At 39.9% G+C, this 113,865-nt stretch carries 124 protein-coding genes, 7 pseudogenes, 3 riboswitches and 2 other annotated features (1 of these 136 cut by a window edge); of the genes and pseudogenes, 116 read left to right on the forward strand and 15 right to left on the reverse strand.

Annotation, left to right across the window (positions count from 1 at the left end; all coding sequences use genetic code 11):
- Positions 1–486, forward strand: the end of a protein-coding gene (locus M313_RS0109545; RefSeq protein WP_034774669.1) for a class I SAM-dependent methyltransferase. The gene continues 642 nt to the left of window position 1, outside the view; only the last 486 of its 1,128 coding nucleotides appear in the window; its start codon lies beyond the left edge, outside the window; it ends in the stop codon at positions 484–486.
- 39 nt (positions 487–525) lie between these two features.
- Here M313_RS0109545 and M313_RS0109550 read toward each other — a convergent pair whose 3' ends face one another.
- Positions 526–771: a DUF2626 domain-containing protein gene (locus M313_RS0109550; RefSeq protein WP_010194612.1), complete on the reverse strand. Its 246-nt coding sequence runs from the start codon at positions 769–771 to the stop codon at positions 526–528.
- A gap of 339 nt (positions 772–1,110) precedes the next feature.
- Between M313_RS0109550 and mgsR the strand changes: the two genes are divergently transcribed.
- The 6 genes from mgsR to M313_RS0109585 all read left to right on the forward strand — a co-directional run bounded on the left by mgsR (position 1,111) and on the right by M313_RS0109585 (position 5,365).
- The gene (mgsR, locus tag M313_RS0109555) at positions 1,111–1,503 is read left to right on the forward strand and encodes a transcriptional regulator MgsR (RefSeq protein WP_029326423.1); all 393 of its coding nucleotides are present in this window, start codon (positions 1,111–1,113) and stop codon (positions 1,501–1,503) included.
- A 477-nt stretch (positions 1,504–1,980) separates the two neighbouring features.
- Positions 1,981–2,196, forward strand: a complete 216-nt coding sequence (locus tag M313_RS0109565) for a DUF1659 domain-containing protein (RefSeq protein ID WP_010194616.1) — start codon at positions 1,981–1,983, stop codon at positions 2,194–2,196.
- A 38-nt stretch (positions 2,197–2,234) separates the two neighbouring features.
- Entirely contained in the window at positions 2,235–2,450 is a 216-nt protein-coding gene (locus M313_RS0109570; protein ID WP_010194617.1) for a DUF2922 domain-containing protein, read from the forward strand.
- A gap of 259 nt (positions 2,451–2,709) precedes the next feature.
- Positions 2,710–2,874, forward strand: a complete 165-nt coding sequence (locus tag M313_RS25185) for a YvrJ family protein (RefSeq protein ID WP_010194618.1) — start codon at positions 2,710–2,712, stop codon at positions 2,872–2,874.
- Positions 2,875–3,033: 159 nt separating this feature from the next.
- On the forward strand, positions 3,034–4,104 hold the full coding sequence (gene murG, locus M313_RS0109580; protein WP_010194619.1) for an undecaprenyldiphospho-muramoylpentapeptide beta-N-acetylglucosaminyltransferase: 1,071 nt from the start codon (positions 3,034–3,036) through the stop codon (positions 4,102–4,104).
- 211 nt (positions 4,105–4,315) lie between these two features.
- Entirely contained in the window at positions 4,316–5,365 is a 1,050-nt protein-coding gene (locus M313_RS0109585) for a TolB-like translocation protein (protein WP_010194620.1), read from the forward strand.
- Between the two features lie 52 nt (positions 5,366–5,417).
- Here the strand turns inward: M313_RS0109585 and M313_RS26130 are convergent, their stop codons facing one another.
- Positions 5,418–5,570, reverse strand: a complete 153-nt coding sequence (locus tag M313_RS26130) for a hypothetical protein (protein WP_010194621.1) — start codon at positions 5,568–5,570, stop codon at positions 5,418–5,420.
- A 293-nt stretch (positions 5,571–5,863) separates the two neighbouring features.
- Here M313_RS26130 and M313_RS0109595 point away from each other — a divergent pair, with 293 nt between their 5' ends.
- From M313_RS0109595 to M313_RS0109735, 29 genes and pseudogenes are all read left to right on the forward strand, one after another.
- Complete coding sequence (locus tag M313_RS0109595) at positions 5,864–7,132, forward strand: ATP-binding protein (protein ID WP_010194622.1); 1,269 nt, start codon at positions 5,864–5,866, stop codon at positions 7,130–7,132.
- Positions 7,133–7,347: 215 nt separating this feature from the next.
- Positions 7,348–8,640, forward strand: coding sequence for a lysine N(6)-hydroxylase/L-ornithine N(5)-oxygenase family protein (locus tag M313_RS0109600; RefSeq protein ID WP_010194623.1), 1,293 nt, complete (start codon positions 7,348–7,350; stop codon positions 8,638–8,640).
- A 455-nt stretch (positions 8,641–9,095) separates the two neighbouring features.
- Positions 9,096–9,611, forward strand: coding sequence for a type 1 glutamine amidotransferase domain-containing protein (locus M313_RS0109605; RefSeq protein ID WP_010194624.1), 516 nt, complete (start codon positions 9,096–9,098; stop codon positions 9,609–9,611).
- Between the two features lie 158 nt (positions 9,612–9,769).
- Positions 9,770–10,594: a D-aminopeptidase DppA gene (gene dppA / locus M313_RS0109610; protein WP_010194625.1), complete on the forward strand. Its 825-nt coding sequence runs from the start codon at positions 9,770–9,772 to the stop codon at positions 10,592–10,594.
- Positions 10,595–10,651: 57 nt separating this feature from the next.
- Entirely contained in the window at positions 10,652–11,584 is a 933-nt protein-coding gene (locus tag M313_RS0109615) for an ABC transporter permease (RefSeq protein ID WP_010194627.1), read from the forward strand.
- Position 11,585: 1 nt separating this feature from the next.
- Positions 11,586–12,536 (forward strand): ABC transporter permease, encoded by a 951-nt coding sequence (locus tag M313_RS0109620; RefSeq protein ID WP_010194629.1) that lies wholly within the window; start codon positions 11,586–11,588, stop codon positions 12,534–12,536.
- 8 nt (positions 12,537–12,544) lie between these two features.
- Positions 12,545–13,555 carry an ABC transporter ATP-binding protein gene (locus tag M313_RS0109625; RefSeq protein ID WP_010194630.1) on the forward strand — a complete coding sequence of 337 codons (1,011 nt, stop codon included), beginning with the start codon at positions 12,545–12,547 and terminating at the stop codon, positions 13,553–13,555.
- Positions 13,556–13,749: 194 nt separating this feature from the next.
- Positions 13,750–15,381: a peptide ABC transporter substrate-binding protein gene (locus M313_RS0109630; protein ID WP_010194631.1), complete on the forward strand. Its 1,632-nt coding sequence runs from the start codon at positions 13,750–13,752 to the stop codon at positions 15,379–15,381.
- A 136-nt stretch (positions 15,382–15,517) separates the two neighbouring features.
- On the forward strand, positions 15,518–16,438 hold the full coding sequence (locus M313_RS0109635; protein WP_010194632.1) for a S66 peptidase family protein: 921 nt from the start codon (positions 15,518–15,520) through the stop codon (positions 16,436–16,438).
- 20 nt (positions 16,439–16,458) lie between these two features.
- Positions 16,459–17,559: a mandelate racemase/muconate lactonizing enzyme family protein gene (locus tag M313_RS0109640; protein WP_029326424.1), complete on the forward strand. Its 1,101-nt coding sequence runs from the start codon at positions 16,459–16,461 to the stop codon at positions 17,557–17,559.
- On the forward strand, positions 17,552–18,475 hold the full coding sequence (locus M313_RS0109645; protein WP_010194634.1) for a C40 family peptidase: 924 nt from the start codon (positions 17,552–17,554) through the stop codon (positions 18,473–18,475). The genes M313_RS0109640 and M313_RS0109645 overlap by 8 nt, the downstream gene beginning before the upstream one ends.
- Before the next feature lie 2 nt (positions 18,476–18,477).
- Positions 18,478–19,497, forward strand: a complete 1,020-nt coding sequence (locus tag M313_RS0109650) for an ABC transporter ATP-binding protein (protein ID WP_010194635.1) — start codon at positions 18,478–18,480, stop codon at positions 19,495–19,497.
- Positions 19,484–20,311: a serine hydrolase gene (locus M313_RS23225; protein WP_010194637.1), complete on the forward strand. Its 828-nt coding sequence runs from the start codon at positions 19,484–19,486 to the stop codon at positions 20,309–20,311. The genes M313_RS0109650 and M313_RS23225 overlap by 14 nt, the downstream gene beginning before the upstream one ends.
- Before the next feature lie 177 nt (positions 20,312–20,488).
- Positions 20,489–21,559, forward strand: coding sequence for a competence type IV pilus ATPase ComGA (comGA, locus tag M313_RS0109660; protein ID WP_010194640.1), 1,071 nt, complete (start codon positions 20,489–20,491; stop codon positions 21,557–21,559).
- Entirely contained in the window at positions 21,543–22,580 is a 1,038-nt protein-coding gene (comGB, locus tag M313_RS0109665; protein WP_083800905.1) for a competence type IV pilus assembly protein ComGB, read from the forward strand. Before comGA ends, comGB begins: the two co-directional genes overlap by 17 nt.
- Positions 22,581–22,916, forward strand: a complete 336-nt coding sequence (gene comGC, locus M313_RS0109670) for a competence type IV pilus major pilin ComGC (protein ID WP_010194645.1) — start codon at positions 22,581–22,583, stop codon at positions 22,914–22,916. It begins immediately after the preceding gene.
- A complete protein-coding gene (gene comGD / locus M313_RS0109675) occupies positions 22,903–23,361 on the forward strand; it encodes a competence type IV pilus minor pilin ComGD (RefSeq protein WP_010194646.1) in 459 nt (152 codons plus the stop codon). The genes comGC and comGD overlap by 14 nt, the downstream gene beginning before the upstream one ends.
- Positions 23,345–23,680, forward strand: a complete 336-nt coding sequence (locus M313_RS23230; RefSeq protein WP_010194647.1) for a type II secretion system protein — start codon at positions 23,345–23,347, stop codon at positions 23,678–23,680. Before comGD ends, M313_RS23230 begins: the two co-directional genes overlap by 17 nt.
- Positions 23,664–24,110 carry a competence type IV pilus minor pilin ComGF gene (comGF, locus tag M313_RS23235; RefSeq protein ID WP_010194648.1) on the forward strand — a complete coding sequence of 149 codons (447 nt, stop codon included), beginning with the start codon at positions 23,664–23,666 and terminating at the stop codon, positions 24,108–24,110. The genes M313_RS23230 and comGF overlap by 17 nt, the downstream gene beginning before the upstream one ends.
- Positions 24,064–24,492, forward strand: coding sequence for a competence type IV pilus minor pilin ComGG (comGG, locus tag M313_RS23240; RefSeq protein ID WP_010194650.1), 429 nt, complete (start codon positions 24,064–24,066; stop codon positions 24,490–24,492). Before comGF ends, comGG begins: the two co-directional genes overlap by 47 nt.
- A 62-nt stretch (positions 24,493–24,554) precedes the next feature.
- Entirely contained in the window at positions 24,555–24,782 is a 228-nt protein-coding gene (locus M313_RS0109695) for a YuzF family protein (RefSeq protein WP_010194653.1), read from the forward strand.
- 523 nt (positions 24,783–25,305) lie between these two features.
- Positions 25,306–25,821, forward strand: a complete 516-nt coding sequence (locus M313_RS23245) for a shikimate kinase (protein WP_010194657.1) — start codon at positions 25,306–25,308, stop codon at positions 25,819–25,821.
- A 31-nt stretch (positions 25,822–25,852) separates the two neighbouring features.
- The gene (locus tag M313_RS0109705) at positions 25,853–26,041 is read left to right on the forward strand and encodes a YqzE family protein (protein ID WP_010194662.1); all 189 of its coding nucleotides are present in this window, start codon (positions 25,853–25,855) and stop codon (positions 26,039–26,041) included.
- Between the two features lie 345 nt (positions 26,042–26,386).
- Positions 26,387–26,653: a phosphocarrier protein HPr gene (locus M313_RS0109710; protein WP_010194663.1), complete on the forward strand. Its 267-nt coding sequence runs from the start codon at positions 26,387–26,389 to the stop codon at positions 26,651–26,653.
- Positions 26,653–28,371 carry a phosphoenolpyruvate--protein phosphotransferase gene (gene ptsP / locus M313_RS0109715; protein ID WP_010194664.1) on the forward strand — a complete coding sequence of 573 codons (1,719 nt, stop codon included), beginning with the start codon at positions 26,653–26,655 and terminating at the stop codon, positions 28,369–28,371. Before M313_RS0109710 ends, ptsP begins: the two co-directional genes overlap by 1 nt.
- A 228-nt stretch (positions 28,372–28,599) precedes the next feature.
- Positions 28,600–29,830: pseudogene (locus M313_RS25825) on the forward strand (aminopeptidase).
- A 137-nt stretch (positions 29,831–29,967) separates the two neighbouring features.
- On the forward strand, positions 29,968–30,522 hold the full coding sequence (locus M313_RS23255) for a sigma-70 family RNA polymerase sigma factor (protein WP_010194668.1): 555 nt from the start codon (positions 29,968–29,970) through the stop codon (positions 30,520–30,522).
- Entirely contained in the window at positions 30,515–31,279 is a 765-nt protein-coding gene (gene lepB, locus M313_RS24575) for a signal peptidase I (protein WP_010194670.1), read from the forward strand. The genes M313_RS23255 and lepB overlap by 8 nt, the downstream gene beginning before the upstream one ends.
- 30 nt (positions 31,280–31,309) lie before the next feature.
- Positions 31,310–31,753, forward strand: a complete 444-nt coding sequence (locus M313_RS0109735) for a hypothetical protein (protein WP_010194671.1) — start codon at positions 31,310–31,312, stop codon at positions 31,751–31,753.
- A gap of 19 nt (positions 31,754–31,772) precedes the next feature.
- Here the strand turns inward: M313_RS0109735 and M313_RS0109740 are convergent, their stop codons facing one another.
- A complete protein-coding gene (locus M313_RS0109740) occupies positions 31,773–32,957 on the reverse strand; it encodes an oxalate decarboxylase family bicupin (protein ID WP_010194673.1) in 1,185 nt (394 codons plus the stop codon).
- An 86-nt stretch (positions 32,958–33,043) separates the two neighbouring features.
- Here M313_RS0109740 and M313_RS26350 point away from each other — a divergent pair.
- From M313_RS26350 to M313_RS24580, 7 genes and pseudogenes are all read left to right on the forward strand, one after another.
- Positions 33,044–33,487, forward strand: a pseudogene (locus M313_RS26350) (GNAT family N-acetyltransferase); the annotation flags it as partial.
- Between the two features lie 54 nt (positions 33,488–33,541).
- A pseudogene (aac(6'), locus tag M313_RS26355) lies at positions 33,542–33,955 on the forward strand (aminoglycoside 6'-N-acetyltransferase); the annotation flags it as partial.
- Positions 33,956–33,959: 4 nt separating this feature from the next.
- On the forward strand, positions 33,960–34,712 hold the full coding sequence (locus tag M313_RS0109750) for a class I SAM-dependent methyltransferase (RefSeq protein ID WP_010194678.1): 753 nt from the start codon (positions 33,960–33,962) through the stop codon (positions 34,710–34,712).
- A gap of 12 nt (positions 34,713–34,724) precedes the next feature.
- On the forward strand, positions 34,725–35,192 hold the full coding sequence (locus M313_RS23270; RefSeq protein WP_010194680.1) for an NUDIX hydrolase: 468 nt from the start codon (positions 34,725–34,727) through the stop codon (positions 35,190–35,192).
- A gap of 27 nt (positions 35,193–35,219) precedes the next feature.
- Positions 35,220–36,087, forward strand: a pseudogene (locus M313_RS23275) (GyrI-like domain-containing protein).
- A 71-nt stretch (positions 36,088–36,158) separates the two neighbouring features.
- Complete coding sequence (locus M313_RS0109765; protein WP_010194693.1) at positions 36,159–36,404, forward strand: hypothetical protein; 246 nt, start codon at positions 36,159–36,161, stop codon at positions 36,402–36,404.
- Positions 36,405–36,810: 406 nt separating this feature from the next.
- Complete coding sequence (locus tag M313_RS24580; protein ID WP_010194694.1) at positions 36,811–37,113, forward strand: DUF5658 family protein; 303 nt, start codon at positions 36,811–36,813, stop codon at positions 37,111–37,113.
- 23 nt (positions 37,114–37,136) lie between these two features.
- Here the strand turns inward: M313_RS24580 and M313_RS0109775 are convergent, their stop codons facing one another.
- Together M313_RS0109775 and M313_RS0109780 are read right to left on the reverse strand one after the other, a co-directional pair.
- Complete coding sequence (locus M313_RS0109775) at positions 37,137–37,955, reverse strand: YqhG family protein (RefSeq protein ID WP_010194695.1); 819 nt, start codon at positions 37,953–37,955, stop codon at positions 37,137–37,139.
- Positions 37,933–39,630 (reverse strand): DEAD/DEAH box helicase, encoded by a 1,698-nt coding sequence (locus M313_RS0109780; protein ID WP_010194699.1) that lies wholly within the window; start codon positions 39,628–39,630, stop codon positions 37,933–37,935. The genes M313_RS0109775 and M313_RS0109780 overlap by 23 nt, the downstream gene beginning before the upstream one ends.
- A 268-nt stretch (positions 39,631–39,898) precedes the next feature.
- Positions 39,899–39,998, forward strand: a riboswitch (glycine riboswitch).
- A gap of 3 nt (positions 39,999–40,001) precedes the next feature.
- Positions 40,002–40,091: riboswitch (glycine riboswitch) on the forward strand.
- Positions 40,092–40,193: 102 nt separating this feature from the next.
- Here M313_RS0109780 and gcvT point away from each other — a divergent pair.
- From gcvT to M313_RS0109800, 4 genes are all read left to right on the forward strand, one after another.
- The gene (gene gcvT / locus M313_RS0109785; protein ID WP_010194703.1) at positions 40,194–41,297 is read left to right on the forward strand and encodes a glycine cleavage system aminomethyltransferase GcvT; all 1,104 of its coding nucleotides are present in this window, start codon (positions 40,194–40,196) and stop codon (positions 41,295–41,297) included.
- A gap of 18 nt (positions 41,298–41,315) precedes the next feature.
- A complete protein-coding gene (gene gcvPA, locus M313_RS0109790) occupies positions 41,316–42,662 on the forward strand; it encodes an aminomethyl-transferring glycine dehydrogenase subunit GcvPA (RefSeq protein ID WP_010194710.1) in 1,347 nt (448 codons plus the stop codon).
- Complete coding sequence (gcvPB, locus tag M313_RS0109795; protein ID WP_010194712.1) at positions 42,659–44,125, forward strand: aminomethyl-transferring glycine dehydrogenase subunit GcvPB; 1,467 nt, start codon at positions 42,659–42,661, stop codon at positions 44,123–44,125. Before gcvPA ends, gcvPB begins: the two co-directional genes overlap by 4 nt.
- A gap of 108 nt (positions 44,126–44,233) precedes the next feature.
- Positions 44,234–44,728, forward strand: a complete 495-nt coding sequence (locus M313_RS0109800) for a DinB family protein (RefSeq protein ID WP_010194716.1) — start codon at positions 44,234–44,236, stop codon at positions 44,726–44,728.
- A 47-nt stretch (positions 44,729–44,775) separates the two neighbouring features.
- On the opposite strand, the gene M313_RS0109805 is transcribed toward M313_RS0109800, so the two are convergent.
- The gene (locus M313_RS0109805; RefSeq protein ID WP_083800915.1) at positions 44,776–45,099 is read right to left on the reverse strand and encodes a rhodanese-like domain-containing protein; all 324 of its coding nucleotides are present in this window, start codon (positions 45,097–45,099) and stop codon (positions 44,776–44,778) included.
- 229 nt (positions 45,100–45,328) lie between these two features.
- Here M313_RS0109805 and lipM point away from each other — a divergent pair, with 229 nt between their 5' ends.
- The 8 genes and pseudogenes from lipM to M313_RS0109845 all read left to right on the forward strand — a co-directional run bounded on the left by lipM (position 45,329) and on the right by M313_RS0109845 (position 55,271).
- Positions 45,329–46,165, forward strand: a complete 837-nt coding sequence (gene lipM / locus M313_RS0109810; RefSeq protein WP_010194722.1) for an octanoyltransferase LipM — start codon at positions 45,329–45,331, stop codon at positions 46,163–46,165.
- A 434-nt stretch (positions 46,166–46,599) separates the two neighbouring features.
- Positions 46,600–47,397, forward strand: a pseudogene (locus M313_RS23285) (ribonucleotide reductase barrel domain-containing protein); the annotation flags it as partial.
- 322 nt (positions 47,398–47,719) lie between these two features.
- Positions 47,720–49,489 (forward strand): annotated as a pseudogene (locus tag M313_RS23290) (vitamin B12-dependent ribonucleotide reductase); the annotation flags it as partial.
- Between the two features lie 122 nt (positions 49,490–49,611).
- Complete coding sequence (locus M313_RS0109820; RefSeq protein ID WP_010194723.1) at positions 49,612–50,730, forward strand: GerAB/ArcD/ProY family transporter; 1,119 nt, start codon at positions 49,612–49,614, stop codon at positions 50,728–50,730.
- On the forward strand, positions 50,705–52,156 hold the full coding sequence (locus tag M313_RS0109825; RefSeq protein WP_010194727.1) for a spore germination protein: 1,452 nt from the start codon (positions 50,705–50,707) through the stop codon (positions 52,154–52,156). Before M313_RS0109820 ends, M313_RS0109825 begins: the two co-directional genes overlap by 26 nt.
- Entirely contained in the window at positions 52,153–53,298 is a 1,146-nt protein-coding gene (locus tag M313_RS0109830) for a Ger(x)C family spore germination protein (RefSeq protein WP_010194728.1), read from the forward strand. Before M313_RS0109825 ends, M313_RS0109830 begins: the two co-directional genes overlap by 4 nt.
- A gap of 110 nt (positions 53,299–53,408) precedes the next feature.
- Entirely contained in the window at positions 53,409–53,834 is a 426-nt protein-coding gene (gene mntR, locus M313_RS0109835) for a transcriptional regulator MntR (protein WP_010194729.1), read from the forward strand.
- Positions 53,835–54,386: 552 nt separating this feature from the next.
- Positions 54,387–55,271 (forward strand): patatin-like phospholipase family protein, encoded by an 885-nt coding sequence (locus M313_RS0109845; protein WP_010194734.1) that lies wholly within the window; start codon positions 54,387–54,389, stop codon positions 55,269–55,271.
- A 25-nt stretch (positions 55,272–55,296) separates the two neighbouring features.
- On the opposite strand, the gene M313_RS0109850 is transcribed toward M313_RS0109845, so the two are convergent.
- Both M313_RS0109850 and M313_RS0109855 read right to left on the reverse strand, forming a co-directional pair.
- Positions 55,297–55,683 carry an SA1362 family protein gene (locus tag M313_RS0109850; protein ID WP_010194735.1) on the reverse strand — a complete coding sequence of 129 codons (387 nt, stop codon included), beginning with the start codon at positions 55,681–55,683 and terminating at the stop codon, positions 55,297–55,299.
- A 100-nt stretch (positions 55,684–55,783) separates the two neighbouring features.
- Positions 55,784–56,731, reverse strand: coding sequence for a DUF1385 domain-containing protein (locus M313_RS0109855; RefSeq protein ID WP_010194737.1), 948 nt, complete (start codon positions 56,729–56,731; stop codon positions 55,784–55,786).
- Positions 56,732–56,909: 178 nt separating this feature from the next.
- On the opposite strand from M313_RS0109855, the gene M313_RS0109860 reads away from it, so the two are divergent.
- The 4 genes from M313_RS0109860 (at position 56,910) to efp (ending at position 59,823) form a co-directional block, all read left to right on the forward strand.
- Positions 56,910–57,440 carry a YqhR family membrane protein gene (locus M313_RS0109860; RefSeq protein ID WP_029326432.1) on the forward strand — a complete coding sequence of 177 codons (531 nt, stop codon included), beginning with the start codon at positions 56,910–56,912 and terminating at the stop codon, positions 57,438–57,440.
- A gap of 227 nt (positions 57,441–57,667) precedes the next feature.
- A complete protein-coding gene (gene aroQ / locus M313_RS0109865) occupies positions 57,668–58,105 on the forward strand; it encodes a type II 3-dehydroquinate dehydratase (RefSeq protein WP_010194742.1) in 438 nt (145 codons plus the stop codon).
- 4 nt (positions 58,106–58,109) lie between these two features.
- On the forward strand, positions 58,110–59,171 hold the full coding sequence (locus M313_RS0109870; RefSeq protein ID WP_010194743.1) for a M24 family metallopeptidase: 1,062 nt from the start codon (positions 58,110–58,112) through the stop codon (positions 59,169–59,171).
- Between the two features lie 94 nt (positions 59,172–59,265).
- The gene (efp, locus tag M313_RS0109875) at positions 59,266–59,823 is read left to right on the forward strand and encodes an elongation factor P (RefSeq protein WP_010194744.1); all 558 of its coding nucleotides are present in this window, start codon (positions 59,266–59,268) and stop codon (positions 59,821–59,823) included.
- Between the two features lie 412 nt (positions 59,824–60,235).
- Here efp and M313_RS0109885 read toward each other — a convergent pair whose 3' ends face one another.
- Complete coding sequence (locus M313_RS0109885; RefSeq protein WP_010194748.1) at positions 60,236–61,483, reverse strand: hypothetical protein; 1,248 nt, start codon at positions 61,481–61,483, stop codon at positions 60,236–60,238.
- 227 nt (positions 61,484–61,710) lie between these two features.
- Between M313_RS0109885 and M313_RS0109890 the strand changes: the two genes are divergently transcribed.
- From M313_RS0109890 to tyrS, 5 genes are all read left to right on the forward strand, one after another.
- A complete protein-coding gene (locus M313_RS0109890) occupies positions 61,711–63,381 on the forward strand; it encodes a glycoside hydrolase family 13 protein (protein ID WP_010194750.1) in 1,671 nt (556 codons plus the stop codon).
- A gap of 740 nt (positions 63,382–64,121) precedes the next feature.
- A riboswitch (SAM riboswitch) is annotated at positions 64,122–64,227 on the forward strand.
- Between the two features lie 101 nt (positions 64,228–64,328).
- Positions 64,329–65,441, forward strand: coding sequence for a sugar ABC transporter substrate-binding protein (locus tag M313_RS0109895; protein ID WP_010194751.1), 1,113 nt, complete (start codon positions 64,329–64,331; stop codon positions 65,439–65,441).
- A 60-nt stretch (positions 65,442–65,501) separates the two neighbouring features.
- Complete coding sequence (locus tag M313_RS0109900; RefSeq protein WP_010194752.1) at positions 65,502–67,007, forward strand: sugar ABC transporter ATP-binding protein; 1,506 nt, start codon at positions 65,502–65,504, stop codon at positions 67,005–67,007.
- A 1-nt stretch (position 67,008) separates the two neighbouring features.
- Entirely contained in the window at positions 67,009–68,010 is a 1,002-nt protein-coding gene (locus M313_RS0109905) for an ABC transporter permease (protein ID WP_010194754.1), read from the forward strand.
- Between the two features lie 86 nt (positions 68,011–68,096).
- Positions 68,097–68,349: a binding site (T-box leader), on the forward strand.
- Positions 68,350–68,434: 85 nt separating this feature from the next.
- A complete protein-coding gene (tyrS, locus tag M313_RS0109910; protein ID WP_010194757.1) occupies positions 68,435–69,649 on the forward strand; it encodes a tyrosine--tRNA ligase in 1,215 nt (404 codons plus the stop codon).
- A gap of 84 nt (positions 69,650–69,733) precedes the next feature.
- On the opposite strand, the gene M313_RS0109915 is transcribed toward tyrS, so the two are convergent.
- On the reverse strand, positions 69,734–70,276 hold the full coding sequence (locus tag M313_RS0109915; protein ID WP_157182452.1) for a hypothetical protein: 543 nt from the start codon (positions 70,274–70,276) through the stop codon (positions 69,734–69,736).
- Positions 70,277–70,505: 229 nt separating this feature from the next.
- Between M313_RS0109915 and M313_RS0109920 the strand changes: the two genes are divergently transcribed.
- Positions 70,506–71,369 (forward strand): alpha/beta fold hydrolase, encoded by an 864-nt coding sequence (locus M313_RS0109920; RefSeq protein ID WP_010194761.1) that lies wholly within the window; start codon positions 70,506–70,508, stop codon positions 71,367–71,369.
- Positions 71,370–71,802: 433 nt separating this feature from the next.
- Here M313_RS0109920 and M313_RS0109925 read toward each other — a convergent pair whose 3' ends face one another.
- Positions 71,803–72,165, reverse strand: coding sequence for a hypothetical protein (locus M313_RS0109925; RefSeq protein WP_010194763.1), 363 nt, complete (start codon positions 72,163–72,165; stop codon positions 71,803–71,805).
- Between the two features lie 311 nt (positions 72,166–72,476).
- Between M313_RS0109925 and M313_RS0109930 the strand changes: the two genes are divergently transcribed.
- The 8 genes from M313_RS0109930 to M313_RS0109965 all read left to right on the forward strand — a co-directional run bounded on the left by M313_RS0109930 (position 72,477) and on the right by M313_RS0109965 (position 77,665).
- Positions 72,477–72,800, forward strand: a complete 324-nt coding sequence (locus M313_RS0109930; protein WP_010194765.1) for a hypothetical protein — start codon at positions 72,477–72,479, stop codon at positions 72,798–72,800.
- A 395-nt stretch (positions 72,801–73,195) separates the two neighbouring features.
- Complete coding sequence (locus M313_RS0109935; protein ID WP_010194770.1) at positions 73,196–74,131, forward strand: hypothetical protein; 936 nt, start codon at positions 73,196–73,198, stop codon at positions 74,129–74,131.
- Positions 74,132–74,339: 208 nt separating this feature from the next.
- Positions 74,340–74,624 (forward strand): hypothetical protein, encoded by a 285-nt coding sequence (locus M313_RS0109940; RefSeq protein ID WP_010194772.1) that lies wholly within the window; start codon positions 74,340–74,342, stop codon positions 74,622–74,624.
- A 170-nt stretch (positions 74,625–74,794) separates the two neighbouring features.
- The gene (locus M313_RS0109945; RefSeq protein WP_010194774.1) at positions 74,795–75,691 is read left to right on the forward strand and encodes a GNAT family N-acetyltransferase; all 897 of its coding nucleotides are present in this window, start codon (positions 74,795–74,797) and stop codon (positions 75,689–75,691) included.
- Between the two features lie 77 nt (positions 75,692–75,768).
- Positions 75,769–76,230, forward strand: coding sequence for a GNAT family N-acetyltransferase (locus M313_RS23295; protein ID WP_010194775.1), 462 nt, complete (start codon positions 75,769–75,771; stop codon positions 76,228–76,230).
- A 68-nt stretch (positions 76,231–76,298) separates the two neighbouring features.
- Positions 76,299–76,796, forward strand: coding sequence for a DinB family protein (locus tag M313_RS0109955; RefSeq protein ID WP_010194777.1), 498 nt, complete (start codon positions 76,299–76,301; stop codon positions 76,794–76,796).
- 103 nt (positions 76,797–76,899) lie between these two features.
- Entirely contained in the window at positions 76,900–77,322 is a 423-nt protein-coding gene (locus tag M313_RS0109960) for a MarR family winged helix-turn-helix transcriptional regulator (RefSeq protein ID WP_010194778.1), read from the forward strand.
- Positions 77,306–77,665, forward strand: a complete 360-nt coding sequence (locus M313_RS0109965) for a DUF3147 family protein (protein WP_010194779.1) — start codon at positions 77,306–77,308, stop codon at positions 77,663–77,665. Before M313_RS0109960 ends, M313_RS0109965 begins: the two co-directional genes overlap by 17 nt.
- Before the next feature lie 23 nt (positions 77,666–77,688).
- Here M313_RS0109965 and pdxR read toward each other — a convergent pair whose 3' ends face one another.
- Positions 77,689–79,059: a MocR-like pyridoxine biosynthesis transcription factor PdxR gene (gene pdxR, locus M313_RS0109970; protein ID WP_010194780.1), complete on the reverse strand. Its 1,371-nt coding sequence runs from the start codon at positions 79,057–79,059 to the stop codon at positions 77,689–77,691.
- 132 nt (positions 79,060–79,191) lie between these two features.
- On the opposite strand from pdxR, the gene M313_RS23300 reads away from it, so the two are divergent.
- From M313_RS23300 to M313_RS0110125, 26 genes are all read left to right on the forward strand, one after another.
- Complete coding sequence (locus tag M313_RS23300) at positions 79,192–79,782, forward strand: GNAT family N-acetyltransferase (RefSeq protein ID WP_050780674.1); 591 nt, start codon at positions 79,192–79,194, stop codon at positions 79,780–79,782.
- Positions 79,751–80,179 (forward strand): GNAT family N-acetyltransferase, encoded by a 429-nt coding sequence (locus M313_RS0109980; RefSeq protein ID WP_010194782.1) that lies wholly within the window; start codon positions 79,751–79,753, stop codon positions 80,177–80,179. The genes M313_RS23300 and M313_RS0109980 overlap by 32 nt, the downstream gene beginning before the upstream one ends.
- 153 nt (positions 80,180–80,332) lie before the next feature.
- The gene (locus M313_RS0109985) at positions 80,333–80,668 is read left to right on the forward strand and encodes a hypothetical protein (protein ID WP_010194783.1); all 336 of its coding nucleotides are present in this window, start codon (positions 80,333–80,335) and stop codon (positions 80,666–80,668) included.
- A gap of 4 nt (positions 80,669–80,672) precedes the next feature.
- A complete protein-coding gene (locus M313_RS0109990; RefSeq protein WP_010194784.1) occupies positions 80,673–80,891 on the forward strand; it encodes a hypothetical protein in 219 nt (72 codons plus the stop codon).
- A 42-nt stretch (positions 80,892–80,933) separates the two neighbouring features.
- The gene (locus M313_RS0109995) at positions 80,934–81,536 is read left to right on the forward strand and encodes a lysozyme inhibitor LprI family protein (RefSeq protein WP_010194785.1); all 603 of its coding nucleotides are present in this window, start codon (positions 80,934–80,936) and stop codon (positions 81,534–81,536) included.
- Positions 81,537–81,590: 54 nt separating this feature from the next.
- Positions 81,591–82,061, forward strand: a complete 471-nt coding sequence (locus M313_RS0110000; protein WP_010194786.1) for a hypothetical protein — start codon at positions 81,591–81,593, stop codon at positions 82,059–82,061.
- A 32-nt stretch (positions 82,062–82,093) separates the two neighbouring features.
- Complete coding sequence (locus M313_RS25830; protein ID WP_010194787.1) at positions 82,094–82,270, forward strand: hypothetical protein; 177 nt, start codon at positions 82,094–82,096, stop codon at positions 82,268–82,270.
- A 50-nt stretch (positions 82,271–82,320) separates the two neighbouring features.
- Positions 82,321–82,851: a DUF3267 domain-containing protein gene (locus tag M313_RS0110010; RefSeq protein WP_010194788.1), complete on the forward strand. Its 531-nt coding sequence runs from the start codon at positions 82,321–82,323 to the stop codon at positions 82,849–82,851.
- Between the two features lie 70 nt (positions 82,852–82,921).
- A complete protein-coding gene (locus M313_RS0110015) occupies positions 82,922–83,353 on the forward strand; it encodes a hypothetical protein (protein ID WP_010194789.1) in 432 nt (143 codons plus the stop codon).
- Positions 83,354–83,370: 17 nt separating this feature from the next.
- The gene (locus tag M313_RS0110020) at positions 83,371–83,553 is read left to right on the forward strand and encodes a hypothetical protein (RefSeq protein ID WP_010194790.1); all 183 of its coding nucleotides are present in this window, start codon (positions 83,371–83,373) and stop codon (positions 83,551–83,553) included.
- 42 nt (positions 83,554–83,595) lie between these two features.
- Positions 83,596–84,051 (forward strand): SRPBCC family protein, encoded by a 456-nt coding sequence (locus tag M313_RS0110025; protein ID WP_010194791.1) that lies wholly within the window; start codon positions 83,596–83,598, stop codon positions 84,049–84,051.
- 35 nt (positions 84,052–84,086) lie between these two features.
- On the forward strand, positions 84,087–84,302 hold the full coding sequence (locus M313_RS26360; RefSeq protein ID WP_010194794.1) for a hypothetical protein: 216 nt from the start codon (positions 84,087–84,089) through the stop codon (positions 84,300–84,302).
- A 730-nt stretch (positions 84,303–85,032) separates the two neighbouring features.
- The gene (locus M313_RS0110045) at positions 85,033–85,998 is read left to right on the forward strand and encodes a quinone oxidoreductase family protein (protein WP_010194806.1); all 966 of its coding nucleotides are present in this window, start codon (positions 85,033–85,035) and stop codon (positions 85,996–85,998) included.
- A 64-nt stretch (positions 85,999–86,062) separates the two neighbouring features.
- Complete coding sequence (locus M313_RS24585; protein WP_010194807.1) at positions 86,063–86,383, forward strand: hypothetical protein; 321 nt, start codon at positions 86,063–86,065, stop codon at positions 86,381–86,383.
- 16 nt (positions 86,384–86,399) lie between these two features.
- The gene (locus M313_RS0110055; RefSeq protein ID WP_010194808.1) at positions 86,400–86,876 is read left to right on the forward strand and encodes a hypothetical protein; all 477 of its coding nucleotides are present in this window, start codon (positions 86,400–86,402) and stop codon (positions 86,874–86,876) included.
- A 32-nt stretch (positions 86,877–86,908) separates the two neighbouring features.
- Entirely contained in the window at positions 86,909–87,370 is a 462-nt protein-coding gene (locus M313_RS0110060) for a DIP1984 family protein (protein ID WP_010194809.1), read from the forward strand.
- 256 nt (positions 87,371–87,626) lie between these two features.
- Positions 87,627–88,781, forward strand: a complete 1,155-nt coding sequence (locus tag M313_RS0110065; RefSeq protein ID WP_010194819.1) for a PstS family phosphate ABC transporter substrate-binding protein — start codon at positions 87,627–87,629, stop codon at positions 88,779–88,781.
- 55 nt (positions 88,782–88,836) lie between these two features.
- Positions 88,837–89,102: a binding site (T-box leader), on the forward strand.
- Positions 89,103–89,192: 90 nt separating this feature from the next.
- Positions 89,193–90,650: a lysine--tRNA ligase gene (gene lysS / locus M313_RS0110070; RefSeq protein ID WP_010194822.1), complete on the forward strand. Its 1,458-nt coding sequence runs from the start codon at positions 89,193–89,195 to the stop codon at positions 90,648–90,650.
- A 707-nt stretch (positions 90,651–91,357) separates the two neighbouring features.
- Positions 91,358–91,825, forward strand: coding sequence for a zinc metalloprotease (locus tag M313_RS0110085; protein WP_010194829.1), 468 nt, complete (start codon positions 91,358–91,360; stop codon positions 91,823–91,825).
- 42 nt (positions 91,826–91,867) lie between these two features.
- Complete coding sequence (locus M313_RS0110090; RefSeq protein ID WP_010194830.1) at positions 91,868–92,323, forward strand: GNAT family N-acetyltransferase; 456 nt, start codon at positions 91,868–91,870, stop codon at positions 92,321–92,323.
- Positions 92,324–92,368: 45 nt separating this feature from the next.
- Positions 92,369–93,076: a DUF2711 family protein gene (locus tag M313_RS0110095; protein ID WP_010194832.1), complete on the forward strand. Its 708-nt coding sequence runs from the start codon at positions 92,369–92,371 to the stop codon at positions 93,074–93,076.
- A gap of 12 nt (positions 93,077–93,088) precedes the next feature.
- Positions 93,089–93,820 (forward strand): class I SAM-dependent DNA methyltransferase, encoded by a 732-nt coding sequence (locus M313_RS0110100; protein WP_010194833.1) that lies wholly within the window; start codon positions 93,089–93,091, stop codon positions 93,818–93,820.
- Between the two features lie 784 nt (positions 93,821–94,604).
- Positions 94,605–94,832 carry a hypothetical protein gene (locus M313_RS0110105; protein ID WP_010194834.1) on the forward strand — a complete coding sequence of 76 codons (228 nt, stop codon included), beginning with the start codon at positions 94,605–94,607 and terminating at the stop codon, positions 94,830–94,832.
- A gap of 214 nt (positions 94,833–95,046) precedes the next feature.
- The gene (locus tag M313_RS0110115) at positions 95,047–95,574 is read left to right on the forward strand and encodes a GNAT family N-acetyltransferase (protein ID WP_010194836.1); all 528 of its coding nucleotides are present in this window, start codon (positions 95,047–95,049) and stop codon (positions 95,572–95,574) included.
- A gap of 151 nt (positions 95,575–95,725) precedes the next feature.
- Complete coding sequence (locus M313_RS0110120) at positions 95,726–96,139, forward strand: RrF2 family transcriptional regulator (RefSeq protein ID WP_010194837.1); 414 nt, start codon at positions 95,726–95,728, stop codon at positions 96,137–96,139.
- A 110-nt stretch (positions 96,140–96,249) separates the two neighbouring features.
- The gene (locus M313_RS0110125) at positions 96,250–96,957 is read left to right on the forward strand and encodes a nitroreductase family protein (RefSeq protein WP_010194839.1); all 708 of its coding nucleotides are present in this window, start codon (positions 96,250–96,252) and stop codon (positions 96,955–96,957) included.
- Between the two features lie 50 nt (positions 96,958–97,007).
- Here the strand turns inward: M313_RS0110125 and M313_RS26140 are convergent, their stop codons facing one another.
- Positions 97,008–97,181 (reverse strand): hypothetical protein, encoded by a 174-nt coding sequence (locus M313_RS26140; RefSeq protein ID WP_010194840.1) that lies wholly within the window; start codon positions 97,179–97,181, stop codon positions 97,008–97,010.
- Between the two features lie 41 nt (positions 97,182–97,222).
- The gene (locus M313_RS0110135; RefSeq protein ID WP_010194844.1) at positions 97,223–98,728 is read right to left on the reverse strand and encodes a glycine betaine uptake BCCT transporter; all 1,506 of its coding nucleotides are present in this window, start codon (positions 98,726–98,728) and stop codon (positions 97,223–97,225) included.
- A gap of 154 nt (positions 98,729–98,882) precedes the next feature.
- Here M313_RS0110135 and M313_RS0110140 point away from each other — a divergent pair, with 154 nt between their 5' ends.
- From M313_RS0110140 to M313_RS0110180, 9 genes are all read left to right on the forward strand, one after another.
- A complete protein-coding gene (locus M313_RS0110140; RefSeq protein WP_010194845.1) occupies positions 98,883–99,164 on the forward strand; it encodes a YqhV family protein in 282 nt (93 codons plus the stop codon).
- 77 nt (positions 99,165–99,241) lie between these two features.
- Positions 99,242–100,174 (forward strand): stage III sporulation protein AA, encoded by a 933-nt coding sequence (gene spoIIIAA, locus M313_RS0110145; RefSeq protein ID WP_010194846.1) that lies wholly within the window; start codon positions 99,242–99,244, stop codon positions 100,172–100,174.
- Positions 100,171–100,686: a stage III sporulation protein SpoIIIAB gene (gene spoIIIAB, locus M313_RS0110150; RefSeq protein WP_010194847.1), complete on the forward strand. Its 516-nt coding sequence runs from the start codon at positions 100,171–100,173 to the stop codon at positions 100,684–100,686. Before spoIIIAA ends, spoIIIAB begins: the two co-directional genes overlap by 4 nt.
- 216 nt (positions 100,687–100,902) lie before the next feature.
- Complete coding sequence (gene spoIIIAC / locus M313_RS0110155; protein WP_010194848.1) at positions 100,903–101,106, forward strand: stage III sporulation protein AC; 204 nt, start codon at positions 100,903–100,905, stop codon at positions 101,104–101,106.
- A gap of 16 nt (positions 101,107–101,122) precedes the next feature.
- Positions 101,123–101,512 (forward strand): stage III sporulation protein AD, encoded by a 390-nt coding sequence (gene spoIIIAD / locus M313_RS0110160; RefSeq protein WP_083800911.1) that lies wholly within the window; start codon positions 101,123–101,125, stop codon positions 101,510–101,512.
- A gap of 27 nt (positions 101,513–101,539) precedes the next feature.
- Positions 101,540–102,712, forward strand: a complete 1,173-nt coding sequence (gene spoIIIAE / locus M313_RS0110165) for a stage III sporulation protein AE (RefSeq protein WP_010194853.1) — start codon at positions 101,540–101,542, stop codon at positions 102,710–102,712.
- A 12-nt stretch (positions 102,713–102,724) separates the two neighbouring features.
- The gene (gene spoIIIAF / locus M313_RS0110170) at positions 102,725–103,345 is read left to right on the forward strand and encodes a stage III sporulation protein AF (RefSeq protein WP_010194854.1); all 621 of its coding nucleotides are present in this window, start codon (positions 102,725–102,727) and stop codon (positions 103,343–103,345) included.
- Between the two features lie 6 nt (positions 103,346–103,351).
- Positions 103,352–104,020 (forward strand): stage III sporulation protein AG, encoded by a 669-nt coding sequence (spoIIIAG, locus tag M313_RS0110175; protein ID WP_010194856.1) that lies wholly within the window; start codon positions 103,352–103,354, stop codon positions 104,018–104,020.
- Positions 104,021–104,023: 3 nt separating this feature from the next.
- Positions 104,024–104,683, forward strand: a complete 660-nt coding sequence (locus tag M313_RS0110180; RefSeq protein ID WP_010194858.1) for a SpoIIIAH-like family protein — start codon at positions 104,024–104,026, stop codon at positions 104,681–104,683.
- A 57-nt stretch (positions 104,684–104,740) separates the two neighbouring features.
- On the opposite strand, the gene M313_RS0110185 is transcribed toward M313_RS0110180, so the two are convergent.
- Complete coding sequence (locus tag M313_RS0110185) at positions 104,741–105,721, reverse strand: nuclease-related domain-containing protein (protein ID WP_010194859.1); 981 nt, start codon at positions 105,719–105,721, stop codon at positions 104,741–104,743.
- A 1,115-nt stretch (positions 105,722–106,836) separates the two neighbouring features.
- Between M313_RS0110185 and accB the strand changes: the two genes are divergently transcribed.
- The 8 genes and pseudogenes from accB to M313_RS0110230 all read left to right on the forward strand — a co-directional run bounded on the left by accB (position 106,837) and on the right by M313_RS0110230 (position 113,388).
- The gene (gene accB / locus M313_RS0110195) at positions 106,837–107,340 is read left to right on the forward strand and encodes an acetyl-CoA carboxylase biotin carboxyl carrier protein (protein WP_010194866.1); all 504 of its coding nucleotides are present in this window, start codon (positions 106,837–106,839) and stop codon (positions 107,338–107,340) included.
- A gap of 16 nt (positions 107,341–107,356) precedes the next feature.
- On the forward strand, positions 107,357–108,709 hold the full coding sequence (gene accC / locus M313_RS0110200; protein ID WP_010194868.1) for an acetyl-CoA carboxylase biotin carboxylase subunit: 1,353 nt from the start codon (positions 107,357–107,359) through the stop codon (positions 108,707–108,709).
- 21 nt (positions 108,710–108,730) lie between these two features.
- Positions 108,731–109,135: an Asp23/Gls24 family envelope stress response protein gene (locus tag M313_RS0110205; protein ID WP_010194870.1), complete on the forward strand. Its 405-nt coding sequence runs from the start codon at positions 108,731–108,733 to the stop codon at positions 109,133–109,135.
- Between the two features lie 381 nt (positions 109,136–109,516).
- Entirely contained in the window at positions 109,517–109,918 is a 402-nt protein-coding gene (nusB, locus tag M313_RS0110210) for a transcription antitermination factor NusB (protein ID WP_010194872.1), read from the forward strand.
- A gap of 27 nt (positions 109,919–109,945) precedes the next feature.
- Positions 109,946–110,821, forward strand: a complete 876-nt coding sequence (folD, locus tag M313_RS0110215) for a bifunctional methylenetetrahydrofolate dehydrogenase/methenyltetrahydrofolate cyclohydrolase FolD (protein ID WP_010194874.1) — start codon at positions 109,946–109,948, stop codon at positions 110,819–110,821.
- 84 nt (positions 110,822–110,905) lie between these two features.
- A pseudogene (gene xseA / locus M313_RS23315) lies at positions 110,906–112,262 on the forward strand (exodeoxyribonuclease VII large subunit).
- A complete protein-coding gene (locus M313_RS0110225; protein ID WP_010194875.1) occupies positions 112,255–112,491 on the forward strand; it encodes an exodeoxyribonuclease VII small subunit in 237 nt (78 codons plus the stop codon). Before xseA ends, M313_RS0110225 begins: the two are co-directional and overlap by 8 nt.
- Before the next feature lie 12 nt (positions 112,492–112,503).
- A complete protein-coding gene (locus M313_RS0110230) occupies positions 112,504–113,388 on the forward strand; it encodes a polyprenyl synthetase family protein (RefSeq protein WP_034774697.1) in 885 nt (294 codons plus the stop codon).
- The last annotated feature ends 477 nt before the right edge of the window (positions 113,389–113,865 follow it).

The following is a 113,865-nucleotide window of genomic DNA, read 5'->3' on the forward strand; positions in this document are numbered from 1 at the left end:
ATGGAAATCCCTTTAGCAATGATGCATTATGCGAACATCCTTGGAGAATGGCTGCTAGCAGGTACCATTATAACGGTTGATTACGGCTATCGTTTTTCTGAGTTGGCCAGTCAGGACTTATTGGAAGGCAGTCTCCGTGGTTATCACCAGCATCAATTGGTAAAGGATCCCTTAAAATATCCTGCTGAGATGGATTTAACGTCACATATTCATTTGGATGCGTTAGAAGCGAGCTTTGATGATTGGAAGTTTAGCCATGTAGGAACCATGAGGCAGGGGGAATTCCTAGTGGAAGCAGGTATACTGGAATATCTACAAGAAAACCAGGATCCAGACCCTTTTTCTGAAAAAAGCAAACAGAACCGAGCGATCCGCACCCTCATCATGGACAGCAGCTGGAGCCACTCTTTCCAAGTACTCATTCATGAAAAGGGGTCGGATAGTTGGGGCACAATTATTGATTTTAAGAACAATAAAAAGCGATGACATAAAGTCCATCGCTTTTTATTGTTTAGCTACGTATGTTTAATGACCACCAGATCCAGGCACCATCATAAATGTTGTCCAATACGAGAAGGCAACAAAGAAAATTGTTAAATATGCTCCGAAAATATAGATGTACATACGTTCAGATAGCTTAAGATAACTTAATAAAATGAAGAATACCGTTTGTCCGAAGAAAAGTAAAGACGTTTGAGTCATGTGGCCAAGATAAAACATAACCGCGAAAATCCCAGTCCAGAAACCCATTACACGGTACATACGATCCATATGTATCCCCTCCTTACGCACTAATCCTTATGCTTGTCACTTTCCTATTATAATGTACCAATACTTTACTTGTAAATAAGCGTTTGTTTCTAGTTTGTGACGATTACAAGATAAGTACATTTTTCACCAGAACCATAATGATTATGCAACTATTTTTCTATCATACCTATTTCCATTATAGTGCAAAGTTAAACAGAAAGTCTTCTTTTTTGATAAAGAAAAGATGTTGTCGTAATTTGTTCATAAAATAGTTATCTTTTTACTGTACAAAAGTTATACAACTGGTATACAATGAAATTAACATAAAATACTGAAGAAAAAAAGAACGGGGAGGTAAGCATGATGAATGAAATCATTTTTTACAGTTACCCAAGTTGTACGTCATGTAGAAAGACGAAGAAGTGGTTGAATGGTCATAACATTCCATTTCAGGAGAAGCATATTTTTCGGGAAACACCTAACAAAGAAGAGATGATGAAGATCCTTTCGTTAACAACAGAAGGAATTGATGAGATATTAGCAACAAGAAGCCAAACTTTCAAAGACCTCGGGATTGATGTAAACGAATTATCTCTTTCCCAATTGATAGAATTGATTATTGAGGAGCCTAAGCTGCTAAGAAGACCAATTATCACTAGCGGGAAAAAGCTGATTGTTGGGTATAATGAATCTGCGTTGCAAAAGCTTTCCAGACAAAAACCTAAACTAGAACTAAAGCAATCCGTCTCATAAATCCAAAAAAGCCATTCCAACTACCTTTGTAGATGGGATGGTTTTTTTGGTTAAGAAAGCATATAATCTGGTTGATTTCCGTTCCAGGCGCTTCGCTTGCCTGCGGGCGGTCCGGGAGCCTCCTCGGCTGTCTCCCCTGTCCCTTCCTCCCGCGGGCGTCTGCGCGCCTTCCACTCCAATCAACAAGGTGACTTCATTCAACTTAAGGCTAAAAAAGAAATCTGAAAAACAAATAAAATTACTTTTATGTAATTTCCAGCTGTGTATTGGAGCGAAAGGTAGAGACTCCAGCGGGGGGAGTAACGGTAGCTTGATACCCCTGAAGTGTTGCGAGGAGGCTCAAGCACCGTCCCGCGGAAAGCGAAGCCATTTTCGGAAAGGAACAGCGGTGTTAAACCAAAAACTAATATTTTTTTTCATATGTTCACTACTTTTCTCCTTTAACTTTTTATATAGAAGGTGAAAGGGGGTGAGAACATGGCAGATTACGCAGTAGAAAATGTCCAACTTCGTCTAATGTATGAATTAGGAGAAGATGAAAAAGGGAATTTGTTGTTCCGTTCCAAAAACTACAACAACATTAAAGTGGATGCAGAAGCGACGGCGCTATTAGAAGCAGCAGGAGCAATTTCAGGTCTACAGGCAACACCTGTATCAAATGTTAGACGTAGTGAGTTGCACTACCTAGGTTAAGAAGTGTAATCAATTTATGAAAGAAAGGGGGTGGATGTATGTTTACACTAGAATTATTTTTCTTAAATGAAGAGGGTACAAAAGTGAAGGTGTCCGTTGATGATCCTAGATCAGATTTAACACAGGTGGAAATCGAAGAGGCGATGGATACGATTATTGTTGCCAATGTGTTTACATCTAAAGGTGGAAATTTCATTACAAAAGACAGTGCCAGAATTGTGGAACGTAATGTTACAGAATATGAAATAGCTTAAGGTAATTTTGAAGGGTCTACTCTAAATCAGTAGGCCCTTCTTATTTAGAAGTAGTTTTCTTAAACTTTGTTGCTGTTTCGTATACTTAAATCAACCGTCATATCACGAACTGTCGTGCTCTTTTCCCTGTTGTATTAAAAATCCTACTTGCAACTTCTAAAGTATGTAAACAGTAAAAAGTCCAATTGACGACTTTTTACAAGTAAATAGCAGCATTCGGTGAGAAAAGAGCCTATTTGAACAGGAAGGGGGAGAGGTCATGGATCAGTGGTGGACATGGATAAGTGAAGTTGGTTTCCCGATTGTAGTCACGTTTTATTTGTTACACAGAATAGAACAAAAACTAGAACATGTAACAAAAACGTTGCAGCAGCTGCCATATCAATTATCTAGGGAAACACTGCCTTCAAGGAGCATAAAATAAATAGAAAACAGGCTATTGAACGAGCAATATAGTACAATAGCCTGTTTTACGTAGGAAATTATTTATGGTAACGTCATTGGATATATAAAATTTTTGCCTTTATATCTTATTTCGATAATAATAAGAAGAGAGAGAATGACATGAAGGATGTTGATACAAATGACTAATAAGAAAATCGTCTTCACAGGCGGTGGCTCTGCAGGCCACGTCACTCCCAATATTGCAATCATGAATAAACTAAAAGCAGCAGGTTGGGATATTACATATATCGGTTCAAGAAAAGGAATTGAAGAAGATATTATAGGGAAAGAAGATATTCCATTTCATGGTATTTCAAGTGGTAAGCTAAGACGCTATTTTGATTGGAAGAACTTTTCCGATCCGCTCAGAATCATTAAGGGGGCAATGGAAGCTTTAATGATTTTACGAAAAGTAAAGCCTAAAGTCGTATTCTCCAAGGGTGGATTTGTAACAGTTCCTGTAGTGATGGCAGCTAAAATGCTAAAAATACCGGTTATCATTCATGAATCAGACATTACACCGGGGCTCGCCAATAAAATTGCAACGAAATTTGCGACAAGAGTATTTGTTACATTTGACGAGACGTTGAATCACTTTCCATCTGACAAAGTATTATTTACCGGTTCACCGATTAGAGAAGAGTTATTCAAGGGAAAAGCGCAAGAAGGTAGAGCATGGCTTGGATTTCATGAGAAAAAACCAATCCTAACCATAATGGGAGGAAGTCTTGGAGCGAAAAAAATCAACGAAACGTTACGCCAAGTCTTAACTCCATTAACAGAGCAATATCAAATTGTCCACTTATGCGGAAAAGGAAACATGGACCGTTCCCTTGAAGGCGTAAAAGGGTATAAGCAATTTGAATATATTAATCAAGAGTTACCAGATGTTCTTGCAGCGTCTGAGTTTATCATCTCAAGAGCTGGTGCGAATTCTATTTTTGAATTTCTGGCATTGCGTAAACCAATGCTATTAATCCCGCTTTCTAGGAACGCAAGCAGGGGAGACCAAATCTTGAATGCCCAATCATTCGAGAAAAAAGGTTTTGCGAAAGTGTTATTCGAAGAAGATCTCACCACTGAAACTCTGTTAACACAACTAGAGGCACTCAAGAATGATAAGGTCCAACTGCAAAACAACATGTCCGAAGACAGTGCACCAAACACACTGGAAATTATCTTAAAAGAAATCATTAACACAGCAAAATAATACAAAAAGAGCAATCTATTATTAGGTTGCCTTTTTGCTATATAAAGAAAGCATATAATCCAGTTGATTTCCGTTCCAGGCGCTTCGCTTGCCTGCGGGCGGTCCGCTCGGTTTTTCTTTAAAATATTTCAAAGTTTAATAAGTAGGATTTTCCATTTGAGGGTAAACTACGATCATACTGATTCCATCTATAAGAAAGAGGCCGATACCGATGAAAAAACAAACATTAAAACTATTCACCATCTCCCTAATAGGATTTGTCATCATCATATCCGTCCTTTTATATTTCTTCTCAGAACGATTTACCCGCTCGTGGCTTCCTATTGATAATGGATTCGGAGAAACCGTTACCTTGTCTCCTGATGACAAGTCTATTGTTTTCCCATTTTACCAAAGTGGGGATGGAGCGCTCTATAAAGCAAATGTGGATGGCAGCAATGTTAATCAACTAACTTACCCAAGGCAGGAAGAAAGCCATGTGCATCCTCGCTATTCATCCAATGGCGATAAGATCTTGTTTTTATCGCAAGAAAAAGGAGAGAACACATTAACTAGATCACTTTACATAATGAACAGCGATGGAAGTGAACTCACCCGCCTTTCGAAAGAAAATGAACTCATAACGGATGCTATTTTTTCACAGGACGATCAAACCATCTTTTATTTAGCTGCAAAGCATTACCAGGAAGGAAATGAAATGGAGGAAGGGCCAACTAATATTGATTTGTACTCTATTTCTATAACAGGAGACAAAAAGGAAAGGCTGACTCATGATGAAAGTTTAAAAAAGCGTAGCCTCTCACTAACAGAGGACGGGGGGAAACTTGGCTATGTGGAATGGAGCAAAGAGGAAGAAAAAGGTCTTCATTCTTCTTTTATAGTGATGGACACTCAGACTATGGAGAAGGAGTACGTAAACCCTGATTTTAATACAAATATAATTTATAGTGGAAAACTCTCTCCAACTGGTGACCTTATTGCGTTTTCTGCAGCAAGCGAAAATCCTCGTGAAAAATCGCAATTCATCTATGAAATGTACACAATGAGCACGAGTGGGAAGGAAGTACAACCTCTTACAAGCTTTCGTACGTTGATTACAGAACCGGTATTTTTCCGCGACAAGGAGAGAGTGTTATTTATCCAGGATCAGAGTTGGTTGAGAGGGAAACCAAATTATAAATTATGGGCCGTAGATATTAATGGAGAAAAAATCCAATCCATTACTTTACAAATGCCACAGTTTTCTGGAACAATCCTTTAAAGGATATAAAATAAACAGAGCCCGAGTCTATATAGACCCGGGCTCTGTTGCCTTATTGGAACATTGGTAGAAGATAACTGATAATGAACCAAATGATTCCGAAAAAGATAATAAGGTAGGCAGTGTATTTAATAAATGTCGAAGCAACTAGACCACGATCTTCTTTTGTTTCCCTTTTATCCACTCTTACATCTCTATCTTCCATGTTAATTCCTCCCTGTAAAGCTCTGTTTTACCAATATATACCCTGATGGAACCAGGTTAAACCTTTCCTTTTATATGTAAAATAGGAAACTATACTGCGAAAGTAACTAGAAATTACTGGCTAGGAAAGTGTATAATGATTTTCAGGTGTAATTCAAAGAATTTTCACCTGACTTTCCCAAGCGGGACTTTATATCTATATTTACTGTTAAAAGATATAATGAAAGTACTTCACACGTATACATATGAATTTTAATGGAATTCAATTATTTTAAAGGATATAAGAGGTATTTTATGAAGAGGAAATGGCTGAAGTATTTACCTTTAATCTATCTGTTTTTTGGAATCGTATGGATTGGGCTGACAGATTATTGGATATACGTTTTAAAGCAAACTAACAATAACGATATAGCAGAATATATCAACCTGATAAAAGGTTGGCTTTTTATACTGATTACTACGCTATTATTATATTTAATGCTGAAAAAACATGCTGCATTGAAGGAGCTTGAACAAAAGGAACAAGAACTTTCAACTTTAATTAACAACATGCCTGATTTTGTATGCTTTAAAGATGGAAAAGGTAGATGGCTGCAAACTAATGAATATGGGCTGTCTCTTTATGACTTACAAGATGTGGATTATAAAGGGAAGACAGATATAGAATTAGGAGTCTTTTCTCCCCATTTCATGGAGGCTTTTGAATACTGTATGAAAACAGACGAGCAGACTTGGAAGGACGGAAAGATTTCACGGGCTGAGGAGTCATTCTCCCTTGCTGATGGGGAAATGAAGACGTTTGATGTAATTAAGGTTCCTTTGTTCCATGCGGATGGACGAAGAAAAGCACTTGTCACTATAGGCAGGGACATATCTTCTCTGAAAAAAACAGAACAACTGTTGGTTACAAAAGAAAAACTATCGGTAGTGGGCGAACTATCTGCAGGTATTGCCCATGAAATAAAAAACCCGTTAACATCTATTAAAGGATTTATTCAACTAATCCAATTATCAGGAAAAGCAAACAAAAATCATGTGGAAATGGTGCTATCTGAAATTGATAGAATAAATGATATTGTATCGGAGCTGCTTGTCCTATCGAAACCTCAAACAAAGGAACTTACGCTTATTTCGATCCTGGAAGTTCTACAATATGTAATAAAATTAGTGGAAAATGAAGCTGCTATTAATAATATTTCTTTTTCCATTGAAAATATTGGCCCTGATACAATGGTTAGAGGCGATAAGAATAACCTTAAGCAAGTTTTTATCAACCTCATCAAGAACTCCATGGAGGCGATGCCTGACGGAGGAACGGTAATGATCACCGGTTTGCGGGAAACTGATGGTAGAAAGAGTATTCAAGTCAAAGATGACGGGATAGGAATTTCATCCTCTAACATGGATAGTATCGGCAATCCCTTCTTTACATCCAAGGAAAAAGGGATGGGACTTGGTTTGACAATAACCAAAAAAATTATTGAAGAGCATCAAGGGAATATTCGTATTGAAAGCAAGGAAGGAAACGGTACAACTGTCACTATTGATCTTCCAACACAATAAAAAATGTGCGTTTGATAAGAGATAGATGACCAAGCAGTTCATAGATTCATGCATAGAATATATCGTGTGCAGCTTCCTTCTCCTTTCGTACACGGGATTTTTGGACAGAGACTCAGTCTCTGTCCCTTTTTTTATATAACATATTAAATGCAGGGAGAAAATGTGTGGAAACAGGGTATAAATAAGACAGTATAGATAATAGTGGGGGAATGAAAATGTCCGAGAATAGAACCTTTGACCTTATTGGAATAGGAGTAGGGCCATTTAATTTGGGGTTAGCAGCATTAGTGGATAATGTATCAAGTATTTCATCTATCTTTTTCGATAAAGAAGAAGCGTTCAACTGGCATCCAGGCATGCTTATTGAACAATCTGATTTGCAGGTCCCTTTTCTTGCAGATTTGGTTTCATTTGCTGATCCTACAAATAAATACAGCTTTTTAAATTACATACATAAACAGAATCGATTATTTCAATTTTTCTTTTTTCGCCGCTTTGACATTCCTAGGAGAGAATACAATTTATATGCTAAATGGGTATCGGAGAATCTGCAGAACTGTCACTTTCAATCCGAGGTGATTTCAGTAGAATATACAAGCGATGGGTATTGTGTGATGGTAAGGAGGACGGATACAGGAGATGTCTCTACATACCATGCCAAACATGTTGTAGTTGGTACAGGAAGTATCCCATTTATTCCGGATGGCATAGAGAAAAATGAACAGGTTGTGCATACAAGTGAATATCTACATAAAGAAAAAGAAATGAAAGCTTCCGATTCTATAGTGGTTGTTGGATCTGGACAAAGTGCAGCGGAAGTTTTCTATGAACTATTGGAAGAACAAAAGCATAATAAGTATTCGTTAAAGTGGTATACCCGTTCCTCTATATTTTCTCAGCTTGAGAGTGCAAAGCTTGGACAAGAAGTCTTTTCACCTGATTATGTTCAGTACTTTCATGGACTTTCATATGAAAAGAGAAAAGAAGCATTAAATCGGCTGGATACTGCCCGCAATGGGGTAGACAAAGAAACATTGGTGAAAATCTATGACTTGCTTTATAACAGATCTGTCGAAGGGCGAGATGAAAAAATCACCATTCAGCCGTTAACAGAAGTAAAGGAAATAAATGAGAGTAATGGCGTATTAGAAGTGTCATGCAAGCAGTGGGAGAAAGAAGAGGACTTCAAGGTCAAAGCAGATTATGTGGTATTGGCAACAGGGTATAAACCGCATATACCACAATGGATTTGGGATAACAATGAAGAACTGGTATGGGAAAGCGAAAAAGAATTTAAAGTGGATGAAATGTACCGGTTAGTGTGGAAGGAACCCAGAAGTCATCAGATGTATATCTCCACTAACCTTGAACATTCACATGGAACGGCAGCCACCAATTTGAGCCTTGCTGTTATGAGAAACCAGACGATAATCAACGATGTGGCCAAAAGAGAAATCTATCCGATCCAAAAAGATACTATCTTCCAACAATTCATTCCCAATGCGTAAAACCACGTTTAACATGCCTTCTAAGGGGTAGAAGAACATATATAAAAGGGACTTATAGCTGTTGATTGGAGCAATAGGCGAAAACTCCTGAGGGAGATAGCGGTAGCTTGAGATCCGTGAAGCGTTGGAGGTCACTGAAAAACCTAGTAACCAATCTTTTGGATAATTTATAGCTGTTGATTGGAGCAATAGGCGAAGACTCCTACGGGGGAGTAGCGACAATGTTGAGACCCCGCAGGGCGTAGCCCGAGGAGGCTCAAGGTCGCCCCGTGGAAAGCGAAGCCGTTTGCGGAAATTAACAGCGGTGTCTTAAAAAAATCTAACATCAAAGACTTTTTCAGTGGCCAAGGTGCAGCCGAGGAGGCTCTCGTCAGCCCCTAGGAAAGCGAAGCTATTTGCGGAAATCAACAGCGGTATTCAGACAAACCCCTTACTAAAAAAGGAGATGTTGCATGATGAGTAAAAAAATTGCAGTACTACTAACAAATGAATTTGAAGACTCCGAGTACACAGAACCAGCAAAAGCCTTTAAAGAAGCAGGGCATCAATTAACCGTCATCGAAAAATCAAAAGGTGAAACAATAAAAGGGAAAACAGATGGAGTAGAAATTACAACAGATGCCGGAATTGATGATGTAAGTCCAGGAGACTTCGATGCATTATTAATACCTGGAGGATTCTCCCCAGATATCCTAAGAGCAGACGATCGATTTGTTTCATTTACTAAAACGTTCATGGACGACCAAAAACCTGTTTTTGCTATCTGCCATGGACCACAATTACTTATCACAGCAGAAGCACTGAAAGGAAGAGATATTACCGGATTTACTTCCATAAAAGTAGATCTTCAAAATGCAGGTGCTCACTATCACGACAAAGAAGTAGTTGTCTGTCATGACCAATTGGTTTCAAGCCGAACCCCAGATGACATTCCAGCATTTATAAGAGAATCATTAAAGCTTCTAAAATAATAACGCCTAAAATCATGTTGCCCTTTACTTAATGGGCAACATGATTTTTTTGTGTGGAATTTTCTGAATAATTAGACCCATATTCTTCAAGTTCCATTGTAGCGCAAAAATAATACTGTTATAATATTAAGAATATTAAAACAAAAGGAGGGTAATGGGTGAAGTTATATATTTCAGTTGATATGGAGGGGATTAGTGGGCTTGTAGATCATACCCACGTAGACTCCAGGTTGCATAACTATGAGCGTGGTCGAAAGATAATGACACAGGAAGCGAATGCTGTAGTGAAGACGGCTTTTGATAAGGGGTTTGAGGAGGTCGTCATCAATGACAGTCATTCTAAAATGAATAACATATTGATTGAAGAGCTTCATCCCGAAACAAAGCTGATAACAGGTGATGTAAAGCCTTATTCCATGGTGCAAGGATTAGATGATAGCTTTGATGCGGTTGTTTTTGTAGGATACCATGCAAGAGCATCCATGAAGGGTGTCATGACACACTCGATGATTTTTGGAGTCAGAAATATGTACATAAATGATGTTCAAGTGGGAGAGCTAGGGTTCAATGCATATGTAGCAGGATATTATGGCGTACCGGTCATTATGGTAACCGGAGATGATCAAACAGCACTGGAAGCGCAAAGTCTAAATCCTGGCATTCATTGTGCGGTAGTAAAAGAAGCCGCATCCCGTTCTGCCGCAAAATCCCTGACTCCAGTGAAAGCACAGGGACTCATTAAAGAAAGAACATCACAGGCAATTGATGATATACATAGTATTAAACCTTTAATACCGCCTGATCATCCAACACTTCGCATTGAATTTGGGAATTACGGCCAAGCGGAGTGGGCTAGTTTGATGCCAGGAACAGAGTTAGAGCCGGGGACGACCATCGTCAAGTTTCAGGCAAAAGATATTAAGGAAGCCTATCAAGCCATGCTTGTAATGACAGAATTGGCCATGAGAACGACATTTTGTTAATAGGTTTGCTCCGTAAGTACATAAAAACTCAATAGGAAAGAAAGTGTGAGTGGGAGAATGGGAACATTTATAGCAAAACGATTACTAGCAATGCTCATAACTTTATGGGTCATCATCACATTGACCTTCTTCTTGATGCATGCCATACCGGGTTCTCCGCTAAATGAAGAGCGCTCTACAAGCGATGTAGTCCAACGTAACTTGGAAGCACACTATCATTTGGACAAGCCGGTACCGGTTCAGTATGTGATGTATTTAAAAACGTTAGTGACTCTAGATTTCGGTCCATCTATTAAACAACCGTCCCAGACGGTGAATGATATGTTAGGAAGAGGTTTCCCGATTTCGTTCGAGCTTGGGATGATCACCTTAACGATTGCTGTCATTTCAGGGATTTTCCTTGGAGTGATTGCTGCACTTAAACGCAATGGCGTTATTGATTATATGGCAATGACTTTTGCTGTGTTCGGAATTTCCATACCTAACTTTGTCCTTGCAACCGTGTTGATACAGCATGTGGCTGTCAACTGGGGTTGGCTTCCGCCTGCCACTTGGTCAAGTTGGAAGCATATGATCTTGCCGACATTAGCTCTTTCAACAGGTCCGATGGCAATCATTGCGAGATTGACAAGAGCTAGCATGATGGAAGTGTTAACACAAGATTATATTCGGACTGCAAAAGCCAAGGGCCTATCGCCGGTGAAAATAGTATTCAAACATGCGCTTCGTAACGCATTATTACCGGTAGTCACCATCCTGGGTACCCTTGCTGCCGGGATATTGACCGGTACATTTGTTATCGAGAAAATATTTGCTATTCCAGGCATGGGCAAATATTTCGTGGAAAGTATTAATACCCGTGATTATCCAGTCATTATGGGCACAACAGTATTTTATAGTGCTTTCTTAATTTTGATGCTTTTCCTTGTAGATATAGCTTACGGGATATTAGACCCTCGTATTAAGCTTCATAAAAAGGAGGGGAACTAATATGGCGCAGCGTAAACTTCAAGAAAATCATCAAAACACTGTTCCTGATGAATGGTTCAAACCATTAGATAAAAACAAGGGAGAGGCAGAAGCTGTAGTCCGTCCGAGTCTGTCTTATTGGCAGGATGCTTGGCGCCGATTGGTTAAGAATAAACTGGCGATGGCCGGTTTGGTCTTTCTTTTATTCTTGACCATCATGGCCATCTTCGGTCCGATTTTTTCCCCTTATAGTGTCATGCAGACAAATTTACCCAACCAAAATCAGCCCCCGTCTTCCACCCATTTTTTTGGTACAGATGAACTGGGGAGAGATGTTTTCACTCGTACATGGTATGGTGCAAGGATTTCTTTATTTGTCGGATTAATGGCGGCATTGATTGATTTTATCATTGGTGTTATTTACGGCGGAATCGCCGGGTACAAGGGTGGCAGAACCGATAATGCAATGATGCGTGTGGTGGAGGTTTTATACGGCCTTCCGTATCTCTTGGTTGTGATTCTATTAATGGTTGTAATGGGACCGGGATTATTGACCATCATTATCGCACTAACCGTTACAGGATGGGTTGGAATGGCTAGGATTGTCCGGGGACAAGTACTGCAAATAAAAAATTATGAGTTTGTGCTTGCGTCTAAAACTTTTGGAACGAAGACTTCCCGGATCATCAGAAAAAATCTTCTCCCTAATACGATGGGTCCTATCATTGTTCAAATGACATTGACGGTACCTGCTGCAATTTTCGCAGAAGCATTTTTAAGCTTTCTTGGTCTTGGTGTTAGTGCCCCGTATGCGAGTTGGGGTGTGATGGCCAATGATGGCTTATCAACGATTATTTCAGGACATTGGTGGCGCTTGTTCTTCCCGGCATTCTTCATCTCCATGACCATGTTTGCATTTAACGTGTTTGGAGACGGTTTACAAGACGCACTAGATCCAAAGCTGAGGAGGTAAGTGACATCATGGAAAAAGTACTGGAAGTAAAAGACTTACATGTTTCCTTTACAACATACGGAGGCGAAGTGAAAGCAGTCCGGGGAGTCAGTTTTGATTTGCATAAAGGAGAAACCCTCGCAATTGTAGGGGAATCCGGCTGTGGAAAAAGTGTGACATCCCAAAGTATCATGCGATTAATTCCACAACCGCCGGGGAGGATAACGCAAGGCACAGTCCTTTTTAAAGGCAAGGACTTGACCAAAGCGTCTGAACCGGAAATGAGAAAGATTCGAGGCGCAGATATCTCAATGATTTTCCAAGACCCCATGACAGCATTGAATCCAACTCTAACTGTTGGAGATCAGATCATGGAAGGGATCATCCAGCATAAGAAAGTCTCTAAAGCAGAAGCGAGGAAACAGGCGGTGGACATGCTGAATCTTGTCGGGATACCTAGCCCGACTGAACGATTGAAACAATACCCGCACCAGTTCAGTGGAGGCATGAGACAGCGTATTGTTATTGCCATGGCCCTTGTCTGCCAGCCTGAAGTATTGATTGCAGACGAACCGACAACGGCACTAGATGTGACCATCCAAGCCCAGATTTTAAACCTTTTTAAGGATATTCAAAAGAAAACTGGGGTTTCCATCATCATTATCACGCATGACTTAGGAGTAGTAGCGCAAGTGGCAGACCGTGTGGCTGTTATGTATGCAGGTAAGATAGTAGAGTCCGGGAATAGAAGAGAAATCTTCTATAGAGGGGAGCACCCATATACGAAAGGTCTATTAAACTCGGTTCCTCGCCTTGATTTAGAAGATGAAGAACTGGTGCCAATAATAGGCTCTCCACCTGACCTGTTTTCACCACCGACAGGCTGTGCATTTGCAGCAAGATGCGAGTATGCCATGGAAGTATGCGAGCGATTATATCCAATGAAGACATGTCTGTCCGAGGAACACCATGTAGACTGCTGGCTTCAGGACCCAAGAGCTCCGAAGCCCATAAAAACAGTGATTTCAACTATAAGATAAGACTTATAGTGAAATAGAGTTTCATAGCTGTTGATTGGAGCACAGTGCGAAGACTCCAGCGGGGGAATAACGGTAGGTTGAGACCCCTGAAGCGTTGTGAGGAGGCTCAAGCACCGTCCCGCGGAAAGCGAAGCACAGTGCGGAGATCAACAGCGGCGTCTAAAGATTTACAAATGAAAAAGGGGGAGTAACACATGAAAAAGGTATTGTCATTACTAATGACCGCAATGCTAGTATTCATCTTAGCAGCCTGTACAGCAAGCAACAACGCAGGCACCGACACAAACGAAGGCACGAACAACAACGACAGCGCATCAGGAGAAAAGGTACTTCGCCTGAACAACGGATCCGAACCAACATCACTTGATCCGCCTATCGGCTTTGATTCCTATTCCTGGAATGCACTAAACAACTTGATGGAAGGTCTGACTCGTCTAAATGACGAACACCTGCCACAAGAAGCAACAGCGGAAAAATGGGACGTATCCGAAGATGGCAAAACGTACACATTTTATATCCGTGACAATGCAAAATGGTCTAATGGGGATGACCTGACTGCGGGTGATTTTGAATTCGCGTGGAAGCGCCTATTAAACCCTGAAACAGCATCTCCTGCTGCATTCCTTGGTTACTTCATCGAGGGTGGGGAAGCTTACAACAACGGGGAAGGCTCTGTTGATGATGTACAAGTAAAAGCATTGGATGAAAAGACATTGGAAGTGACACTTGTTGCTCCACAAACATATTTCCTAAGTGTCATCACGAATCCAGCCTTCTTCCCAATCAATGAGAAGGTTGCTACAGAAAATCCAGAGTGGTTTGCTGAAGCGGATTCTTTTGTAGGAAACGGTCCATTTAACCTTGCTGAGTGGGAGCATGAAAGCCACTTTGTTATGGCGAAGAATGACCAATATTGGGATGCAGATACGGTTAAATTGGACAAAGTTCACTGGGCGATTGTAAATGATACAAACACAGAGTATCAAATGTACCAAGCGGGTGACCTGGATACGTCAGGAGTGCCTGCTGATGCAAGTGAAGCGTTATTTGCAGAAGGAAAAGTAAATATTGGCGAGCAGGCTGGTACGTATTTCTTCCGATTTGGGGTAGACAAAGAGCCATTCCAAAATGCAAACATCAGAAAGGCATTCGCAATGGCGGTCAATCAGCAGGATATTGTTGATTATGTGACAAAACGAGGAGAAGAAGCGGCAACAGGATTTGTCTCTTCAGGATTCACAGATCCATCCGGCAAAGACTTCCGTGAAACAAATGGAGACCTTGTTACTTTTAACGCGGAAGAAGCAAAAGCATTATTGGAAAAAGGAATGGAAGAAGAAGGGTATGAAACATTACCTGAAGTTACATTAACGTATAACACAAGTGATGAGCACAAACGTATCGCTGAAACGATGCAACAAATGTTCAAGGACAATCTTGGAGTCGATGTGAAGCTTGCCAATATGGAATGGAACGTGTTCCTTGATATGCAAACGGCACTTGAGTTCCAATTTTCACGCAGCTCATTCTTAGCGGACTATGCTGACCCTATCAACTTCCTAGAAAACTTCCAATCTGGACATTCCATGAACCGTACAGGTTGGAGCAACTCAAAATATGATGAGCTAATTCAATCGGCACTTAACGAAACAGATGAAGCAGCTCGCTATGAGCAAATGTACGAAGCGGAGAAAGTATTATTCGAAGACATGCCAATCATACCGTTGTATTTCTACAACCATGTATATCTTCAAAACGAAGCAGTTAAAGGAATTGTTCGTCACCCTGTTGGATATATCGAACTTAAATGGGCGGACAAAGAATAACATACTATAAGTTTTAACAGGAGAAGGGTGTTCGCGGAACACCCTTCTCATTGAAATTATCATACATATTCAATCAAGAAACACCATACATATACATAGTTTAACGGGAATTTTTAAAGGAGAGGAGTGGCGAGACATGAAGCCGATTCGTTTGAAAAAAGGAGATACGGTTGGTGTCATTGCACCTGCAAGTCCACCGAAACAGGAGAAGTTGAAACGGGCACTTCCTTTTTTGGAAGAAGAACTGGGTTTGAAAGTGAAGTTGGGCAAATATGTAGATGCTCCCTACGGCTACCTTGCATCCAAGGACAAAGAAAAACTAGAGGATCTGCACGCTATGTTTCAAGATGATGAAGTAAAGGCGATTTTCTGTGCTTGCGGAGGATTTGGCACGGCAAGGATTGCGTCCAGTATAGATTATGACTTGGTAAAGAATAATCCTAAGATTTTTTGGGGGTATAGCGATATCACATTTTTGCATCAAGCATTCTACCAGCAGGCCGGATTAACTTCCTTCCATGGTCCAATGCTAAGCTCGGATATCGGGCTTGAAAGCATTCACCCTCTATCAAAAGCTTATTTTCAACAGTTATTTGAGCCAACTGAAATAGTATATACTGAAGAACTGTCTACACTTGAAGTGATGAACGAGGGGGTTGCGAATGGAGAACTTGTTGGCGGGAACTTAACTTTGCTTGTAAGTTCACTTGGAACTCCGTTCGAATTGCAGACAAAAGGGAAAATCCTCTTTTTTGAAGATATCGATGAACAGCCATACAAAGTGGACAGAATGCTAAATCAGTTAAATATGGCAGGAAAGTTCGCCGACGCAGAAGGTATTGTTATTGGCGACTTCCATAACTGTGTGCCGGATGAAGGAAAGGCATCTTTGACGCTTGAGGAAGTTATTTCTCAACACGTAAAAGATGCAGGAAAACCGACTATGAGCGGGTTCCAGTTTGGACATTGCTCTCCGAATATTGCCATCCCGCATGGAACAAAAGCGGAATTGAACACATACAACAAGACATTGACCATCCAAGCGGGAGTGGAATGAAAGGAGAGGGAAATATGAATATGAAAATACTACAGGTTGAGACGTTCCGAACCGGAGTACCTCTGTCAAAACCATTTAAGACAGCCTTGCGTACTGTGTATGTAGCGGAGGCTGTGGTAGTGAAGATCACCTGCGATAATGGTCTGGTTGGATGGGGAGAGGCACCGCCTACCCATGTCATCACAGGGGACAGTCTTGATAGTGTAGAATACGCCATTCAGCAAATTTTCAAACCGATTCTTTTAAATAAAAACCTCTTAAACTATGAACCGCTTTTTCAAAGACTACATACATCCCTTATTCGAAATACAAGTGCAAAAGCAGCGGTCGATATGGCCATTTATGATTGCTTGGCTCAACACAGCAGGCTGCCACTGTATCAGTATTTGGGCGGTGCCAAGAGCGAACTTGAAACAGACTTTACCGTCAGCGTCAATTCCCCGAAGGAAATGGGAGAGGACGCCATTGGTTACGTGGAGAGAGGTTTCCGTGTCCTGAAAGTAAAAGTAGGGAAAGACGATATGCTGACGGATATTGCTAGAATAAGAGAAATCAGAACCCGTGTAGGAGATATGGTAGAGATTCGACTTGATGCCAATCAAGGCTGGAACGCTAAAGAAGCCATACGCGGCATTCGCAAAATGGAAGATCTGGGGTTGAATATCGAGCTTGTGGAACAACCTGTCATGGCCCATGATGTGGAGGGGTTGAAACAGGTCACTGATGCAGTGGAAACACCAATCATGGCGGATGAGAGCGTCTTTACTCCCGAACAGGCACTTCAGGTACTTAAAACGCGCAGTGCCGACCTGATCAATATCAAACTGATGAAATCAGGCGGCATTTTCCAGGCAGAAAAGATTAATAGTATCGCAGAGTCATTTGGAGTGGAGTGCATGGTAGGAAGTATGATTGAAACCAGACTTGGTATCACGGCCGCCGCCCATTTTGCCGCAAGTAAGAGCAATATCACACGATTTGATTTTGATGCACCACTTATGCTCACAGAAGACATTGTAACAGGCGGCATCATTTATAACGGCAGATCGATCAGTTTCCCGGATGCACCCGGTTTAGGAATTGGAGATATAAACGTAAAAGGAGGCGTCAGTGTTGAGTAAATATGTCATAAATGTACCGGTAGCCACCATCTGGACCTCTTATGATTCAGCAAGAGAGCTAGACAAGAAAGCCACCTCAAACCCCACAGACATTTCAGGTTGGCTGGATTCGCTGAATTTTGAAACAAGGTTAGAACTTTGTGATGCCAACCTTATCCAATCTCAACTGCTTTACGGACAGGAAGTACTCGTTCTAGAGGAAAAGGAAGATTATTATCATATTATTGCATTGACTCAAGGTTCTTCAAAGGATGAGAGGGGATATCCTGGATGGGTGCCGAAATGTCAGGTCACAGAAGTAATGGATTGGAAGCTTGCAGATGGTCCGGTTGCTGTTGTGACGAGCAACCTTGCTTCTTTATTTTCGACCGAGGAAAAAGAGTTATTGGAGTTGAGCTTTCAAACCATTTTGCCTGTAGTGGAGAATGGGAAAGAAAAGGTGAAAGTCCAACTTCCTGATGGAACTTATGGATTGCTGAAGACAGATGACATTTCGGTATATGATGGTTTTGCTTTCCTTCCAAAAGGATCTGGGAGGGATATTGTCAGGAGCGGCGAGAAATTCCTCGGCCTTCCATATTTATGGGGTGGTATGAGTGGATACGGGATGGATTGCTCTGGTTTCAGCTATACCATGTGCAAAGCCAATGGCTATATCATCCCCCGAGATGCCCACGACCAGGCTAAAGAGGGTGCGGAAGTGCCGTTAAACGCTTTAGAACCCGGGGACTTGTTGTTCTTTGCTTATGAAGAAGGCAAGGGCAAGATTCATCACGTAGGAATTTATTATGGAGAAGATAAACTCCTACACTCACCCAAAACGGGAAGAGATATAGAAATTCTATCAATGGAAAACACCATATATGAAAAAGAACTATGTGCAGCAAGAAGGTACTGGCAAAAGGACGGGGAATAATTATGCAAAAGAAACTACTTCAAGTCAAAAACTTGCAAAAGTATTTTTTTCTAGGCAAAAAACAAACCTTAAAAGCGGTAGACAATGTTTCATTTGATATATACCAAGGGGAAACCTTTGGTCTGGTGGGAGAGTCAGGATGCGGTAAATCCACAACAGGAAGGACCATCATCGGACTTTATGGCAAAACGGCAGGCGAAGTGAACTTTAACGGAAAAGATGTTCATAAACTAACGGAAAAAGAGAAGTTTGCTTTCCACCGCAACATGCAAATGATCTTTCAAGACCCTTATGCATCGCTTAATCCGCGTTCGACTGTAAAAGAAATTATCTCTGAACCAATGGAAGTGCATGGCATCTACAAAAGTAGCAAAGAACGGACAGAGCGTGTCTATCAGCTATTGGAAGATGTGGGATTGAATAGGGAGCATGCGAACCGTTACCCGCATGAATTCAGCGGGGGACAAAGACAGCGAATCGGCATTGCACGGGCCCTGGCATTGGATCCAGATTTTATCATTGCCGATGAACCAATATCCGCTTTGGATGTATCCGTACAAGCGCAAGTTGTGAACTTAATGAAACGGCTTCAAAAAGAAAAAGGGTTAACCTACCTGTTTATCGCCCATGATCTTTCCATGGTCAAACATATCAGTGACCGTATAGGGGTTATGTATCTTGGGAAAATGATGGAACTGACGGAGAGTAAGGCCCTTTATAAAAAGCCGTTGCATCCATACACACAAGCCTTATTATCTGCCATACCGATACCAGATCCAGATATAGAAGACAAACGGGAAAGGCAAATAGTTCAAGGGGAGATCCCAAGTCCGATTTATCCGCCAAGTGGCTGTGTCTTCCGCACCCGTTGTCCGCATGCAATGGAAGCATGCAGCCAATCGATTCCAGAGTGGCAGGAAGTAGAAGAACGTCATTATGTAGCCTGTCATTTATATAATGAAAAAATTGTCGGCCCAGATAAGGTAAGGGAAATGGTGGCAAGTGCGCATGATGGGAATTGAAACTAACCTACAACTATTGAAGGAACGTGTCCAAGCAGTGGTAGATTCGACTGCGGGACACGTTAGTTATGTGATAGAAGACGGCGGTGGCCAGCGTCTGGATAAAGATGCTTATGTTACAAAAAAAGCAGCCAGCCTAATTAAAATCCCAATTATGATGGCGGCTTTTAAACAGGTAGAAGCAGGCATTTTGAGTCTTTCTGATAGATATTCCATTGACACTAGAAATATTGTCAGTGGAGCAGGTGTCATTCAATTTATGGATGGTGACACAAGTTTTACGTTAGGAGAATTGTTGACGTTAATGATTATAGTATCCGATAATACCGCGACCAATAAGGTTATTGACATTATTGGGTGGAATGGTGTAAATGATTTCTGTAGAGAGCAGGGTTTAACGAATACAAAACTTGAGCGAAAAATGATGGATTTTAAAGCCACGGCTGCCGGTATAGAAAACAGGACAAGTGCCCTTGAAATGATAGAGTGTTTAAAGTATTTGCATATAGAAGACGCCGAGAGGGCTGTGTTTTCCGATGAGAGCAGACAAAAAATGCTGCGAATTCTTGGTGGTCAGCAGCTTCTAGATAAGCTTCCGTTTTACATGGACCTAGAATTAGTGGGAATTGCCAATAAGACCGGGGAGCTGCCCGGTGTGGAGCATGATTGCGGGATTGTTACCTATAAGGGCGAGAAACTTTTCGTAGCCGTTCTTATCGACGACTTGGTTGATAACTCCATTGGGAAAAGAGCGATACAGGAGATTGGCAAGGTAGTAGAGGAATATTTAGTGGAGACCGAAGCTTTTTGTTGAAAAGCAGGGGTCTTCATTTTTTTTGAAAAAAATAAAAAAACTTGCAGGAATATGTCAATCCGTGTAGAAATTTATAAAGGCAGACCTGTACCCCATCTTTTTTCTCTCTTTTCCTCAAGGCAAGAAAGCTCACTCACTCCCATCCAACAAACAAATCAACACAAAATGAGGTGACAAATGAATATTGAAAAAAAGTGTGAAGAGATCATTCGCCAAGCTATCCGTTTGCGTGTATCAGATATTCACATCAAACCACATGAAACGTCCGCCAAAGTACTTTTCCGTCTGGACCACTACCTCTACGATCAAGAAGATCTCCCACCAGAAATCTATGAACGGATTTTATCACACCTTAAATTCCAAGCCGAAATGGACATAGGTGAAACAAGAAAGCCCCAAAATGGCGCATTAAACCTTTACATTGACTCCAAACCCATCAATCTACGACTCTCGACCTTGCCCACTGTTAACCAAGAAAGTCTTGTCATCCGAATCCTACCGCATGATGACAGCCAATTCCCTTTAAAACGTTTATCCCTGTTTCCGAACTCCACTAGAAAACTATTTTCCTTAATGAAGCACTCACATGGCCTTATTCTGTTCACTGGCCCGACCGGCTCTGGCAAAACCACCACTCTGTATTCGATTTTGGAAGAGTCAAAAGGGATGCTGCAACGAAATATTATAACGCTTGAGGATCCGGTGGAGCGGAGAAGTAGAAATGTGCTTCAGGTGCAGGTGAATGAAAAGGCAGGGATAACCTATGCAACAGGTTTGAAGGCCATTCTAAGACACGATCCGGATATTATCATGGTCGGGGAAATCAGGGATGAAGAAACAGCGAAGATTGCTATAAGGGCATCGCTGACGGGTCATTTAGTCTTAAGTACCTTGCATACGCGGGATGCAAAAGGGGCGGTACATCGGCTGTTGGAGTTTGGGGTCTCGCAACAAGAGTTGGAACAGACATTAATAGCAATTTCAGCGCAAAGGCTCGTGGAGTTGAAATGTCCTTATTGCCATGGGGAATGTACATCTTTCTGCAGAAAGTACAGGCAACATCGGTTGGTCAGTGTATATGAACTTTTATATGGGCGGGAACTGTCCAAGGTGATGGAAGAGTGTAAAGGGGCAAAGGTGGAATTACACTATCCTACACTGAAGGAAGTAATTAAAAAGGGAATAGCACTGGGCTTTATTCATCAAAGGGAATATGAAAAATGGGTGAACGATGGCAAAGGGCAATAGGGGTTGGCCGCTTAAAGTTCAGGAGGATTTCCTAAAAAGGATGGGAGACCTCTACACTAATGGCTATTCTTTATTAGAAGCATTGGAGTTGATGAGTATTCACTTCGAAGCGGAAAAGAAAAGAAGCTTGCTTGAGGCCATTGAGGAGCTGAAAAAAGGGTACAGTGTACATCAAGTTTTAGAAAGTCTGCATTTTAATCAGGATATATTGTCGTTGCTATTCTTTTCACAAAAGCATGGAAACCTAGGACAGGCATTTCGGTCAGGGGGAGCACTGCTTGAGAGGAAAAGGTTCTATAGAGATAAGATTTTCTCCATTCTCAGGTATCCAATCATGCTTCTCTTCCTTGTAACGATCATGCTTGTTTTTGTTCAATTGGTGTTGTTGCCACAGTTTCATCTTCTCTTTTCCCAAATGAACATTTCTTTAAGTCCAATCATCTCCGTATTTTTCTTTCTCGTTGTTCAAATACCCATTTTACTATTGTGGTGTGTACTCGGGATCTTCGCAGCCTATTTATTTTATAAAATTTATGAAAGAAAATTGAATCCGTCTCAAAAGGTGGATTTGCTGTTGAAAATTCCTCTTGTCAAAACCTTTCTCACCCTTCATTATTCCCATTACTTCACGCAACAATTAAGCAGCTTGCTATTAAGTGGATTAACGATTAATGAAGCCATAGCTGTGTTCGAGCAGCAACGTTATCATTCTTTTTTCCATTCTAAAGCAAAAGAATATCGTAAGTTTTTAGTGGAGGGGGAAAAGCTCGAAACATTGGTGGGAAGGGAGAAAGTGTTTGTAAAGGGGCTTGATGTAGTTATTGTACATGGACAAAAGAACGGGAAATTAGGTCAGGAATTGGAGCAATACAGCAAGTTACTGTTAGTGAAGATGCAGGAAAAAAGCGAAAAGCTACTGGGAAGAGTGCAGCCTGTTTTATTTTTAGGGATCGGTTCATTTGTTTTTGTGTTATATCTCTGTATCTTCATTCCAATGTTTCAATTACTAGGAGGGTTATAGATGAGAAAGCTATTAAAGGAAGAACGTGGTTTTACGTTGGTGGAAATGCTTTTAGTTATGTTGGTTATTACCGTGTTACTCTTAATCATGATTCCAAACGTGACAAAGAATTCTAGCATTATTGGGGATAAAGGATGTGAGGCGCTGCTTAGCATGGTGGACGCCCAGATTCAGACATACCGATTGGATAAGGGGAGCGAGCCGGCAACTATTGATGATTTGGACTCACCAGAATATCTTGAAGATCATTTCGATGAAGACGGAACTTTAAACTGTCCAAACGGAAGTAATGTTACGATTGTCAACAGCAAAGCGGAAGCTGATGTTGGTTTATAGACCTTTAGATTCGAAGGGATATTCCCTTTTGGAATCTATACTGGTTCTTTCTCTCATTTCCATCATTCTATCGGTGACCATCCTTAATCTTAATGCGACCAACAAAAACATAATTGCAGAACAATTTAGCGATCAATTAAGCAATGATCTCTTGTTCGCCCAACAATATGCAATAAGTACGAAAACAAGTGTAAGTATTATTTTTACTCCACAAAATAACTATTACCGTATACGGCAAGGAACCTTCCAGATTAACGAAATGGTATATCGGGAATACCACCGTGATGTAAGAATAGATACACGCACGATGGGAGAAAGACTGATTTACAATGGAAATGGCAGCATTAATAAAGCTGGCGCAATCGGTATTTATGTGGACGAAATGGAAAGCTATCGTTACGTTTTCACCTTAGGAAAAGGCCGTTTTTATGTGGAAAAGCTCTAAAGGGTTTACATTAGTAGAGGTTTTAGGGGCTTTGGTAATTTGGATGGTCATTGCCTCCGTTCTGCTTCCTGGGTTGGTACGAATGAATCAGGAACGCAAGGGATTTATTCTCGATCAGCAAGCAAGGTTCCTTTTGACAATGGAATTGGAAGAAATACGTACAGGTGCCAAATTGTTTGAAGATAGTATGGTAAACAGAAATGGCACCACCTATTCCCTGACATTGGTGGAAGAAACCGTTCCGCCAGTGCTGTGTGTGTCCTATATGAATTATAAATCGTTGGAGGAGGAAAGGTGTATTTATGTCCATCTTCCGTAAACATGACGGTTTTACCTTATTGGAGGTCTTGGTCAGTTTTTCAGTCATTCTTATTCTCACCGCGTTTTTCCCTCTTCTACTTAAAAATCTCTCGCTATTGACAGAAAAGGGCGATGGAATTCATCCTTTGGAGCTCGAGGTGTTTATTCAGCAGGCTACAAGGGAGGTTCGAAATGCAAAGAGAGTGTCGGTGGAGAGTAATGCGATGGTCATTATCAATCAAGACGATCAAAGAGTGACATATGAATTTTATCAAAAAAATGTCAGACGTAGAGTTAATGGAACTGGACACGAATTACTCTTGCATGGAGTAGAAAGTATTACTTTTAAAGAAGTGAATAATGGGGCTATAGTGAATGTAAAGGGGAAGGACGAAATAATCCATGAATTCAAATTGGGGGCAATCCGTACAAGCTGGACTTCGAAGTAAACAGAACAAAGGGTATATTTTTCCTGTCACACTTATCATAAGTGTAATAGTCTCGTCCTTTTTGCTTCATCAAATTGAAAACTACCGGCTGGAGAAAATGTTTTATCATGAATCGGATCAACAATTTGAGCTGGAAATCATGATGAAATTTGTATGGGACAAAGTGGAGGAACAGTTGAAAGAGGAGAGGGAGGAAATTATTTCGTCGTTTGAAATGCCAAGGGGAGAAGCTGCGGTAACTGTAAAGGAACTTGGAACAGAAAGGGAGATTGTCATTGTCTGCACAACCAGGATGGCGAGGGAGTACAAAGCAACCATCCTTTACGATATGGAAGAAAAGAAGGTACTCGGCTGGTATGAAACAATTAAATTAATCACATAAAATCACCATCCCATTGTCCCAATCATATAAATGTACCGTGTAACAAAGGAGGTAAATACCCAATGAATCAAGCGGACAATGGGATGCCCATTCAATATATGGTGATAGAACCCTATGTATACCATACTTTAAGAAGTATCGTTGGCACCGAAGTGGTCATTGAAACAACGCGAGGATCAATAAGAGGTAACCTGAAGGATGTTAAACCAGATCATGTTGTGTTAGTTGCTGGAGATTCGAGCTTTTTCATTCGAACTGCAGAAGTTATCTGGGTTATGCCTGATAACTAAGAGGAAAGCTAGTCAGAAGTGTCTCCGATTGATGGAGGCACTTTTTTGTAGTTCAAAGCACTTGGCATAGTCATCAGGTGTATGAATATCTCTTTAGCGAGGAAATGGGAATAGAAAGGTCTTCATCAGGTATATGAAGACATCTCTTGCGGGGAAATGGGAGTAGAAAGGTCTTCATCAGGTGTATGAAGACATCTCTTGTAGGGAAATGGGAGTAGGAAGGTCTTCATGAGGTGTATGAAGACATCTCTGTCGGGAAAATGGAGGGAGAAAGGTCTTCATTCGATTCATGAAGACGTCTTTATCGTAGAAAATCAGTCAAGGATGTCTTCATTAGTTTATCTCAAGGAAAAGTGCAGCCATATAGAAAATGACAGTGGCGACTTACCAAACAACTAAAGGTTTTTAGCTCTAAAAGGACCGGCTAGGTATTGCCTAGTTTTTCTTAAAGTGGAGGGAGAGGGAGCTTTGCCCTATAATAATACAATAAAGAGGCATCCAAAAAGAAAGAGAGGCATGGAACATGAAAAGCATCTATCTTACAGGATTTATGGGAGCGGGGAAAACAACCATCGGACAGGCGTTGGCAACCAACCTGAGTCTCGATGTCGTTGATACAGACACACTGATTGAACAGAATCTGAAGTTGCAAATTAAGGATATCTTCGAGCAATATGGAGAGAGTTTTTTTCGGGAGCTGGAAACAAAGACCCTTCAAGAACTACCCGTGAATGATATCCTGGTAACAACTGGTGGAGGAATAGTAACAACTCAAAATAACATTGATTGGATGAAAGAGAACGGCTGTATGATTTTTCTTTACGCAGACCCGGAAGTTATTTGGGAGCGTTTGGAAAATGATACGACCAGGCCACTTATAAAACAGAAAAAGAAAGAAGAAATCATAGAGCTTTTTGACACACGTTTACCTCTTTATAAACAAGCGCACATCACGGTGGATACAACCGGGCTGGACTTGGAATCTGCTGCAGAGGCCGTACATAACGCGATTAAAATATGGAGTAACCGTCAACACTAGAGATAAAAGAATCTCTTGGGTGGTGGACTAAATGAAAACAAATGATTATGTGAAATATGTGACACAGCAGCTTGTCACCTACATGGATCAGCCGAAAGAAGTAAAGCGTGAGCAAAGGCAACTGAAAAAGCAAGAGCGTTCGCCCATCGCCTTTCAGCTCTTCGGTGTGATTCCTTATGCAATCATGATGCTTTTTAAAAAGAAAAAAAGTGGAGTATGAGTCAAAAGTATTGCCAAGGTTTTGTTTTTTATGCTACAATCTCATCGGACAGTTAAGAAGCGTTCAACTAAATGTTCATGCAAATGCTTTCAACATAGATAAGAACTTTACGTGTTACTGATACGATCAGGCATGAGTGAAGAGGTTTTGATCCATACTAAGGGGACGAGTGTACCCTTTTATAGAGACAAGCCCTCACTCATGCCTTTTTCTATATTTTTTCCTACATATTCACCGCGATTACTGGTGAAAGCTACAGGGTATAGGAATAAAGGGAACAAAGTTCTTTTAGTTGAATAGTTTCTAAAGTAAAAAATACACATATCCTAAAGGAGTTTGATTACAATGGCAGAAAAAACATTTAAAGTAACAGCAGATTCAGGAATTCACGCACGTCCGGCTACTCAATTGGTACAAACTGCAGGGAAATTCGATGCAGACGTAAACCTTGAGTACAACGGTAAATCTGTAAACTTGAAATCCATCATGGGTGTAATGTCTCTTGGAATTCCTCAAGGTGCGGAAATCAAAATTGTTGCAGAAGGTTCTGATGAGAGTGAGGCAATTTCTGCAATTGAAGAAACTTTGAAATCAGAAGGGTTAGGGGAATAATGTCAAACACGATTCAAGGTATCCCTGCTTCTAGCGGGATTGCGATTGCGAAAGCATATCGTCTTGAAAACCCAGAACTATCTGTGGACAAGAAGACGATCGACAATGCCCAAGCAGAAGTAGAAAGATTTGAAAAGGCAGTAGAGATTTCTAAAACTGAATTGGAAAAAATCAAGGAGCACGCACATAAGGAGCTTGGAGCGGACAAGGCTGAAATTTTTTCTGCACATCTTCTTGTATTGAGTGACCCTGAACTTTTAAATCCAATTAAAGATAAAATTAAAAGCGACAGTGTAAATGCTGAGTATGCTTTGGATGAAACAGCAGGAATGTTCATCAATATGTTTGAACAAATGGATAACGAGTACATGAAGGAGCGTGCAGCAGATATCCGCGACGTGACCAAACGTGTACTAGCTCACCTTTTAGGTGTGACAGTTTCCAATCCTGCACTTATTTCAGAAGAAGTTGTTATCATTGCAGAAGATTTGACTCCTTCTGACACTGCTCAACTTAATCGTCAATATGTAAAAGCATTTACAACTGATATCGGTGGACGTACGTCTCACTCGGCGATCATGGCTCGTTCGATGGAAATTCCAGCAGTAGTTGGAACAAAGAACGTCATGGAAACTATACAAAATGACACAATGGTTATTATTGATGGTTTAGACGGTGTGGTAATCGTCGATCCGACAGAAGAAGAAATTGCTTCTTACAAAGATAAGCAAGAAAAGTACGAAGACCAGAAAAAAGAGTGGGCGAAGCTTGTAAACGAGAAGAGTCTTTCTTCTGACGGACAAGAAGTCGAGCTTGCTGCAAACATCGGTACTCCTAAAGATGTGAAAGGCGTTCTTGCCAATGGTGGAGAAGGTGTCGGTCTTTACCGTACCGAATTCCTTTACATGGGCAGAACGGAACTTCCGACAGAAGACGAGCAGTACAAAGCCTATAAAGAGGTTCTTGAAAGCATGGAAGGCAAACCGGTTGTTGTCCGCACATTGGACATCGGTGGAGATAAGGAACTTCCTTATCTGAACCTTCCAAAAGAAATGAACCCGTTCCTAGGCTTCCGTGCGATTCGCCTTTGCTTAGAGGAGCAGGACATTTTCCGTACACAGCTTCGTGCATTATTGCGTGCTAGCTCTTATGGAAACCTGAAAATCATGTTCCCGATGATCGCAACATTGGACGAGTTCCGCCAAGCAAAAGCAATTCTTTTAGAAGAAAAAGAAGCGCTTGTGAAGAATGGTACAACTGTAAACGAGAATATCGAGATCGGTATCATGGTGGAAATCCCATCAACAGCGGTTATGGCTGATATTTTCGCGAAGGAAGTTGATTTCTTCAGCATCGGAACAAACGACTTGATTCAATACACAATGGCTGCTGACCGTATGAACGAGCAGGTTTCCTACCTGTATCAACCATACAACCCGGCAATCCTGCGCCTAGTGGATAATGTCATCCAAGCTGCACACAAAAACGGCAAGTGGGCCGGCATGTGTGGAGAAATGGCTGGCGACCCAATCGCAATTCCAATCCTTCTTGGACTAGGACTTGACGAGTTCAGCATGAGCGCGACATCCATCCTTCCTGCAAGAAGCCAACTGCGCGGCATCTCTAAAGAGGAAGCTGCTTCCTACCGTGAAGAGATCCTTGGCATGAGCACAGCAGAAGAAGTTGTAGAATTTGTGAAAGAGAAGTTTAATGTGTGATTTTGGAGGCCGACTTTCCTTTTAGGGGGAGTTGGTTTTTTTTATGAGCTTAGTGAGGTGATTCGAAAAACTCACAATAACGCTTGAAAAAGTCACAATAAGCTTCGGAAAACTCACAATAACCTCAGGGGCCATTTAAGTACCCCTCCAAAAGTTAATAAATCTCCCCAATCCAATACCGCGGCATCCTATGATACAATATCCTCATCAACCAAAAGGAGGAAATACATAGTGATACAAGAAAAATTGACCAAATACGCAGAGCTTGCGCTAAAAGTTGGGATCAACCTGCAAGAAAACCAGCCGCTTGTCATCAATGCCCCAATAGCAGCAGCCCCATTTGTAAGAGAAGTTGCCAAAATTGCGTACAAGCTAGGCGCCAAATACGTACATACCGAATGGAACGACGAGCAACTAACGAAAATTACATATGAAACAGCCTCCACAGAATCTCTCAGTCATGTCCGAGAGTGGAAAGTAAAAGGAATGGAGGAAATGGCAGAAGAAGGTGCAGCATTTATGTCGATTGTTGCTTCCAACCCAGATCTTCTTAAAGACGTCGATCCAGAGCGGGTGTCCATTTCTAACAAAGCTCAGGCCAAAGCAATGCAGAACTACCGAAAATACATTCAAACTGCGAAAGTCAGCTGGGCGATTGTTTCCGTGCCGTCTCAAGAATGGGCAGCGAAACTTTACCCGGACAGATCTCCAGAAGATCAGGTTGCAAGCCTATGGGAAAACATTTTCCAAGTAACACGTGTCAATGAAAACGACCCTGTTGAAGCGTGGAATAAACACATAAAAACTTTGCAAGAAAAGCTACAAATCCTTAACTCCAAAAAGTAACAAAAAACTTCATTACAAAGCGCCAGGGACAGACCTGACAATCGAACTTCCAAACGAACAGGTTTGGCTAGGCGGTGGAATGAACAACGATCAAGGTACTTATTTCGTTCCGAACCTTCCAACAGAAGAAGTGTTTACGGCACCTGTGAAGACCGGAGTTAACGGAGTCGTATCTTCCACTAAGCCGTTAAACCTGAACGGAAACCTGGTAGATAACTTCAGCCTTACATTTAAAGAAGGCAAAGTGGTGGAGTTTTCGGCTGAGCAAGGATATGAAGTGTTGAAAAAGCTTTTAGAAACGGATGAAGGAGCACTTCACTTAGGGGAAGTTGCGCTTGTCCCACATAGCTCACCAGTATCCAAGCAGGAAGTGATTTTCTATAACACACTTTTTGATGAAAATGCTTCCTGCCACTTGGCGCTAGGTTCAGCTTATCCGATCAATATTGAAGACGGAGCAAAGATGAGCAAAGAGGAGCTAGAATCAAAAGGGGTCAACACAAGTATGATTCACGTCGATTTTATGATTGGTTCGGAAGAGATGAGCATTGAAGGAGAAACGGAAGCTGGAGTAAAAGAAACAATAATGACAGATGGCGAATGGGTTATCTAAAAATAGAGCAGGAGAATTTCTTTTCTAAAAAGAAGTTCACCTGCTTTTTCTTTTGGTAAAATAAAGAAAGAATTTCCAAACTTTCCAAAGAGAAGTGTCGTCTAACTTTTATTAATGAAAGAATGGAAGAGAGGGTGATGGCAGCCTTGGAAGAACCTTTGCATGATGTTATTGACCATAAGGAAATACACTTGGAAAGTGTGATGAATCAATTCGGAAGTGATATTGTTAAGCTGGCCTATTCTTATGTCAAGGATTTTAATATAGCTGAAGATATTTCGCAGGAGGTATTTGTAACCTATTTTAATCAGCTGGATAACTTTCGTCGTGAGTGCAGTGTGAAAACCTATCTTTGCAGAATCACCATTAATAAATGTAAGGATTATTTGAAAAGTTGGAACTATAGAAAAGTGCAAATTTCTGAAATGTTTGGAAGGGTGATTGCGGACCATACAAGTACACCTGAACAAACATTTTTAGAAAAAGAGCATATTACTGATTTGGCGGATTTGGTGTTAGCACTACCATTAAAATATAGAGAAGTCGTTTTCCTCTTTTATTATGAGGAACTTAGCTTGAAGGAAATAAGCAGTTTTCTTCATACCAACCTCAGTACTGTTAAGACCAGACTGACTAGAGGGAAAGAGCTATTGCGAGTTCACTATACGGATGGAGGTAGGGATAATGATTGAACAAGAGTTGAAGCAACTTAGAAAAAAGATGGAAACGACTGTATTTCAATATGCCGCATTTTCAGAAGAACGTAAACAAAGTGTATTAAAAAATATTAAGAAGAATCCTTCCAAAAAAAAGCCTGACTTTCTTTCAATGGGATTAGCGATGTCGCTCTCTATCTCTTTATTGTTAGTGATACTTATTTTTATGCCTCTATTCGAACCGACCTCTTCGGTACTTACCGATTCAATTACTTCACCCGATATTGAAAGAGTAGTGTACGAGGATGACATGATTTTATATGAATGGCGTAGTGATTCCATGGATAGGGGAGATCACCATTTCTATAAAGATCTGCTTGTCATCGATCCGGACTTTTATGAAGAAAATAGCGTGAACCGTGGAGATGCAGTGTATTATACGTATCCTGAAGAAATGAAAAACGATTCGAGTATGGTTGATAAGTACAATGAACCGAAAAGTATTTCAAGAATTGTGGGGTTGCCCGGAGAAACAATTTACTTAAAAGATGCTCAGGTTTATATAGATGACAAGAAATTAGATGCATTTTATGGCAGAGGTCTGGATAATGTTTATAATCGTCCTTTATTCGAGGATGCGAAAGAATATGATACAGAAAAATACACCATTCCTGAGGGTCATGTCTTCTTATTGGGGGATGCCTGGTGGAGAAGCTTTGATAGCAGAAATTTCGGAGCGGTTCCGATTGAAAATATAAACGGGAAGGTTTTAGGCTATCGAAAGTGGAAGTAATAGTATGGACTTTAGACGGGGGATACAGAAATGAAAAAAGGGCTATTATTGTTCTTGATTTGCTTCACGGTAGCTACCTCAACTAGTTATGCGCTAAGTTGGGCATACAAGTTTGTTGTATGGGAAGGTGGAGTGTATGAAGTAACAGAGGAATTCATGGCTGCTTCAGACATAGGAGAAAAGATTGGCGAGGTAAAACGGATGGCTGATGATAGGACAGGAGCCTATTATGGCGACGCCTCAAACTATTATGAAAAAGGTACAAGGTATTACGCCATTAAAGGAATCGACTCTGGTACTGCCATCGCAGTCGAAGAGCAACAAGACATGTGGGTTAAAGCAGTGTACCTTCATGAAGCACCTTTTCATTGGACTGATATTCTTCCATATATTTTGATGGGGATTGCGGCTTTTTTCCTTTTTATTGTCTTATCCTTAAGGTACGCAAGCAAGAAAGAGCCCCGTGACCAATAACAGGGCCATCCATAAATTTTTAATTATTCTTCGACTTATACGTATAAGGTGGAAAGCTCACCACAGGCTCCTTTTCTTTCCTTATATTTTTTGTAAAAGCTGAACTGATATTGACATTACTGTCCACAAGCTGTCTTGGCGTCAATGCCATCCACTGGGCCAGGGATACGTCTTCAAATCGGTCACTTTTGAACATTTCGAGAAACCATAATGTTTCATCGCCTGTGTTCTGAATATAATGCCCGGTTGCAAATGGGACGTAGCCGACATCGCCTGCCATATAATCAAAGGTTCTGGCTGTTCCGTCTCCAAGAAAGACGGTCATGCGGGCTTTGCCGGTAAGGTAATACTGCCACTCATCATTGTTTGGGTGCCAGTGGAGTTCTCGCATGCCACCAGGCTTCACTTCCACGAGGGCGGCGGCAACGGTTTTGGATATTTTGAAAACGGTAGAGTCAACAATGCGAACAGAGCCGCCTGAAAATTCTAGTGGGGGCTGTTTCAACATTTCAAATTTAAATGGCAGCGGAACCTTTCCATTTGGTGACTGAACTGTTTGTGTTTCAAGAGGTCCTGGAACCTCGCTTTGATAGATATATAGTTGTCCTTTTGGTCGGTCATCAAATGTGCTCGCTGGAACTCCAAAGTTAGCAGACAACACTTCTTTTGGGGTATGGGCGAACCAATCGGAAATGGAAAGGGTACTCAAATCGGAAAAATCGCCAGAGTCAAAAACCAGTAAGAATTCACAAAGTTCCAATCCTTGAATGGAATGGGGAATGCCAGGTGGGAAATACCACAAGTCACCAGGTCCGACATCGGCAATGAAATTCCTACCGTCCTGGTCTACAGCTGTAATACGGGCCCTACCGAGAATCATATAGGACCATTCTGCCTCTTTGTGCCAATGGAGCTCCCTCACACCACCGGCGGTCAGACTCATATTTACACCTGCCAGAGTAGTGGCGATGGGAAGCTCTCTGATCGTTATTTCCCTGGACCATCCACCATGTTTAAGAATCATAGAAGTATCGGAGAAAGAGAAACGCAAATTCGGAACAATTCCGGCATCCGTCTTGGGCGGCACGAGAAGATCAGGATTTTGTAAATCTCTCAGGACGTTACGGGGTCCGAGGTCCAATGCTCCTGCCCCGTCGCTTCTGATGGGTTGGGGAATTCGTTTGTCTATTTTATCATCAGTCATCTAGATCACCCTTCATTAAAAAATAATGGGGAAATACACACTATTCTATTGGTATGAACAAAACTAAAAAATAGAAGAGGGACAAGATTATGAAAATCACACTAAGACAAATTACAGCTGAAAATTGGCAAAAAGCAATTCAACTAAAAGTTTCAGAGGACCAAAAAGACTTCGTGGCTTCCAACCTGTACTCCCTTGCCCAGGTACAATTTTTGACGGATTTTAAAGCGATGGGAGTTTATGCGGAAGAGGAGATGGTGGGTTTTGCAATGTATGGGATTGATCCGGATGACGGAAATTACTGGATATACCGGTTAATGATCGACGAAAAATTTCAAAGGAAAGGATTTGGTAGAGCAGCCCTTGATAAGGTGTTGAAAGACATAAGAAATATAAATTCCAGTGCTATTCCGTATGTCGTGCTTGGCTTTGAACCAACAAACCACGTAGCGAAAAAGATGTATAAGGACGCTGGTTTTGTAGAAACGGAGATTGCTTCGTGGGGGGAGCAGCTTGCTAGGCTGGAGCTTCAATCATCAGAAGAGAGTACGAATGACAATGTCGTATTTGCATCAAACAATCATTTGGCACATTACACCGAAATGGCGTTAGACCTCTGGCCAGAAAGCACGGAGGAGGAATTACATGAGTCATTTCGTGAAATTATGGCTTCCAACCGGGACAAAGTTTTATTTTACCGCATAGGTAATGAATTTGTTTCGTTCATTCATCTATCTATACGGGTGGATTATGTGGAGGGTACAGAATCATCTCCAACAGGTTATATTGAAGGGGTATATGTGAAACCGGAGTTTAGGAGAAAAGGATACTCTGCAAAGCTGGTAGAAGTAGGGGAAGAATGGTTAAAAAAGAACGGCTGCAAGCAAATCGGTTCGGACATCCATTTGGACAACCATGTTAGCTATTATTTCCACATTGGGATGGGATTTAAGGAATCAAGTAGATTAATTGCATTTATTAAGAAAATAAAGGGGTAGGGGTATGAATCAACTATTGGAAAGTAATCGAAAAAGCTGGGACAAGGTCGCCCATTATTTCAACGGGGTGGACGCCCTTCCTAGTTACGGACCTTTTACTCAAACGGAAGATGAACTGAAGCTTTTGGATGATTTGCAAAATAAAAAGGTCTTGGATATTGGTTTTGGCAGTGGTCATTCTTTAAAATATATGGCGGAGGAAAAAGGCGCAACTGAACTATGGGGAGTGGACCTTTCCACCGAGCAGAAACTAGCGGCAGAAAAGACTCTTCAAGGGCTGGAACCCCGCTTATTTTGTGCGCCGATGGAACAAGAGATTGACCTTCCAAAAGATTATTTTGATTGTGTTTATTCTATTTATGCGTTAGGCTGGACAACGGATTTAAAGGCAACATTGAAGCTGATCCATTCTTATTTAAAACAAGGAGGCAGCTTCGTATTTAGTTGGGATCATCCTTTATATGCTCATATTAGTAGCGAGAAGGGCGTTATAACTTTAAATGGGTCCTACCAGCAAGAAGGTCTGCACACCTTTGAAAAATTCAAAGGAGAAAATGCACCGATGACCATACACACTAGAAAACTGGCAACCTACATAAATGAACTGATTCAAGCAGGCTTTATCATTGAGAAGGTAGTGGAAAGTGATGAGGGAGCCCATTTTAAAGATGAGGACGCTCCGGTATCTGACCAGTACTATTCTCTTTACAAAACTCGCAGATTTCCTTCAACATTAATTATTAAAGCCAGAAAATAAGGGGGATTAGAGATGTTTTTCATTAATGTAGAAGGTGCTGTGTACAGAGGGAACAAATGGTTGATGATAGAGCGCAGTCACAAGGAGGAGCATGCGGCGAGGATGCTTTCCTTTGTTGGCGGGACGGTTGACCCTGAAGGTGCTTCTTCTAATATTTTGGAACGGACTTTGAGACGTGAGTTAATGGAGGAAGTGGGTATCAGCGTTCATGATAACATGACGTATGTCCGAAATACTTCTTTTGTTCTACCGGATGGTCGGGAAGTTGTAGACATTGTATTCCTATGTGAATGGCAGAGTGGCGAGCCCTATTCGAAGAGTCCGGATGAGGTGGAGGCTGTTCATTGGATGACGACCGAAGAAATAATCAATCATCCTCAAACGGAAGCCTATTTACATGACAATATTAGAGAAGCGGATCGATTAAGAAACCTGCCAAAACAAAGCACAAATGAACAGGAAATCCATCGTTCACGCTGATAGGATAGACATAAGGAGTGAGGCATTATGGCGATGGTAGAGTCGATTCAGCGTGCAATTGAATATATGGAAAAGAATCTGACAGAAGATATAACAATTGAGGATATTGCTAGATATGCAAATGTTTCTTCCTTTCATTTTCAACGTACATTCGGTTTGTTGACAGATACGTCGGTTGCAGAATATTTGAGAAGAAGAAGGTTGACGCTTGCTGCACAGGAATTGCTTACAACGGACAATAAGATCATCGATATCGCCTGGAAATATGGTTACGACACTCCCGAGGCTTTCACAAAGGCATTCCGCAGGCAACACGGCACTTCTCCAACTGAAGTGCGGAGGCATGAAGGGAAGCTGCAAACTTATAACCGCCTGGTGATCCAGGTGACATTGGAAGGGGCAGAACCGATGAAGTATAGTGTAGTGAACAAAGAGGCATTTACAGTAGACCGGGAAAAAACGAAGATTTTCTTGTGCAAATGATGAGCAATCCAGAGAGATACCGAAGTTTTGGCAGGACGTGAATGCAGAAGGTTTTACAGATAAGCTCTTTACATTAAATAATGGAGCCATTAAAGGTGTTCTTGGTGTATGTGAAGGAACCACGGAAGAAATGAAATCAGAACAAGTAATGGATTACTGGGTGGCTACAGCGATTGATGGTGATATTCCGGAAGAGTTGGAAAAGTTAGAGATACCTGCTTCAAAATGGGTCGTCTTCGAAGTGCATGGCCCGATGCCCCATGCCATGCAGGATACTTGGAAGCGCATCTTCTCAGAATGGTTCCCCTCCAACAGCTACGAGCATTCTGGTGCACCGGATTTTGAGTTGTACACAGACGAGGATCCATCGAGCCCAGACCTTTACTCAGAGATATGGATACCGATAAAATAAATAGTAGAGTGTCCACCTTGATGTGATGAGGTGGACTCTTATTTTTTTGAAAACAGAGAGGAGATATTAGAATGGAAGATTATATTGCTAATGCGCACAAATTGAGCAGTCTTCATAAAAAAGAATTAGTAAAGGATAAGAAATGCGGGTGTTTTTTCTGTCTGGAAATTTACAGTCCTTCTCTTATAAAGGAATGGGTTGATCAGGGTCAAACGGCTATATGTCCCCATTGTGGCATTGATTCTGTTATTGGAGAAAGTTCGGGTTATCCCATAACAAGAGAGTTTTTGGAGAAAATGAATCAAGTTTGGTTTTGATATTTAAGGGTCTAGAGATGCCAGAAAAAGCGGTATGCCTTAAAGTCTGGCATCTAATGAGCGGAACGGTGCCAAAAATAAAAAGAATTCCTCGAACTTTGGCATCTATGAGACCGAACGGCGCCAGAGTGAGCATTCCTCCATGAACTCTGGCATCTAAGAAGCCGAACGGCGCCAAAATAAGCAGTCCCCCAAGAACTTTGGCATCTAAGAAGCCGAACAATGCCAAAAAAATTATAAACCTGCCCACAGCGCATCACCACCTTATAATCCCACTCAGACTGGATACACTGTAGAAATAATACCAGCTTTATGTTCTTAAAAAAGAACAACACACTTGCTTAATAGCGAATAAACAAGGTATGATTGTTCTTACTAAAGAACGAAATCGTTGTGGAGGTGTGCTATGGTCAAAAAGCTATTGATCGCGTTGTTGCTATTAAACATCTTTGACGGAGTTGCCACATATTTTGGCCTGCACTTCCAGTTAATTAACGAAGGCAACCCGCTGATGAAATCCCTCTATGAAACAAGCCCAGCCTTATTTTTACTCATAAAACTAGGCATCTCCATACTTCTATTGTTCTTCATAAAAAATAACTTGAAACTTAAATCAACCATTCTTAAAGTTGTCTGCCTAACCGCCGTTTGTGTCTACAGCATGGTCAGTTTCCTACATATGTACTGGATTTACTACTATATCACTTAAAAAAACATACACAATGGCAGTCTTCATCTGCCACTGTGTATGTTTTGGATAAAAGATGGACCCAAATAGAAAAGGCCGCCATTTATAATTGATACATGAATTTTAGGCTCATATTGCTCTTGAAGAGCCTTCATCTCGGTTTCATAAGACTCCGGTTTTTCTTCATCATCCTCATAAAAATGCTTCAAAAGCTGAAGATCTTGATCCCATCTTTTTCTCGCATCTTCTGCCCACTGATGATCTTCACTTGCGATAAATCCATTTACATAATGCTCAAGCCTTGAAAGTCCGCTCGCTGGCTTGATGATTGGGGTCATGGTGAAACAAAAATCAGGAATCTTCGGTGTCAGATTAATCTTTTCTACTTCTTCTTGAAAATTTTCCAAGATCGACCCTGTAATCAAGTGAATTCCAAGAGACATAATGACATCCTTCTTCCGGTCACACTGATAGCTCACTTTCATATTTACGTTCAGCCACGGGTGAAGAGGAAGATGACCCCCACCGGTATGAGAAGGAATATTTTCATACAATCGTATATAACCTGCAAGACTTTTAGTGGATTCAAAAATTTGATGCATCCTAGGAGAGCCAAAATGAACATGATCTCCTTTAAGGTCTTCAGGTGCTTTGTTGCTGTCTGTAATTAATGTCATCTTCATTGGATTAGGTATACCGCCTGTTTTTTCGAGGTAATGCCAATAGAAAGGGCGGTTCATCAGTTCTTTGTCCATATCAATGGTCAATTGCACGGCAAGATGGCTGTTCGTGTTCTCGACAATTTCACAGCTATTGGCTGTAAAATAGCGCTCCAAAAACCTATGAATTTCCCGCTGCTGCATGTGGTCCGTCCTCCTTTTTCATCTGATCGGCAAATTCAATAATAGAGGAGAGGTTCTCCATCTTTATCTTCATTTCACCCTCTGATTTAGAATGAAGCATAATGTCTTGAATATGCTCTTCTAGATTCTTGATTTCCATCTTCGTCAAGATATCGTCAAGCTCCCCAATGACTCGTTCAAAGAGATTGATTTTTTCATAAAGCAGCTTCAGAATATGCTCCTCGACGGTGTTATTTGTAGCAAAGTTATAGATATTCACATCACGCTCTTGTCCAAGCCTGTGAATTCGACCAATTCGCTGCTCAAGTCTCATCGGATTCCAGGGAAGGTCGAAATTTATAATATGGTTACAGAACTGGAGGTTGATCCCCTCGCCTCCTGCTTCTGTAGCAATAAGGACCTGAACATGGTTTTTAAACAATTCCCTCATCCAATCCTTTTTGCCTCGCTTGAACCCGCCGCGGAAGGGAACAGAAGTAATGCCATTTTGCTTTAAGAACCATTGTAAATACATCTGTGTTGCTCTGTATTCGGTGAAAATAATGACCTTATCTTTGACTTTTTGGATCAGCTCTAACACTTTCTCGGCTTTAGAGTTTCGTCCAACCAAATCAATTTTCTCGAAAATTTTCAAAAGGCCCTGTGAAGGCTGATAATGTGGATTTTCCTGTTGCTTACGCTCAATCATATTTTTAACAGTGTAATAAACAGCTTCTCTGCTGCTGCAAGCTTCGCGTTGCAAGGTCATGATGGAGAACTGGCTAGTAATCGGTACGTAAGGGTCTGACTTTAGCTCATTGATGGCATCATAAAGATCCTGTTCCTCTTTTGAAAATTCAATGATACAAGACTCTACATTTCGTTTTGGCCAATCGATTCCTGTATCCCCGCGCCTGTTTCGAATCATCACTTTATTGACAAGTTCTTTTAAATAATCATCGTTCTCAAGCTTTCGGTTTTTCGCACGAAACACCTCGGTGAAATTGCTCTCGCTGCCAAGATGACCCGGTTTAAGGAGGGATACAAGGTTGAAAATCTCTTCCACTTTATTTTGAATAGGAGTGGCTGTTAACAACAGGCAAAACTTCTTCTTTAAATTCTGGACAAATTCATAGTTTTTGGTTTTATTATTTTTCAGTTTATGAGCCTCATCAATAATCACCATGTCATATTCCAAGCTATTGATGATCTCACGATGAGGGCTTCTTTTTGCTGTATCAATAGAAGAAACTACTACGTCACATTGCTCCCATACATAACTTTTTTTCTGACCGATAGCAGGGATATAGAATTTTTGATTCAGTTCAATTGCCCATTGAGAAACCAGGGAAGCTGGAACTAAAATCAAAACCTTCTTCACTAGTCCGCGAATCATATATTCTTTAAGAATCAGACCTGCTTCAATGGTTTTACCAAGCCCCACCTCATCGGCAAGTATCGCTTTTCCGTTCATCTCTTCCACCACGTTTCTGGCTACTTCCAACTGGTGGGGTAGTGGAGTAAGTTGTGGCAGATGGGAAGGAGCAAGCAATCCTTCAAATTCTGGGATGCTAAGATGGTTCTCCACTTCTAATGCAAGTTTGAATAGTTCGTAATTAGCCCAAGGACCATCATCTTCCATACGTTTAAGCAGTTCGTCCTGCCATTCCTGGTCAAAAACAATCTCTACATTCATTGTTGTGCATCCTTTCTGAATTATCCAATTTATAGTATGTTGAAAAAGGATAGCGTTTTCATTAGAAAATATTGATAATCTACTTGTTTAAACACGAACGTTTAGCTATATAAAAATAATAATAATAAGTGTTTTTATATTGCCAGAATCCTTTGTCTAATGGTAGGATAATAGTGAGCTTTTTAAGGCGGTTTGCCTGGCAATATGAACATGAATGTTGTAGCTTCCTATTAGTATGACCATGTTTAGAGAAAATATTATATTGCGAATGAGAACAAGGGGAGAGACTGCCCATAAAGATGCGGCAGCGCCGAAGGAGCAAGCAGAATGACTGTGAATCTCTCAGGCAAAAAGACTCTTGTTGGACGCAACTCTGGAGAGTGTTTATTCTTATTTTAGAATAAACCACCAAAGGGGAAAGCCTTATACATAAGGTAAACTTTCAGGTGCAAAGGACAGAGAACTCTTTTTTGAAAAAGGAGTTTCTCTGTCCTTTTTTGAAGCAAAAAGGGAAAAGCGTAGGTTGAAATTCTTTTGTTTAGTAAAAGGAGGAGAAAAAAGTAATGACTGAACTTAAAAAAACACCATTATATGATGTGTACAAAGAACATGGTGCAAAAACAATCGATTTTGGCGGATGGGATCTGCCTGTTCAATTTTCAAGCATCAAAGAAGAGCACGAAGCGGTTCGTACGAAAGCTGGATTATTCGATGTTTCCCACATGGGAGAAATTGAAGTGAAAGGAAAAGACAGTCTTGCTTACCTACAGAAAATGATGACAAACGACGTTTCCAAACTTAAAGACGGTGGCGCGCAATATACAGCAATGTGCTATCCGGACGGTGGGACGGTAGATGATTTACTGGTATACAAAAAAGCAGACGAGGATTACCTGCTTGTTGTAAATGCCTCTAATATTGAAAAAGATTTTGACTGGTTAAAAAGCCATGCTATAGAAGAAGTAGAAGTAACAAATATCTCAGAAAGCATCGCACAACTGGCTATACAGGGACCTGTAGCGGAGAAAGTTTTGCAAAAGCTGACAAGCACGGACCTTTCAGAGATCAAATTTTTTAAATTTAAAGAAAACGTAGAGATCAATGGAGTTTCTGCCCTGGTTTCTAGAACCGGCTACACCGGGGAAGACGGTTTTGAAATCTATTGTCAACAAGAAGACGCGGTCAAGCTTTGGAACACGTTGCTTGAAGCTGGAAAAGAAGACGGGCTGGTTCCTTGTGGATTAGGTTCCCGTGATACATTGCGCTTTGAAGCAAAGCTTGCTCTATACGGACAAGAGCTTTCAAAAGACATCACTCCGATTGAAGCTGGTATCGGTTTCGCGGTAAAAACGAACAAAGAAGAAGATTTCTTCGGAAAAGAAGTATTAAAAGAGCAAAAAGAAAACGGAGCACCTCGCAGTATTGTTGGGATTGAAATGATAGACAAAGGTATTCCGCGACACGGCTATGAAGTATTTGTCGGTGAGGAACAAATTGGGGAAGTGACAACAGGTACGCAATCTCCAACCCTAAAGAAAAATGTCGGCCTGGCACTTTTAAAGAAAGAATTCACTGAGTTTGATACAGAAGTGGAAGTGCAAGTTCGTAAAAAACGTCTTAAAGCAAAAGTGGTCAAAGCACCATTCTATCAACGTCCGAAAAACTAACCGGAGAGGGGAACTCACATGAAACATCGTTATTTACCGATGACAGACCAAGACATCCAAGAAATGCTGCAAGTAATAGGTGTGCAAAATATTGACGAACTATTTTCAGACATCCCGGAAAGCGTCCGCTTTGACGGAGAATTGAAAATCAAACAAGCAAAATCCGAATCAGAATTGATGCGCGAGTTAAGTGAGCTTGCTGCTAAAAATAAAGACCTTAGAAAACACGCTTCCTTCTTAGGTGCTGGCGTATACGATCATTACATGCCAGTAATCGTGGACCATGTTATCTCCCGTTCTGAATTTTACACAGCTTACACACCTTACCAGCCTGAGATCTCACAAGGGGAACTGCAAGCAATCTTTGAATTCCAAACTATGATTTGTGAACTAACAGGCATGGACGTGGCTAACTCCTCCATGTATGACGGTCCAACTGCCTTTGCAGAAGCGGCGATGCTTGCATGCGGTCATACGAAAAAGAAAAAAGTGCTTATCTCAGGGGCTGTACATCCTGAAGCTAAAGCAGTTGTAACATCTTACGCAAAAGGTCAATATGTCGAAGTAGTGGAAATTCCAACGAAAAACGGAGTAACCGATGTAGCGGCTCTTGAAGAAATGATGTCCTCTGACGTTGCAGCAGTTATGGTTCAATATCCAAACTTCTTTGGTCAAGTCGAGCCTCTACAAGAAATTGAAAAATTAGCACATACAGATAAAGGAATGTTTGTGGTTTCTTCTAATCCATTGGCACTTGGCGCGTTGACTCCTCCGGGGAAATTTGGCGCTGATATCGTAACAGGTGATGCACAACCATTCGGTATCCCGACACAATTCGGAGGACCTCACTGTGGTTATTTTGCGGTGACAACTAAATTGATGCGTAAAGTTCCTGGTAGATTAGTAGGACAAACGGTGGATGAGGAAGGTCAACGCGGATTCGTTCTGACGCTTCAAGCGCGTGAGCAACATATCCGTCGTGACAAAGCGACATCTAACATTTGTTCCAATCAGGCATTGAATGCACTAGCTGCTTCCGTTGCCATGACGGCACTGGGCAAAAAAGGTGTAAAAGAGATGGCTGTACAAAACATCCAAAAAGCGCAATATGCGAAACGTTCTTTGGAAGCAGCAGGTATTGAAGTAACATTCAGCGGTCCGTTCTTCAATGAGTTTGTTGTGAAGCTGTCCACTCCAATCAAAGAAGTCAACCGCAAGCTTCTTGAAAAAGGATTAATCGGTGGTTATGACTTGGGCACTTACTATCCTGAGCTTGAAAACCATATGCTGCTTGCAGTTACAGAACTGCGCACGAAAGAGGAAATCGACACACTAGCGAGAGAAATGGGGGCTCATCAACAATGAAAAAGCAAAATCAACCACTCATTTTTGAAATGTCCAGAGAAGGTCGTATCGGATACAGCCTGCCTGAAAACGATGTACCAGAAGTAGATTTAGCGGAACTTTTCCCAAGCGAATACATTCGCGAGGAAGCGCCAGAACTACCGGAAGTTTCCGAACTTGATATTATGCGCCACTATACAGCATTAAGTAATCGTAACCACGGTGTAGACTCTGGCTTCTACCCGCTAGGTTCTTGTACGATGAAATACAACCCGAAAATCAACGAAAATGTTGCACGCTTCCCAGGTTTCGCACATATCCATCCATTGCAGGATGAGTCGACTGTCCAAGGTGCCTTGGAATTAATGCATGACTTGCAAGAGCACCTAATCGAAATCACAGGAATGGACGAAGTGACACTTCAACCAGCGGCTGGAGCACACGGTGAGTGGACAGGTCTAATGATGATTCGTGCCTTCCATGAAGCAAATAATGACCATAACCGTACAAAAGTTATCGTTCCTGACTCTGCACACGGAACAAACCCGGCGTCTGCAACAGTAGCTGGTCTTGAAACCATTACCGTAAAATCCGACGAAAACGGCTTGGTAGACTTAGAGGATCTTCGCAGAGTAGTAGGGGAAGACACGGCTGCTTTGATGCTGACCAACCCGAACACACTTGGTCTTTTTGAAGAGAATATTTTAGAAATGGCCCGCATTGTCCACGATGCAGGCGGAAAGCTTTATTATGATGGAGCGAACCTGAATGCAGTACTAAGCAAAGCGCGTCCTGGTGACATGGGCTTTGATGTGGTTCACTTGAACTTGCATAAAACATTTACAGGCCCTCACGGTGGCGGTGGCCCTGGTTCCGGTCCAGTCGGCGTAAAAGCTGACTTAATTCCTTACTTGCCAAAACCACTTGTGGTGAAAAAAGAAGACGGCACGTTCGGTTTCGATTACGACCGTCCACAATCTATCGGCCGCGTGAAGCCGTTCTACGGTAACTTCGGCATTAATGTTCGTGCTTACACGTATATCCGTTCTATGGGTCCAGATGGATTGAAAGCAGTAACGGAATATGCCGTACTGAATGCGAACTACATGATGCGCCGTCTGGCAGAGCACTACGACCTGCCGTTTGACAGACATTGTAAGCATGAGTTTGTACTGAGCGGTAAACGTCAGAAGAAACTGGGTGTGCGTACATTGGATATAGCTAAACGCCTGTTGGATTTCGGCTACCATCCACCAACCATTTACTTCCCACTGAATGTTGAGGAGTGCATCATGATCGAGCCGACAGAAACGGAATCAAAAGAAACATTAGATTCCTTCATTGAAGCGATGATTCAGATTGCCCGTGAAGCGGAAGAAAATCCGGAAGTGGTGCAAGAAGCACCTCATACAACTGTGATTAAGAGATTGGACGAAACGTTGGCAGCCCGTAAGCCGGTGTTGCGTTATCAGAAGGAAGCGTGAATATAAAAGTTTGACTAGAGAGAGGACAGGGCGACCTGTTCTCTTTTTACTTCTCAAATTCCCCAAAAACCCTTAAGATATAACTAGAACCAAAGGGAGGGAAAGCAAATGTACTATGAGCAAACCTACAAAGCAAGAGAAGAGCTACTTGAACTATTAGAAGGGATCTCAGAAGAACAACTGCACCAAAAGCACGAAAACCTCTGGACAGTCTCACAAAACGTAGAGCACTTATATTTAATTGAAAACAAAATTACCAACGGCTTAAGAAAAGCGATTGAAGTCAAAAATGATGTAGAAGAAAAAGATTTACCTCTAGCGAAAATGCTGGCGAATAGAACATATAAGGTGGAAGCGCCAGAAGACATCGTACCATCCGAACACCCTTATACGAAAGCAGAACTAGTTGAGTTGTTGGAGCAATCCAGAAACAACTTGAACACATTCATCCAAGAAGTGGACGAGGAAGCATTACATAAATACGGGTTCAATCATCGTTGGATCGGGGACCTTTCCGCACAGCAATGGGTACAGTTAATCGGTTTCCATGAGCGCCGTCACATTGAGCAGATCAACCAAACATTAAACAACACCGTCCAATAAACACAAAAGAGCACTTGCAGTTACTCACTCTGCAAGTGCTCTATTTATTAATTCTTCGTTCTAATTTTACCGCCCCATTGCTTGAAGCCGCCCTTTAGTTGATAAAGCTGCGTGTACCCTTTACGTTTTAACATTTGAGCTGCACGACCACTGCGCATGGTGTTCTGGCAATAAATATAGACAGGTTGGTCTGGACGAACCTCTCTTATTCTCATTTTCATTTGAGACAAAGGAATGTTTCTTGCGCCAAGAATGTGTCCGCCTTCATACTCTTTTGGTTCACGGACATCAATCAATTGCGCTTTACGATAACCTGCGCGAAATTCTTCTTCCGTTAAGGTTGTTAGAATTTTACGTTGGTAGATGAACATGATCACTGAATAGACAATAAATGCTGCCAAAATTCCTAATGTTACGTATAAAACCAAACTAGACAACCCCTCTTTTTCTTTTTATACCAAAGTATATTATATAAAAGGTTAAGGGAAATGTCATCCTTTTCTACTATTCCCCATAAAAAACTACCAAGCTTTAACTTTGAAATCTCGGTGCACTTTTGGTAGACTAATTCATCATATAAAGATAAATGAGGTACATAATATGACGAAGGAAACTTGGAGATTTATTGATTCACAAAATCAATCTCCAGCATTTAATATGGCGCTTGATGAGAAGTTATTAGAATGGCATAGCGAAGGTTTAATTCCTCCGACTATCCGTTTCTATGGGTGGAAACCTGCGACACTATCTGTCGGTTATTTTCAAAAGGTAGAAAAAGAAATAAATATGGAACGTGTGAAAGAGTTAGGTCTAGGATTTGTAAGGAGACCAACAGGCGGACGGGGTGTCCTTCATGACAAAGAATTAACATATAGTGTCATTGTCTCGGAAGAACACCCAGAGATGCCTCAAACTGTCACAGAGGCTTACAGAGTTATTTCAGAAGGCATTTTAGAAGGATTTAAGGCACTTGGACTGGATGCATACTTTGCGATTCCGAGAACAGAAGAGGAAAAGCAAGGGTTGAAGAATCCGCGTTCTTCTGTATGTTTTGATGCACCATCCTGGTATGAGCTTGTAGTCGAGGGTAGAAAGGTTGCCGGCAGTGCACAAACTCGTCAAAAGGGTGTCATCCTGCAACACGGTTCCATTCTACTAGATATTGATGAAGACTTACTTTTTAGTCTGTTCAATTATCCAAGTGAGCGAGTGAAAGAACGAATGCAGAAGAATTTCAAAAATAAAGCGGTGGCAATCAATGCCCTTCGCGAAACTCCCGTAACAATTGAAGAAGCAAAAAAAGCTTTTTATGATGGATTTGAAAAAGGATTGAACATTACGCTTGAGCCACATGAGCTGACGGAAGCGGAACTGGCTGAAGTTCATGCCATAATGGAAAAGAAATATTCCACAGATGAGTGGAATTATAAAAGATAACGAGGATTTAAATTCTCGTTATCTTTTTGTTTTGCACTACATGTAGTAGGGTAGAAAAAAGAGTCGACTAGATATACTAAAGTCAAAAAAGAAAAATTAAAAAATATTTTTCGTCAAAAAGGAAGGATTTTCTTGAAACGTTGGTATAATAGGCTCGCTATATTTCGTAAAAATGCGCAAGCGACAAAAAAAGTCATTCTGCCTTGAAAATAGATTATAATCTTCGTTTCTCTTTAAATTCCTCCTTATATTGACGCTTTTATCATTTGACAAATTTAGATTCATTCTGCAGAAAATCAATATATAGTAGTGTCGAAAATAATTCAAATACTATATGTTGATATTTTGTTGGAAGATATGATACCTTATCTATACAAACAAATTTTACAGAAGTAATTTTTGGTAGAACTACTAGTTTTAGAGGAGTTGTAATAATGACGATCGCAATTAATGAATCCAAATTGAAAATCAATGTAGAACGCTTGAACAAGGACATCGGCTTGTTTCCTCAAGTACACCCCATTACAGAGGACATGACCACTACACATAAAGGTGTTTCCCGCCTGGTCATGCTCGATCGTTACGCATTTAAAGATACAGAGAAAGTAACCCTTACAGCTGGAGATTTTGTTGTATTAACGATAAAAGAAGATCCTAAATTCCCTGCAAGAGGTCTTGGTTTCATACAAGACATAGACTGGTCTACCAAGAAGGCTTCTGTACTAATTGAAGAAGAGTATCGTGGAGTGTTGACAAAGCAAGGTGAAGCCGAAACGGGCGTTGTCGTTCGATCCCTGGATGTCATTGAGAAGCCTCTAGAAGTCTTCTACGAGCAGATTGCCAAACGTAACGCAAAAGGCTTGGCAGCAGTAGAAACGACAGAAGAGAAGCGCCAGGAATGGTTTGAAAAGTTCTATCATGAACTAGTTAACATGAATTTTGTACCTGCAGGACGTGTGTTATACGGAGCTGGTGCAGACACTGATGTAACCTACTTTAACTGTTACGTAATGCCATTCGTACAAGATTCCCGTGAAGGAATTTCGGAACACCGTAAACAAGTAATGGAAATCATGAGCCGCGGAGGCGGAGTTGGTACAAACGGATCAACGCTTCGCCCACGAAACGCGCTTGCAAGAGGGGTTAACGGTAAATCCTCTGGTAGTGTTTCCTGGTTGGATGACATTGCAAAATTGACGCATCTTGTGGAACAAGGTGGATCAAGACGTGGTAAATCAGCTTAAGTGCCTCGTCTATAAACAAACCTCGTGAATTGCTGGAAAGTCTTTTATGACTTGTTGGCTACAACGTGACTGGAAACGGTGAGCGTGAATGCTTAAAAACAACAAGCGGTCAAAGATAATCAGCAGCCAAGCACCTGTGAAATGGTGAAGGTTCAACGACCATCGAAAACATGCCGAAGTATGGCAGAAGTGAGTAGAGTAGGATTCAAGCGAATCCGAAGTGCGAGGACACTTTAAAAAAAGTGTAAGATATGGTCTGAACTCTATGGTGACATAGAGAGTCGATTATGCGAATCGGCGTAACGAAATGGCTCAAATGATTATGCTAGCAGACTGGCACCCAGATATCGTCGAATTCATCATCTCCAAAATGCAAAATCCGAGAATTCTACGCTACCTAATTGAAAATACAAACGATGAAAGCATTAAAAAAGCAGCTGAAGATAAGCTGAAGTTCACCCCGTTAACAGATCAAGAAATTACCATGTATCAATCTGTGACAAACTTCAAGCACATCCCTGGATATGGCGGATTTACAGAAGCAATCATCAAAGATGCAGAGCAGAAATTGAAAGTTGGCGGAACCTATACAGTTCATAACTCAGAGTTCCTTACAGGAGCCAACATTTCCATTACCCTTACAAAAGAGTTTATGGAAGCTGTTGAAAACGACGCTGACTTTGATCTTCGTTTCCCTGATGTGGAAGCATACGATAAAGACGAAATGGCTATCTATAATGAACAATGGTCAGAAGTTGGAGACGTACGAGAGTGGGAGAAACTTGGTCACAAAGTGAGAGTGTACAGAAAGATTAAGGCGAAAGAACTTTGGAACCTGGTCAATATCTGTGCAACATACTCAGCTGAGCCTGGAATCTTCTTTATCGACAATGCTAACGATATGACAAATGCAAAAGCATACGGACAAAAGGTTGTAGCAACCAACCCATGTGGGGAACAACCCCTCGCACCATTTTCTGTCTGTAACTTGGCAGCAGTAAACCTTGCTCAATTTGCGGACAAGGAAACGAAAACAGTAAACTTCGAAAAGCTGAAACAAACAGTAGAAGTCGGCGTTAGAATGCAAGATAACGTTATCGACGCGACACCTTACTTCTTAGAAGAAAATAAAAAACAGGCATTAGGTGAGCGCCGTGTTGGTTTAGGAGTAATGGGCCTTCACGACCTATTAATCTATTGTGAAACAGAATACGGCTCTGAAAAAGGCAATGAGCTTGTAGATAAAGTATTTGAAACGATTGCGGTTACTGCATATCGTGCTTCTGTAGAACTTGGAAAAGAAAAAGGAAGCTTCCCGTTCTTAGAAGGTGCCACAGAAGAAGAAACGAATCGTCTTCGTGACGCATTTACGAAAACAGGCTTCATGAGCAAGATGCCGGAAGATATTAAAGAAGGAATTCTATCCTCAGGTATCCGTAACTCTCACTTGTTAACAGTAGCTCCAACTGGATCTACAGGAACAATGGTAGGGGTATCTACAGGACTTGAGCCATACTTCTCCTTCTCTTACTTCCGCAGTGGACGTCTAGGGAAGTTCATTGAGGTAAAGGCTGACATCGTACAAGAGTACTTGGATGCGAACCCAGAAGCAGATGCAGAGAACCTGCCAAACTGGTTCATCTCTGCAATGGAACTCGCTCCACAAGCGCATGCTGATGTTCAATGTATTATCCAAAACTGGATTGACAGTTCCATTTCCAAAACGGTAAACGCACCGAAAGGATATACGGTTGATCAAGTGAAGAAAGTATACGAACGCCTCTATAAAGGTGGAGCAAAAGGCGGTACCGTTTATGTGGATGGAAGCCGTGACTCCCAGGTACTGACGCTAAAAGCAGAAGAGAACACGATGGATGAAGGCGAACAGATTCAAATGGAAGATGTGGTAAAAAAGCCGGTCGTCCTCGTTGAAACAATTAATGATTTACGCTCGACCAATGTTCAATACGGATCAGAAGTAGGGAACACCTGCCCAGTATGCCGTATTGGTACGGTTAAAAAAATCGGCGGATGCAATACTTGCACAGATTGCGGTGCGCAACTTAAGTGCGGATTATAATCTTAACGAAAAGAGTGTGGAATGCTAGTGTATTCCATACTCTTTTTTGTTTGTTCGAATTGGCATATTTTATCAAATCCAGGTCATCATAAAAGTAACTTTAATGAACCTGGAGATGGCCCATGCAGAACGTAACGAAAATCCTAATTCCAAGACAGCTATTCATGATGTTGATATTATCAACTGGGTTACTCAACCACGTTATCCTCATACCGAATCTATTAAATGCTGCGGGCAGGGACAGTTGGTTAGGTGTGCTCATAGCTTACCCAATCGGGCTGGTCTTTCTATGGTTGGTATATTTTATAACTAAGAACTGCTCTGATAAGGGATTTTTCGCAATGGTGGAAAAGCGATTTGGAAAATTTGTATCTGCATTAATTTCAATGCCGGTTGTTGTTTATCTTTTTTTGAGTGCATATGTCACCTTTAGAGATTTAATGATCTGGCTTAATGCTTACTTTCTAGCTGATGCTTCGGTTACGATGATTAATTTAATTATGATATTAGTCTGCTGTGTGGTGACACTTGGTGGAATAAAGTATATGGCTATTTCTAGCGGTTTTTTGCTTCCGTTAGTGATGATTTTTGGCATTTTCATCGCCATTACCAATACTTCCATTAAAGACCCAAGCCTATTGTTTCCGTTGTTTAGTGAAGGATACACACCAGTGATAGAAGCGATCATTTATTCTCTTTCAGGACTTCTTGAAATCTACCTTATCGTTTTATTACAACCTTATTCACAATCTCCAATTAAATTCAGGCATCTTTTCATTTTAATCACCTTATTAATGGGGTTAATCCTTGGTCCATTGACTGCTGCTATCATGGAGTTTGGCCCTGTTGAATCGGCAAATTTCCGCTATCCTGCATATGAACAATGGCGGGTCTTGAATATAGGTGATTATATTTCACACATGGATTTTTTTGCCCTTTATCAATGGTTAAGTGGGGCCATTATAAGAATTGGTTTGTTTATCTATCTTGCTGCTGCTTTTTTCACCAAAAAGAAAAAGCAGTATAAGTTGAACCCTATCTTGGTTGTGGGGATTTATCTGATTTTTTTCGGTGTTACGTGGATAGAAGTGGAGACTTTTTATTTCTATGAGTTTATTTACCGTTATTTTTTACCAGCATGCATGGCATTTTTTCTATTCCAAATACTAATATCAGCCTTACTGATAATAGTTATGAGGAAAAGAGAGGATTCAAATGGAAAACCCAACCAACCTGGATAATAAAGATAATCTCAATGAAAAAGTTGATCAACTTAAATCTTTATTCAGTCATAGCCAGGATTTTGTATACAAAGTACATAAAAACGATGGCGAATCATTTGAATTACTATACATAGACAGCCTTGTTAACCTCCAATATTTGGATCAATATATTTTACCTAAGCTTAGCGAATGTAAGGATGTTTCCATCAAGTCACATTTGCAGGCATTGTTTCAAATCGAGGAGGTCACCTTCAAATCGATGGAAGATGTGGCTTCTTTGCTTTTTGAAGGAAATGTAATTTTCTATGCAGGGGATAGTTTACTAAGTCTTAAGGCTGGTGAGTTTCCAAAGCGTCAACCGGAAGAATCAGCATTAGAAACCTCAATCAGAGGACCAAAAGACGGGTTTGTAGAGGACATTAAAACAAATGTTTCGTTGATAAGAAGGAGACTTAATACCCCTTCATTGTGCATGGAGAAATTTACTATAGGGAAACGGAGCAAGACAAAAGTAGTATTAATGTATCTTAATGATGTTATTGATAAGAAAGTTCTTCATGAAATAAGAACAAGACTAAATGGAGTCGAACTGGACATTTTGACAAGTGCTTATGAATTGGAATCCTCTGTTCGTGATCGTCCTTACTCTGTCTTTCCGACGATGGATTTTTCCGGAAGGCCTGACTTTGTTGTACAAGTCTTAAATCAAGGAAGATTTGCATTATTAGTGGATGGAAACCCTACTGTTTCGTTTGCACCGGTAAATTTATTATTGCAAACGAAATCTCCAGAAGATACCTATATAAGTTATGCTTTTGTTTCAATTGAGCGGTTAATAAGAATGTTTGGGATTATGGTTTCGGGTTTTTTGCCTGGTATTTGGATTGCTTTTTCCGCCTTTAATATAGAGCAAATACCATATTTACTTGTTGCTACCATATCGGTTTCACGTTTTGGGTTGCCATTGTCTGCACCGATCGAAATGTTTATCATCTTATTCCTGTTTGAATTATTTAATGAAGCAGGAGTACGCCTTCCACGAGCCATTGGACAGACGGTAGCGGTTCTTGGAGGTTTAATTGTCGGAGATGCAGCTATCCGAGCAGGTTTAACATCACCAACCATGTTGGTGGTTGCTGCTACCACATATATTGCTTCCTTTACATTAGTGAACCAGTCTTTAAGTTCAGCCATTACTATCATTCGATTTGCTGTTATTTTGATAAGTACATTTTTCGGGTTATTTGGAGTGATCTTAAGCTTTATATTGACTGTTTTCTATTTTTCCACCTTAAATTCATTTGGAGCGCCATACTTTGGATCGTTGGCACCTATTAGCTATACAGAGATTGTGAAATCCTTTTTAAAGGCACCGGTCCAATTCTACAAGTCAAGAACTACCTCAACTAGTCCTGATGATGCAACAAGAGGTGAGCATAATTGAAATGTAAAGGAGCAATCTCCATTTTGTTGTGTATAATTTTGCTAACAGGGTGTGGAGGCATAAAAAATATCCAGGATCTAACTTACATTGTGGCAATTGGAATGGACTATGATGAAGCGGAAGAGGAGTATATCGTGTACCTTCAAGGGCTGAACTTTGCAAATGTGGCAAAGCAAGAAGGAGGGAAGCCTATTGAAAAAATTCCTAGCTTTGTTGGATCGGCAAGAGGTAAAACGTTAAATCTTGCTGTTAGTGAGTTGTATGGTAAGTCCGATCCTCCTATCTATTTCGGTCATGTGAAAACACTTATTCTTAGTCAGCGTGTAATAAATAGTAAATCTAAGGAAGTTTTAGAGGAGATTGCAAGAAATAAATCTCTTAGGCATAGATTGAGGATTGTAACGACAGAAGAGAGTATTGAAGAAATTTTTAACATAAAAGCACTTTTCAATTATCCTGCTGTTTATACAGTTCTATTTAAAGATAAGGCAAATGGGTTGGCACAGGATGAGTTGCAACCAACCTCACTTTTACTTTTCTTAAGGTCCTATTATGAACCAATGGGAGTGGCGAAAATACCTACTGTAACCATCGATACAAGCTCATGGGTATCAGAAAAGGAATTTCCTGTTCTTTTTTATGATGGATACTCAGTCTTTCAACAGCAATCGTTTGTTAAAAATATTCCTTTGGAAGATGCCGTACTTCTCGATTGGATGGTGGAAAAGAATATAGCTTTAAATCGACCTGTTAAAGATAAGGAAGAATTAATCGCGGCAGTAAAGCTATCCAGCCCGAAAATGAAGATTACTTACGAAAAAGATAAATCCGAACCAGTCTTCTCCCTAGAAATTTCTGCCCGAGCCGATTTGCTGGAGAAATTAAGGGATATATCTGCAGACGAGCTAAAAACACTATTGGAAGAAGAATTAAAAATGCAAATCATACATCTCTATGAAAAAGGGGTAGATAGCAAACTTGATTTATTAAATGCAGGAGAGAAATGGTATCGAAAAGATCGAGAGGCTTTTAAGGAATTAGAAGACTCCAAACATTTTTACCTCAAAAAAGATTCCTTGAAAAAAGTAAAAGTCGATATTCAAATTTTCCATTTTAATAGCTATGAATACGAAAAGAATTAAATGTTTTGTTCCTCTTTTACTGTAACAAAACCCTAACTTGTCATCCCCCATGAGTTAGGGTATCATTTTAAATGACGGCTTAGTACGTGGATTGGAAATGGAGGGATATTATGCCTACCCCAAGTATGGAAGATTACATAGAACAGATTTACATGTTGATTGAAGATAAAGGATATGCACGGGTATCAGACATTGCCGAAGCATTGGCGGTACATCCCTCTTCTGTAACAAAAATGGTCCAGAAACTTGATAAGGACCAATATTTAATCTATGAAAAATATCGTGGACTGGTTCTTACCACTAAAGGAAAGAAAATCGGTAAGCGATTAGTATATCGACATGAATTACTCGAGCAGTTCTTGCGTGTGATAGGTGTAGATGAGGAAAATATTTATGAAGATGTGGAAGGTATTGAACATCACTTGAGCTGGAATGCCATTGATCGCATCGGGGATCTTGTTCAATATTTTGAAGAAGAAAAAGAACGCGTGGAAGCACTGCAAACCATCCAAAAGCAAAATGAAGATAATCAGTAAGGAGATAGACCTTGCCAATTGGCAGTGAGGTCTGTCTCTTTTTTTGAAAGATAAGAAAGTATAAAAATCTGTTGATTTCCGTTTCACGCGCTTCGCTTGCCTGCGGGCGGTCCGTGAGCCTCCTCACAACGCTTCAGGGGTCTCACCTGTCCCTTCCACCCGCGGGCGTCTGCGCGCCTTCCACTCCAATCAACTAAGTCACTTCATTCAACATAGGGTTTATGAAGAGGTAATTGAGTTAACGGAGAAGGGAATTAACTTTTTATTCTTGTAGTTTTTAGCTGTGTATTGGAGCAAATGGCGAAGACTCCTACGGGGGAGAAACGGCAATGTTGAGACCCCGCAGGCTTGCCGAGGAGGCTCAAGGTCGCCCCGTGGAAAGCGAAGCCATTTGCGGAAAGGAACAGCGGGGATTAATTAATCTACTAAAGGACCGGGCGGTTTCTGCCCGGTTTTTTCTTGCTCTCATCACGGAAAACGGTATATTTCCCCTTCTTCTTTATTAAAGATGTAAAAGGAAGTTATCTGGTTCAATGTGATGGAGGGGTTCCATTGAAGATAGATGGTGTATTTTCTGGAGGAGGAATTAAAGGGTTTGCCCTTATCGGAGCGCTGCAGGCCGTGGAGGAAAGGGGATTAAAGTTCCAACGGTTAGCAGGGACAAGTGCGGGCTCTATTGTAGCTGCGTTTACAGCGGCAGGATACACCGCAAATGAAATACGTAACATGCTTGATGAAACAGATATCATGAATTTTTTAGACCAGCGAAGAACTTTTCTGCCATCACCAATTACCAAGTGGGTGCTTTTATATTGGAGGCTTGGATTGTATAAGGGGGAAGTGTTGGAGAGGTGGCTAGAGAAAAAGCTAGCTGCAAAGGGGATAAGAACTTTTGAAGATCTTCCCAAGGATCATCTCAGAATCATTGCCTCCGACCTAACAAGTGGAACCATTGCCGTCCTTCCTGATGACCTTCCCAAATATAATTCGGATCCGAAGAAATTTTCTGTTGCCAAAGCGGTACGGATGAGCTGCAGCATTCCTTATTTTTTTGAACCTGTCAAACTTAAGGGAAAGGGAGTAACCTTCCTTTTTGTAGATGGAGGGGTATTGAGCAATTTTCCTATTTGGTTATTTGATAATGACCGTATTCCTAAAGTGCGCCCTGTTCTTGGTATTCAGTTAAGTGCAAAGCAAGAGGATCGGCCGGTTAACAAAATCGATAATGCCATCACAATGTTTGGCGCGCTGTTTGAGACGATGAAGGATGCTCATGATGCCAAACATATCTCCAGCCGTCATGAGAAGGATGTCATTTTTATCCCCATGGATCATATTGCTGTGACGGAATTTGCTTTAACAGAGGAGCGGAAAAGGGGACTAGTGGAAATAGGGAGGAAAAGAGCAGAGGCATTTTTGATGAAGTGGTGTTACTAAAATAGAAAAAACCGAGCTTCCTTATTTAAAAGAAAGCACGGTTTTTCTTTTTGCCCTTTTTCCCTTCAATGACGGTCAGATGGGATGGGGCTTTGCGTTTTGGTGCGGCAGGTTTGGAGCTTGCACGATCTCTGCTGGATGTAATCGGGCTGATAGTTGGCTTTGCGCTACTTGTGGCTGAGTATTTCTTTTTGGATTGCTTCACAGCCTTACTATACCTGGCATCCGTTTTTGCTCCAATTTTCCCTTGAATAAAATAGCGGAAAATTAAGTAAAATACGGTTGCCCCCCCTACAATTAAAAGGAGACTCGTAAATAACCCTCCTGGATTAGTAAATAATTGAATGATCAAATAAAAAGCTGCTAAGGAAACAAGAGTATAGAAAATTGGTTTTCGATAGCTTCTTTTCATCTTCGCCACCTCCCAGGTAACCAGTATGCTTGTTTTCGATGGTTACCACCACTGATTGTTTTAATAGTATATTTTCTAGGATAAGGCTTGTTGCGGATTTTTATACTATTTCTTCGGTAATCTTTTTCTCTGAATCTTGTTCTAGCTCCAATAATCTGTTAAAGGAAAGGATAGCGACCTCCACTTGGTCGTCCGTTGGTTCCTTTGTGGTTAACAATTGCAACCACAAGCCGGGATACCCTAAAACTTTTAAAACAGGAATATCGCGGACTTTGTTCGTAAGCTGTAATACTTCAAAAGAAATACCTAAAACAACAGGAATGAGCGCTAAACGATTCAGTACACGCACCCATAAAGGATCTGTCGGTACAAGAAGGTATACAAAGAAGCCTACAACTACTGTGAACAGGATAAAACTGCTGCCACATCTATAATGCAATCTAGATTGAGCTTGAATATTGCTTACAGTTAATTCTTTCCCGTTTTCATAAGCGTTAATCACTTTATGCTCCGCACCATGATATTGAAATACCCTTTTAATGATAGGGGTAAAAGAGATGAAATATATGTATGCCAACAAAAGCATTAATTTAAACACCGTTTCTACTAATACCTGTGCAAAATCACTTGGGAAAATTGGCTTTGTCAGTTCTGCCAAAAAAACGGGCACAAGTGTGAAGATGAATTTCCCGAAAATAAACGATAATACCCCGACAGCTGCAACGCTTAAAATCATTTCAAGCTTGGAAGGCTCTTTTTTGTTATAAATCTCTTCCTCATCTTGACTCGGATCCACATCATAACGCTCTGTGGAAAAATTCAGATGCTTCGATCCATTCCCAGCAGCTTCCACTATTGCAACGATTCCGCGAATAAAAGGAATCTTTTTTAAAGACTGTAATGTCGGATTTACCTTTCTTGGCACATGAAGGTATTCGATGGAGTCATCTTTTCTGCGAATGGCAGTAACATAATGGCGCTTTCCACCAAACATTACACCTTCAACCACAGCCTGTCCTCCATAAACAGGTTTTGAATCTTTTGACATAATAGCACCAACCTAACTTTTCTAAGAAGAAAAAATTTCTATTACTTAATATTCTACCCGAATCTTCAAAAAACCTCTACTCCCTGAGATTCTTTGTTTTAAAAAGTTGGTTAGTTTTGTATGGTTCTGTCGTTCTTATGGAAAGATATGTGTAAAGATGCAGTAGAAAGGAAGCCAAATGATGAGCGATAAAAAGAAATTGGAACAGAACCAAAGAGAAGAACCGATGGGTTTTATGACAAAAGTTATCGTTACCGGGTTTGTAGGTGGGGTGCTATGGAGTTTAATCGGATATTTTGCCTATATGTTCAGCTTCACTGAAATCAGCCCAAATGTTGTGCTTCAGCCATGGGCGCTTGGTGATTGGAAAAAAGGATGGCTGGGTCATATAATTAGTGTCATCTTACTTGGTTTGTTTGGCATAGGTGCTGCTCTTATATATGCAGCGATATTAAAGAAGTTTCAACAGTTCTGGATTGGAATCGTGTATGGTATTGCCCTTTGGGGTCTAGTTTTCTTTTTATTGAACCCAATGTTTCCTTCCATTAAAACGGTTGGAGAACTTACCCTTGATACAAATGTGACAAATGTATGCTTATACATACTCTTCGGTGTTTTTGTAGGCTACTCCATCTCCTTTGAACACAATGAAATGCAACACCAAAATCAACATTCAAAACAACAATCACAATCCTCATCGAATGAGTAGTAGCGAATACCAGAATGTGATAGAATGTTCAGTAATTGGACATTCTTTTTTATTATTGAATTAGGGTGTTTTCCTTGTCGATTGTAGTGCAAGGTGTGAAACTCCTGAGGGAGGAAGGGACAGGGAAGACCCCACAGGCGCAAGCCGAGGAGGCTTCCGGACCGCCCTCTGGATAAGCGAACACCTGGAACGGAAATCGACAAGAGTTAAAAAGGGGAGATCGCAGCATGCGCTTACTTGTTCTCAACGGCCCTAACCTAAACCGATTAGGACTTAGGGAACCCTCAGTATATGGCAGTCAAACATTGCAAGATTTAGAAGCGCAACTTCAAGCATTCGCAGGCAAAAATTCGTGTGAACTAACTTGTTTTCAAAGCAATCACGAAGGAGAGCTTATCGATAAGCTTCATGATGCGGAAGGCAGTTTTGACGGGATTGTCATGAACCCAGGCGCCTTCACCCATTACAGCTATGCAATTCGCGATGCCATTGCAAGCATTTCAGTACCGGTAATGGAAGTGCACATTTCCAACATACATAAGCGGGAAGAATTCAGACATACATCCGTCACTGCACCGGTAACAGCAGGCCAGATTGTCGGGCTGGGCTATTATGGATACGAACTAGCACTATTAGCACTATTGAATCAGTACAAGGGGGAATAGCAAGATGACAAAATTAACAAAACTTAGAGAAAGCTTTCAAGCTACAGGAATTGATGCATTACTAATTACAAGCGGCAAAAACCGCCAATACATCACAGGATTCACCGGTTCAGCAGGTGTGGCAGTAGTGACAGAAGACAAAGCTGTATTCATCACAGACTTCCGTTACACTGAACAAGCTGCCAAACAATGTGAAGGGTTCGAAATCGTTCAGCATAAAGGTGGTTTGGTAGAAGAAATCGCAAATGTGGTGAAAGACCTTGGAGTAGCAAAGCTTGGCTTCGAGCAAGACCATGTTACTTTTTCCACGTACTTAAACTACAAAACCACTATAAAAACAGATCTTGTCCCTGTTTCTGGCGTTATTGAAAAGTTACGCTTGATTAAGAGTGAACAAGAGATTAAGATATTAAAGGAAGCTACACAGATTGCTGACGCAGCTTTTGAACATATTCTTACATACATCAAGCCAGGTCTGACAGAATTGGATGTATCCAATGAGTTGGAATTCTTCATGAGAAAACAAGGCGCTGTTTCTTCATCCTTTGACATTATCGTTGCTTCTGGTTTCCGCTCAGCCCTGCCACACGGCGTCGCTTCGGATAAAGTGATTGAAAACGGTGAGTTTGTAACGCTTGATTTTGGAGCTTATTATAAAGGCTATAACTCCGACATTACAAGAACACTTGCTGTGGGAGAGCCAAGCGATGAGCTGAAAACGATCTATGATACTGTATTGGAAGCACAGTTACGAGGCATGAGAGGAATCAAGGCAGGCATTACAGGCCGTGAAGCTGATGCACTGACGCGTGATTACATTACAGAAAAAGGCTATGGAGAGTACTTCGGACATTCCACAGGTCACGGACTTGGAATGGAAGTGCATGAAGGGCCATCTCTATCTGTTAAATCAGAAACTGTTTTAGAACCGGGAATGATTGTAACAGTAGAACCTGGTATTTATGTTGCTGGATTAGGCGGAGTGCGTATTGAAGACGATACCATCGTTACAGAAACAGGTAACGAAACACTTTCCTTCTCTACAAAAGAACTTATTATATTGTAAAAATGTATCTAGCGTCGTGTAGACTAGAGTAAGGTACTCAAGGATACAATACGTGTAGGGCATTATTTTACATAGCTTTAGGAGGAACTAATAAATGATTTCAGTAAACGATTTTCGTACAGGTTTAACAATCGAAGTAGACAACGGCATTTGGCGCGTAATGGATTTCCAACACGTAAAGCCAGGAAAAGGAGCAGCCTTCGTACGTTCCAAATTACGTAACCTACGTAATGGTGCCATCCAAGAAAAAACGTTCCGTGCTGGTGAAAAAGTAGCAAAAGCACAAATCGACAACCGCAAAATGCAATATCTTTACGCAAACGGCGACATGCACGTATTCATGGACAATGAGTCCTATGACCAGTTGGAACTTCCATCTGCTCAAATTGAATACGAATTGAAATTCTTAAAAGAAAACATGGAAGTAGCTATCATGATGTACCATAGCGAGACGCTTGGAGTCGAGCTTCCAAATACAGTAGAACTAAAAGTAGCGGAAACAGAGCCAGGAATCAAAGGCGACACAGCTTCCGGCGGATCTAAGCCAGCGGTTATGGAAACTGGCGTAACAGTTAACGTACCATTCTTCGTAAACGAAGGTGACGTATTGATTATCAATACAACTGACTCTTCTTACGTTTCTAGAGCTTAATTTGATTTTTTTAAAAAGGAGAAGGTCCCTTGTTGGTTGGGGGAACTTCTCCTTTTTTGGTGTTGGTGGGAGGGCGGAGGTGTGAATGGGTGTGCGATTGGTGGTTGAGTGTTCTGTTTACCAATATAAGGAATCTATTTGCCCGAACGGTAGTGAAATCTGGTTGAAATGTCTAATAGAAGGAAATAAAAGGAATATCAACGACGAAACAGGGAGCAGATTCACAAAAAGGGTCAAAGAGAAGCACTCTCAAGGCCCGAACAGCAAGCAAATTCAACAAAACGGGCAAAGAAAAGCTCTCTCAAGGCCCGAACAGCAAGCAAATTCAACAAAACGGTAAAAGAGAAGCCCTCTCAAGGCCCAAACCACGTACTAATCCCCGCAAACCGTCCAATAGAACCTCCCGCCAATCTCACTCCCCAAACCAAACCAAATCAAACACATTCTCCACAACCTTCCGACCGTCAGATCCATCCACCTTACTCATCCAAATATGCTTTCTGTCATCCGCATCTACCCGGACCCAAGACAACCGCAAACCAGAACCATGTTCCAACACCACAGGCTCACCATCGGAGTAACCCTCAGGCGTTTCCACAATTTTGACTGCCTCTTTTTCCTTCAAATCCACCATATACAATGACGACTTAAATTTATCAGGACTGTCACTGGTTTCTCTCCCACGCGCCACAACAATCCTCTCATCATCTACCCAATCAAAATCCACATCTGCAAACCCTTTTGGTGTATGAACCTTTTTATAATTTGGGATAATGGTGCTTGTCGTCAGGACCTTATTTTTAACTCCGCCACTGGTCATCCGGCCACCTCCCTGAATAGAGGCAAGAAGAGGCTTTGTCGGCGCCCACTTAATCCAATCGGCATCAAGAAGGACTTCCCCAAGCGGTATAAAAAGCTTGTTCTCTTTTACATAGACGCTAAGCATATTGCTGTCAGCAGACCACGATGCTGTCGGCGCCACCACCATTGCCAAACTTTTTCCGTCATGTGACCAGGAGAAGCTTTCCACATCCACTGAGAGGATCGAGATATCTTCATACTTAAGTGGAGATCCAATCGTGTGAAGCGGTGTAACTTTAACATCCATCTCATGAGATTCCTTCTCCACACCCCAATGAACTTCGTAAAGTCTTGGGTGGCTCCAACCATCAGGAAACAAAGCCGCACTAGCAGATGCAATTAAGTTAACACCTTCTGCATCCCAAGTGAAATTAGACACACCACCTGTAAGCTGATGAATGATTGGAGTACCGGAAGCGAGCTCCACCACGCAAAGTATGGAGCCAGTCAGGAATGCAAAAGAATGATCCGCGGGATTCCACTGTGGATCATGTCCAGCAATCTTTAGCTTGCTAGAACTCATCGTTTCGGTATTATATAACCAGATGTAAAATTCTTCTGATTCTGATTGTGAATCCACCTGCTTGGCTTCATAAACAAGCCATTTACCGTCATGTGCCCAACTGAATTTTCCTACTTCAATATTCTCATGTAAGGAGACTTCTTTCGTACCGTCAAACAACCATAAAGATTGGTATCTTGTAAAAGCTGCTTTTGGTTGTTCCGTAGTTGCCGCATAGTTAGATAAAGGAGCGAAAACAACGGATGCAGCCAATAAACAAATCAATAAATATTTCATGGTAAAATCCTCCTAAAATATTCCTACCCATTAGTGTTACCAGCTACCATCATTTCATGAATAAAACAAAATCAGAATTTAAGTTGAAATTAGTGAAAAAGATGGTATAGTAAAGTAGTGGAATTATTCCAAGTGATATTTTTTTTGTAGATTTGTGCAAACGGTTACGCAATCATGCAACCGTTATCATAGCAAAGAGCGTCGTTAATAAAGGGAGTGTATCAAGATTGAAAAAGATATGGTGGAAAGAAGCAGTTGCCTATCAGGTATATCCTAGAAGTTTCATGGATTCCAATGGGGACGGTATTGGTGATTTACGAGGAGTTATTTCTAAACTAGATTATTTAAAAGATATGGGTATAGATGTTATTTGGATTTGTCCAATGTATAAGTCTCCAAATGTTGATAATGGCTATGATATCAGTGATTATCAGGACATCATGGAAGACTTCGGGAACATGGCGGATTTCGATGAGTTACTGGAAGAAGTGCATAACCGCGACATGAAGCTTATCATTGATTTAGTTATCAACCACACTTCTGATCAGCATGAGTGGTTCATTGAGTCTGCGTCTTCTAAGGATAACCCAAAGCGCGATTGGTATATTTGGGAAGATGGAAAAGACGGCAAGGAGCCGAACAACTGGGAAAGTATTTTCAATGGTCCAGCTTGGAAGTTGGATGAGAAGACTGGCCAGTATTACATGCATATCTTCGCAACAGAGCAGCCTGATTTGAACTGGGAAAATAAAGATGTTCGCTTTGCATTGTACGATATGATTAACTGGTGGTTGGATAAAGGAATTGACGGATTCCGTGTGGATGCAATTTCTCATATTAAAAAAGAGCCTGGATTCCCAGACTTGCCAAATCCAAAAGGCCTAGATTATGTTCCATCTTTTGACTACATGATGAATGTGGAAGGAATTCAAAAGCATCTCGAGGAATTGAAAGAGCAAACGTTTGCGCGCTATGACATCATGACTGTCGGGGAAGCAAATGGCGTCAAGCTGAACCAAGCAGATGAGTGGGTTGGCGAAGAGAACGGTAAGTTCAACATGATCTTCCAATTTGAACATCTTGGACTTTGGGAAAAAGGAACAGAAGGCGGCGTAGACCTTCTTCAACTGAAAAAAACATTAACGAAATGGCAAAAAGGATTGGAAGGAAATGGCTGGAATGCATTATTCCTTGAAAACCATGACCAAGCACGTTCTGTTTCTACATGGGGAAATGACAAAGAGTACCTAGTAGAAAGTGCGAAATCCCTTGGTGCATTGTATTTCTTGATGCAAGGAACTCCATTCATATACCAAGGTCAAGAACTTGGTATGACGAATGTGAAGTTTGACAGCATTAACGATTACGATGATGTTGGCATGAAAAACCTTTATGACATTGAGAGTGCTAAAGGCGAAGAGCATGCTCAAAAAGTGATGGAAATCATCTGGGCAAAAGGCCGTGACAACTCCCGTACTCCAATGCAATGGAACGATGAACTAAACGGTGGATTCTCTACAGGTACCCCTTGGATGGGCGTAAATGAAAACTACAAAACGATCAATGTGGAAAAGCAATGGAATGACCCGAATTCCGTATTAAGCTTCTACCGTGAAATGATCAAAATCCGTAAAGAAGAGGAAGTATTTGTTTATGGCGAATACAATCTGATTCTTGAAGATGACACACAAGTTTACGGTTACACTCGAACACTTGATAACAAGGTAGCTATAGTATTATGTAACTTGAGTGAAGAAGAAGTCACAGTAGAGCTTGAAGATCTTGAGGTAGTTTCAGCTGACCTTCGTCTTCAAAACTATGAGGTTGCTAAGCATGAAGCTGTGTCTGAATTGACGTTGAAGCCTTATGAAACTCGTGTTTATGTGGTAGCGAAGTAAGATATTGCTTGGGAAAGTCTCACCATTTTGGGTGGGGCTTTTTCTTTTTTTGTGGCGGTAGAGGCAACGAATCTGCTAGGCGGCGATGATGAAGACCTCTGATTTGATAAGATCTAATGAAAGAGGTCCTCATCGCACTTATGAGGACGTCAGTTTGGTGAGAAAGACTTGAGACAGGTCTTCATCGCACTTATGAAGACGTTAGTTTGGAGAAAAAGGCAGGAGAGGTGTCTTCATCGCAGTTATGAAGACGTCAGTTTGGAGAGAAAGGCCGGAGAGGTGTCTTCATCGCAGTTATGAAGACGTCAGTTTGGAGAGAAAGGCCGGAGAGGTGTCTTCATCGCAGTTATGAAGACGTCAGTTTGGAGAGAAAGGCCGGAGAGAGGTCCTCATCGCACTTATGAAGACGTCAGTTTGGCGAGAAAGGCTTGAGACAGGCCTTCATCGCACTTATGAAGACGGCAGTTTGGCGAGAAAGGCCCGAGAGAGGTCTTCATCGCACTTATGAAGACGCCAGTTTGGCGAGAAAGACCGGGGAAAGGTCCTCATCGCACTTATGAAGACGCCAGTTTGGGGGGAAAGGCATAAGAGAGGTCCTCATCGACCCTATGAAGGCGAGGTGGACCACACTTTAAACTACCAACCATAAATTTTTACTTTTCTTAAAAAAAGTCATTGACACTTCTCCTTTAAGGCGGTAAAGTAATACTTAATTCTTTTAATAAACTAAATATTTCGATCTCTTATCAAGAGTGGCAGAGGGACTGGCCCTATGACGCCCAGCAACCGTTCCGTTTGGAATTGGTGCTAAATCCTGCAAAACAGTGATGTTTTGAAAGATAAGAGAGGGACAAGTCTTTTTGTTTTCAATTAGCGCTCAAACCTCTCTTTTCTTAGAGAGGTTTTTTATTTTATTAAAGCAATAAAGCAAAAAGGGGAGTATAGAAATGAAAAAGAACTTTATTAAAAAAGGAATTGTGGTATTAACAACAGCGACTTTATTATTGACTGGTTGCAGTGGAGGGGGCGATTCTGCAGCGAGCAGTAAGCCGACTGGGCCGATTGAGAACGTACCAGAGATTTTTGCAGATGGAGAAGGTGCGAAAATTAAGGTTATCCGTAAAATCGGCGGGGATGATCATACGGCGCAATTTTTAGCTGGAGCGAAAGAGGAAGGGGAGTCCATAGGATTTACAGTGGATGTATTTACTGCAAATGGTGACAGTGCGAAATTCCATGATGCAATCAATCAGACGGTTAACCAAGATTATGACGGAGTGATCATATCACACGGTGATGATGCGGCAACTGTGGAAGGTGTCCAACAGCTTGTCGACAGCGGCAAAGAAGTGGTGACATTCGATTCCAATGGAGATCTTGCAAACATTGAAGGAGTGACGCTAACTTCTCAAGATGATGAGGAGCTGGCAAAATTAGCACTTGATCAACTCGTCAACGATTTCAACGGGGAAGCGAATGTGGTGTACCTGTGGGTAGACGGTTTCCCGCCGATGGTTCGACGTAACAATGTGTATAAAGAAACGTTAGAAAATAATCCTGGCCTGAACGAAGTGGAACGTTTTGGCGTTGCGGCGGCAGATACATCCGTTCAAACCCAGAACGCGGTTGCGGCAATGTTGAACAAGCATCCTAAAGGAAGCATTGATGCTATCTTTGCTACATGGGATGCATTCGCAGTCGGAGCGGCTCGTGCGTTGAAAGAAGCAGGTCGTGAAGAAATCAAGATTTACGGAATAGATGTTTCCAATGCGGACCTTCAGGAAATCAGTACAGAAGGAAGCCCTTGGGAGTATACAGCTGCTGTGGACCCGAAGTTAATCGGTGCGGTAAACCTACGTCTACTTGCTAAAAAGCTTGCAGGGGAAGAAACGCCGCAAACTTATGACTTAGAAGCTTCTTTGATCTCTCAAGAAGATCTACAACAATCAAGCGAAGCGGTAAACATGGGCAACCTTTCAAAGGTCGTGGAAGGCTGGGGAGAATCTGACGCATTCTTAGAAGAGTGGATGAACACATTGAAAGAGCATTACAAAAAATAATAGACGGCACTCTCTTCATAAGGAGGGAGTGTTTATATTTTTGAAGAGAGGGGGAGCAGAATGACAAACACTATACTTGAAATGAAAGACATATCCATTGAGTTTCCTGGAGTGAAAGCTTTGGACAAGGTGACATTTACCGCCAAACCCGGTAGTGTGCATGCATTAATCGGCGCCAATGGAGCGGGGAAATCGACATTGATGAAAGTGCTGGCTGGAACGTACGTTCATTTTACCGGGGAAATCAATCTCGGAGGAAAGCAACTTTCTATTTCGAAACCAACAGACTCCCAAAAGGCCGGTGTGCAAATCGTTTATCAGGAAGTGGATTCGGCGTTGATTCCAACTCTGACGGTAGCGGAGAACATCATGCTACAAGAGACGGTGCAAAACTCCGGTAGCAAGCAGTGGATCCATTGGAGAAATGTACATAAGAAAGCAGCCTCACAATTAGAGAAATTAAATAGCAATATCTCAACCAAGCGTCTAGTAAGCTCGCTGACATTAGCAGAGAAGCAGATGGTTCTCCTGGCAAGAGCCATTTCAACAGATTGTAAGTTTTTGATTTTAGATGAACCAACAGCGCCCCTTAGCAACAGGGAGACAGAAAAACTGTTTTCCGTCATCAACAAATTGAAAGAGGAAGGAGTAGGGATCATCTTCATTTCCCACCGAATTCCTGAAATTGTCGAGATCTGTGATGAAATAACGATTATGAGAAATGGCCAAGTAGTTAAGAGGGACAAAGTGGCAAACCTTACTTCAGAAAGGATAGTCGAGTGGATGCTCGGTCAGAAACTAGAGCAGCAGTTTCCAGAACACAATCCAACTATAGGTAAGACCTTGCTGGAAGTAGAAGGACTAAGAGACAATACTATAGTGAAAGATGTAAGTCTCCACGTAAAAGCTGGAGAAGTAGTGGGGGTAGCTGGTTTAGTTGGAGCAGGAAAAACGGAGTTGTGCAAGGCGCTCTTCGGAGGTTCCTCCAAAACCTCGGGGACTATTAAAATCAAAGGAAGTACGGTCAAAGTAAAAAGTCCTAATGTAGCTGTACAAAATGGGCTTGCCTTTATTCCAGAAGAGCGGAGAAAAGAGGGGCTCATACTCCACGAATCAGTGCAAACAAATTTGGTTTCCGCTAATCTTCATGCATTCACGAAGGCACTGCATTTCCTTGATAAAAAAGCGCAGAAAAATAAATCGCAAGAGCTTATCCAAACATTAGGCATTAAAACACCATCACCTGACACAAGCGTCCACACCCTTTCAGGCGGAAATCAGCAAAAGATTGCCATTGGAAAATGGCTTGTGTCAGAAGCTGATATCTACATTTTTGATGAACCGACAAAAGGGGTCGATGTTGGGGCAAAACGTGACATTTTCGAACTGATTACCGCCCTCGCAAAACGCGGCAAGGCCATCCTGTACGCATCATCTGAGCTATCAGAAATCGCCGGTCTGACCAACAGAGTGTATGTCTTATACGACGGCAAGGTGACAAAAGAACTTTCCACCGCAGATACAGACGAGCAAGAGCTTCTATACTTTTCAACAGGGGGACATTGACATGAAAACTGACATACCAGTACAGGAGAACGTAAAACCGGCTTTCCGCTTTGAACTGTTCGACTTCTTATATAAATACGGTACGATCATTACCATTTTTGTATTGATTGCCGTGTTTGCCCTAGCGAATCCAGCCTTCATTCAATCCAATAATGTCATCAATATATTAAGGTCGATATCGATCGTTACCATTATCGCAATTGGCATCACCATCTCCCTAACAGTTAACGGTTTTGACTTATCCGTTGGGTCTGTTGCTTCCCTGTCCAATGCCATCGTTATCTCTATGTTTGTCTGGTTTTCGCAAAATACGGCAGTGGCAATCTTTTCAGCAATAGCAGCAGCGCTGTTAGTAGGGGCTTTCAACTCTTTTATGATTGTAAAACTGAAAATCCCTGATATGCTGATGACCCTTGCGACCATGTTTATCATCCAGGGAATTGCCCTGACTTATACGAAAGGCTCTACAATTTCGCAAAATATGGTCATGTCTGACGGAACGTTTGCAACGGGAACCATCAGCCCGCTATTTCAGAAATTTGGACAGGTCCCATGGATTATCGTCATCATGCTTACGATTGTAGTGGTGGTTCATATTTTCCTCACTTACACCAAGCACGGAAGATTCATGTACATCATCGGTGGAAATGCAGAAGCGGCCAAGCTTTCGGGAATAGCTGTGAACAAATACAAAGTAGCAGCTTATTTATTTTCCGCCTTATTGGCTGCAATTGGAGGGATGGTGCTTGCTTCGAGGATCATGACAGCGGAAATCAATGCCGGCACTCCTTACTTAATGGATTCTGTAGCGGCTGCATTTATTGGATTTGCCGTCCTTGGAGCAGGCAAACCTAACGCATTCGGTACATTTATAGGAGCGGTACTAATCGGAATTCTACAAAACGGTCTTGTCATGATGTCCGTTCCTTATTATGCAATGGATATCGTCAAAGGCCTTGTGCTTGCCTTTGCATTGGGAATTACGTATTATAAGCAAAAATAAACTATTGACATTTGAAATGAAATAGATAAAATAACAATTAATATCTGCATAACGAAGATTTGTTATAAACATTTCGGAGTATAAGAACAAAGGCTATGATAAGAAAGAGTAGCAATCACGTAAACAGACAGAAAGTTACCGGCTGATGAGAGGTGCATGTTGAACGATTGTGAATACGTCTTGGAGCTGTGTACCGAAAAGTGAAGACTTGAGTAGGCTACACCGGTGAAGCACCCGTAATCATGTGCTGGAGTATCGTCATATGACTGTACTTTCAAAGGTAGGCAATGTGAATTGCTTATGAATTAAAGGTGGTAACACGAGATAATCGTCCTTTTGGTTAATCCAAAAGGGCGTTTTTTTTATTCCCTTTGTTCTTATAGAGCTTGCAATATTAGTAATAATATTCCAAGGAGATGTTAGTATGTTAGTAAAACCACAAGAACAATTGACCATCATCATGAAAGGTGCTCAAGAAATAGTAAACAAAGAAGAGCTATTGGCAAAATTGGAGAAGTCCTATGAATCAAAGACACCTCTGACTGTCAAATTAGGACTTGATCCTTCCGCCCCTGATATTCATTTGGGCCACGCAGTGGTGCTTAGAAAGATGAAGCAAATGCAAGACCTAGGCCATAAAATCGTCATCATTATTGGGGATTTCACAGGGCGAATCGGGGATCCGACTGGAAAAGCAAAGGGTCGCAAAGCCTTAAGTGATGAGCAGGTAAAACTAAATGCACAAACATACTGTGAGCAAATCTTCAAAGTGTTAGATGCAGAAAAAACAACGGTCCGCTTTAACAGTGAATGGTTATTTAAATTAACCTTTGAGGAAGTTATCAAACTAGCCGCCACCACATCCGTAGCAAGGATTCTAGAGCGTGACGATTTCCAAAAAAGGTACAACAGCCAAGTGCCGATTGGCATTCACGAATTTTTCTACCCATTGATGCAAGCATACGATTCCGTCGAAATTCAAGCAGATATTGAACTAGGTGGTACAGACCAAACATTTAATATTCTCATGGGACGCACTCTTCAAAAACAATGGGGATTAGAAAAGCAGGTGGCCATTTTCATGCCACTGCTTGAAGGGCTTGACGGAGTAGAAAAAATGAGCAAAAGCCTCGGTAATTACATCGGTGTCAATGAAGCAGCCGAAGTCATGTTTAAAAAGGTGATGGAGGTTCCAGACGAGCTCATTATCAAATACTTTGAACTGGCGACGGATGAGCATCCGGACGACATACACAATTTCGTCCAACAGTTAGAACAAGGAGCGAATCCTAGAGATTTCAAACTTGAATTGGCTATAATCATTACGAATCTATACTGCGGAGAAGAAGAAACGAAAAGAGCAATCACATTCTATGAAACAGCCTTTAGCAAAAAAGAAATCCCAGATGACATCCCAGAATTATTGATCGAAATCGGTGCCGAAACAGTCCTAGCCATCATTCCACAATTAGTAGATAAAGGACTTGTGAAAAGCAAAAGCGAATTCATGCGCTTAATCAAACAAAACGGTGTCCAGCTCAACAAAGAAAAATTAAGCATCGATGAACTGGATCGAGTATTAATGAACGATGAAGTACTGCGAATTGGTAAAAAGCGTTTTATACGGTTCATAAAATAAAAATCACATAGATAGGGGAGCGTTAACCTGGAATTAGGGGTTATCGCTTCCACTTTTATTGACGTAACCTTCTCAACTGCCACTCTACGGAAGAGTTGTTTCACTAATAATTTCATCCGTGTCCTTGTCTTGCAAGCGGACATTTACGTGATAATTGTCTAGTGAGGCTCCATTGTACAATTGGTACATTGCAGCATTCATACCAATTAACAAAGATACAATTCTATCTAAACCAAGTCCCCCCTCACTCTTGGATCTATCTATGATAAAGGTAAATTGGTTAAGGGATTTATTATGGGTCACATCATATATAGGTTCATAGTATTCATCATCAGCTATGATATCTTGGATTGTATGTAGAATAGTATTCTTATATTCAGACTTTTTCTCGTAATGTTTTAATCTGTTCATTCTATATGTCAATGATCCATCTTCATTTTTGGTAACCAGGATTCCTTCCTTTTCTGAGCTGGAAATTAGCTCATCCTCATTAATATCACTAACAAATAACGACGAAGGAATGGTTACCTCGACATAAAATAAATCATTTCTTTCAAGTGTAAAATAAAAAGGTAGTACAATTAATGAAGTGAGCAATACAATCCACCATTTCTTAATGTCATTCACCTCCCTATAATTTCTTTCTAAAGTGTAACGCTTCTACCGTTTACTTACAACGATATACCTGGATTTCACTAAGAATACTAATATGATTATTTATTGTTTTTAGCTGTATAAAATCAAAATAATATTGTAGGGGTTTTAGGATTATGAAATAATTGGCATTAGGCTATCGGACTTCATTTATTGAACTAGAAGATTATCTGATTTTTTTCTGTAAAAAGGAGACTGTGTTATGGAGAGAAGAATAGAGAAATTTTTTTCAAATGGGTTAACGCTAGAATATTCTATAATTGGTGAAGGTGAACCTATATTTGTCATGCATGGAGGACACTCAAATTGTAGGGAAGAGTTTGGATATAAAGCGTTATTAGAAAATGGCTTTTCAATAATTACCCCATCAAGAGCAGGATATGGAGATACCTCCAAAGAAATAGGAAAAAGTCTATCTGCTGCGTGCGACTATTATATGAAGTTACTAAATCATTTGAATATAAAAAAAGTCCACCTTTTGGCAATTTCCGCAGGTGGTCCTAGTGGTATATATTTTGCTTCTAAATATCCCGAATTGGTTTGCTCGCTTATTTTACAATCAGCTGTTACAAAAGAATGGCTTACTACTAAGGATAAAGAATTAAAAGCTGCAATGGTATTATTCCGTCCCAAAACAGAAAAGTACACTTGGAAGTTAATCTCAATAATGAATAATCTATTTCCGCGATTTATCTTCAATCAAATGTTTCCTTCCTTTAGTAAATTATCTCTAGATCAAGCAAAGGAGATGTTAGGTAAGGAGGATGTTGAAGAAATAAGAAAAATGAATAATCGCCAGCGATCAGGAGATGGGTTTTTTATCGACTTAGCACAGATAAATGAATTAACAATTGAAAATTTACAGGCCATAAGTTGTCCAACTCTAATTATGCACAGTAAACATGATGGTTCTGTACCATTAGAACACCCTTATCTTGCTCATAAAAAAATACCTACATCTGAATTATGCCTCCTTGACACATGGGGACATCTAATTTGGCTAGGTAAATCATCAAAAGAGACAGATGAATTACTTATTAGGTTTCTTAAATTTCATAATACATAACAAAATAAACAGTCCGATCAATATGTAGTTTAGCAAAATATAACAAAGTAAATGATTATTATCGAAAGGAAGATTTTTGTGTTTTTCTTATTTGCAATTTTATTTTTATTTTTTGGGTATATCTTTATCCTATCGTTATTAAAAGCTATAAAGGATGAAGTATCTCACCATCTCGTAGCTATACTTTTTATTATTTGGGCTTCATTTTCAGTATTAGTTGCTGTTAATTTAGTAGAGTTATAAAATTACACTGAGAAGAATGTAAAGGCTAATCTATTATACGGGCAGTATGGATATTGGATATGGAGGACTTTGTACAGGAGACTTTTGTGAAGGTGGTAAAAAATATACATAAATTTAAATCCAATAATATAACTGTTGAAATGTTAAGAAAGGCATAAAGATAGACCCCAATTGGAGGGCTAATTTGTTCCTATTCACTTGGCATATAACCAATAACCTTGTTTGTATCGATGTCGATTAGTACTAAAGGTGTACCGACAACGGTATTCTCTTTATCTTCAAATGAAACAGATAATGCTTCTTTTCCTTCATAAGTTTTATCTAAGAACTCATAGTTGTTATCGACAATGACCTTTCTTACTTCTGCACTCTGCCAATTTCCTTTTGCGGTATCATCCCAACCTTTGTCTTTAGTGAAATCCCAAGCCACTTCCCTAACTTCATTATAACTATCTGTTTCACTTTGATTCTCTTCATTCTGATTATTAGAACAGCCCACTAACAAGATTGCAAAGAATAGTGCTATTACAAAGTATGAAACTATCTTTCTCATATTTTTGTCCCCCTTTTCTTTTTAGACGGTTAAGATCTACATTAGTTTCAACCAAATACTCAATTAACTCCAAAATCGTAAATTCACTCTAAAAACAACAATCTTTAAGAGAACAGTCTAAGTTTATGTTATTCCAAACAATTTAATAAGAAGGATACGAAGGGCGCTTACTGAAAAATGGTGAGCTTCTTTTTTATGGAAAATACCTTGAGTAAATGTTCATCATTTGAAATAATTGGTATTAAGTAATCGGGGAGCATTCCTGTTTGAAAAAGGTTTTATCCTAAAATATATCTGGAGGAGACACTTATATGAGTGGCGATGGAGTAGTTTGGAGCGTATTATTATTCAGTCTAATAGTTTTAAATTTCTTAGCTATAACTTTGTACAAGAAAGGAAAAATGCATTTATGGGGGTCTGGTTTAATTATTGGAATTCTAGGACCAATAATTGCTTTTATATCGGGCTTTGTTTTTGTAAAGATTGAGCACAGTATGGGAGGAAGCGGTGTAGGAGCAGCCTTTGGAGCTGCTTTCATAGGTATAGTCATTGTGGGGAATGGAATAATCTATTTCATTATTGGCATCATCTGCGTGATTAAGAATTTCATTAGACAACGTAATTTAAACCATTGAAAAATTTATTGCTCCTGGCTTTAACTGAATAAGTAGGTCTGTATCGCTAAAAGGAGGAATTATTATCAAATTTAAAAAAACTATTATTCAGTTATTTTGTATTACTCTACTTTTTGGCTGTACTTCAAATACAGAAGATATTGATTACTATGTGGGAGATATCGAAAAAATAATTAACAGTAAATATTCAGAAGAAAGCGTATTAAAAACTCAATTGAAAGACAATTGTGACATCATTATATATGAGGCGGATAAGTCCATATACTTCTTTAGAATCTGACTCGCTCTACGCATTTGTTATAGAAGTCAAATAGTGTTTATAAATAACTGAAGGTTAATAATCCTACAAGAAAGTGAATAAGGTAGAACAGTACATTCTTGTAGGGGGAGACTAATTGAAACACCTTATAAAATGGATAAATCGGGCATTTAAACATGATTTAAGGAAAGAAATGACACTCGTTATGGGAGCCCAATACGAACCGCAAACATTTGGACAGCCAGTTGAACGAAACCAAAGTTCTTTAATAAGTAAGAGTGATACCGAAAAATACTTCCGCCCTTCCAGCCTTCCTATAAAAAATACCCTTTTCAAGAACACCCAATTTTTTGATCCCTATTATGAATTAAACTACAAAGAAATAAAACTGCCTGCTACTTTAACCCGGACTCCTGACAAAACTATTTTAAACTACTTTAGTATTTTAAGAGAAGCTGAAAACCTCACTCCAAACCAGTTGGGTGGGTGCGGAACTGTAGGGATGGCAAAATTGCCTTTTCCAATTGCTTATAACTTTTTTACTAAAGACTATCAAAAAAGTGTTTCTTATAATGAATATCTTCAATCTTTTACTGGAATTGGACATTTAAATCTTATTAAAATGAACAGACTTCCAGATGAAAACGACAGGGTTCCTTATTTCATTGAGCTCGAAAGCATTGAAGGTTCATCTAAAGGTGTCACCTATTTTGCTTATTATTATGGCTATGTCCAATTAAAAAAAGAGCAGAACTTGTATAAAATTGACCAGATAAAGTTATATGGAGAGGACTTCCTATGTGCAGCCTATCATCTTTGGCAACATGATGCAGAAGCCGTGGTTGCAATTATGTATGGAGAATGGTGCAAATTAATAAAAAAACAGTTGCTTGCAAAACAAGACGGATACGTCAAAACCATAGATTTTATTGGGGCGGATGGAGCCGAATATCGTTTTATCTTTTATCAATTAACAAACGATACAGATGTATTAGTTTCACAATACAAGAAGAATTTTAAGGGGAACTGGGAAGCCATCAGAATTGATCCTTACCAGTGTCTTAAAAACTAAGCGTGATATTTAAGAGTACCTTAGGTGCAATAACTTACTTCGCTTTAGGGCGCTATCCTGTAACAAGGATTAGCGTTCGTTTATATTATGGTCAAGGTGAAAAAATACATATTGTAGGAATTTTCAGGTTATGAAATAATTGGAATTAAGAATTAGAATAGATTTGTAAAAAAAGATACTAATCTGAATATATATGGGGGAAATAGTTATGTGGGTAATATTAGGGGTTATTGCTATAATAGTAACTTTTATAAATCTTTATTTGTATGCAGCCGGTAAGGATTATAAGCTTGCTATGGCGTTGGGATTGTCATTTACAGCTTTAACACTTTGTGCAGAATACAGTCTTGTATCAGACTGGGTAGAAGTGGAAGATTGGGCAGCTTTAATGGATGTCGTACCTGGTATGGAGAGGGCATTATGGTTTTTGACCATTGTCTCTATCTTATTAAATATAGCACCGATACTTTTAGAATTAAAAGGTAAGAAATAGTCATAAATTGAGAATAGATGTTTAAGTGGAATAAACATTTTGCGCAAGTTCTTAAACCAAACTTCTATAACAAGTATGGTTTACATAGTAACAAGATATTAGTAATAAATAAGAAGAGTGAGCTTGATAGTTTTTTAAAAGATCTAGATTATAACAGGATATGACAATATATGTATCTTGAAGATTTAGAAATAATTCAAAGGGTGTTGAAAATGAGATTTAAAGTTTATGATAATGCTTATGATTTTGAGAATAAAATTGGGTCGTTTTTATTGGAAAAGGAAGATGTGTTCAGTCTTTTTTATGGTGTTTTGCAAGCAATTAAAGCTGGTAATTATGAGAATCCCTTTATGGCGGTAATTGAGGAAGATGGAAATGTGTTAGCCTTTTTCCAAATGACACCACCGCATCCGTTAAATATTGTTTTTGTCGATGAAAACCGTTTAGAAGAAATAATAGATTTCTTCATAAGAAATATGGTCGAATTGGGAATTGAATTTAGTTCAATCATCAGTCTGAAAGATTGGGCATACCAAGTCGCGAAAAAGTGGGAAGTTAAAACGGGTAAATCTCATCAGCTGCTCATGGATCAGGGATTATACCGTTTGAATAAGGTTAATGAAATGCTTGTAAATAGTCCCGGATCTTGGCGTTATGCGGAAGAAAGTGATTCTGCAATTATCGAGAAGTGGTTCAATTTATTCGAAAATGATGCCGGTCTTCCAATTTCGCCCATCGAACAAGTGAAAAAACGTGTTGCAATGTTTATAAACGAACAAGAGATTTTTATTTGGGAGGATAAAGGAAAAATCGTATCTATGATGAAGAAGTCACGTCCTACAAAAAACGGTGTTACCGTGGGTTTGGTTTTCACTCCTAAGGAAGAACGTAAAAAAGGATATGCTCGGACTCTTGTTAAGGCAATATCAAGTGAACTACTTAAAAACTTCAACTTTTGTGTTCTGTACACAGATATGATGAATCCGACATCAAATAAGATTTATAAAGAAATTGGCTATGAAAAGATTGCAGACTCTGTTCATCTCGGTTTTGATAGAAAAGAATAATTCAGTTTCATTAACTAATAAATATGAAATAGGAACGATTGCAACTCAGAGCAGAACTAGGATAAGGAGAGGTTGAAATGCTAATTAGAGAGATTAGAATAGAAGATGCAGAAAATTTACTAGTTCTAATAAAGGAAGTTGAGAGTACATCTACTTTTATGCTTATGGAGCCTGGTGAACGAGAAACGACGCTTGAGCAACAGCAAAAACGAATAGAATTATTGGACAAGCAAAAAAATTCAACAATTTTTGTAGCAGAAGAAAATGGCAAATTCATTGGATACTTATTCGTTATGGGCGGAAGCGTTAAAAGAACAAAGCACACCGCGTATCATGTAATAGGGATCTTACAAGAATATAGAGGGAAAGGAATAGGTAGAACACTCTTTGATAATGCTATAAATTGGGCTTCTAAACATAACATTTCACGATTGGAATTAACAGTTGTTACCGAAAACGAGTCTGGTGTAGCACTCTATAAAAAAAGTGGTTTTGATATAGAAGGAACGAAAAGAAAATCACTTATTAATAAACGATAAATCTTATGATGAGTATTATATGTCAAAATTATTGTAGCGTTTATTAAACAGGTGGGGGGATTGGTTGTATGCAAGTTGTAGCCAAAATGTTTTTAGAACAACTCGATATTCATTGCCATGAGAATGAGTGGTTTGCATCCATGGATCAGGCACTACAAGGAGTCACTGCAGCAGAGGCATCTTGGACAAGTTCTGGAATTAGCAATTCTATTTGGCAGATTGTCAATCACTTGATATTTTGGAATGAACACGTAATCCATCGAATAAAGGGCACAGATAATCCGCATAAGGCAGAAGACAATGAAGCAACCTTTGGGAGTCAAGGAGATCCAGAAGACGAAAGTGGGTGGGCCAAGACAGTGCAGCGCCTCAGTGAAGTCATGAATAAATTAAAAGGGGTCATTGAGGACCTTAACGACGAAAAGTTAAAAGCTCCATATGCAGCTAACAGCTATTCTACTGAGCGTTTACTCAGTAATATCATGATGCACGATACGTACCATATCGGGCAAATTGTATTATTGCGAAAGTTGCAATCCTCTTGGGATGGCGTTGATTGGACTTAAAGGATGTTAAAGGCGCCTTTCCATATAAGGCGTCAAAATTATTTGTTTTATATCGTATCATAAGATACAATCTATATATACGATATAAAAAGGTGGGTTCAAGTTGAGTTTTAACGTCAAGGAGTTAAATAAGTATTGGACGGATATTTATTTTCATTTGCACTATCCGCATAAAGAAAAGATTACACACCAGGTTATTAGGATTCTGCAGCTTGTTGAGAAAAAACCGAACATTGGAATTAATGAAGTTGCATGCTATTTAGATGTGTCTCACAATACGGCATCTGAAAATGTTAAACGCATTATTGAACGAAACTATTTAATGAAAGAAAGAGATCCTTCAGATGAAAGGAAGGTAATCTTAAAATTAAGTGATATAGGAAGAGAGGTATTACAAAGAAACACAAGTTTAGATGAGAACAAATTGACTGATATATGGGAGAGTATGTCTTCGGATGAAAGGTCGTTAGTAGAGTCTGCCTTTAAAATTTTGAGGGAGCGTGCAAAGAATGTACCTGTTGACTAAGATTCTCGTATCAGCAGTTATCATTGGTATTGTAACAGAGATTGCTCGGCGTTTTCCTACATATGGAGGAGTTGTAGCCGCACTACCTCTAGTCAGTTTGTTAAGTATTATTTGGTTATATGTTCAAGGAGAATCAAGTGAGAGTTTGAGTAAGTTTGCTCTAGGTGTTTTGTGGGGATTTCCGGCTACTGCTGTGTTACTACTCATCGTGTATCTTTCATTAAAACAATCTATCAACCTATACGCTTCTATTTTTATTGGAGTTAGTGGCTGGTTTGTTTTCTTAATTCTTCAACAGAACCTAGTGAATTTATTAAAAGCAAAGATAGGATCATTATTTTAACAGAAAATGATGATCCATTATCTTTATACTTTATTTACATTCCAAACAGAAGCTAATAAGCTTATGCCTCTCTGAATTTCTTCTATACTTGGTTCCCCATACCCAAGAATGACTTGGTGACTTGGTTTGTGAAGCTGATACATAGGGGAGATGGCATCTATTTCAATTCCGTTTGCTCTTGCCAATTTTATTGCAGTAGATTCATCTAATCGTTTTGGTAATTGAACGATGACATGTAAGCCTGCTGCATCCCCAATTACCTCATATTCTTCTCCCAAATAGTTGTTTATACTTTCCATTAAAAAGAGTCTTTTGCTTCGATAAAGTGTCCTCATTTTTGCTATGTGCGAACTATAGTGTCCTTCTTGGATAAATTTAGCCACTACTAACTGGTCGATTTTAGAAACGGTTGACTTATGAAGGGTGTTGAATCTTTCAAAATCTGATTGTAAAGATTTTGGGATAACAACATAGCTCATCCGGAGTGATGGTAACAAGGTCTTGGAAAATGTACCAAAGTAAATAACTCTGTCAGATGAATCTAGGTTGGACATGGTAGCAATCGGGGCCCCTTTGTAACGGAACTCAGAATCATAGTCATCCTCAATGATATAAGTATCCTGCTTAATTGCCCATTGTATTAACTCAACTCTTCTAGAAACGGACATAATGGTTCCGGTTGGATATTGATGTGCTGGTGTAGTATATAGCAACTTCATTTGAGTACTGGGCACGGTGCAGCCTTCCTCATCCAAAGGGATTGCATGATAGGGGATGTGTAACTGCTCTAAAACAGATCTTGCTCGAATAAATCCGGGATCTTCCATTCCAACAGTACACCGGTTGAGAAATAGACATACGTTCATTAACTGTTGCTGAAAACCACTAAAGATATATACCTGTTCAGGGACGCACGTTAATCCTCTAGCTTGTTGTAAGTAAGCCGCAATTTGCTCTCGTAATATATATTCCCCTTGCCACGTCGTGCGGTTTACATTTGTTTCCATAAGCTCTCTTCGATATAAACGGTTCCAGATTTTATAAGGGAAGCCAGCTGCATCCACCTGACCATTTTTAAAATTTATAACTTGCTCAGGTTTAGGGGTGTCCTTCAGCGGGATAATTTTCTCGTTTACCTGATAAGTCCACTCCTCTTCTATTTCAGAAACAAAATATCCCTGCCGTTCAATCGTGTAACAATACCCTTCACTCTGTAGCTGTTCATAAGCAAATTGAACGGTTATCACACTTATATTTAACATGTCAGCCAATCGGCGTTTAGAGGGAAGCTTAGTGTGTGCTGCAAGCTTTCTTTCTAAAATGGCTTGCTTTAGTTGTTCATAAATTTGACTGTACTTAGTTTTATTATCTGATAACAAGATCTGTATTTCCATTTCATCATTCCTTGGTTATAAAAAAAATTATGTTTTTGGTTATTTTTATGATACCAGAAAAGAGGTTTAATGGATGAAAGGGAGTGAAGAAAATGCGAAAAATAAGAAAACGAAGTGGTTCAATTGATCCCAATGGAGTGGGAACATGTCGAAGGGATCTATGAAGCTGCTCAAGATAATCGAATATGGGAGCATATGACCGTGAATTTAACTGAAAAAAGTCATGTGCTGGAATATGTAAAAGATGCTGTGCAAAAACGCAGGATTGGCACTGATGAAGCATTTGTAATAATCAATAAGCAAACTGGAAAAATCATCGGGGCTACTTGGTTTCTTGATATTTCTGAGAATCACAAACGATTAGAGATTGGATCTACCTGGATTAATCCTGTTTATTGGCGGTCAAACATTAATACAAACTGTAAATATCTATTACTTAAGTATTGCTTTGAAGAATTACAACTAAACCGAGTTCAAATTAAAACGGACCATGAAAACTATCGTTCACAAAAAGCCATAGAAAAGATTGGAGCGGTAAAAGAGGGTGTCCTTCGTAACCATATGATCCGAAAAGAAGGGACCATCCGTCATACCGTCCTATATAGTATTGTAAAAGAAGATTGGGAAGTCGTGAAAAAGAATTTTGAGGAAAAATTACTTCAGTCGATAGTATGTAAAGGAGATGAACGTTATGAAGCCAATCGTCAAAAAAATGAGATCTAATTCAGAAATTATGTCTACCTTTGGTACGTTTATACAATTACGACCACATTTAAACGAAGAAGATTTTCTAGAGAAAATTAGTCGACTTGAAAAAAACAATGGATTTCATTTAGTTGCAGTAATGGAAGATAACGAAGTCAAAGCAGTTGCAGGATATAGAATTACGGAATCTTTGGCCTGGGGCAAATACTTATATGTAGATGATCTAATAACGAATGAATCAAGTCGCCGTCAGGGGTATGCGTCCGTCTTATGGGATTGGTTGGTGACGCAAGCAAAATTAGAAGGTTGTGAACAGTTACATCTAGATTCAGGTGTTCACAGACATGATGCACACAGGTTTTACCTAAAAGGTGGATTAGATATTTCTTGTCATCATTTTCAGATGTCTCTTTAATCCTTATAGCATATAAAAGTGGGTGCCATCCTTTAAACAGGATAGTACTCCTTTTTATTTTCAGGACCTATAATTAATTACTTATTGTGAAAATACTGGGAATTTGAGATGATTGGTATGGGTCTAAACTAGAGTTGTTTTAGGGGGAGTAAAATGCAATTTGAAAATAGAAAGCTATCTTTATGGTTTGTGGCATTGGTGATTGGCATTATCTTCTTAGCTTTTAACTTCATCAATAGTTCCTTCTACATAAACGGAAATGATAAGGAATCCATCATCCAAACAATCCAATCATTAGATTTGTTTGAAGACACTTCAATAGAAATTGTAGAAATAAAAGATGTAGGTGATGAGAGACTAGTTGCGTTTTTGAGTAATGATTCTCCAGCTAATATTCATTTTATAAAAGATAATTATGGTAATTACAAGTGGAGTACTGCTGAAAAAAAAAGAAGACCCCCTTTCCCACTTTTTTATCCACTTGAGTAATAATATGGACAATAATACCAATCTATTAATTCTTACCATTGCAACTAATTATAACGAAATCTCAAAGATGGAATTGCTTGCCAATCAACACTTATTCGTTGAAGAATTTTCTTTAAACAAAAACTCCGCGATGTGGATAGAGATGCCTAAGGAGGAAAAGAATTTTTCATTCGCTTATAAGTATTACGATAAGAATGGTAAGTTGATTGAAAACGAAGATTAACAGATATAAAGTGATCTCTTGTAAAAATTGGAGGATGTAAAATTGCAAAAAAATAAACAATTATGTACAGCAATGATGACAGTTGGAATACTTTTAATGGCTGCTTGTGGAAACACTTCTGATGGGTCAGGTCCTATTCAAAACAAAAATGGCAATTCTTCAAATGAAGTAACAACCGAAGAGGAAAATAATAATGACAGAGTTGAGACAAACATTCAAGACAATAATGAACCAAACCAAAAAGAGGATACATCAACAAGTGAACCAGCGGATGTAGAAGAAGCGACTACCAGTTTAAAAGAAAAGTATCTCCAACAATTAGATGATACAAAAAAAGAAGCAGAAGAATTGGAAGCGACAGATTCATCTACATATGCATTTAAAAAGGTGGAAAATGACAGATGGGAACTTTGGGATGAATTATTAAATGAGATTTATGGTGTATTAGAGGAGCAACTGTCTGCAGAAGAGATGAGTCAATTAAGAGAAGAACAACGGAACTGGATAAAATTTAGAGATGATAGTGCACTGGAAGCATCGCATAAATTTAAGGGTGGTACGCAGGAACACTTGGAATATGTGGCTGTGCTGGCAAACCATACAGAAGAAAGATGTTATGAGTTAGTCAAGGAATTTATGAAGTGACTGTAACTTATAGTCTTAACGGACCGACTGTTAAGGTAAGAGAGAGGGCTGATAATGAAAATAAAAATGATTTCGGTGTTACTTTTAATAACGTTTGTGACAATGGGATGCGGAAACAATAAGCTGGTTCTTGAGGGTGTAACCAAAATAGAGGTTTATGACTGGGAGAATAAAGACCTTATCCATACTATTGAGGATGCTAGCTTCATTGATGACCTGGTTACTAAGTTAAATAAGGCTAAAGGGGAAAAGATCTCCGATACGGCAGATATTGCAATGCTGCCGTATAAAGTCCATCTCACAAACAAAGAAGATACAGTATTGGTACTAGGTTTTGATCAAACGGAAGATGAATCTCATTTTATGGATTATGAAAACAGTATTAGATACATTGTCGACATCACTTTACCAAATGTTCCACTTACTACTGCTACTCCTAAGACAAAAGAAGAAATAGAAGAAGAGAATAAGAAGGAGCTAGAATTAAAGAAGCAAAATCAAGAAGAACAGAAAAATAATGAATGACTAGTTACTTATTGTTAAAAAGGGGATTGGATATGGAAATTAATTGGATGTACAGAGTTTTCTTTATAATTATTGGTGCAGTGTCTTTTTTTACGGGTGAGATAATAACTTTTGTTATGTTGTTGTTTATCTTTTTCATTTTGAATGATATCCACCAAACCTTACAGCAAATCTATATTCAGAATAAAGAAAAGAACAATCAAGGGTAAACGATGTTTAAGAATATTTCATTAATAAAGCGACGAGGGAGTAAAGACCTATGATGCTATGGTTTAGACCCCTACCAAAAGTGAGTTTGGATCCAACAGTTTGGGCTCCTTTTATTCAAAACAACTGGTACCGAGAGCATTATATGAAATTTGTATACTTGCTTCAGGTAGTCTTATTATTCATACCAACTATTTTCAGTACACAATTCTCTCATATACATACTTTTGCACTCATATTAACAGGCTTCTTAGTATTTATTCTTCATGAATGTCTCCACATATTGGTCATAAAGAATAAAGGCGATATAAGCATAACTTTTAGTGGCATATTTTTTTGGATCAATACAAATGCCATCCTCTCTAAACCTAGATTTTGGGTATTTATGAGTTTGCCTTTTATTGTTTTATCAGTTGTGCCTTTTGTTCTATCGTTCTATGTTTCAGGAGATCTAAAATTGAATTTATTATTTATTAGTTGGTTCAACACACTGATTTCTGCCTCAGATATCATCAATTCATTTCTCATTGCACTTAAACCAAAGAACGCGCTTTTCTGCAGAGGGTATGTGAGGGTGGAGTAAAGGCTTTCTATAAAATGAAGGGTCCGTTTAACTACCGGAAAGTAAACTCTATACAAAATGAGGTAAGTAAATGAGAATATCTTCTATTCTTCCCATTTTATTATTACTTGTTTTTTTAATCAACTTAATAGGATGTAATTCGGATATTAATGTAAGTTCGGATATAACTATTGATGGTGAAATTATAGATTACATCGGGGTTTCTGGTATACCAATAGAAGAGATAGACTCCAATAAGCCTCCACAAGATTATAAAGATATAGAGCGGATGGTTGTAAAGCCCAATGAATTAATCAAAATTAATTATCAAGACATGCCAAAGAAGGTTTATTTATCGTATTGGAAGGATGAAGTGCCTCAAGAAGAGAACGTAGTTTTGAATGATTTTGAACTTACTACGCCTAAAAGCGACGGGGTATATGTCTATAAAATAGCTACAAAATGGAATTCTAGGGTTGCAAGGAATTATTTGTTTGTGATTGAAGTGAAGGACGAAGATTAAATTTCTGGAGTGAGTTTATGGATAGATTTTTATATGTATTTGGCATTCTCGTATTTTTCTTTAGTTTTGTTTTCTTTGTAATGAATTTTTTTGCTGATTATGACAGTACAGCAATGGTTGCTTCTGTATTAATAATGTTAAATGCAAGTATTGCAATGTGTGTTTCAGAGATTTTAACGAGAATTAAAAACATAAAATAATATTTTAGTGTTAGTGAGTAATTGTAAAAGGGAGAAGGTTAAATGCCTCTGATTAAGCATAGTCAATTTATCAAAGCACCTGTTGAGATATGTTTTGATCTCGCAAGGAATGTAGATATTCATACTCAAACGACTTCTAAAACAAATGAAAGAGCTGTTGCCGGAGTGACAGAAGGCTTATTAGAACAAGGAGATACTGTCACCTGGGAAGCAACTCACTTTGGAATTAAACAAAGGTTGACAGCTAAAGTGACTGTATTGGAAGCACCTTATAAGTTTGTGGATGTTATGGTGAAGGGAGCTTTCCATTCTTTTACCCACACTCATCAATTTGTGGAAGCAGATGGTGGGACCATAATGATAGACAATTTCCAATTCAAGTCGCCTTTCGGTCTTATTGGAGTTGCTGTCGACAAATTGTTTTTAGAGAGGTACATGAGAAAATTCATTGTTTTGCGTGCAAAGGAATTAAGAAAGATTGCTGAGAAGTCGAATTAACCATTGAGCAAAGAATTAAAAATGGGAGGTATTAGATGAAAAGATATCACTTCTTCATGCTTAGTTTGTTTGTTGTTTTTAGTTCTATTTTGCTAGGTTGTTCAAAACAAACAAACACCGATTGGAAAGAAAGTGCACTGTTTGAATCTGGTGACTATACGATGATTGGAGAGCAGGGAAGAATCGGTTTTATATTTGATGATAGTGAAAACAATAAATTTTACCCAAACAAAGAACAAAAGTACATGTAGTATATATGGGGAGACAAAAAGGAGCTGGAAGGTGATTTTAAGGTAACTGCTACCCACGAAAACGATAAAGAGTCATTTACTATAGTGGATAGGCCGTTAGGTGGGGCAAACAATGGTGCTGATCAACACTCACCTTCTATGATCTCTCTTCCTGAAAGTGGGATGTGGAAATTAGACGCGTATGTAGATGATAAATTATTTGGATGCGAGCCATAAACAAGAAGATCCAAAAATTCTTTCTCAGCTAGAGAGTAAAGAAAATGGAAATGGGAATAGGGAGTTTGTTTTTAGTATTACAAATGTCGGGAAAGCGGAGACAACCTTAACGTTTCCTACCTGGTTAGAATACAATGTAAGTTAATTTAGACAACAAAGAGATTGAATCTGGCGAAATTATTATGAGGCACTTGGATTTAAACGAGGAAAACAGAGAGGGTAGGTTGTTACTATTAGAACCTAATGAGAAATTTGAATATAGATTATTGCTAACTAAAATACTAAAGGGGAATTATGAAATCAACATTAGTTCTGCGTCAGGCTTTGGCGGTGTTATTAGGGAGGAATTTATAATTAATTATTAATTAAAATGGGTGAACAATTGAAGTTTTTTCTTATCTATTTCTACTAGACCAATAACCCCATCTGGTTTTAATAGGAACAACCGTTTGTAAAGATATAGTGGAGTTGGATAGTTGCATACGTTAATGAAACTTGAAAGGAAGATTAATAGATGAAAGCGGTTATTCAAAATGAATTCGGTGATTCAGATGTGCTCTTATATACGGAGGTCGAATTACCAAAGATTCACGATAAAGAAGTATTAATAAAAACAGAATATACGAGTGTGAATTATGCGGATATAAAAAAACGCAGGGGGAATAAAGGGAAAGGGAATTTTCCATTCACACTTGGATTGGATGTTGCTGGGACAATTGAAGAAGTTTCTGATGGTTCACCATTCTCAAAGGGTGACCGAGTAATAGCTTTTCCGAAAGCTGGATCATATGCAGAGTATGTAGTTGCAAGTGAACAATTGGTTTTTAAAATTCCAGATGGTCTTTCTTTAAAACAAGCTGCAACTGCACCTACCGTATCTATTTTAGCTCATATGCTAATCCATGAAATTGGACAAGTGAAAGAAACGGATACCATTGTAATACATAGTGCAGCCGGTGGGGTAGGTTCTATGTTAGTGCAACTCGCCAAGTTAGCTGGTGTGAAAAGAATTATCGGAACAGTTGGAAATCTTAATAAAGAATGTTATGTGAAAAATTTAGGTGCAGATGTTGTTTGTACCTATGAAACATTTGTTGAGGAAGTATTAAAGTTAACCAATAACTTTGGAGCTAATATTATATTTGATTCTGTTGCTGGTGAGGTTACAAGTAAAAGCTTAGAGTGTTTGGCCTTATATGGCACTCTTGTTCAATTTGGTAATAGCAGCGGAAAAGCAGGTAACTTTAAAACAAGTGATGTTCATAGCAGTTGTAGGAATATCAAGGGGTTTAGCTTAGGAACAACGAGAAAACATGATCCTGCAAGATTAGCTGGTGTAGCGGAAAAGGTTTTAGAACTTTTTGCTTCAGAAAAAATCACGCTTCCAATTGCCAGGGTGTTTGATTTAAGTGAGGTTGCACAAGCACATAAACTAATAGAGAGCCGCAACTATGAAGGGAAGATTTTGATTAAGGTCTAGTTCTTGAATAAAGCAATCCTTTAGTTAGTAAGGAACCTTAAGTAAAGAAGAAGGGTGAAATCATTTGGTTAATAAAACAAAAGAGTTTGTTAGACATATATTACTCCGTTTAAATAACAAGTCAAGCAAAGGGTATACAAGCTTCGCCCCATTGAAAATTGCACCCGAGTATACAAATATAGATTTAGAGAATAAACAAGTTACTGGTATTGTAAAACATAATGATAAGATCTATCTCACAGTGATTGTTGATATAAAGTTGAATAAAACATTGGTTAAAGGCAGTCTGCGAGGTATATGTCATATAACAAAACCCTTTAATAAAGGGCACTACATAGCAATGATAAAATCCCATGCAGAGATGCTTTTAAACAAGGAAGATTGATTTAAGGAGAAAATAAATGACCAAGTCGAATAAGTTTTTCCTCTTCACCCTAGTTGCAACCCTCTTAGAACTTGGTATTATAGTTTGGCTTAACTCACACTTTTACAAGGGAGTATTCGATTTAGGTATGATAATCCCTGTAATGACCATTCGAATGGTAGTTGTCTATAACTACACGAAGGGAAAGTTAAAGAAACAGTGGGAGAAGAAGGCTATAGGCTTGTTTTTTAGCGTACCTATTATTTTGTTTTTAATAGGAAAGCCAACTTATACGTTCGAGCAAGCGAAGCAATTGGTTTATGAAAACCAAGATGTATCTACTATTGTGGAATACAAAGAAGAGAGCTATCGAAATACGGTACCAATATATACTGAAGAAAAACGCCTTTTCATTAATAATCGGGATTATCATTTCGAGGTAGACAATAGGTACTTCTTAGTTAATCCTCGAACAGGTGAAGTGATAGAGATGAAACAGCCTTATTGGCATTAATCAATATTTTCGTAGAATAGGAGGAGATTTTAATGAAATTAGCAGAGGCGTTAATACTACGGGCGGATTATCAAAAGCGCGTGGAGCAATTGAAAAATAGGTTGCTGCAAAATGTCAGGGTACAGGAAGGGGACGAACCGAACGAAGATCCGAAGCTGTTGTTGAAGGAATTAACGGAACTGTTGGAGAAGCTTAGACTTCTGATTCAGCAAATAAACAAGACCAACTTATATACGAAATTTGATAAACTAGAGTCGCTTGCGGACGCATTGGCATCAAGAGATGTCATTGTCCAGGAACGAAAGATTCATAGCGAACTTCTTGATCAAGCATCCATGAAACTCGAGCGTTATTCACGGGCAGAAATTAAATACATCACAACCATCAGCGTGAAAGAAATACAAAAGCAGGTGGATGAACTGTCACAGAAATATCGTTTATATGACGTGAAGATTCAGGAACTTAATTGGAAAACTGATTTACATTCTTCATAAGATAAGTTGGTAGCGAAAATGAAAAGGCGAATACCGAACCTTGCAACAGGTCAAAGTTGCCATTAATGGTACGGGTTTCGGGGTGACCCAAGAGGTTCGAGTCCTCCGTCAAAATTTATACCCATTAATGTGACATCAGAACAATTTACATAAACAACTTACAACCTGGTATTGATTTTCATATTCGTGAGGGTGGAGTAGGGGAGTATTTTATGAAGAAGATTTTAATAAATACACATTTAATTAAGGGGTAAACATGAGACTTATTGGATCCATTATCATTTCCATTGCTATTTTATATTTTGGTTTTTATGGGACTATTATCTTAACAATTTCCACCGGCAAGGATCTGTACGGCCTTGCTTCAGCAGCATTTGTACTCACTCTACTCATTTTCGCAAATTTAGGGGTGTGGGGACAGTTTGCTAAGAATACCGTGAAGTACACGTTTATCTGTTTTATTAGTTTGTTTGTTCTTTTTGTCACAGTGGAAGGCGGGAAAGCTTGGTATCAACATTCTCTTAAAATTATGAGCACCCAGGATGTTGATCTAACCCAATATGAGCCATTTCAAAATAATGATCGTGTAGCTGATTTGGGCAAAGAAGCAGCCATCAAGCTAGAGAACCCTCTATTAAAGCTAGATGGTTCAACTGCATTATATCCTGTGTTTGCCTCCTTCGCTCAGGCTGTTTATCCAGAAGATACGTATGATTCTACTATGAGTGAAGTGCAATCCACACAGACCTCAGGAGCTTGGGCAGGTCTCCTCAAAGAAGAAAGAGAACTGATTTTTGTTCCAGAACCTCCAAGTTCTATCCAGTCTCAAGCAAAGGCAAAAGACGTGGAACTTGTGCTAACGCCAGTTGGAAAAGAAGCCTTTGTTTTCTTTGTACATAAAGAGAATCCTGTTGCTAATCTTACAGTGGAGGATATACAAAAAATTTATTCAGGTGAGATTACAAATTGGAAGGAGTTTGGTGGGAGCGACGAGCCTATCCTCGCTTTCCAACGCCCTGAAGACAGTGGAAGTCAGCAGATGCTTCGAAAAGTGATGGGAACCAAACGATTAATGGATCCACCAAGTGACCAGCGGGTTTCAGGTATGGGAGGAATCATTGAAGAAACCTTAGACTATGAAAATAGGAAAAATGCAATTGGTTTCTCGTTCCGCTTCTTCTCGGAAACGATGGTGCAAAACAATAAGATTAAGCACTTAAAGGTGGACGGAGTTGCACCTTCCATTGAATCTATTCAAAAGGATACCTATCCGTTTGTCAGTCCATTTTATGCCGTGCATCTCTCCACTGCAACAAATCCTAATCTTGAATCATTTTTAGAATGGATTAAATCGGAAGAAGGCCAATTGCTTGTAGAAAAGTCGGGGTATGTTCCGTATTATAAAAAATAAAAACGTTATTGCCTAAAACATCCATTTGTGCTAATATTCTAAAAAACATACGGAACATACGGCTGTGAAGAGAAGAGTAATTAAGATGCATTATTTCCAGAGAGCTTCGGTAGGTGAGAAGAAGCAATAATGACCTTAATGAAAAAAGCCTCGGAGCCTTTGCACGGATCTAAGGTTTCTTAGTGATACTGCGACGGGATCTCCCGTTATAGAGGTAGGGTATAATTGTTTGTTAAAAATAAAAGTACCCGAAGAGGTTGATATGGTAACATGTCAACAAACTGGGGTGGTACCACGAAGTTAACAACTCTCGTCCTCAAGATGAATAATCTTGGGGGTGAGAGTTTTTTTGTTTTAGAAAAATAATACGACAAATGAAAAATAGATTAATAAAAATTGGAGTTGATAAAAATGAGTCAAGAACAAACAGCCCTTAGAATGGAGAAATTAGAGGCTTTAAGGTCACAGGGAATCCAAGTTTATCCTGACAGGTTCCAGACAAATTACGAACTATACGAAGCGGGTTCACTTCAGGATGGTACATCGGGGGTACGTGTTGCAGGAAGAATTATGGGGATTCGTCAGTTTAGTAAATTCAGTTTCATCACCATTTCAGACATCCAAGGGAAGTTGCAACTTCTTCTGAAAAAAGACGAGGTTGGGGAGCGGGCGATGAGTGATTTCCTCGATTATTTTGATATAGGTGATTTTATCGGTGTAGAAGGAAAAATGTATTCCACGAAAACAAATGAAAAAACGCTTCGTATTGAAAACTATGTGCTGCTTGGGAAAACGTTACACACTCTGCCAGATAAATGGCATGGATTAACGAATACAGATACCCGTTATAGACAACGATATATTGATTTGATGATGACAAAAGAAACACAAAACCGTATGTTAATGCGAACAAAGTTGGTGCGTGCTGTTCGAAGATTTTTAGAAGAAAAAGATTTCTTGGAAGTGGAGACGCCTGTACTGCAACATACTTCTTCCGGTGCTTTAGCCCGCCCATTTAAAACGTATCATAACTCATTAGATATGGAACTTAATTTACGAATTGCTCCAGAGACTTATTTAAAAAGGCTAATTGTAGGCGGCTTTACAAAAGTATTTGAATTTGCAAAATGTTTTAGAAACGAAGGAATCAGCCCTCAACATCTTCAAGAATTCACCATGGTGGAAGGCTATGCAGCCTTTTGGAATTATGAAGATACGATGCAGCTCATGCGTGAAATGATTGTCTATGTCCTAAAACAAACCTTTGACTCAACAGTTATAAGTATACAAGGACAATCCATTGATTTTTCATTAGAGTGGAATGTAGTGTCATTTAGAGAATTAATTTTAAAGGATACAGGCATTGATATTGATTTGTATCCAGATGTAAAAACCTTACACGAAGAAACAAAACGAAGAAATATTTATTTAGAAGGCGAGGATATCCAGACATTAGGGAGAGGGAACTTTATTGACCTTCTATACAAAAAAATGTGCCGCCCGCATTTAATTGAACCAACATTTTTAGTTAACCATCCAATTGACCTCTCACCTTTAGCCAGAGCGAATGATGACAATCCATCAATAACAGATCGTTTTCAATTAGTAGTAAATGGTGCTGAAATCATCAATGCCTATTCAGAATTAGTCGACCCTGTGGAACAGAGAAAAAGATTAGAAACTCAAGCCCTGTTGAAAAGTGGCGGTGATACAGAAGCCATGGAGATGGATGAAGATTACTTATTGGCCATGGAACATGGGATGCCTCCAATTTCCGGCTGGGGATTTGGGATTGAGCGGTTACTCATGGTATTAACGGATTGTGATACGATTAAGGACTGTGTTTTGTTTCCGTTAACTAAAAAATAGATTATACCTGTGGAAGCTTATCTGAAAAAAGGTAAGCTTCATTTTTTATGAAATTCATATTGTGTAAATATTAAAAATTTGAAATAATTGGTATTGAGCAAAACTTTATAAAAAAAGGAGATAAATATGGCAAATAATAATTATGAAAAACAACACATAAGTAGTATGTCCACATTTAGTTACCTCAGTCTTGCATGTCTTTTCTCGTGCATATTTACAGGCATATGCATCCTTATCTTACTATTTCCCATGGTAGGAATTTTAGATTTCACCTATTTCCCTTCAAAAGTTGCAATTCCTTCATTTTTAATTACTATGCTTTTTTCCGTTCTAGCTTTTAAAAATATCTTTGGAAAGATATTGATTTTATTTAATCTTTGTCTGATGATCTTTATGATTGTTTATGGACCTTAAATAAGTTGATTAATTGACGGGAAAAAAGGAGGAGAAGGAATCGCCAATGTTGAAAAAAGGTTTTGAAAAAATAATATATTTTATATTTACATTATTTAAATTTGTTCTTTTATGGAAGGCAATGGGGATACTCTGGAATGCTTTCGTAACTTGGAATCTTACAACGGATTTAATAGGATTATTCGTGGTGGCGCCTTTGTTGATAATATTGGCTTTTGTTCTGTCGAGTTTGTCATTAAAAGTTATTAAATGCGGAAAGCGAATTTAAAAAAATATTAGTAAAGGAGCAATCCATGCTGTTATTTTTTCTCTTTTATATTTTTGTTATCCCTGTTTGTGTCCTCATGCACGAAATTGGGCATGGTGTAGGAGTTGTTTCTCTTTCAAAACTTGATGCACATATATATTTAGGAAAAAGAAGTCAGGAAAACAAAGAAAATTTTCGAATAGGAAGGTTTCGTTTCCACATTCATTGGTCTTATATAGGATTCGTTGATTGGAAAGGGGATTTAAACAAACGACAGAGGATTGCAGCTTTGGCAGGTGGACCGATTATGTCTTTTTTACTTGTGTTTATATTTGCAGCAATAGGAATATCGTTACCCCCAAGTGATTTAAAATCATTCTTTTGGGGAGCATCCACTTTTAATCTGGGTATGGTTGTTTGGACAGTTATTCCAATAACCTATCCTCGTTGGATGGGACCATATTATGGTCATCCTTCTGACGGACTCCAACTGTTAAGGTTGCAAAGAAAATAAAAGAGTGTAAGTTATATAGAGTTTTGTAGGGGGAGGATACATATGTACCAATATTTCAATGGCTTTGTAATCAGGGAGGGTAAAGAAGGAGTTCCGGCTGAATATGTGGAAGCTCTATTTGAAGATGCAGGATGGGCAAAGAATACCCCCGCTTGGCAAAAGGAGAAGTTCTCGCTTATGTTCAAAAACTCAACGTGGGCATTTACAGTTTGGGATCAAAACAAGATGATTGGGATGGTTCGAGTGATCTCAGACCAAATAATGGTTGCAAACATAATGGATTTAGTTATTTTATCCGAATATCGCGGTAAAGGAATCGGGAGGAAAATAGTAGAACTCTGTGTTCAAAAACTTCCTCATGGTGATTGGTTTGCACATACCTCCGCTAATAATTACAGTTTCTATGAGAAGTGCGGTTTTGAAGTGAAAGACTTAACCCAAAATGGGACTTGTGCGTATTACGGCTATATTCAAGCGAGGAAAGATGGGCATAGGTAGAGGAACAAGAATAGACCATAAAACTTTGGATAAGGAGAGTTCAATTTGGATACTGAAAGAGTCGCTCCAGAACCTCATAGATATACAGTTTGTGCCTATGAGGACGTATCAATAAAGGAATTTTATAAAGGTGTTTTTAGTGATGTCTATATTTTCTTCCATCCTTTTATTAAACCAGTTACGATAGATCCCAAACTGTTTAGTTCAGAAACAAACATTGACAAGTTTCAAATTATAAATCATTGCGAAATGGTAACGTGGAAAGAATTCTTAGTACTTAGTGGAATGAAAAGCTTTGAAGAGTTAGATATCGGACTTCGTACCCGAATACTTGGCTTAAAAAAGGAGTATGAGAATAAGGAATTCAAAGAGATTATTAACACTGTGATTGAGAAAGAGAACCTTCTTCCACCAACAGAGGGGATGTTGCCGGAGCTTTTGATAAATAATCTGTTAGGAGCAATTAAAAAGGAGAAGTATGATTGGATTTGGGTTGGCGATGAATTTGGTACAGAAAGAAAATTAGAGTACATAGATGACTTAATTGATCAAGATACATTGGCACGACATAACCTGTTCACTCATGATAACTCCATTCTTATTACCACTCATTGGGATAGCCATTTTTCTATGATATGTTCAGATGATAAAAAGAAGATAGATAGAATAATTGAGCGGTGTAATCTTGAAGGCTTTTATAGTGATGATTATACCGAAATATATTGGAGTGTTCGTAATACATACAAAGGGTAGGGAGATGTTTCAATGGAGTTCAGAGGATCTAGTGTTTACGATCAATCGGATTTTTTTACAAATTACATGAAAAGAAGAAATAGACAAGACAGTCCCAATAATGCAATTGAAGGTCCAATTATGTTCGAACTAGTTGGGAACATTCAAAATAGAACCATTTTAGATTTAGGGTGTGGAGATGCCTCGTTTGGTAAAGAACTGCTGCAATTAGGGGCAAAGCATTACACAGGTGTAGAAGGTTCTGAACAAATGGTAGAAGCCGCGCGTTCTACCTTACTTGAACTTGACGCAACTATACATAATGAAACAATGGAATCGTTTAATTATCCGAGTGCGTCATACGATCTCGTAACCGCGCGTTTTGCCATTCATTATGTTTCAGACATTGACCGCCTGTTTCAAAGTATTCACGAAACCCTAAAAGAGGGTGGCAAATTTGTATTCAGTATTCAACATCCGCTTACAACCTCATCTTTTGCTAGTAAAGAATCTGGAGATAAGCGCGGGAATTGGATTGTGGATGATTACTTCCGTGATGGTGAAAGGAAAGAGCCATGGATTAACCAAGTAGTGGTTAAGTATCACCGTACTATCGAACAATATTTCACAGCACTCAGAAAAGCGGGTTTTTCCGTACAAGATTTACGCGAAGGTACACCCAAACGTGAACATTTTAGTAGCGAAGAAGAGTTTGTTAGGAGACAGCGGATACCAGTGGTTTTGGCGTTTACTTGTGGGAAGTAAGTTTGAACACAAGTCTAAAAGATAGCTACAATGGATAAAGCTGATGTAAACATGGATAACTCTTTTTTATGATGGATAAATTGATTTTACTATTGATAAAAGTGTTTTTACAATGGATATAATTTTTTTACAATGGATATCCGATAGTTCATCTTAATTTTAGTGACACGGATACTTAATATAGAGTGTTTCGTCATAGAAATGTACGTTCCGTTGTAATCTATTGTGCTATATTTAGTTTTTATGAACGAATCCTCAGGTTACTTTCCAATCTTCCTTCACTATCTGGTATTTTCCTTGGATAATTATCATTAATATTTCGAGCGCAATCCCTACAAGGATCAGCGCTCATTTTTTGTTTAGAAAAAAATTACATATTGTAGGTCTTTTCAGATTATGAAATAATTGGTATTAAGTAAGGTGGTTGAACTGAAAGGGGTGCAAAATAATCAAAAAAAGTGTACTTTATTTCATTATTATCGGGTGCTGCGTTTTTGGGGGATTTTTATTTTATAATGAAACATATTCAAACAACGGAATTTTAGAAAATGTAACTCAACGGGATGGGTATGATCTTAATTTAATTAAAAACGATGAGACTGTTGAGTTCTTTGTAAAGCCTGAATGGATACCACTTAATAGTAAGAAAGAAACACAGTTTGGCATAGAACTTATAAATAAAGATAGCACTAACATTTTCCTTGATAAGGTTTGGAATAGGGGAAATGATATTTATTTCAATTTTAACACCACATACAATATGAAATACGACAAAGGAAGCTTTATGTACAATGGTATCTTTAATGAGGATGGGACATTTACGACAAATGGGTCCTATAAGGATTATTATTTGTATAATAAAGATGGAGAAAAAATTAGTGTAGATCAAACTGGTCGAGGACCAAATTCATCATTTGGATTTGCAATTAGTTCAGAGAATTATAATTTAATAAAAGATGGATTTTATGTTGAATATTCAGGTTTCTTTATTTATGAATACTATAAGAATTAATCATCAGTAAAAGATTGTTTAAATCATTTAGCTAATCATTAAGATGAAGCTTATCAAATAACTTCATTTTCAATAAAGGGGAGCGTTTGTTGCAAAACGGCTCGTTCATATCCAACTATTCTAAGTTGCAAATATTAATCAGAGGCAAAGCGGGTCGCTCCTTTTTAAGAATTGGGAAGGTTGGAGGAAGACTAAACCTTATGGGAGAGTTCACATGAACATAAGAACAGAAAGATTGATTATACGCAATTTCAACTTAAAAGATTGGGAAGATGTGTATCTTTATACTGGCAATAAGTCAGTTATGAAGTATATGCCCGAGGGTGTATTGTCAAAAGAAGAAACACAAGCATTTATTAAAGAGAACATGAATAATAAAGCTCAAAAATTTCCTTTAATACTAGCTGAAAATAATACCTTGATTGGACATATTGAATTTTTCAAATACTTTGGTGAACATACATACGAGATAGGATGGGTACTTAACCCTGATTATTATAATAAAGGTTACGCATCAGAAGCTGCATTCGGGGTATTGAAGTATGGATTCGAAGAATTAGGCTTACATAGGATTGTAGCAACGTGCCAACCCGAAAATGTACCTTCATACCGTGTGATGGAAAAGATCGGCATGAGAAGGGAAGGTTATTTTAAGAAGTGTATACCTCATGGCGAAGGTTGGTGGGATGAGTACACCTACGCGATATTAAGTGAAGAATGGGGATCCCAAGCTAAACTTTAGTTTCATGATTAGACGTATTACAATCAATTGAAATAAAAGATACCTAAGAATAAACTGGCTTTTATGTCCCCTGTCACCTACCAACTTCCTAAACACTTTGACTTTTTATGGGAGATGTTTCAGAATAAAGTGTAGATGAAGAGGTGAAACAATGACTGAAAAGGTAACGAGTACAAAGTGGTTCAGTGTGGCCATTCAGGCACTCGTGGTGCTTGCTAATAATGAAGGCCGATGTCCGAGCGGAGAATTAGCAGAGAAGCTGAATTCTAAGTCCGTCTTTTTAAGAAAAATATTAAGGCATCTGGTTAAAACCGAATTAATTCAGGCAAAAGAGGGCCGGGACGGTGGCTATTTTCTCGTAAAAGACCCTAGCGAAATAAAATTGTCCGAAGTGTACGATGCAATGAAAGCAGAAACATTTCCGAAAGGTTTTTTTAATGTAGAAAGTAAAGAATGTTTTGCTTCTACTACACGCGAGTCGCTCTGTACACTGCGTGATGAAATGGAAGGATGGGTCGTAGCCGGTTTAGAACAAAAGACCATAGCTGATTTAATGAAAAAGTGAAACAAAGCTGTTTCGCTTTTTTATTTTGCCTTGATAAACTGTAGTTGACAAAGGAACAGTTAACGAACTATACTGTTCTTGTAGAAAATACAGTTAAAGGGGAATTGAATATGTCTAAAAACACTATGAGTAAAGAAGAATATTTAAATAAAGTAAAAGAAATTGATACAACCAAAGAAGCGCCAAAGCAGTTGGAAGATACAGACTTTCTGACAGTCGCAAAAGAACGCCGCTCAGTTAGACAATATGATCCTGAATTCAAAATGGATAAAAGTGAAATCATGGAGATTTTAGAAACAGCTATTTTAGCACCGTCATCTAGCAACCTTCAACCTTGGAGATTTTTAGTTATTGAAGATCAAAAGGAAAAAGAGCGTTTGTTACCGATCGCTAATAATCAGCAACAAATTGTGGATGCGTCTGTGGTTATCGCTGTACTTGGAGACCGCGAAGCATACAAAAATGCAGACCGTATTTATAGTGCAATCGCTGAAAAAGGAAGAATGCCAGAAGATGTTAAAAACATGTACGTCAACAGCATTCTTGATGGGTACGGGAGTTTTTCAAAAGAACGCTTAGCGAAGATTGCTCACATTGATGGTGGACTAGTGGCTATGCAGTTAATGCTGGCAGCCAAGGCTAAAGGCTATGATACCGTTCCAATGGGCGGTTACGATGAAACACAATTCGTAAAAGCATACAATGTTCCGGAAAACTATGAGGCCATTATGTTAATCTCACTAGGTAAAGGCGCAAAAGCAGGATTTGAGAAAACTCGTCTTCCGCTTGATGAGGTTGTAAACTGGGATAGATACTAATAAAAAAAGAGTGCGCAAATTCCTTGCAAATGCGCACTCTTTTTCTTTTTTTATTCATTGATTTGTTGTTGTACCTGTTGGATTTTCTGTTGAGCCTTCTCTAGTTCTCTTATTGCAAAATAACAAGCTTCAGATTCTAAAGTGTTGGAACTAACTTGTTTTAAATGATGATGTGCTTTATGAATGATATCTTGCGCTTCTTGTAATTCACTTTTAAAGTTCAAAGCTAATCGTTCCTTCCATCAAAGTAGTTATTTTTGTCCACTCAATTCTCCTTCGTCTTCTTCAAAGGTACCTTCCCCTTGATTTCCAATCGAAAGGCTTTGACAATCGCGAAGGCCATCATCAACAAAACAAAGGTCAAAGGAAAAGCGCTCACAATGATGGCGGTTTGAAGACCTTCCAATCCCCCTGTATACATCAACACAACCGCAGAGGCAGAAAGAATTAATCCCCAAGTCAATTTTACGAAAAATGGAGGATTTATATCTCCATTTGTTGTCTGCATTCCTAACACAAACGTAGCAGAATCCGCACTAGTAATAAAGAAGGTGGCAATCAGCAAAATTGTAATAATAGATAAAATGGTCCCAAATGGCAGAAGTTTATAGACATAAAAAAGTCCTGTTTCAAAACTTTGGGCGGAAACTTGAGCCCCTTCAAATAACTCCATATGGATCCCGGTCCCTCCGAAAACACTGAACCAAAATGCGCATACAAGTGTCGGAACCAATAACACCGCAATGACAAACTCCCTTACTGTCCGTCCTTTAGACACCCTGGCGATGAATGTCCCGACAAAAGGTGACCAAGAAATCCACCAAGCCCAATAGAAAATCGTCCAACCTTCAATCCATTCTGCATTTTCGTTATTGAATGGAGCAAGACGGAGCCCCATGCTTGGGAGGTTTTGAATATAATCTCCAAGTGTTGTCGTAAATAAATTCAATAAGAAGGTTGTTGGTCCTATAAAAAGGACCGCAAATAATAGAAATGTAGCAAGAATCATGTTCGTGTTGCTTAAGTATTTTATCCCTTTAGAGAGCCCCGTCCCTGCTGAAACGATGAATAGAACGGTCACAATCGCCATTATGATCAGCTGTATAGTGAAGTTATTCGGAATGCCAAACAAATAGTTGAGTCCGCCGTTTATTTGTTGTGCACCTAAACCAAGTGAAGCACAAACCCCGAAAACAGTGGCAAAAACGGCCACAATATCCACCGTTTTTCCGAAAACTCCGTTTGTTTTCTCCCCCAATATAGGATACAAAGTTGCGCTCATCAATCCAGGGGCATCTTTTCTAAATTTAAAATATGCGATGGAAAGCGCAATGGTTGCATAAATGGCCCATGCATGAAATCCCCAGTGTAAAAAGGTGTAACGAAGACCTAATTTTGCAGAAGCGGAAGTTCCACCTTCTCCAAGTGGTGGTGTAGTGAAGTGGGAGATAGGCTCTGCGACTCCGTAGAAAACCAGTCCAATCCCCATCCCCGCACTAAACAGCATCGCAAACCATGTCAAGGTAGAGTAGTCCGGGAGATCTTTGTCTTTTCCAAGCTTTATTTTGCCGTATTTGCTAAAAATGAGAAATAAAGCAAATAAAAGAAAGAAAGTAGCCGCCAATTGATAAAACCAGCCAAAAGCATTTAGAATGAATGAGTTTGCCTGATCCATTCCCTTACTAAAAGGTTCTGGGAAAATAACCCCAATCAATACAAACAAAGCAGCAATGATAACGGAAATCCAAAATACTTTACCGATCCCTTTCATAACATCCACGCCTTTCCCAAATTAATCCTTCCGCTAGCATTCCCTAAATTGCTACATTCCTTTCAAACTAAATTTACTTCTTCTTTCATTCTCCTCCGCATAGGTTGTACAAGATGCTCTAATTGTGCAGCTGCAAGAGGGAGGACAAATTATAATGAAAAAATTATTAGGTCACTTCGATCATGCCGTTCTGTCAATGGCAGGGATTCGAATCTTTTCAGGGTTACTAGAAATTACTGCTGCCATCATCATGCTCAGCTTAAATGATGTGAAAAAAGCGGTTGTGGTGAACTCGATGTTAGCGGTGGTGGGGCCTTTGATCTTCATTTCCACCATGATGATTGGCTTGATTAGTATGGCAGACGAAATCTCCTTTTCGAAAATGATTTATATAGCTATTGGATTAGGCTTTATCTTATTTGGCATCTATAAGTGAGAAAATGTATTCCGTTGTTATATATTGTCCAAGCCCGCATACATTGTAAGTAATAATAGGACAAGAAGGGGATATGTATGCTTGCGAGTATTACTACTGTTTTGCCACCGGAAATTACCGGTGTTATTGATACACTTTCACCACCGTTACTGGAGAGGATGGAAGAAATACGAGTTCGGGTAAATCGCCCCCTAGAATTAATAATAGATGGGAATCCTTATTTTCCGGCCTATATAGTGACGGCAACAGATGCGATTCACATATTAAACAAAATAAGCAAGCATTCCATTTATGCACTGGAAGAGGAACTGAAACGGGGATATATCACAATCACTGGAGGACATCGTGTTGGTCTAGCTGGAAAAGTAATCACAGAACAAGGGAAAGTGAAGGCAATTCGGGACGTATCCTCCTTTAATATCCGTATTGCCAAACAGAAGATTGGAGTTGCTACACCGTTAATGCCCTATCTGTACGAAAAAGGCAGGTGGCTCAGCACAATGGTAATTGGACCGCCACAAACAGGAAAGACAACTTTACTTAGGGACCTAGCAAGGATCATGAGCTCAGGGTGTGAGGAAAAACGCGTGGCCTCATGCAAGGTGGGGATTGTGGATGAACGCTCTGAGATCGCTGGGTGTGTACATGGTATTCCCCAGCACGATTTGGGACAGAGGGTAGATGTGCTTGACAGCTGTCCGAAGGCAGAAGGCATGATGATGATGATCCGCTCCATGAGCCCAGATGTCATTGTAGTAGATGAAATTGGAAGAATGGAAGACAGCGAAGCAGTGATGGAAGCCGTCAATGCAGGCGTGGGGCTTCTCATGTCGGTTCATGCTTTTTCGTTTGATGAACTAAAAAGCCGGCCAAGTCTTCGAGAAATCTTATCATACCGGGCAGTAAAACGGTTCGTGGAACTGACCAGATCCAATGGCCCAGGATCCATCAAGAGAATCGTAAATGAAATGGGAGAGGAGATCTACCGGGAAGAGGGTGTGAGAAGATGATCAAACTTATAGGGGCAGTCTTAATACTTGTGGCAACTTCCTGGGCAGGATTTGAAGCGGCAAGGCACCTGACAGAAAGGCCAAGACAATTAAGACAATTAAAAGTAGCCTTGCAATCTCTTGAAGCCGAAATCATGTATGGTCATACTCCTCTAGCAGATGCCACCAAAAACATCTCCAAGCAATTGGAAAAACCACTCTCATGGTTTTTCGAAAGCTTTGCAAATAAATTGGAAAAAGCGAGCCTGACAGTAAAAGAAGCCTGGCAAGAAAGTTTGGATGATGTCTGGAAAAACACCGCATATAAAACGGCAGAACTCGAGATCATGAAACAATTCGGCGAAACGCTCGGACAGCATGATCGCTATACCCAACAAAAGCATATCCAACTCGCATTAACCCACCTAGAACGAGAAGAACTAGATGCCCGCGACAAACAAAACCGTTACGAACGAATGGTAAAAAGCCTCGGAGTCCTATCAGGATTACTACTGGTGATATTACTGATTTAGCGGTCAAGGCACTAGGAAGAATCTGGGAATTGAAGGCTTCTAGCTGTGGATTGGAGCAAATGACGAAGACTCCTGCGGGGGAGTAGCGACATTGGTGAGACCCCGCAGGCTTGCCGAGGAGGCTCAAGGTCGCCCCGCGGAAAGCGAAGTCATTTGCGGAAAGGAACAGCGGCGTAAATGCAACAAAGCAAACCGGAAAAAATAGGAGGAGCGTCCATGGGCATTGAAGTAGACGTAATATTCAAAATCGCCGGCATCGGCATCGTCGTAGCCTTCCTGCACACCGTACTAAAACAACTCGGCAAAGAAGAATACGCACACTGGGTAACCTTACTCGGATTCATCTACATTCTTTTTATGGTAGCAAGCATCGTCGACGATCTATTCAAAAGAATCAAATCGGTATTCCTGTTCCAATGATAAGGGGTGTTGACCTATCGAGATTCTCCAAATAGTAGGTCTTGGCTTAATCGCCACCTTTCTTGCATTAGTAGTTAAAGAGCAAAAACCGACATTTGCCTTCATGCTAGTCGTATTTGTCGGTTGTGCTATTTTCTTATTTTTAGTAGAGCAAATATTTGATGTCATCAGAATGCTAGAGAGGATCGCGATTAACGCCAATGTGAATTTAATCTATGTAGAAACCATTCTCAAGATTGTCGGTATCGCCTATATCGCAGAATTCGGAGCACAAATCACCAAAGACGCAGGGCAGGGAGCAATCGCATCCAAGATCGAATTGGCGGGAAAAATATTAATACTTGCGATGGCCATTCCAATCTTGACTGTTATCATTGAAACCATCATTAATCTCATTCCTTCTTAAAATGAAAAAGCAGAGGGGAGCAATCCTATGAAATTCATTCTTGCAATCATTGCAGCCTTGTTAATCCTACTGTTCCTTCCATTTGAATTAGTACAAGCCTCACCCTCTTCGCCATCAGAACTAGTAACAGATCAAATTGAAGGAATAGATGTAGAAGAAATCAAGGTGTACTGGGAAGAAGTAATGGAAGAGTATGACGGTTTTTTGCCAGAAAGCCAAAAAGGGTCATTCATGGAATTTGTAAAAGGGGACAAGTCCTTCTCCTTGGAAGAATGGTCAAAAGGTTTTCTGAAGTACTTATTTCATGAACTGCTCGCGAACGGAAAATTACTCGGCAGCCTGATCTTACTCACCATCTTCAGCATGTTCCTACAAACGCTTCAAAATGCTTTTGAACAGAAAACGGTCAGTAAAGTGGCTTATAGTGTCGTATTCATGGTCCTGATCATCATCGCGCTTAACAGTTTTCATATCGTTATCTCTTACACACTCGAAGCAATAACCGCCATGACAGGGTTCATTATTGCATTAGTTCCACTGCTCATCGCGCTCATTGCTTCATCAGGCGGATTAGTTTCAGCAGCATTTTTCCACCCCATTATCCTATTTTTAATGAACACAAGCGGTCTGCTTATTCAATATGTCGTACTTCCACTCTTGTTTCTTTCAGCAATCTTGAGCATTGTCAGCACATTAAGTGAACATTACAAGGTAACGCAACTGGCGGCGTTACTTCGAAATGTTAGCATTGGAATCCTAGGAATCTATTTAACGGTATTCCTTGGGGTTATCTCCGTACAGGGTGCAACCGCAGCGGTAACAGATGGAATCGCCATTCGCACCGCCAAATTTGTAACCGGAAACTTTATCCCTGTTATCGGCAGAATGTTTACAGATGCCACCGATACCGTGATAACTGCATCTGTGTTATTAAAAAATACAGTCGGAATCCTGGGTGTGGCCACATTGATTTTACTAGCTGCATTCCCGGCGGTGAAAATACTATCTATTGCAATTATCTATAAACTTGCCGCGGCCCTCCTTCAACCTTTAGGAGGCGGTACCGTCATAAAATGTCTCGATATTATCAGCAAAAGCATCATTTATATTTTTGCTGCCTTGGCAATTGTCTCCTTCATGTTCTTTTTAAGCATCACGGTCATCATTGCAGCAGGAAATATAACCGTGATGGTCAGGTAAGGGGGAGAGCAAATGAGTTACTTAACAGAATGGATCACCAGTATCATCCTATTTATCCTGTTAGCAACGGTAGTCGAAATGTTGCTGCCAAGTTCTTCGATGCAAAAATACACAAAACTAGTGATTGGCCTTCTGCTGATTGTCGTCATCCTAACCCCCATCTTAAAGTTGCTTTCCACAGATATGGATGAACTTTTTGCTAAAATGACCACGCATTCATCCTACACATCAAAAGAAAATACAGAAAATTTAATAGAAATGAAGAAAAAAGAAATACAAGCCTCCCATGCTGCATACATTTTAAATAAAGCGGCTGTCCTAATGAAAGAAGATGTGGAGGAGGAGTTGAGAGAAAGCTATGGTGTAACAGTGAAAGACATACAGATTGTTGTGAAAAATGAGGACCAGCTTACGGAAATACCAATAGAAGAAAATATAGAGTCCGTTGTGATTCTACTAGAGCAAGCAGAGGAGACAGCCATTCAAGTTGTAAAACCTGTTCAAATTGACACCTCCAGACAAAAGGAACCAGCTCCTTCCTCGAGAGAAGAAGGGAAAATAGCAACTTTCCTAGCAGATCGATGGCAACTACAACCAACCAATATTTCAGTAGCAGTCGAAGGGGGGGATTAGTACAAGGTGGAAAAGAAAAACCAAGCATTCATTCCATGGCTAAAATCTCTGCTAACCAATCAGTCAAAAGATAAAAAAGCAAAATACCAATACATGACGGTCATACTCGTCCTTGGTGTAGGATTCATCTTATTCGGAAACCTGTTCTTTGGTGAAGACAGCGCAAGCTCTCCAGGTGGCGGTGTCCTGCCAACCATGAAGCAGCAAGAACCGGAAGATGAACCGGTATTTGGACAAAGTGACGATGCCAACGCACCTTCTACTATCTCTGATTACGAGGCAAGCTTTGAGAACCAGTTGAAAGATGCACTCGAGGCCATCACCGGCGTTAATGACGTATCTGTCGTTGTTAACGTGGATTCTTCCGAGCAAAAAGTCTTTCAGAAAAATGTCACCACCTCCCAGCAAAACACGGTCGAAACAGACCAAAATGGCGGAAAGCGTGACGTCACTGATACCTCAAAGGACGAACAAGTCCTCGTCATCAGGAAAAATGAACAAGAAATTCCGGTCGTAACCGAAACTAAAAAACCGGTCATACGCGGAGTTCTGATTGTAGCAAAGGGCGCTGAAAATATACATGTAAAACAAATGATTTTGGATGCTGTCACCAGAGTGCTAGACGTACCACAGCACAAAGTAGCAGTCCTTCCAAAAAAATCTGAGGGGGAATAATCCATGTTATTAAAAAAACAAACCGTTTGGTTACTAACTATGTTAAGTCTCGTTTTTGTCCTATCCGCTTACTACTTTATCGGTGATCAACAAGCCGGCGAACAACTGGCAAATGACGCCACAGAACAACCTGCAGCAACCGAAACCACTGAAAACCACGGCGGTGAAGAAGGCGAAGCAGCTGGCACTGATGGAGAAGAAGGAACTGAAGGAGCAGAAGGTGAGGAAGCTGTTGAAGGCGAAGAAGCCACAGAGGAAGATGGCAGTGCTGTAGTAAAATACATCTCTTCTGACGAGACATTAGCAGAAATGCGCTATGAACTAGAAAACCTTCGCAGCGTACACCGTGCAGAACTAAAAGAAATGATGGCAAGTACAGATTTACCAGCAGAAGAAATCTCCAAAGCAGTTGACCAATACAACGAACTTGCACAAATCTCTGAAAAAGAACTAATCCTAGAATCCACAATCCGTTCACACAAGGATGTAGATGATGCACTAGTTCGCGTAACAGACGGCAAAATCAGAATCACAGTCAAAACAGCAGCACACTCACCACAAATGGCGAACGACATCTACCACATGGTGCGCCAAGAATTCAAAGACGTGCGTAACGAAGACATCGCATTCGACTTCCCACCAGCAACAGAAGAAGGCGAATAATATAAGTTAGTCAAAGTGCCGAAGCCCTGGGAATACAGGGGCTTCGGTTTTTTGGTTTTATAGAAAATAGACCCTTTTACTGGTGTTGCCTGAGTAGGATAAACCTGATGAAAGCAACAGACGGCGTGCTGTTCGCTCATTTTTAATACCAGTTATTTTCTGAAACTCGGAAACAGTGATTGTAGGGCCAATTAACAACTTATAATCTTTTAGTAGATGGAGATGTGCCTCCTTACAAGTATGGTGGCATTTTTGACAAAGCCAAGTCCCAAAGGCTTTCTCACAACCAATATGATGACATTTCTGGCACTGCACACCTTTTAGTATACAATCTGAAGTTACCCCATAATCTTTCTCCAGATCTATAAAGGTGACAGGCTCGTTCTTTTTAATTATAAGCGAGCTTAGTTTACGTACATTTTTTGCGTACCAGGTTTCTTTAGTATGTTTTTTGGTGAAGTCTGTAACTTTTGCTTCAACCCCTGAATTGCGAACTACCATGTTCTTAACGAGGGTGGGGTGCGAAATACATTTAATCTCTGCCCTTGAGTTCGCAATGACTACTAGACTTTCACAAGGACCAGGCTGAATTTTATAGTCTTTTAACCAACTTTTGAATTTAGTGAGTTGATTCTGCACTTGAATTATCGGATCTGAATAGGTGATAGTTTTATCTACTTCATTTTCGGTGAATTTTTGAATGAGTTGTTGGAAGGCCGGGTCAAACGCGAGGGTGCCTTTCATATATTTAGCATCTAATATGAGGAAAAAAGTAGGGAAGATCAGAAGTGTGTCAATTTGAAAGTGATGTTCTTTAAAAGGTAGCCTTATATCTTGCAAAACATAAAACTCTCCCTCTTCGTCGGGTAACAATTCCAAGTAGTAATTAAGCGACTCTTCTCCTTTAAAACCAGCTATGTTTTTCCCTAAATCTGAATTTATCCTCGGTAACATGTGGTGGGAGGCAGGAAGGCGCCGACTTAAGGCTTCTAATACTTTGATTTTTAAAGACATTTCACGTTCTTTCAGAATGATCATAGGCAAACAACTCCTTTAGTTAATGTTACTAGTTTTGACATGGAGGAAGGTTTTTCCTGCAAGATCTGACAAATTTTTTGAAATTCTTTTTGTTTGGGGGAAGGGGTTTTATGGAAAGGTTTTAGCAAATTAATCTTTTGGCCTTTTGATGGGAAGTTGTGTTGAATTTGAGGAAAAACTCTTAAAATCAGGCTGTTTTGGAGGTGTTTAAAATGGTTCGGACAAATTACATGTGACTTCGGACATTTTAGCACTGATTTGGATGAGGGTTCGGACAATTTGGTAGGGTTGTTTGGACAAGAATTGGGGACGTTCGGTCACTTGAAAAATTGGTTCGGTCAACTTTTGCGAAGCTTCGGTCAACTTTGCGAAATCTTTGGACAACTTTTCAAAAACTTCGGTCACTTTTAGGAAAACTTCGGACAATTAGCAAAAAGAACAAATTGTTTGACGGAGGGCTGCTGAATTTTCATGGGAGATCAGTTTGAAATATGTACAAGACATAAGAAAATAGCTCGTTTTTAGCGAGTTAAAAATGGTTCGGACAAATTACATGTGACTTCGGACATTTTAGTCCTATATTATAAGGGGGTTCGGACAAATAAGCCTAATCGTTCGGACAAAAATTCACGGTGTTCGGTCACTTGAAAAATCGGTTCGGCCAACTTTCCCCAAACTTCGGTCAACTATGCAAATTCTTCGGTCAACTTTCCCCAAACTTCGGTCAAAATCCACAAAACTTCGGACACTCTGTAAAAGTCACCAATGACACAAGCAATTTCCCCTGCACATCCGCAACAACCAATGCAAAACCTTCCTCCACTATCCCCAATCCCCAACACTCCCCCTATCCACCACACCCAAAATCCCCTATAATAATAACTAAAGCGTTTTCATCATTTCATTAACGCTACTAGCACCCTGAATTCACGCAACCACCTAAACTTAGCACTAGGTAATAATATCTATTACTATTTTTAGTTGAATTTCGGAAGCTTGTATCGTATGATGAATATGAACTATTTTGTTAAAATGTACATAGCAACATTCAGGCAGCCGCACAGCAACATCAACGCAGCAACTAATCATCAAAAGGACCGAGGAGTGAACGAAATATGTTAAAGATCCAAGAAATCAGAGAAATTATTAAGTTGATTGACCAATCCAATATAGATGAATTCACGTATGAAAATGAAGGTTCCAAAATTAAAATGAAGAAGCATGCGGCACAAACTGTTGTGAGCACGCAACAAGTAGCTGCACCAGCACCACAAGCAGTACCGCAACAACAAACAACACCGGCACAACCGAATCAACAGCCAACAGCAGCTGCAGAAACTAAACAAGAAGCAGCGGCACCTAAACAGGAAGATGCGAACCTACATAAAATCACATCCCCGATGGTTGGAACGTTCTATGCGTCTCCATCACCGGATCAAGCGGCATATGTCCAAGAAGGGGACAAAGTTGGCGAAAATTCTGTCGTTTGTATCGTAGAGGCAATGAAACTGTTCAATGAGATTGAAGCAGAAGTCAAAGGCGAAATTGTCGAGGTTCTGGTTGATAATGGCCAATTAGTAGAATATGGTCAACCTTTATTCCTTGTAAAAACAGTATAAGGAGGGGGCGACACTCATGATAAAAAAATTATTGATTGCCAATAGAGGAGAAATAGCAGTACGAATTATTCGTGCATGTAAAGAAATGGATATAGAAACGGTGGCTGTGTATTCGGAAGCGGATAAAGAATCCCTTCATGTACAGTTGGCGGATGAAGCATATTGTGTCGGACCAAAAACGTCAAAAGACAGCTACCTTAATTTTACGAACATCATTAGCGTGGCAAAACTTACGGCGTCTGATGCTATCCATCCAGGGTACGGATTCCTTGCGGAGAACTCGGATTTTGCCGAGCTTTGCCGAGAGTGTAACATTACATTTGTAGGGCCAAGTCCTGAAGCGATCAGCAAGATGGGAACGAAAGACGTTGCGCGTGAAACGATGCGTAAAGCTGGTGTGCCAATTGTTCCTGGTTCTCAAGGAATCATCGAAAACATCAATGACGGTATCTCCATCGCTAATGACATCGGTTATCCTGTTATCATTAAAGCAACGGCAGGCGGAGGCGGAAAAGGTATCCGTGTAGCAAGAAACGAAGAGGAACTGAAAAAGGGTATTTCCATTACGCAACAGGAAGCGGCAACTGCTTTCGGTAATCCTGGCGTGTATCTTGAAAAATTCATTGAAGATTTCCGTCACGTTGAAATTCAAGTAATGGCAGATGGCCATGGTAATACGATCCACCTTGGAGAGCGTGATTGCTCCATCCAGCGCCGTCTGCAGAAGCTAGTGGAAGAAACGCCTTCACCTGTTTTGGATGAAGAAATTCGTGCTCAAATGGGGGATGCGGCAGTAAAAGCTGCTGAAGCAGTGGACTATATGGGTGCAGGTACGATAGAATTTATTTATGACTATCAGAATAGAAAATTCTACTTCATGGAAATGAACACCCGTATCCAAGTAGAGCATCCTGTTACGGAAATGGTGACAGGGGTGGATCTAATCAAGGAAATGATTCGGGTTGCATCTGGGGAAACACTATCTCTTAAGCAAGAAGATGTCGTTTTCAACGGCTGGTCGATTGAGTGCCGTATCAATGCAGAAAATCCAGAAAAGAACTTTATGCCTTCCCCTGGGAAGATTGAAATGTACCTTCCGCCAGGTGGTCTAGGGGTTCGAGTGGATTCCGCTGTTTACCCTGGTTACAGCATACCGCCATATTACGATTCCATGGTGGCAAAGCTAATCACTTATGGAGCAACACGTGAAGAAGCTGTTTCACGAATGAAACGTGCGTTAAGCGAATTTATTATTGAAGGCGTTCATACTACGATTCCTTTCCATCTGAAACTTATGGATCACGAAAAGTTCAAAGATGGGGACTTTAATACGAAATTTCTTGAGAAATATGATGTCATGAATTCTTAACTATATTTAGGAGGGTTAATTATGAGCGAAAGAAACTTATTAGAAATGGAAAACAACAATTCACTTGGCAAAGTTGAAATTGCTCCTGAAGTCATTGAAGTTATTGCCGGCATTGCTGCTTCCGAAGTGGAAGGCGTTATGTCAATGCGCGGTAACTTTGCTGCTGGTGTGGTAGAGAGACTTGGGAAAAAGAATCACGGCAAAGGTGTAAAAGTCGATCTTTCCGAAGAAGGCATTAAAGTGGATGTATTTTGTGTGATGCAGTTCGGTATTTCTATTCCAACAGTTGCACAAAAAGTTCAAGACAATATCCGTCAAGCACTGTTGAATATGACAGCACTGGAAATTACAGAAGTGAATATCCATGTAGTCGGAGTACAATTTGAAGCACAAAAAAATGAAGTAGAAGTAGAACAAGAAATTTAATAAGACTTCACCTTGTAGGCACTCTCATTAGAAGGGTGTCTACAATTTTTTTTGCTTAAGAAAGGTTCCAACCTAAGTTTCCCTTGTGTTCCCCCACATAATTAGGTACAATTTTAGTCGCTACTTTTAACTAGACTTTCTCAAAAAGTATAGTAGGGTATTATCTCGGTAAAGATGAAACTGACATAATTAAATAGAAGAATGACACCTTTTGAGCTCCCCCAGAGCAAAGGATGAAAATGGTTAATTCCGAACGTTTGGTTACAAAGTGTTCATTTTGTATGTAATTTAGCTGAAAAACGAATGAAAAACATGTGTTTTTTGATAAAAATGTGCTATTATCTTTTTATACTAGTATAGGCACGATAAGGAGATCGAACAATGAAACGTAGTGAATCAAGAAAAAAGGCGCTTCAAGCCATTTTTCAAATGGATTTAAGTGATATTGCGCCGGATGAAGCAATCACAAATGTATTAGAAGAAGGGGAAAGGCCGGATGATTTCCTAAGCAGCATCGTGTTTGGCACGAAAGAGCATCAGGAGGAAATCGATTCCACGTTAAAATCCCACTTGGAAAAATGGTCCCTTGATCGTTTAGGAACAGTGGACCGTACCATTCTTCGCATGACTGTTTTTGAAATGATGTTTGTCGAAGAGATTCCTGTAAATGTCAGCATGAATGAAGCAATTGAACTTGCTAAAACATTTGGTGATGACAAATCAAGCGGATTTATTAACGCAGTCCTTTCTAAAGTAAAAACTACCATCGAAAATAATGCGTAAGTAGTAGCATAAAAGGGGGAGCTATTCATGTCAGCAGTTATAGTATCAGGTAAAGATCTTGCAGTGGAGAAAAGAGCTTTTATTAAAGAGAAGGTTTCTGAGCTACATACGGAAAAGAGTATCCAACCAAGCTTGGCAGTTATTTTGGTAGGACAAGATCCTGCTTCACAATCCTATGTTAGAGCGAAACAGAAAGCATGCGAGGAAGCTGGAATTAAAAGTATATTGGAAGAGTATCCTAGTTCTATTACGCAAGAAGAATTGCTCAATAGAATCACTCATTTTAATGACGATACTTCCGTGCACGGCATTTTGGTGCAGTTACCTTTGCCTGATCATATTGATGAACTGGCTGTTATTGAACATATTTCCCCTAATAAAGATGTGGACGGGTTTCATCCTGTAAACATCGGTAGAATGATGATTGATCAGAAATCATTTCTTCCTTGTACGCCTTATGGAATAGTAGAAATGATTAAATCCCTTGATGTTTCTATTTCGGGTAAGCATGTGGTGGTAATCGGAAGAAGTAATATAGTAGGAAAGCCGGTCGGGCAATTACTGCTAAAAGAGGATGCCACGGTTACCTATTGTCATTCCCGTACGAAGGATTTGGCTTCCATTACGAAACAGGCCGATATTTTGATTGCTGCAGTTGGGCGTGCAAAACTAATTGGGCCTGAATATGTGAAAGATGGCGCAATTGTGATTGATGTCGGTGTCAACAGACTTGAGACAGGAAAGCTGTGTGGGGATGTGGACTTTGAGTCGGTGAAAGAAAAAGCGAGCTTTATCACACCTGTTCCTGGAGGGGTCGGTCCGATGACAATTACAATGTTGTTGCACAATACGCTTCAATCGGCACAAAACCAAGCAAGTGAAAACAAGACGTTTTCCAGTTAATATGGTATCTTAGAAGATGGATGGGACTTAAGGTTCTTCCGTCTTTTTTTCGTATGACCATGCTTCAAAAAGGAGTTAACTATTATGAGTGAACGCAGATACTTAACGGTTACTGCTCTAACGAAATACATAAAAAGAAAATTTGATGTGGATCCTCATTTACAAGATGTGTGGCTGAAAGGAGAAATATCCAATTTCAAGCAACATAGCAGAGGGCATATGTACTTTACCCTCAAAGACCAAAACGCACGACTCCAGGTAGTCATGTTTGCTGGGCAAAACCGCAACCTCGCCTTCAAGCCGCAAGAAGGAATGAAGGTCCTAGTTCGTGGAGAAGTTACGGTCTATGAAGCAAACGGGTCCTATCAGATGTACATAAAAGAAATGCAGCCTGATGGTGTCGGCAGTCTGTTTTTAGCCTATGAGGAATTGAAAAAGAAGCTTTCCCAGGAAGGTTTGTTTTCACCGGAATACAAAAAATCGCTGCCAAAATACCCTCGTGCTGTAGGGGTAATCACCTCTCCAACAGGAGCTGCGGTCAGGGATATCATCACCACTTTGAAAAGAAGATATCCACTAACGAAAATAATTGTTATTCCCGCACTAGTTCAAGGGATGAATGCAGCACCATCCATTGTGAAGGCGATACAAACCGCTAACAATATGCCTGATCTTGATGTGCTTATCGCGGGCCGTGGTGGGGGGTCCATTGAAGAGTTATGGGCATTCAATGAAGAAACAGTGGCTAGAGCCATTTTTGCTTCCAAGCTTCCGATCATTTCAGCTGTTGGGCATGAAACAGACTTTACGATCGCGGACTTTGTAGCGGATATGCGCGCACCGACACCTACTGCTGCGGCAGAATTGGCTGTACCGCATATTAATGAACTGATGGAGCGCCTTTCAGATCGTAAATTTCGCTTGCACAGAGCTTCCAACAAATTGATGCAGCATTACAAGGACAGGTTAACTACACTGCAGAAATCGTATGCATTCAGATTTCCTAAAAATCTTTATGCCCAAAAGCAACAGGATCTTGATCGGACCATGGAAGATCTTGAGGCGGCCATGAAAAGAATGGTGGAACGTAAGCATGTAAAATGGGAGCAACTCGCTGGATTACTTGCAAGAAACCATCCGAAAAAGCAATGGGAAGCAGAAAAGCTTACACTAGAACAGCAGACAAAATTACTTACCAAGCAAATGCAGCAGACATTGACAAAAAAAACAATGGGAATTCCAACATAAATTATCCAAAATGGATGCTTTAAGTCCGCTTAAAATCATGAACAGAGGATATAGTCTTGCCTACCAAGAAGATGGCACCATTATAAAAAATGTGGATCAAGCAGAAAAAGGGGATACCATTCAGGTTCATCTTCAAGATGGTCGATTAGAATGTGAAGTACAAGATGTAAAGGAGCGAAAAGGAAATGACTGAAAAAAAGAATGTTACATTTGAAGAAGCAATGAAAGATTTGGAAAACATTGTGGAAAAGCTTGAAGAAGGAGATGTGCCATTAGAAGAAGCTATTTCTTTTTACAAAGAAGGAATGAAGTTGTCCAAGCTTTGTCATGACAAGCTTTCTCATGTTGAGGCAGAAATGGAACAGATCCTAAAAGAAAATGGCGAATTGGAGTCATTCCAAGTACAGGAGGATGAAGCTTAATTGTCACAGGTGATGGATTTACAAACTTTTATGAAAGATAGAAAGAAGTTGGTAGAGGACGCACTTTTTTCTTATATGAATGCTGTGGAAGCACCGGAAGTTTTACTTGAATCCATGAATTATTCCCTGAAGGCGGGCGGAAAAAGACTTCGACCTTTATTAGTACTTGCTACGTTAAAGTCTTTTGGGAAACCAGAAGAGTTGGGAATGCCGGTAGCTTGTGCCGTGGAGATGATACACACCTATTCTTTAGTTCACGATGATCTTCCGAGTATGGATGATGACGACTTCAGACGCGGAAAGCCAACCAATCATAAGGTGTTTGGGGAAGCGATGGCAATATTGGCTGGGGATGCCTTGCTCACGCATAGCTTTGAGGTTATGGAAGATCTATTGAATTTTGACGTCAAGCCTATGAAAGTTGTCACTCTGATGAAAGAGCTAGCTAAAGCTGCAGGGCCAACAGGGATGGTCGGCGGACAGGTTGCAGACATGGAGGGTGAAGGCGCACAACTCTCGCTTCAAGACCTTGAATATATACATAGAAACAAGACAGGGAAGCTTCTCGGATTTAGCATTGTGGCAGGTGCGATACTAGGGGATGCAACAGAAGAACAGATCTCGAAGTTGGAGCAATTTGCCGACCATCTCGGCCTTGCTTTCCAAATCAGGGATGACATTTTGGATATTGAAGGGGACGCCGCTAAGATTGGCAAGCCGGTAGGGTCAGATACCTTAAACGAAAAAGTGACCTACCCGTCTCTTTTATCAATGAATGGCGCGAAAGAAAAGTTGGAATATCATATTAAAGAGGCAAAGCGAATTTTAGAGGAAATCCCGTTAGAGTCGGATCTTTTGGGGCAACTTTGCGATTTAATTGCCAAAAGGGACCATTAATCGACAAAAGTAGCAGTCAAAATTGAGCATTTCCTCTTTTTGTGGTATAGTGTATGGTACAAATGAGTGGTGCAGTATTCTAGTCAGTCCACCTTTTCTGAAGGCGGGCCTAAAAATCCGCTAAAGGGCACATCGATGAAGTTCCTTGTGTCGGCTTGAGGCGCCCAGCCTTGGGTTGATGCTGGGAGTTAAGGTAGTAGGGCGATCCACAATGGCATGTGGGCGAAGACCCTACTTCCGTGGAGGCCCATTCTAACGCTTGTTTTTCCCCTAGGGGAGCAAGTAGTGGAATGGTGATAAACCTGTATTATGTCTGACTGGGTCGGACATAAACAGCGTAGCCTGCCTTGAGTGGAGTCGGAGGGGATTATGGTATGGGATCTATTCACTAGGCCAGTGAATCTATCTATGTATTCCATATGAAATCCGTTCTGCAAAAGAGGCTAAGATCTGGTTAAGGGCTGTAGAGGAAAACTC

The organism is Bacillus sp. m3-13, assembly GCF_000175075.1.
Taxonomy (GTDB): domain Bacteria; phylum Bacillota; class Bacilli; order Bacillales; family Bacillaceae_I; genus Sutcliffiella_A; species Sutcliffiella_A horikoshii_C.

What these genes read in the sequence shown, in the direction of transcription:
- gcvT (WP_010194703.1), top strand. Translation starts at nt 40,194, where the DNA reads ATGACTGAACTTAAAAAAACACCATTATATGATGTGTACAAAGAACAT.
- M313_RS0109780 (WP_010194699.1), bottom strand. Translation starts at nt 39,630, where the DNA reads ATGAATGTAGAGATTGTTTTTGACCAGGAATGGCAGGACGAACTGCTT.
- comGF (WP_010194648.1), top strand. Translation starts at nt 23,664, where the DNA reads ATGTCCATCTTCCGTAAACATGACGGTTTTACCTTATTGGAGGTCTTG.
- M313_RS0110230 (WP_034774697.1), top strand. Translation starts at nt 112,504, where the DNA reads ATGGATTTACAAACTTTTATGAAAGATAGAAAGAAGTTGGTAGAGGAC.
- M313_RS0109905 (WP_010194754.1), top strand. Translation starts at nt 67,009, where the DNA reads ATGAAAACTGACATACCAGTACAGGAGAACGTAAAACCGGCTTTCCGC.
- gcvPA (WP_010194710.1), top strand. Translation starts at nt 41,316, where the DNA reads ATGAAACATCGTTATTTACCGATGACAGACCAAGACATCCAAGAAATG.
- M313_RS0109980 (WP_010194782.1), top strand. Translation starts at nt 79,751, where the DNA reads ATGAAGCCAATCGTCAAAAAAATGAGATCTAATTCAGAAATTATGTCT.
- M313_RS0109630 (WP_010194631.1), top strand. Translation starts at nt 13,750, where the DNA reads ATGAAAAAGGTATTGTCATTACTAATGACCGCAATGCTAGTATTCATC.
- efp (WP_010194744.1), top strand. Translation starts at nt 59,266, where the DNA reads ATGATTTCAGTAAACGATTTTCGTACAGGTTTAACAATCGAAGTAGAC.
- M313_RS0110025 (WP_010194791.1), top strand. Translation starts at nt 83,596, where the DNA reads ATGCCTCTGATTAAGCATAGTCAATTTATCAAAGCACCTGTTGAGATA.
- folD (WP_010194874.1), top strand. Translation starts at nt 109,946, where the DNA reads ATGTCAGCAGTTATAGTATCAGGTAAAGATCTTGCAGTGGAGAAAAGA.
- M313_RS0109895 (WP_010194751.1), top strand. Translation starts at nt 64,329, where the DNA reads ATGAAAAAGAACTTTATTAAAAAAGGAATTGTGGTATTAACAACAGCG.
- M313_RS0109620 (WP_010194629.1), top strand. Translation starts at nt 11,586, where the DNA reads ATGGCGCAGCGTAAACTTCAAGAAAATCATCAAAACACTGTTCCTGAT.
- comGC (WP_010194645.1), top strand. Translation starts at nt 22,581, where the DNA reads ATGAGAAAGCTATTAAAGGAAGAACGTGGTTTTACGTTGGTGGAAATG.
- aroQ (WP_010194742.1), top strand. Translation starts at nt 57,668, where the DNA reads ATGCGCTTACTTGTTCTCAACGGCCCTAACCTAAACCGATTAGGACTT.
- M313_RS0109570 (WP_010194617.1), top strand. Translation starts at nt 2,235, where the DNA reads ATGTTTACACTAGAATTATTTTTCTTAAATGAAGAGGGTACAAAAGTG.
- M313_RS0110125 (WP_010194839.1), top strand. Translation starts at nt 96,250, where the DNA reads ATGTCTAAAAACACTATGAGTAAAGAAGAATATTTAAATAAAGTAAAA.
- spoIIIAF (WP_010194854.1), top strand. Translation starts at nt 102,725, where the DNA reads ATGAGTTACTTAACAGAATGGATCACCAGTATCATCCTATTTATCCTG.
- M313_RS0109550 (WP_010194612.1), bottom strand. Translation starts at nt 771, where the DNA reads ATGGATCGTATGTACCGTGTAATGGGTTTCTGGACTGGGATTTTCGCG.
- M313_RS23295 (WP_010194775.1), top strand. Translation starts at nt 75,769, where the DNA reads ATGCTAATTAGAGAGATTAGAATAGAAGATGCAGAAAATTTACTAGTT.
- M313_RS0109940 (WP_010194772.1), top strand. Translation starts at nt 74,340, where the DNA reads ATGTGGGTAATATTAGGGGTTATTGCTATAATAGTAACTTTTATAAAT.
- M313_RS23255 (WP_010194668.1), top strand. Translation starts at nt 29,968, where the DNA reads ATGGCAGCCTTGGAAGAACCTTTGCATGATGTTATTGACCATAAGGAA.
- M313_RS0109925 (WP_010194763.1), bottom strand. Translation starts at nt 72,165, where the DNA reads ATGAGAAAGATAGTTTCATACTTTGTAATAGCACTATTCTTTGCAATC.
- gcvPB (WP_010194712.1), top strand. Translation starts at nt 42,659, where the DNA reads ATGAAAAAGCAAAATCAACCACTCATTTTTGAAATGTCCAGAGAAGGT.
- M313_RS0110180 (WP_010194858.1), top strand. Translation starts at nt 104,024, where the DNA reads ATGTTATTAAAAAAACAAACCGTTTGGTTACTAACTATGTTAAGTCTC.
- lipM (WP_010194722.1), top strand. Translation starts at nt 45,329, where the DNA reads ATGACGAAGGAAACTTGGAGATTTATTGATTCACAAAATCAATCTCCA.
- M313_RS23230 (WP_010194647.1), top strand. Translation starts at nt 23,345, where the DNA reads ATGTGGAAAAGCTCTAAAGGGTTTACATTAGTAGAGGTTTTAGGGGCT.
- M313_RS23300 (WP_050780674.1), top strand. Translation starts at nt 79,192, where the DNA reads ATGGAGTGGGAACATGTCGAAGGGATCTATGAAGCTGCTCAAGATAAT.
- M313_RS0109955 (WP_010194777.1), top strand. Translation starts at nt 76,299, where the DNA reads ATGCAAGTTGTAGCCAAAATGTTTTTAGAACAACTCGATATTCATTGC.
- M313_RS0110140 (WP_010194845.1), top strand. Translation starts at nt 98,883, where the DNA reads ATGAAAAAATTATTAGGTCACTTCGATCATGCCGTTCTGTCAATGGCA.
- pdxR (WP_010194780.1), bottom strand. Translation starts at nt 79,059, where the DNA reads ATGGAAATACAGATCTTGTTATCAGATAATAAAACTAAGTACAGTCAA.
- comGB (WP_083800905.1), top strand. Translation starts at nt 21,543, where the DNA reads ATGGCAAAGGGCAATAGGGGTTGGCCGCTTAAAGTTCAGGAGGATTTC.
- spoIIIAA (WP_010194846.1), top strand. Translation starts at nt 99,242, where the DNA reads ATGCTTGCGAGTATTACTACTGTTTTGCCACCGGAAATTACCGGTGTT.
- M313_RS0110205 (WP_010194870.1), top strand. Translation starts at nt 108,731, where the DNA reads ATGAGCGAAAGAAACTTATTAGAAATGGAAAACAACAATTCACTTGGC.
- lepB (WP_010194670.1), top strand. Translation starts at nt 30,515, where the DNA reads ATGATTGAACAAGAGTTGAAGCAACTTAGAAAAAAGATGGAAACGACT.
- M313_RS0109600 (WP_010194623.1), top strand. Translation starts at nt 7,348, where the DNA reads ATGTCCGAGAATAGAACCTTTGACCTTATTGGAATAGGAGTAGGGCCA.
- M313_RS0110185 (WP_010194859.1), bottom strand. Translation starts at nt 105,721, where the DNA reads ATGATCATTCTGAAAGAACGTGAAATGTCTTTAAAAATCAAAGTATTA.
- M313_RS0110135 (WP_010194844.1), bottom strand. Translation starts at nt 98,728, where the DNA reads ATGAAAGGGATCGGTAAAGTATTTTGGATTTCCGTTATCATTGCTGCT.
- M313_RS0109635 (WP_010194632.1), top strand. Translation starts at nt 15,518, where the DNA reads ATGAAGCCGATTCGTTTGAAAAAAGGAGATACGGTTGGTGTCATTGCA.
- M313_RS0109585 (WP_010194620.1), top strand. Translation starts at nt 4,316, where the DNA reads ATGAAAAAACAAACATTAAAACTATTCACCATCTCCCTAATAGGATTT.
- M313_RS0109650 (WP_010194635.1), top strand. Translation starts at nt 18,478, where the DNA reads ATGCAAAAGAAACTACTTCAAGTCAAAAACTTGCAAAAGTATTTTTTT.
- M313_RS0110105 (WP_010194834.1), top strand. Translation starts at nt 94,605, where the DNA reads ATGTACAATGGTATCTTTAATGAGGATGGGACATTTACGACAAATGGG.
- M313_RS0110010 (WP_010194788.1), top strand. Translation starts at nt 82,321, where the DNA reads ATGATGCTATGGTTTAGACCCCTACCAAAAGTGAGTTTGGATCCAACA.
- accC (WP_010194868.1), top strand. Translation starts at nt 107,357, where the DNA reads ATGATAAAAAAATTATTGATTGCCAATAGAGGAGAAATAGCAGTACGA.
- M313_RS0109860 (WP_029326432.1), top strand. Translation starts at nt 56,910, where the DNA reads ATGATGAGCGATAAAAAGAAATTGGAACAGAACCAAAGAGAAGAACCG.
- M313_RS25830 (WP_010194787.1), top strand. Translation starts at nt 82,094, where the DNA reads ATGGAAATTAATTGGATGTACAGAGTTTTCTTTATAATTATTGGTGCA.
- M313_RS0109615 (WP_010194627.1), top strand. Translation starts at nt 10,652, where the DNA reads ATGGGAACATTTATAGCAAAACGATTACTAGCAATGCTCATAACTTTA.
- M313_RS23270 (WP_010194680.1), top strand. Translation starts at nt 34,725, where the DNA reads ATGTTTTTCATTAATGTAGAAGGTGCTGTGTACAGAGGGAACAAATGG.
- M313_RS0109765 (WP_010194693.1), top strand. Translation starts at nt 36,159, where the DNA reads ATGGAAGATTATATTGCTAATGCGCACAAATTGAGCAGTCTTCATAAA.
- lysS (WP_010194822.1), top strand. Translation starts at nt 89,193, where the DNA reads ATGAGTCAAGAACAAACAGCCCTTAGAATGGAGAAATTAGAGGCTTTA.
- M313_RS26360 (WP_010194794.1), top strand. Translation starts at nt 84,087, where the DNA reads ATGAAAAGATATCACTTCTTCATGCTTAGTTTGTTTGTTGTTTTTAGT.
- M313_RS0110000 (WP_010194786.1), top strand. Translation starts at nt 81,591, where the DNA reads ATGAAAATAAAAATGATTTCGGTGTTACTTTTAATAACGTTTGTGACA.
- M313_RS23245 (WP_010194657.1), top strand. Translation starts at nt 25,306, where the DNA reads ATGAAAAGCATCTATCTTACAGGATTTATGGGAGCGGGGAAAACAACC.
- M313_RS0109870 (WP_010194743.1), top strand. Translation starts at nt 58,110, where the DNA reads ATGACAAAATTAACAAAACTTAGAGAAAGCTTTCAAGCTACAGGAATT.
- M313_RS0109885 (WP_010194748.1), bottom strand. Translation starts at nt 61,483, where the DNA reads ATGAAATATTTATTGATTTGTTTATTGGCTGCATCCGTTGTTTTCGCT.
- M313_RS0109740 (WP_010194673.1), bottom strand. Translation starts at nt 32,957, where the DNA reads ATGACTGATGATAAAATAGACAAACGAATTCCCCAACCCATCAGAAGC.
- comGA (WP_010194640.1), top strand. Translation starts at nt 20,489, where the DNA reads ATGAATATTGAAAAAAAGTGTGAAGAGATCATTCGCCAAGCTATCCGT.
- M313_RS26130 (WP_010194621.1), bottom strand. Translation starts at nt 5,570, where the DNA reads ATGGAAGATAGAGATGTAAGAGTGGATAAAAGGGAAACAAAAGAAGAT.
- M313_RS0110225 (WP_010194875.1), top strand. Translation starts at nt 112,255, where the DNA reads ATGACTGAAAAAAAGAATGTTACATTTGAAGAAGCAATGAAAGATTTG.
- comGG (WP_010194650.1), top strand. Translation starts at nt 24,064, where the DNA reads ATGAATTCAAATTGGGGGCAATCCGTACAAGCTGGACTTCGAAGTAAA.
- M313_RS0109900 (WP_010194752.1), top strand. Translation starts at nt 65,502, where the DNA reads ATGACAAACACTATACTTGAAATGAAAGACATATCCATTGAGTTTCCT.
- accB (WP_010194866.1), top strand. Translation starts at nt 106,837, where the DNA reads ATGTTAAAGATCCAAGAAATCAGAGAAATTATTAAGTTGATTGACCAA.
- M313_RS0110020 (WP_010194790.1), top strand. Translation starts at nt 83,371, where the DNA reads ATGGATAGATTTTTATATGTATTTGGCATTCTCGTATTTTTCTTTAGT.
- M313_RS0109805 (WP_083800915.1), bottom strand. Translation starts at nt 45,099, where the DNA reads ATGTTCATCTACCAACGTAAAATTCTAACAACCTTAACGGAAGAAGAA.
- M313_RS0110045 (WP_010194806.1), top strand. Translation starts at nt 85,033, where the DNA reads ATGAAAGCGGTTATTCAAAATGAATTCGGTGATTCAGATGTGCTCTTA.
- M313_RS0109595 (WP_010194622.1), top strand. Translation starts at nt 5,864, where the DNA reads ATGAAGAGGAAATGGCTGAAGTATTTACCTTTAATCTATCTGTTTTTT.
- spoIIIAB (WP_010194847.1), top strand. Translation starts at nt 100,171, where the DNA reads ATGATCAAACTTATAGGGGCAGTCTTAATACTTGTGGCAACTTCCTGG.
- M313_RS0109985 (WP_010194783.1), top strand. Translation starts at nt 80,333, where the DNA reads ATGCAATTTGAAAATAGAAAGCTATCTTTATGGTTTGTGGCATTGGTG.
- M313_RS0110055 (WP_010194808.1), top strand. Translation starts at nt 86,400, where the DNA reads ATGACCAAGTCGAATAAGTTTTTCCTCTTCACCCTAGTTGCAACCCTC.
- spoIIIAC (WP_010194848.1), top strand. Translation starts at nt 100,903, where the DNA reads ATGGGCATTGAAGTAGACGTAATATTCAAAATCGCCGGCATCGGCATC.
- M313_RS0109825 (WP_010194727.1), top strand. Translation starts at nt 50,705, where the DNA reads ATGGAAAACCCAACCAACCTGGATAATAAAGATAATCTCAATGAAAAA.
- M313_RS0110100 (WP_010194833.1), top strand. Translation starts at nt 93,089, where the DNA reads ATGGAGTTCAGAGGATCTAGTGTTTACGATCAATCGGATTTTTTTACA.
- M313_RS0109705 (WP_010194662.1), top strand. Translation starts at nt 25,853, where the DNA reads ATGAAAACAAATGATTATGTGAAATATGTGACACAGCAGCTTGTCACC.
- M313_RS0109850 (WP_010194735.1), bottom strand. Translation starts at nt 55,683, where the DNA reads ATGAAAAGAAGCTATCGAAAACCAATTTTCTATACTCTTGTTTCCTTA.
- M313_RS0109855 (WP_010194737.1), bottom strand. Translation starts at nt 56,731, where the DNA reads ATGTCAAAAGATTCAAAACCTGTTTATGGAGGACAGGCTGTGGTTGAA.
- M313_RS0110090 (WP_010194830.1), top strand. Translation starts at nt 91,868, where the DNA reads ATGTACCAATATTTCAATGGCTTTGTAATCAGGGAGGGTAAAGAAGGA.
- M313_RS25185 (WP_010194618.1), top strand. Translation starts at nt 2,710, where the DNA reads ATGGATCAGTGGTGGACATGGATAAGTGAAGTTGGTTTCCCGATTGTA.
- M313_RS0109945 (WP_010194774.1), top strand. Translation starts at nt 74,795, where the DNA reads ATGTATCTTGAAGATTTAGAAATAATTCAAAGGGTGTTGAAAATGAGA.
- nusB (WP_010194872.1), top strand. Translation starts at nt 109,517, where the DNA reads ATGAAACGTAGTGAATCAAGAAAAAAGGCGCTTCAAGCCATTTTTCAA.
- M313_RS0109775 (WP_010194695.1), bottom strand. Translation starts at nt 37,955, where the DNA reads ATGCAGCAGCGGGAAATTCATAGGTTTTTGGAGCGCTATTTTACAGCC.
- M313_RS0109605 (WP_010194624.1), top strand. Translation starts at nt 9,096, where the DNA reads ATGAGTAAAAAAATTGCAGTACTACTAACAAATGAATTTGAAGACTCC.
- murG (WP_010194619.1), top strand. Translation starts at nt 3,034, where the DNA reads ATGACTAATAAGAAAATCGTCTTCACAGGCGGTGGCTCTGCAGGCCAC.
- M313_RS0109735 (WP_010194671.1), top strand. Translation starts at nt 31,310, where the DNA reads ATGAAAAAAGGGCTATTATTGTTCTTGATTTGCTTCACGGTAGCTACC.
- M313_RS0109565 (WP_010194616.1), top strand. Translation starts at nt 1,981, where the DNA reads ATGGCAGATTACGCAGTAGAAAATGTCCAACTTCGTCTAATGTATGAA.
- M313_RS0109820 (WP_010194723.1), top strand. Translation starts at nt 49,612, where the DNA reads ATGCAGAACGTAACGAAAATCCTAATTCCAAGACAGCTATTCATGATG.
- M313_RS0109640 (WP_029326424.1), top strand. Translation starts at nt 16,459, where the DNA reads ATGAAAATACTACAGGTTGAGACGTTCCGAACCGGAGTACCTCTGTCA.
- M313_RS0109800 (WP_010194716.1), top strand. Translation starts at nt 44,234, where the DNA reads ATGTACTATGAGCAAACCTACAAAGCAAGAGAAGAGCTACTTGAACTA.
- M313_RS0110115 (WP_010194836.1), top strand. Translation starts at nt 95,047, where the DNA reads ATGAACATAAGAACAGAAAGATTGATTATACGCAATTTCAACTTAAAA.
- ptsP (WP_010194664.1), top strand. Translation starts at nt 26,653, where the DNA reads ATGTCAAACACGATTCAAGGTATCCCTGCTTCTAGCGGGATTGCGATT.
- M313_RS0109695 (WP_010194653.1), top strand. Translation starts at nt 24,555, where the DNA reads ATGAATCAAGCGGACAATGGGATGCCCATTCAATATATGGTGATAGAA.
- M313_RS0109930 (WP_010194765.1), top strand. Translation starts at nt 72,477, where the DNA reads ATGAGTGGCGATGGAGTAGTTTGGAGCGTATTATTATTCAGTCTAATA.
- M313_RS0110015 (WP_010194789.1), top strand. Translation starts at nt 82,922, where the DNA reads ATGAGAATATCTTCTATTCTTCCCATTTTATTATTACTTGTTTTTTTA.
- M313_RS0109990 (WP_010194784.1), top strand. Translation starts at nt 80,673, where the DNA reads ATGGACAATAATACCAATCTATTAATTCTTACCATTGCAACTAATTAT.
- M313_RS0109965 (WP_010194779.1), top strand. Translation starts at nt 77,306, where the DNA reads ATGTACCTGTTGACTAAGATTCTCGTATCAGCAGTTATCATTGGTATT.
- M313_RS0110065 (WP_010194819.1), top strand. Translation starts at nt 87,627, where the DNA reads ATGAGACTTATTGGATCCATTATCATTTCCATTGCTATTTTATATTTT.
- M313_RS24580 (WP_010194694.1), top strand. Translation starts at nt 36,811, where the DNA reads ATGGTCAAAAAGCTATTGATCGCGTTGTTGCTATTAAACATCTTTGAC.
- M313_RS0110120 (WP_010194837.1), top strand. Translation starts at nt 95,726, where the DNA reads ATGACTGAAAAGGTAACGAGTACAAAGTGGTTCAGTGTGGCCATTCAG.
- M313_RS23225 (WP_010194637.1), top strand. Translation starts at nt 19,484, where the DNA reads ATGATGGGAATTGAAACTAACCTACAACTATTGAAGGAACGTGTCCAA.
- M313_RS0110085 (WP_010194829.1), top strand. Translation starts at nt 91,358, where the DNA reads ATGCTGTTATTTTTTCTCTTTTATATTTTTGTTATCCCTGTTTGTGTC.
- tyrS (WP_010194757.1), top strand. Translation starts at nt 68,435, where the DNA reads ATGTTAGTAAAACCACAAGAACAATTGACCATCATCATGAAAGGTGCT.
- M313_RS0109625 (WP_010194630.1), top strand. Translation starts at nt 12,545, where the DNA reads ATGGAAAAAGTACTGGAAGTAAAAGACTTACATGTTTCCTTTACAACA.
- mgsR (WP_029326423.1), top strand. Translation starts at nt 1,111, where the DNA reads ATGATGAATGAAATCATTTTTTACAGTTACCCAAGTTGTACGTCATGT.
- M313_RS0109920 (WP_010194761.1), top strand. Translation starts at nt 70,506, where the DNA reads ATGGAGAGAAGAATAGAGAAATTTTTTTCAAATGGGTTAACGCTAGAA.
- M313_RS0109710 (WP_010194663.1), top strand. Translation starts at nt 26,387, where the DNA reads ATGGCAGAAAAAACATTTAAAGTAACAGCAGATTCAGGAATTCACGCA.
- M313_RS0110060 (WP_010194809.1), top strand. Translation starts at nt 86,909, where the DNA reads ATGAAATTAGCAGAGGCGTTAATACTACGGGCGGATTATCAAAAGCGC.
- comGD (WP_010194646.1), top strand. Translation starts at nt 22,903, where the DNA reads ATGTTGGTTTATAGACCTTTAGATTCGAAGGGATATTCCCTTTTGGAA.
- spoIIIAE (WP_010194853.1), top strand. Translation starts at nt 101,540, where the DNA reads ATGAAATTCATTCTTGCAATCATTGCAGCCTTGTTAATCCTACTGTTC.
- M313_RS0109750 (WP_010194678.1), top strand. Translation starts at nt 33,960, where the DNA reads ATGAATCAACTATTGGAAAGTAATCGAAAAAGCTGGGACAAGGTCGCC.
- mntR (WP_010194729.1), top strand. Translation starts at nt 53,409, where the DNA reads ATGCCTACCCCAAGTATGGAAGATTACATAGAACAGATTTACATGTTG.